The organism is Aeromonas sp. 604443 (assembly GCF_049170315.1).
GTDB classification, from domain to species: domain Bacteria; phylum Pseudomonadota; class Gammaproteobacteria; order Enterobacterales; family Aeromonadaceae; genus Aeromonas; species Aeromonas veronii_A.
The window spans coordinates 56,305-171,647 of sequence record NZ_JAAKMI010000002.1 but is presented as its reverse complement, the minus strand read 5'-3'; the positions used below and the strand labels follow the sequence as shown (position 1 = coordinate 171,647).

Annotated in this window: 103 protein-coding genes, 1 tRNA gene and 1 pseudogene (1 of these 105 running past the window's edge); 36 read left to right on the top strand and 69 right to left on the bottom strand. The window is 56.5% G+C overall.

Annotation, left to right across the window (positions count from 1 at the left end):
• Positions 1-54: 54 nt before the first annotated feature.
• A complete protein-coding gene (locus G5380_RS04380; protein ID WP_058055680.1) occupies positions 55-1,014 on the bottom strand; it encodes a GGDEF domain-containing protein in 960 nt (319 codons plus the stop codon).
• A gap of 837 nt (positions 1,015-1,851) precedes the next feature.
• Between G5380_RS04380 and G5380_RS04375 the strand changes: the two genes are divergently transcribed.
• Positions 1,852-3,417, top strand: coding sequence for a sensor domain-containing diguanylate cyclase (locus G5380_RS04375; RefSeq protein ID WP_058055679.1), 1,566 nt, complete (start codon positions 1,852-1,854; stop codon positions 3,415-3,417).
• A 372-nt stretch (positions 3,418-3,789) separates the two neighbouring features.
• On the opposite strand, the gene G5380_RS04370 is transcribed toward G5380_RS04375, so the two are convergent.
• Positions 3,790-4,242, bottom strand: coding sequence for an antitoxin Xre/MbcA/ParS toxin-binding domain-containing protein (locus G5380_RS04370; RefSeq protein WP_223849330.1), 453 nt, complete (start codon positions 4,240-4,242; stop codon positions 3,790-3,792).
• A gap of 111 nt (positions 4,243-4,353) precedes the next feature.
• Between G5380_RS04370 and G5380_RS04365 the strand changes: the two genes are divergently transcribed.
• Both G5380_RS04365 and G5380_RS04360 read left to right on the top strand, forming a co-directional pair.
• Positions 4,354-4,545 carry a hypothetical protein gene (locus tag G5380_RS04365; protein ID WP_421352424.1) on the top strand — a complete coding sequence of 64 codons (192 nt, stop codon included), beginning with the start codon at positions 4,354-4,356 and terminating at the stop codon, positions 4,543-4,545.
• A 595-nt stretch (positions 4,546-5,140) separates the two neighbouring features.
• Complete coding sequence (locus G5380_RS04360) at positions 5,141-5,548, top strand: H-NS family nucleoid-associated regulatory protein (RefSeq protein WP_042024860.1); 408 nt, start codon at positions 5,141-5,143, stop codon at positions 5,546-5,548.
• 397 nt (positions 5,549-5,945) lie between these two features.
• Here the strand turns inward: G5380_RS04360 and G5380_RS04355 are convergent, their stop codons facing one another.
• The 3 genes and pseudogenes from G5380_RS04355 to G5380_RS04345 all read right to left on the bottom strand — a co-directional run bounded on the left by G5380_RS04355 (position 5,946) and on the right by G5380_RS04345 (position 7,763).
• The gene (locus G5380_RS04355; RefSeq protein ID WP_232354413.1) at positions 5,946-6,773 is read right to left on the bottom strand and encodes a Fic family protein; all 828 of its coding nucleotides are present in this window, start codon (positions 6,771-6,773) and stop codon (positions 5,946-5,948) included.
• A gap of 66 nt (positions 6,774-6,839) precedes the next feature.
• Positions 6,840-7,073: pseudogene (locus tag G5380_RS04350) on the bottom strand (DUF4172 domain-containing protein); the annotation flags it as partial.
• Between the two features lie 204 nt (positions 7,074-7,277).
• A complete protein-coding gene (locus G5380_RS04345) occupies positions 7,278-7,763 on the bottom strand; it encodes a hypothetical protein (protein ID WP_421352423.1) in 486 nt (161 codons plus the stop codon).
• A 394-nt stretch (positions 7,764-8,157) separates the two neighbouring features.
• Here G5380_RS04345 and G5380_RS04340 point away from each other — a divergent pair, with 394 nt between their 5' ends.
• Positions 8,158-8,625 carry an META domain-containing protein gene (locus G5380_RS04340; RefSeq protein WP_128815209.1) on the top strand — a complete coding sequence of 156 codons (468 nt, stop codon included), beginning with the start codon at positions 8,158-8,160 and terminating at the stop codon, positions 8,623-8,625.
• A gap of 61 nt (positions 8,626-8,686) precedes the next feature.
• Here G5380_RS04340 and G5380_RS04335 read toward each other — a convergent pair whose 3' ends face one another.
• On the bottom strand, positions 8,687-8,893 hold the full coding sequence (locus G5380_RS04335) for a helix-turn-helix domain-containing protein (RefSeq protein WP_128815211.1): 207 nt from the start codon (positions 8,891-8,893) through the stop codon (positions 8,687-8,689).
• A 118-nt stretch (positions 8,894-9,011) separates the two neighbouring features.
• Here G5380_RS04335 and G5380_RS04330 point away from each other — a divergent pair, with 118 nt between their 5' ends.
• Positions 9,012-9,587: a hypothetical protein gene (locus tag G5380_RS04330; protein WP_421352422.1), complete on the top strand. Its 576-nt coding sequence runs from the start codon at positions 9,012-9,014 to the stop codon at positions 9,585-9,587.
• Between the two features lie 806 nt (positions 9,588-10,393).
• The gene (locus G5380_RS04325) at positions 10,394-10,948 is read left to right on the top strand and encodes a hypothetical protein (protein WP_127006660.1); all 555 of its coding nucleotides are present in this window, start codon (positions 10,394-10,396) and stop codon (positions 10,946-10,948) included.
• 65 nt (positions 10,949-11,013) lie between these two features.
• Here the strand turns inward: G5380_RS04325 and G5380_RS04320 are convergent.
• Positions 11,014-11,089: transfer RNA gene (locus G5380_RS04320), tRNA-Thr, on the bottom strand.
• 356 nt (positions 11,090-11,445) lie between these two features.
• Positions 11,446-12,186, bottom strand: a complete 741-nt coding sequence (locus G5380_RS04315; protein WP_421352421.1) for a phosphatase — start codon at positions 12,184-12,186, stop codon at positions 11,446-11,448.
• A gap of 468 nt (positions 12,187-12,654) precedes the next feature.
• Here G5380_RS04315 and G5380_RS04310 point away from each other — a divergent pair, with 468 nt between their 5' ends.
• From G5380_RS04310 to ruvC, 5 genes are all read left to right on the top strand, one after another.
• A complete protein-coding gene (locus G5380_RS04310) occupies positions 12,655-13,308 on the top strand; it encodes a TetR/AcrR family transcriptional regulator (protein WP_005334507.1) in 654 nt (217 codons plus the stop codon).
• A 48-nt stretch (positions 13,309-13,356) separates the two neighbouring features.
• Complete coding sequence (locus tag G5380_RS04305; protein ID WP_421250575.1) at positions 13,357-15,696, top strand: acyl-CoA dehydrogenase; 2,340 nt, start codon at positions 13,357-13,359, stop codon at positions 15,694-15,696.
• 166 nt (positions 15,697-15,862) lie between these two features.
• Complete coding sequence (locus G5380_RS04300) at positions 15,863-18,925, top strand: efflux RND transporter permease subunit (RefSeq protein WP_421352420.1); 3,063 nt, start codon at positions 15,863-15,865, stop codon at positions 18,923-18,925.
• Positions 18,926-18,940: 15 nt separating this feature from the next.
• On the top strand, positions 18,941-19,990 hold the full coding sequence (locus tag G5380_RS04295) for an efflux RND transporter periplasmic adaptor subunit (RefSeq protein ID WP_421352419.1): 1,050 nt from the start codon (positions 18,941-18,943) through the stop codon (positions 19,988-19,990).
• 115 nt (positions 19,991-20,105) lie between these two features.
• A complete protein-coding gene (gene ruvC, locus G5380_RS04290; RefSeq protein ID WP_005334512.1) occupies positions 20,106-20,627 on the top strand; it encodes a crossover junction endodeoxyribonuclease RuvC in 522 nt (173 codons plus the stop codon).
• A gap of 96 nt (positions 20,628-20,723) precedes the next feature.
• Here the strand turns inward: ruvC and G5380_RS04285 are convergent, their stop codons facing one another.
• Entirely contained in the window at positions 20,724-23,825 is a 3,102-nt protein-coding gene (locus G5380_RS04285; protein ID WP_421352493.1) for a hypothetical protein, read from the bottom strand.
• A 519-nt stretch (positions 23,826-24,344) separates the two neighbouring features.
• Here G5380_RS04285 and G5380_RS04280 point away from each other — a divergent pair.
• Complete coding sequence (locus G5380_RS04280) at positions 24,345-25,277, top strand: LysR family transcriptional regulator (protein WP_421318934.1); 933 nt, start codon at positions 24,345-24,347, stop codon at positions 25,275-25,277.
• A gap of 77 nt (positions 25,278-25,354) precedes the next feature.
• On the opposite strand, the gene G5380_RS04275 is transcribed toward G5380_RS04280, so the two are convergent.
• Both G5380_RS04275 and malX read right to left on the bottom strand, forming a co-directional pair.
• The gene (locus tag G5380_RS04275; RefSeq protein ID WP_421352418.1) at positions 25,355-26,545 is read right to left on the bottom strand and encodes a MalY/PatB family protein; all 1,191 of its coding nucleotides are present in this window, start codon (positions 26,543-26,545) and stop codon (positions 25,355-25,357) included.
• 87 nt (positions 26,546-26,632) lie between these two features.
• Positions 26,633-28,204 (bottom strand): maltose/glucose-specific PTS transporter subunit IIBC, encoded by a 1,572-nt coding sequence (gene malX, locus G5380_RS04270; protein ID WP_421252420.1) that lies wholly within the window; start codon positions 28,202-28,204, stop codon positions 26,633-26,635.
• A 291-nt stretch (positions 28,205-28,495) separates the two neighbouring features.
• Between malX and G5380_RS04265 the strand changes: the two genes are divergently transcribed.
• The 16 genes from G5380_RS04265 (at position 28,496) to G5380_RS04190 (ending at position 45,639) form a co-directional block, all read left to right on the top strand.
• Complete coding sequence (locus G5380_RS04265) at positions 28,496-29,533, top strand: Mal regulon transcriptional regulator MalI (protein ID WP_005344074.1); 1,038 nt, start codon at positions 28,496-28,498, stop codon at positions 29,531-29,533.
• Between the two features lie 303 nt (positions 29,534-29,836).
• On the top strand, positions 29,837-30,100 hold the full coding sequence (locus G5380_RS04260) for a hypothetical protein (RefSeq protein WP_421252421.1): 264 nt from the start codon (positions 29,837-29,839) through the stop codon (positions 30,098-30,100).
• A gap of 682 nt (positions 30,101-30,782) precedes the next feature.
• Positions 30,783-31,580, top strand: coding sequence for a hypothetical protein (locus tag G5380_RS04255; protein WP_421352417.1), 798 nt, complete (start codon positions 30,783-30,785; stop codon positions 31,578-31,580).
• A 177-nt stretch (positions 31,581-31,757) separates the two neighbouring features.
• Complete coding sequence (locus G5380_RS04250; RefSeq protein WP_421252423.1) at positions 31,758-32,273, top strand: AAA family ATPase; 516 nt, start codon at positions 31,758-31,760, stop codon at positions 32,271-32,273.
• 11 nt (positions 32,274-32,284) lie between these two features.
• On the top strand, positions 32,285-33,061 hold the full coding sequence (locus tag G5380_RS04245) for a phosphotransferase family protein (protein ID WP_421252424.1): 777 nt from the start codon (positions 32,285-32,287) through the stop codon (positions 33,059-33,061).
• Between the two features lie 535 nt (positions 33,062-33,596).
• Complete coding sequence (locus tag G5380_RS04240; RefSeq protein WP_421352416.1) at positions 33,597-35,504, top strand: PTS fructose transporter subunit IIABC; 1,908 nt, start codon at positions 33,597-33,599, stop codon at positions 35,502-35,504.
• 606 nt (positions 35,505-36,110) lie between these two features.
• On the top strand, positions 36,111-37,517 hold the full coding sequence (gene uhpT, locus G5380_RS04235) for a hexose-6-phosphate:phosphate antiporter (RefSeq protein ID WP_005353611.1): 1,407 nt from the start codon (positions 36,111-36,113) through the stop codon (positions 37,515-37,517).
• A 218-nt stretch (positions 37,518-37,735) separates the two neighbouring features.
• On the top strand, positions 37,736-38,041 hold the full coding sequence (locus G5380_RS04230) for a PTS fructose transporter subunit IIB (protein ID WP_005334611.1): 306 nt from the start codon (positions 37,736-37,738) through the stop codon (positions 38,039-38,041).
• On the top strand, positions 38,041-38,808 hold the full coding sequence (locus G5380_RS04225) for a PTS sugar transporter subunit IIA (protein WP_421352415.1): 768 nt from the start codon (positions 38,041-38,043) through the stop codon (positions 38,806-38,808). Before G5380_RS04230 ends, G5380_RS04225 begins: the two co-directional genes overlap by 1 nt.
• Before the next feature lie 104 nt (positions 38,809-38,912).
• Positions 38,913-39,788: a 23S rRNA pseudouridine(2457) synthase RluE gene (gene rluE / locus G5380_RS04220; protein WP_421352414.1), complete on the top strand. Its 876-nt coding sequence runs from the start codon at positions 38,913-38,915 to the stop codon at positions 39,786-39,788.
• Between the two features lie 84 nt (positions 39,789-39,872).
• Entirely contained in the window at positions 39,873-40,370 is a 498-nt protein-coding gene (locus G5380_RS04215) for an NUDIX hydrolase (protein WP_421352413.1), read from the top strand.
• Positions 40,371-40,527: 157 nt separating this feature from the next.
• On the top strand, positions 40,528-41,634 hold the full coding sequence (gene mnmA, locus G5380_RS04210; RefSeq protein ID WP_005353619.1) for a tRNA 2-thiouridine(34) synthase MnmA: 1,107 nt from the start codon (positions 40,528-40,530) through the stop codon (positions 41,632-41,634).
• A gap of 23 nt (positions 41,635-41,657) precedes the next feature.
• Positions 41,658-42,272 (top strand): high frequency lysogenization protein HflD, encoded by a 615-nt coding sequence (gene hflD, locus G5380_RS04205; protein ID WP_005334622.1) that lies wholly within the window; start codon positions 41,658-41,660, stop codon positions 42,270-42,272.
• Between the two features lie 129 nt (positions 42,273-42,401).
• Positions 42,402-43,772 (top strand): adenylosuccinate lyase, encoded by a 1,371-nt coding sequence (purB, locus tag G5380_RS04200; RefSeq protein ID WP_005334624.1) that lies wholly within the window; start codon positions 42,402-42,404, stop codon positions 43,770-43,772.
• 139 nt (positions 43,773-43,911) lie between these two features.
• The gene (locus G5380_RS04195; protein ID WP_227341062.1) at positions 43,912-45,042 is read left to right on the top strand and encodes a cupin domain-containing protein; all 1,131 of its coding nucleotides are present in this window, start codon (positions 43,912-43,914) and stop codon (positions 45,040-45,042) included.
• Positions 45,043-45,225: 183 nt separating this feature from the next.
• Entirely contained in the window at positions 45,226-45,639 is a 414-nt protein-coding gene (locus G5380_RS04190; protein ID WP_421352412.1) for a hypothetical protein, read from the top strand.
• Positions 45,640-45,735: 96 nt separating this feature from the next.
• Here the strand turns inward: G5380_RS04190 and G5380_RS04185 are convergent, their stop codons facing one another.
• The 8 genes from G5380_RS04185 to G5380_RS04150 form a co-directional block, all read right to left on the bottom strand.
• On the bottom strand, positions 45,736-46,275 hold the full coding sequence (locus tag G5380_RS04185; RefSeq protein ID WP_005344037.1) for a GNAT family N-acetyltransferase: 540 nt from the start codon (positions 46,273-46,275) through the stop codon (positions 45,736-45,738).
• A gap of 6 nt (positions 46,276-46,281) precedes the next feature.
• On the bottom strand, positions 46,282-47,922 hold the full coding sequence (locus G5380_RS04180; RefSeq protein ID WP_421352411.1) for a GNAT family N-acetyltransferase: 1,641 nt from the start codon (positions 47,920-47,922) through the stop codon (positions 46,282-46,284).
• Positions 47,922-48,536, bottom strand: a complete 615-nt coding sequence (locus tag G5380_RS04175) for a glutathione S-transferase family protein (RefSeq protein ID WP_421352410.1) — start codon at positions 48,534-48,536, stop codon at positions 47,922-47,924. The genes G5380_RS04180 and G5380_RS04175 overlap by 1 nt, the downstream gene beginning before the upstream one ends.
• Positions 48,537-48,572: 36 nt before the next feature.
• Positions 48,573-49,211 (bottom strand): pyridoxamine 5'-phosphate oxidase, encoded by a 639-nt coding sequence (pdxH, locus tag G5380_RS04170; RefSeq protein WP_103251238.1) that lies wholly within the window; start codon positions 49,209-49,211, stop codon positions 48,573-48,575.
• 140 nt (positions 49,212-49,351) lie between these two features.
• Positions 49,352-49,687 (bottom strand): hypothetical protein, encoded by a 336-nt coding sequence (locus tag G5380_RS04165; RefSeq protein WP_421352409.1) that lies wholly within the window; start codon positions 49,685-49,687, stop codon positions 49,352-49,354.
• Entirely contained in the window at positions 49,666-51,633 is a 1,968-nt protein-coding gene (locus tag G5380_RS04160; protein ID WP_421352408.1) for a reprolysin-like metallopeptidase, read from the bottom strand. The genes G5380_RS04165 and G5380_RS04160 overlap by 22 nt, the downstream gene beginning before the upstream one ends.
• A 252-nt stretch (positions 51,634-51,885) precedes the next feature.
• Positions 51,886-52,215: a hypothetical protein gene (locus G5380_RS04155; RefSeq protein ID WP_421352407.1), complete on the bottom strand. Its 330-nt coding sequence runs from the start codon at positions 52,213-52,215 to the stop codon at positions 51,886-51,888.
• A complete protein-coding gene (locus tag G5380_RS04150) occupies positions 52,212-54,218 on the bottom strand; it encodes a reprolysin-like metallopeptidase (protein ID WP_421352406.1) in 2,007 nt (668 codons plus the stop codon). The genes G5380_RS04155 and G5380_RS04150 overlap by 4 nt, the downstream gene beginning before the upstream one ends.
• A 222-nt stretch (positions 54,219-54,440) precedes the next feature.
• On the opposite strand from G5380_RS04150, the gene G5380_RS04145 reads away from it, so the two are divergent.
• Positions 54,441-55,652, top strand: a complete 1,212-nt coding sequence (locus G5380_RS04145) for an RsmB/NOP family class I SAM-dependent RNA methyltransferase (protein ID WP_421352405.1) — start codon at positions 54,441-54,443, stop codon at positions 55,650-55,652.
• A gap of 80 nt (positions 55,653-55,732) precedes the next feature.
• On the opposite strand, the gene G5380_RS04140 is transcribed toward G5380_RS04145, so the two are convergent.
• From G5380_RS04140 to G5380_RS04115, 6 genes are all read right to left on the bottom strand, one after another.
• Positions 55,733-56,116, bottom strand: coding sequence for a RidA family protein (locus G5380_RS04140; protein ID WP_216951785.1), 384 nt, complete (start codon positions 56,114-56,116; stop codon positions 55,733-55,735).
• Between the two features lie 69 nt (positions 56,117-56,185).
• Entirely contained in the window at positions 56,186-58,480 is a 2,295-nt protein-coding gene (gene pflB, locus G5380_RS04135; protein ID WP_421352404.1) for a formate C-acetyltransferase, read from the bottom strand.
• 44 nt (positions 58,481-58,524) lie between these two features.
• On the bottom strand, positions 58,525-59,733 hold the full coding sequence (tdcD, locus tag G5380_RS04130; protein WP_421352403.1) for a propionate kinase: 1,209 nt from the start codon (positions 59,731-59,733) through the stop codon (positions 58,525-58,527).
• A gap of 198 nt (positions 59,734-59,931) precedes the next feature.
• On the bottom strand, positions 59,932-61,263 hold the full coding sequence (tdcC, locus tag G5380_RS04125) for a threonine/serine transporter TdcC (RefSeq protein ID WP_421352402.1): 1,332 nt from the start codon (positions 61,261-61,263) through the stop codon (positions 59,932-59,934).
• 11 nt (positions 61,264-61,274) lie between these two features.
• Positions 61,275-62,279, bottom strand: a complete 1,005-nt coding sequence (gene tdcB / locus G5380_RS04120) for a bifunctional threonine ammonia-lyase/L-serine ammonia-lyase TdcB (protein WP_421352401.1) — start codon at positions 62,277-62,279, stop codon at positions 61,275-61,277.
• Between the two features lie 359 nt (positions 62,280-62,638).
• Entirely contained in the window at positions 62,639-62,983 is a 345-nt protein-coding gene (locus tag G5380_RS04115; RefSeq protein WP_005353650.1) for a Grx4 family monothiol glutaredoxin, read from the bottom strand.
• Positions 62,984-63,271: 288 nt separating this feature from the next.
• Between G5380_RS04115 and sodB the strand changes: the two genes are divergently transcribed.
• Entirely contained in the window at positions 63,272-63,856 is a 585-nt protein-coding gene (gene sodB, locus G5380_RS04110) for a superoxide dismutase [Fe] (protein WP_005334664.1), read from the top strand.
• A 112-nt stretch (positions 63,857-63,968) separates the two neighbouring features.
• On the opposite strand, the gene G5380_RS04105 is transcribed toward sodB, so the two are convergent.
• The 41 genes from G5380_RS04105 to G5380_RS03905 form a co-directional block, all read right to left on the bottom strand.
• Complete coding sequence (locus tag G5380_RS04105; protein WP_216951790.1) at positions 63,969-64,781, bottom strand: MlaA family lipoprotein; 813 nt, start codon at positions 64,779-64,781, stop codon at positions 63,969-63,971.
• A gap of 86 nt (positions 64,782-64,867) precedes the next feature.
• Positions 64,868-66,136: a c-type cytochrome biogenesis protein CcmI gene (gene ccmI / locus G5380_RS04100; protein WP_421352400.1), complete on the bottom strand. Its 1,269-nt coding sequence runs from the start codon at positions 66,134-66,136 to the stop codon at positions 64,868-64,870.
• Positions 66,133-66,612, bottom strand: a complete 480-nt coding sequence (locus G5380_RS04095; protein ID WP_227341076.1) for a cytochrome c-type biogenesis protein — start codon at positions 66,610-66,612, stop codon at positions 66,133-66,135. The genes ccmI and G5380_RS04095 overlap by 4 nt, the downstream gene beginning before the upstream one ends.
• 11 nt (positions 66,613-66,623) lie before the next feature.
• Positions 66,624-67,154, bottom strand: a complete 531-nt coding sequence (locus tag G5380_RS04090; RefSeq protein ID WP_421352399.1) for a DsbE family thiol:disulfide interchange protein — start codon at positions 67,152-67,154, stop codon at positions 66,624-66,626.
• A complete protein-coding gene (locus G5380_RS04085) occupies positions 67,151-69,106 on the bottom strand; it encodes a heme lyase CcmF/NrfE family subunit (protein WP_421352398.1) in 1,956 nt (651 codons plus the stop codon). Before G5380_RS04085 ends, G5380_RS04090 begins: the two co-directional genes overlap by 4 nt.
• A complete protein-coding gene (gene ccmE, locus G5380_RS04080) occupies positions 69,103-69,594 on the bottom strand; it encodes a cytochrome c maturation protein CcmE (protein WP_005344003.1) in 492 nt (163 codons plus the stop codon). The genes G5380_RS04085 and ccmE overlap by 4 nt, the downstream gene beginning before the upstream one ends.
• Positions 69,591-69,797, bottom strand: coding sequence for a heme exporter protein CcmD (ccmD, locus tag G5380_RS04075; protein ID WP_216951795.1), 207 nt, complete (start codon positions 69,795-69,797; stop codon positions 69,591-69,593). Before ccmD ends, ccmE begins: the two co-directional genes overlap by 4 nt.
• Positions 69,798-69,799: 2 nt before the next feature.
• The gene (locus G5380_RS04070; RefSeq protein ID WP_216951796.1) at positions 69,800-70,540 is read right to left on the bottom strand and encodes a heme ABC transporter permease; all 741 of its coding nucleotides are present in this window, start codon (positions 70,538-70,540) and stop codon (positions 69,800-69,802) included.
• A gap of 171 nt (positions 70,541-70,711) precedes the next feature.
• Entirely contained in the window at positions 70,712-71,380 is a 669-nt protein-coding gene (gene ccmB / locus G5380_RS04065; RefSeq protein WP_216951797.1) for a heme exporter protein CcmB, read from the bottom strand.
• A 5-nt stretch (positions 71,381-71,385) separates the two neighbouring features.
• Positions 71,386-72,021, bottom strand: a complete 636-nt coding sequence (ccmA, locus tag G5380_RS04060) for a cytochrome c biogenesis heme-transporting ATPase CcmA (protein WP_421352397.1) — start codon at positions 72,019-72,021, stop codon at positions 71,386-71,388.
• Between the two features lie 293 nt (positions 72,022-72,314).
• Positions 72,315-72,692, bottom strand: a complete 378-nt coding sequence (locus tag G5380_RS04055; protein WP_168769852.1) for a DUF2802 domain-containing protein — start codon at positions 72,690-72,692, stop codon at positions 72,315-72,317.
• A gap of 28 nt (positions 72,693-72,720) precedes the next feature.
• Positions 72,721-73,209, bottom strand: coding sequence for a chemotaxis protein CheW (locus tag G5380_RS04050; RefSeq protein ID WP_005343991.1), 489 nt, complete (start codon positions 73,207-73,209; stop codon positions 72,721-72,723).
• 69 nt (positions 73,210-73,278) lie between these two features.
• The gene (locus G5380_RS04045) at positions 73,279-74,151 is read right to left on the bottom strand and encodes a chemotaxis protein CheW (protein ID WP_216951799.1); all 873 of its coding nucleotides are present in this window, start codon (positions 74,149-74,151) and stop codon (positions 73,279-73,281) included.
• A complete protein-coding gene (locus G5380_RS04040) occupies positions 74,148-74,942 on the bottom strand; it encodes a ParA family protein (RefSeq protein ID WP_005334696.1) in 795 nt (264 codons plus the stop codon). The genes G5380_RS04045 and G5380_RS04040 overlap by 4 nt, the downstream gene beginning before the upstream one ends.
• A 4-nt stretch (positions 74,943-74,946) precedes the next feature.
• The gene (locus G5380_RS04035; RefSeq protein WP_216951800.1) at positions 74,947-75,867 is read right to left on the bottom strand and encodes a flagellar motor protein MotB; all 921 of its coding nucleotides are present in this window, start codon (positions 75,865-75,867) and stop codon (positions 74,947-74,949) included.
• Between the two features lie 2 nt (positions 75,868-75,869).
• Positions 75,870-76,607 (bottom strand): flagellar motor protein, encoded by a 738-nt coding sequence (locus G5380_RS04030; RefSeq protein ID WP_227341082.1) that lies wholly within the window; start codon positions 76,605-76,607, stop codon positions 75,870-75,872.
• A 2-nt stretch (positions 76,608-76,609) separates the two neighbouring features.
• A complete protein-coding gene (locus G5380_RS04025) occupies positions 76,610-77,725 on the bottom strand; it encodes a protein-glutamate methylesterase/protein-glutamine glutaminase (protein WP_227341083.1) in 1,116 nt (371 codons plus the stop codon).
• Between the two features lie 32 nt (positions 77,726-77,757).
• On the bottom strand, positions 77,758-79,977 hold the full coding sequence (locus G5380_RS04020) for a chemotaxis protein CheA (protein WP_421311264.1): 2,220 nt from the start codon (positions 79,975-79,977) through the stop codon (positions 77,758-77,760).
• A gap of 11 nt (positions 79,978-79,988) precedes the next feature.
• Positions 79,989-80,729 carry a protein phosphatase CheZ gene (locus G5380_RS04015; RefSeq protein WP_216951803.1) on the bottom strand — a complete coding sequence of 247 codons (741 nt, stop codon included), beginning with the start codon at positions 80,727-80,729 and terminating at the stop codon, positions 79,989-79,991.
• Between the two features lie 12 nt (positions 80,730-80,741).
• Positions 80,742-81,125: a chemotaxis response regulator CheY gene (cheY, locus tag G5380_RS04010; protein ID WP_041234108.1), complete on the bottom strand. Its 384-nt coding sequence runs from the start codon at positions 81,123-81,125 to the stop codon at positions 80,742-80,744.
• Between the two features lie 111 nt (positions 81,126-81,236).
• Positions 81,237-81,956 carry an RNA polymerase sigma factor FliA gene (locus G5380_RS04005; RefSeq protein WP_216951804.1) on the bottom strand — a complete coding sequence of 240 codons (720 nt, stop codon included), beginning with the start codon at positions 81,954-81,956 and terminating at the stop codon, positions 81,237-81,239.
• Positions 81,949-82,791: a MinD/ParA family protein gene (locus G5380_RS04000; protein WP_408082997.1), complete on the bottom strand. Its 843-nt coding sequence runs from the start codon at positions 82,789-82,791 to the stop codon at positions 81,949-81,951. The genes G5380_RS04005 and G5380_RS04000 overlap by 8 nt, the downstream gene beginning before the upstream one ends.
• Before the next feature lie 34 nt (positions 82,792-82,825).
• Complete coding sequence (gene flhF, locus G5380_RS03995) at positions 82,826-84,250, bottom strand: flagellar biosynthesis protein FlhF (protein WP_421352396.1); 1,425 nt, start codon at positions 84,248-84,250, stop codon at positions 82,826-82,828.
• A 16-nt stretch (positions 84,251-84,266) separates the two neighbouring features.
• The gene (flhA, locus tag G5380_RS03990) at positions 84,267-86,372 is read right to left on the bottom strand and encodes a flagellar biosynthesis protein FlhA (RefSeq protein WP_216951806.1); all 2,106 of its coding nucleotides are present in this window, start codon (positions 86,370-86,372) and stop codon (positions 84,267-84,269) included.
• A 107-nt stretch (positions 86,373-86,479) separates the two neighbouring features.
• Complete coding sequence (flhB, locus tag G5380_RS03985) at positions 86,480-87,610, bottom strand: flagellar biosynthesis protein FlhB (RefSeq protein ID WP_216951807.1); 1,131 nt, start codon at positions 87,608-87,610, stop codon at positions 86,480-86,482.
• The gene (gene fliR, locus G5380_RS03980; RefSeq protein ID WP_216951808.1) at positions 87,603-88,400 is read right to left on the bottom strand and encodes a flagellar biosynthetic protein FliR; all 798 of its coding nucleotides are present in this window, start codon (positions 88,398-88,400) and stop codon (positions 87,603-87,605) included. Before fliR ends, flhB begins: the two co-directional genes overlap by 8 nt.
• Positions 88,397-88,666 carry a flagellar biosynthesis protein FliQ gene (gene fliQ, locus G5380_RS03975; RefSeq protein WP_005334727.1) on the bottom strand — a complete coding sequence of 90 codons (270 nt, stop codon included), beginning with the start codon at positions 88,664-88,666 and terminating at the stop codon, positions 88,397-88,399. Before fliQ ends, fliR begins: the two co-directional genes overlap by 4 nt.
• A 25-nt stretch (positions 88,667-88,691) precedes the next feature.
• The gene (gene fliP / locus G5380_RS03970) at positions 88,692-89,465 is read right to left on the bottom strand and encodes a flagellar type III secretion system pore protein FliP (protein WP_421209533.1); all 774 of its coding nucleotides are present in this window, start codon (positions 89,463-89,465) and stop codon (positions 88,692-88,694) included.
• Positions 89,452-89,832, bottom strand: a complete 381-nt coding sequence (gene fliO, locus G5380_RS03965) for a flagellar biosynthetic protein FliO (RefSeq protein ID WP_216951810.1) — start codon at positions 89,830-89,832, stop codon at positions 89,452-89,454. The genes fliP and fliO overlap by 14 nt, the downstream gene beginning before the upstream one ends.
• Positions 89,829-90,221 carry a flagellar motor switch protein FliN gene (fliN, locus tag G5380_RS03960; protein WP_005343964.1) on the bottom strand — a complete coding sequence of 131 codons (393 nt, stop codon included), beginning with the start codon at positions 90,219-90,221 and terminating at the stop codon, positions 89,829-89,831. The genes fliO and fliN overlap by 4 nt, the downstream gene beginning before the upstream one ends.
• A gap of 49 nt (positions 90,222-90,270) precedes the next feature.
• Positions 90,271-91,341 (bottom strand): flagellar motor switch protein FliM, encoded by a 1,071-nt coding sequence (fliM, locus tag G5380_RS03955; protein WP_005343961.1) that lies wholly within the window; start codon positions 91,339-91,341, stop codon positions 90,271-90,273.
• A gap of 7 nt (positions 91,342-91,348) precedes the next feature.
• On the bottom strand, positions 91,349-91,864 hold the full coding sequence (gene fliL / locus G5380_RS03950) for a flagellar basal body-associated protein FliL (protein ID WP_227341088.1): 516 nt from the start codon (positions 91,862-91,864) through the stop codon (positions 91,349-91,351).
• 57 nt (positions 91,865-91,921) lie between these two features.
• Complete coding sequence (locus G5380_RS03945) at positions 91,922-93,856, bottom strand: flagellar hook-length control protein FliK (protein WP_421352395.1); 1,935 nt, start codon at positions 93,854-93,856, stop codon at positions 91,922-91,924.
• A gap of 67 nt (positions 93,857-93,923) precedes the next feature.
• Complete coding sequence (gene fliJ, locus G5380_RS03940; RefSeq protein ID WP_421352394.1) at positions 93,924-94,364, bottom strand: flagellar export protein FliJ; 441 nt, start codon at positions 94,362-94,364, stop codon at positions 93,924-93,926.
• Positions 94,365-94,391: 27 nt separating this feature from the next.
• Positions 94,392-95,723 carry a flagellar protein export ATPase FliI gene (gene fliI, locus G5380_RS03935; RefSeq protein WP_421352393.1) on the bottom strand — a complete coding sequence of 444 codons (1,332 nt, stop codon included), beginning with the start codon at positions 95,721-95,723 and terminating at the stop codon, positions 94,392-94,394.
• A gap of 52 nt (positions 95,724-95,775) precedes the next feature.
• A complete protein-coding gene (fliH, locus tag G5380_RS03930) occupies positions 95,776-96,594 on the bottom strand; it encodes a flagellar assembly protein FliH (protein ID WP_216951815.1) in 819 nt (272 codons plus the stop codon).
• 68 nt (positions 96,595-96,662) lie between these two features.
• Positions 96,663-97,724: a flagellar motor switch protein FliG gene (fliG, locus tag G5380_RS03925; RefSeq protein ID WP_216951816.1), complete on the bottom strand. Its 1,062-nt coding sequence runs from the start codon at positions 97,722-97,724 to the stop codon at positions 96,663-96,665.
• Positions 97,717-99,423 (bottom strand): flagellar basal-body MS-ring/collar protein FliF, encoded by a 1,707-nt coding sequence (gene fliF, locus G5380_RS03920; protein WP_216951817.1) that lies wholly within the window; start codon positions 99,421-99,423, stop codon positions 97,717-97,719. The genes fliG and fliF overlap by 8 nt, the downstream gene beginning before the upstream one ends.
• Positions 99,424-99,468: 45 nt before the next feature.
• Positions 99,469-99,786, bottom strand: coding sequence for a flagellar hook-basal body complex protein FliE (fliE, locus tag G5380_RS03915; protein WP_042011636.1), 318 nt, complete (start codon positions 99,784-99,786; stop codon positions 99,469-99,471).
• A gap of 347 nt (positions 99,787-100,133) precedes the next feature.
• Positions 100,134-103,238: an efflux RND transporter permease subunit gene (locus G5380_RS03910; protein WP_216951818.1), complete on the bottom strand. Its 3,105-nt coding sequence runs from the start codon at positions 103,236-103,238 to the stop codon at positions 100,134-100,136.
• The gene (locus tag G5380_RS03905) at positions 103,238-104,287 is read right to left on the bottom strand and encodes an efflux RND transporter periplasmic adaptor subunit (protein WP_216951819.1); all 1,050 of its coding nucleotides are present in this window, start codon (positions 104,285-104,287) and stop codon (positions 103,238-103,240) included. The genes G5380_RS03910 and G5380_RS03905 overlap by 1 nt, the downstream gene beginning before the upstream one ends.
• A 199-nt stretch (positions 104,288-104,486) precedes the next feature.
• Between G5380_RS03905 and G5380_RS03900 the strand changes: the two genes are divergently transcribed.
• On the top strand, positions 104,487-106,025 hold the full coding sequence (locus G5380_RS03900; protein ID WP_421352392.1) for a sensor domain-containing diguanylate cyclase: 1,539 nt from the start codon (positions 104,487-104,489) through the stop codon (positions 106,023-106,025).
• 46 nt (positions 106,026-106,071) lie between these two features.
• Positions 106,072-106,947 (top strand): patatin-like phospholipase family protein, encoded by an 876-nt coding sequence (locus G5380_RS03895; protein ID WP_139459998.1) that lies wholly within the window; start codon positions 106,072-106,074, stop codon positions 106,945-106,947.
• A gap of 71 nt (positions 106,948-107,018) precedes the next feature.
• On the opposite strand, the gene G5380_RS03890 is transcribed toward G5380_RS03895, so the two are convergent.
• A complete protein-coding gene (locus G5380_RS03890; protein WP_266134071.1) occupies positions 107,019-108,359 on the bottom strand; it encodes an APC family permease in 1,341 nt (446 codons plus the stop codon).
• Between the two features lie 198 nt (positions 108,360-108,557).
• Complete coding sequence (locus G5380_RS03885) at positions 108,558-108,824, bottom strand: helix-turn-helix domain-containing protein (RefSeq protein WP_005338367.1); 267 nt, start codon at positions 108,822-108,824, stop codon at positions 108,558-108,560.
• Positions 108,825-109,082: 258 nt separating this feature from the next.
• Here G5380_RS03885 and G5380_RS03880 point away from each other — a divergent pair, with 258 nt between their 5' ends.
• From G5380_RS03880 to G5380_RS03865, 4 genes are all read left to right on the top strand, one after another.
• The gene (locus tag G5380_RS03880) at positions 109,083-109,679 is read left to right on the top strand and encodes a hypothetical protein (protein WP_421206210.1); all 597 of its coding nucleotides are present in this window, start codon (positions 109,083-109,085) and stop codon (positions 109,677-109,679) included.
• Positions 109,680-109,987: 308 nt separating this feature from the next.
• Positions 109,988-111,007, top strand: a complete 1,020-nt coding sequence (ompA, locus tag G5380_RS03875) for a porin OmpA (protein ID WP_266134073.1) — start codon at positions 109,988-109,990, stop codon at positions 111,005-111,007.
• Between the two features lie 312 nt (positions 111,008-111,319).
• Positions 111,320-112,318 carry a porin OmpA gene (gene ompA, locus G5380_RS03870; RefSeq protein WP_266134074.1) on the top strand — a complete coding sequence of 333 codons (999 nt, stop codon included), beginning with the start codon at positions 111,320-111,322 and terminating at the stop codon, positions 112,316-112,318.
• A 229-nt stretch (positions 112,319-112,547) separates the two neighbouring features.
• Positions 112,548-113,585, top strand: a complete 1,038-nt coding sequence (locus G5380_RS03865; RefSeq protein ID WP_421206207.1) for an OmpA family protein — start codon at positions 112,548-112,550, stop codon at positions 113,583-113,585.
• A 92-nt stretch (positions 113,586-113,677) separates the two neighbouring features.
• On the opposite strand, the gene G5380_RS03860 is transcribed toward G5380_RS03865, so the two are convergent.
• On the bottom strand, positions 113,678-115,343 hold the 3' portion of the coding sequence (locus G5380_RS03860) for an NAD-dependent malic enzyme (protein WP_421352391.1). Its footprint extends 29 nt past the window's final position; the window shows 1,666 of its 1,695 coding nt (coding positions 30-1,695); its start codon lies off the right edge, out of view; the stop codon is at positions 113,678-113,680.

Genomic DNA, 115,343 nt, shown 5'->3' with positions numbered 1-115,343 from the left:
ACGCCCTGTATCTAGAGTTACAACGCCGAACGACATAGAATGAATCGATGCCTATTATGAACGCAGCCCTTTGCATACATACATCTCCTCATCTGCTTGCCGGAGTAGTTGATCTAAATCAGGTGGAATACTAGCATCGTAAATAACAATTCCTAAGGAGCATGACAACTGGTATGGCTTACCACTATGACTATTGAAGTCATCTATTGCATGATTCAGCCGCTCTTTAATTCTCTGACAATGTTCACTACCAGTGCCAGGTAAAAGGACAACGAATTCATCCCCACCAAGGCGAGCGAATATATCAGCATCGCGGAATACTCGGCATAACAACTCGGCAATATGTCGCAACGCGTCATCGCCAATGTCATGACCAAACTTATCGTTAATTAGTTTGAAGTGATTTAGATCTAAAAAAAGTAAGGCCGCTGGGTGTTTTACACGAAATGCATATTTCAAACTTTTTTCGGCGAGCAGCATGAATCCTCTACGGTTAGTTATCCCCGTCAATTCATCTATGGTTGCTCTCTGAACGGCTTGTAACTCACTCTCAACCATGGATGCCAAATCAGCTAACAGCGCTTGGTCTCGTGGGCTAAAACCCCTGGGTTTAGAGTCTATGATGCACAATGTACCCAGCTTCAAACCGTTCCCAACTTCTAGTGGATGGCCTGCATAGAAGCGAATGTGTGGTTCCCCCGTGACTAAGGGGTTGTCAGAAAATCGTGGATCTTGGGCCGCGTCTTCAACTACAAACAGTTCTTCACCGAGAATTGCATGACCACAAAAAGAAATGTCTCGCGGTGTCTCCAATACCGGCAACCCACAACATGACTTGAACCACTGTCTGTTTTCATCCACCAATGAAACCAATGCGATGGGCACATCAAACATGTTGCGAGCCATCCTGGTAATCCGGTCAAAACGCTCCTCTGCGGGGCTATCAAGTATCGCTAAACGGCGCAATGCGTCTAAGCGAAGCGGTTCGTTATCCGGTACTACAGGGCTTTGCATCAACATCTCCTTGTTGTGTGGGCACTGTACGCTGCCAACATATACTGTGCATCTGTAGATCTGATGTACTGACAGTATATTACAGTAGGTAGACCTATGATTTCGAGCCATCTCATCTTTGATGACAGGAGCAGTGTTTGCACTCTTGGTAGCGTGGTTGTCGCTCGCTCGACAAACAAGAGCTCGCCTAGAATCCCCCTAGTTTTATTCGACCATCCTAGCAAAAAGCCATTCCGCAGTTAACTTGTTTGTCATTAATGAACTAACCTCATATCATCAAGTCTCCCAGTTTTTGCATCTGGATGTTTCACGATGGTCAGAGTCATTTTTCAAGCCAAGGTACATACCTCCGTTGACTCAGGCGGGTGGGTCGAAGTCCCACATTTATGCTTGCAACACTGCGTTATAGAGGACTTTAAGGCTCACCCTCGCTGGAGAAGATCCATCTCATCTTTAGAGCTGGATGAGATTCTCGAACAGCACACCACTAGGTTGTTTGGGGAGGCCAGGCGATTAGATCTGAACACTGTGCCTGAAGGTGTCTCTGTAGATGTGTTCGGGGCTTTGGCTATTGTTACTATAAATTTGATGCAGTGTGACACATACCATTGAAAATATAATATATTCAGACACTTATGACTTTAAAGCTCAGGCCATCGTCTTCATCGTAGACAAACCTTAACGTTCAGATTGTATGAACGGTAGTAAGTAGTTATCGAGCAAGTCGTCCTGAGGGGGCTCGTTCAGGTTCGAGGAGGGTGATCACAATGATGGGCTCATTTAAAGCTTTCTGGTATGGTTAGCCCATCAGATTTTTTCAGACAGGATGTCTGTGTAATGAGTGATAAAACCCAGTGGAAAACATGGTCATTGATTTCCCGCATGCGTCTTGGGTTAGTTCTGCTTTTCGTCCCCATATTAATTCTCGGGGCCATTTATTACTATCATATGACCGTCACTCTGCAACGTGATTTACAGCAACAGTTAGTATCCAAGAATGATCAACTTCATAATGTTTTGATTAAGCCATATCTTGATACCCTCACAACACAGTTTGAGCTTATCTATCGCAAGGTTGATTATAAAGACTTTATAAATAATAAGATCACGCATCAATCTGAATACTTACACGACTGGCGGCGTTATCAGGAAACTGCTGGGCTACAATACATCTATGTTGGCACAGAGCATCGACAATTGCTTGTTCATCCTGAATGGCAACCAGACTCAAATTTTAACCCACGCATAAGGCCATGGTATCAACTTGCCGTTAAAAATAAAGGCAAGATGGTTTGGACTGAACCATATTATGACTACATTTACGGAACGCTATCCCTCTCATTAGCTAAAACAATTGAAGACCCGACAGGGAAGTTAGTTGGTGTCTTTTCAATTGATACATTACTTCAACCTATATCAAAGTGGCTTAATTATAAGCAAGATGCTGGGTATCAGATGTTGGTGAATGGGGCTGGTAAGATGCTAGTTCATCCTGATAAAGAACTAATGTTTACTCCCATGAAAGATATGACCTGGCTTTCAAAGTTCACAAAAGAAAAAGGCGTATTCCATGATAAAGAATCTGGGATGTTTGTGGCATATAACAAAGTCGATGGTCAAGACTGGATCTTGGTTAGTGTTGTTCCAGAATCTACATTACAAGGTGTCATTGAGAGTGTGTCGCTTAATGTTCAAGGTGTCATCGCGCTAACATGCATCCTTTATTTGTTACTCGCATTGTCATGGTCTCGTTATTTTCAACGCATGCTCAATGAGCTATACAATGTTATAAGGTCAAGTCGTAACAATTCATTAAAATCACCTAAGAATAGAATGGTTGAGTTATCACATGTGTATGACGAAGTGGCAAAATCGACACATGAATTATCAGAAGCTCGCTTACAGGCTAATGTTGACCAACTGACAGGTTTATACAACCGTAGATTTTTTGACATAAAGCTTTCTCAGCTATTAAAAAAGCAAGAGCCATTTTATTTAGCACTGTTAGATTTAGATGACTTTAAAAAAGTGAACGATACGTTCGGACACCAAACTGGTGACTCTGTATTAAAAAGAGTAGCGAAACTTGGAAATTCAATTTTTTATGAGCATGGCTGGTTCTGTCGATATGGTGGAGAAGAATTAGCTGTATTGTTTGAAGTGGGCTCTGGGAACTTGGCGATATCTTTACTGGAGGCATTAAGGCATGGTGTTGAGCATCTGGACTGGCGTGAAGATGCTCTTCGAGTAACACTCAGTGGTGGGGTTGCTGTTAGTAAAAAAGATATTAGTGCAAAAGAGCTTATAAATGCAGCTGACATTCAGGTTTACAACGCTAAACGCGATGGTAAGAATCGAATTTACGAGTGCATATCAATAACCACTGTTCATGACACCAAGTAGCGTGAATCCCGTATGATTGATATATGTGCAAGAATTAAATTGAAGTTTTACTATTCAGTGCCTTAGGCACTAATTTAACCAGTTATTGTAAGGGTATCTCCTTCGATAGAATTCGTTGTTAGATTGTTATGACATTCAATTATGAGTGTTTGTTGATGAAATAATAGCCGTGGGTGTACAAAACTGGTTTATCTTCGCTGCGTAGCAGCGGAATAATGGTGAGCTGCTTAAATTTCATTGAAGCTCTCATAATTAGTAAATGGACAGTTTTCCGAATTTTTCAAGTGGGGTAAATGAAATAAATTTCAAAAAATGATGGGGTTGATTGTTTTTTAAGCATTCCGTGGGGATTCGCCTATCAGAACCCTCGATTTAGTTGCACACCCCATGCTGAATCCGTCCCACCAAATTCACAACAGCCTGAACCCCCATCGGTGTATTCAGCAATGTGGCTGGAGCCACGCCACCGAGGCCCCAGGCTGGTCTGTTTAGCCATGACAACGCCTTGGCAGTATCGTTCTTGTTGAGGGATAGTGCCGCATTGAGGGCCTGTACAACGCCGTATACCCTGGCACCCTGAGAGATTGATAGGGGAGCCCCAATCCTCAGCTTGCGAGCAACAGTGTGGCGGCTAATGCCTGCTAAGCGGCATATCAAACCTATGTCTGCACTCATCAATTCAGCCAGTCGATGAATGATGCCAGGAGCAACGCCAGCCACGATCCATAGATGTGCTCCTAGTGGGTCACGAGGAATACCAAGACCTTCTAGGAGACGGTTCGGAGTAACTGCGTCACTACTAGGATGATAGGTTGCATAGGGCATCATGTAGCACTCCTCATTGTACAAACACGACCTCTCATGAGCTATCCTACCCCAAACTGTCGTTTTGAGTGGAAAATTAACAACCAAATGCCCCTGCATTGAGGAGGGCTGATGACCGAGTTGGTCTGTACTGAACCAGGTTTAGGCATTGAGCTGGGGACTACTTTTCAGGTTCTATCGGAGAACGGCTCTGAATGGGAAATCCTGTTGGGGAATGAATACCGCAGGATCAACAAACGCAGCGGGCGCGTTACAGGTTGGAAAAAACCGCCAAAATTTGAGTGCAAAGGCATCCAAAAATAACATATCAAATAAGTGCTCAATGCTGGTTATGCCAGTAATAATGTTGACTAGCGGCTTCACCTTTCATAGAATCAAGGCACAGGGAGATTCGCTACCCTAAGTGCGAAGTTGAAACAAGGGAGAGTCGCTACCCTGAGTGCGAAGTTGAAAAAATGCTGAAACCCTGCCTCGTTGCGGGGTTTTTTGCTTTCTGGAGACATGGATGTGTAGTGGCCTAGTCATCCAAGACTTCCTCTTAAGTTAAGAGGGGCGAAGTGTCTGGATCCTCAAGGGGCAAATCTAAAATTTCTTATCATCGACTCATTCTGTGAGCCAATGATATTGTCCTATCGGCTCATTTCGTGAGCCGAACAAGATCCTTCATCGGCTCATCTGGTGAGGTGGTCTCAACGCTCACTACCACTTGGATTTAATTTTTAGCTACATATTTTCATAGCAGATTGGAGCTAGGCCAATAAGTAGATCCAAACGCAATTTAGCTCAGGATTTTTAAATGATGCTTTTTCGAATCATCTTGGTGCCAAAAACAGTGGAGCTGATGCTGGGATTGAGAGATAATTTTCCTGATATAAAAATGTGATACATGAGGATAAAAATGAACGATTTTTTGAAAATACTGATGAATATTCGTAGTCTGCGAGCTGCATTGCGCGAGCTCTCTTTCGAGCAGCTGGTCGAAATCAGAGAAAAATTCGAAGAGATTTTTGCTGAGCGTGAGCAGCAAGAGAGCAAATTGAGAGAAGAGTCCGCTGAACGCCTGCAAAAACTGGCTGAGTTTACCGAGCTGCTGAAACAAGCGGGCATAGATCCGAGTGAGCTTGTTGGTACTGCAACCACTGCAAAAGCAGAGGGTACAGTAAAGAGCAAGCGCGCTCCTCGTCCTGCAAAATACAAATACACCGAAGACGGTCAGGAGAAAACCTGGACTGGCCAAGGTCGCATGCCCAAGACCATCGCAGAAGCAGTGGCTAATGGTCGTGCATTGGAAGAGTTTTTGATCTAGTGCTGAGAGCCCATGCCAGCTCGGCGTGGGCCTTTAATTCTATCTGTAGTAGGAGCACCGTATGGGGAGGACATTGGAGGATATGATTTCATCCGAATCACCCGAGGTTGTCCAGAGAGCCAAGGCTCTGGCCGAAGAGCAACTGGTACGTCTCAGTGTGACCAAACTGCTTTCAAATCTCGGGCCTGGTGATGTTCCTACAATAGATCCCGATGTTCTCGATAGTTTGTTATCACTCAAAAGATTAGTTGAGAGCCATGACTGTCGGTTAAGTCTATTCGTTCATATGCCTGACGGCACACATCATGGCGTCAACATTTAACTAAATAGCGTCATTTGTACACCAATCGCAGCTTTCATCTACCAGATGAAATTAACGCCCCATGGCGATGCTTTTTCAAACTCCCTCGGTGTGCAAGCGGATCTGATAGCGTGTATTGCGTCCGCCACCAGGTAATTTCTCAATGCACCCCCTACCCACCAATTCGGCCAGATGGCGTGTAGCCGTCGCCTTGCTGACTCCGGCGACTTTTTGATATTGGCTGGCGTTGATGCCATTTTCAAAACCTTGTTGGCCGCCATCCAATAAACGGTTAATAACCTTGGTTTGCTCTGGACTCAGACCATCATGACAGTGCTGCAACCAGAAATGTTTTTTGGCAAGAGAACGCTCAATAACCTGTAATGCCAGCTCTATGGCGTAATCCAGTGTGTCGAGGAACCAACAGATCCAGGAGGTAATATCTAGCGAGCCCCTCTGCGCTGACTCAAGCGCTCGATAGTAGTCACCCCGCAGCTCTAGAATCGCAACTGACATGGCATACAGCCGGATGCTGTGGCTGTCAGCCTGTGACAGCGCGAGATCGGTCAATGCCCGCGTGAGCCGCCCATTACCATCATCAACGGGATGCAGGGTCACGAACCAGAGATGGCAAATCGCCGCACGAAGCAGTGGATCCATCGTGGGGTCATGCCGAGTCTGGTTAAACCAGGGGATGAACTCGGCCAGTTGATCGTCCAGAGTTGCTCTGGGCGGTGCCTCAAAATGCACGGTGGGGCGATCTACACGTCCAGAGACAACCAGCATCGGCGCATCTCCTCGCAACTGCCCTACATGCAGCCGCTTCACCGACCATTCGTTGACGGGGAACAACCAACGATGCCATTGGTAAAGCCGCTCAATCGTCAACGGCTGTCCATGATTGTCGATGGCATCCAGCATCATGGCCGCGAGCCCCTCTGAGCGCTCTGATACTGGATAGGACTGAGTTTGTGAGCCTCCTAACCGCCTATCCAGAGAGGAACGCACGGATTGTGCATTGAGGCGTTCGCCTTCGATAGCGGACGAGGCGATGATGTTAGCCAATAACGTGTCCAACGTTTGGTCGGGGTTCCCCAACCTGGAATGACGACCGATTAGAATTCCCTGCCTGCGTTGAACCTGCCGTAATCTGGGCAATATCTCGCTATCCCGCCAACGAAAATGGGGCCAGTCGGCTTGTTGCCAAATCCAAAATGGTTCCATTATTTCCTCATTAAATTTGTCACGATATCAAAATGGGGCTAGTGAAAAAATACCATAATATAATTCTATCTCCATAACTATCTGTTGCTAGTTTATATGCTTGGTTGTAAATCATCATGCCTTAAAGGTTTAATTAACGACCGCTAATAACGCAGCCCATAAAAATGGGGGGCAAAGCCCCCCATTTATTATTCTTCTAGATAGCTATTTTTGAGTGCTGTCTTTCAGACACTTTTCAACATAACTTGTCTTCGCTGCGCCACTGAGTTTCTTGTCCGCTGCGACCTGCTCACATTGGCCTGCTTTGTCAGCGACATTCAGGGTCTTGACGCACTTCTCGATATAGCTGGTCTTGGCTGCGCCGCTGAGCTTCTTGTTCGCAGCGGCCTGTTCGCATTGGCCTGCTTTGTCAGCGACATTCAGGGTCTTGACGCACTTCTCGATATAGCTGGTCTTGGCTGCGCCACTGAGCTTCTTATCCGCTGCGGCCTGCTCACATTGGCCTGCTTTATCAGCGACTTTCAGGGTCTTGACGCATGCTTTAATGTAGTCAGCTTTAACATCTCCAATGAGATTTTTTTCAGTCGCTTTAGCTTCACATTGCTGCTGGGGTTCAGTCTGTGCATAAGCCGTGTTTGCACAGATAGCTCCCATGAATAACACACCAAGTAGCATTCCAGTACGTTTCATATAACAAGCCCTTTTGTTAGTTCCATTATTGTCATTAAAGCCAAAAGCATAGTGAGATGAGGTGCTTACGCTTTGAGCTTTTAGACTATAGCCGCTTGATATACATGTTAACAATGGACTTTTGGCTCAGTGTGCCTATGTATGCAAGATCGTTGACTGCCACAACCGATGCGATAACTCCAAGTTCGCCGCCCTGGCGCATTATGTCAGAGGATACAATCATCGATTTGAGTGTTTTTTGAGCACGACAATCCATGACCATGCCCACCCAATCATTGAACACATATTAATCAGTTACATTGTTGATGGGTTGCACATGAAAGCCCATCAATGCATTATGCGAAACCGGTGAATATTGATTCACCTTGGCTTGTTCAGATATGGGAAGAATAATATGAAAAAATGTGGCATTGTTGCGATTGCGGGTGTGATGTCCTTACTCACCGCATGTACCCCGTTTAAGCGTCTTCAAAGTGAAGAGGAAATCCACAATTCAATTAGTGGCAGTTGGACAGTTTTACATGACGGCCATCAAAAAATTGAAAACCTAACGCCTCCTGCTGTCATTAACTTCGATCCAGTAAAAAACAAGATCTCTGGTTTCGATGGCTGCAACAAATTTAACGGTAGCTATGTAATGGAACAGAGCATTTTGAAAGGCAAGGTAATGTCTACCAAGATGGGCTGCTCTGACCCAGTAGCGAGTAACATTAGTAGCACTATGCAGTCACTTTTCGCTAATGGTGCAGAAGTTGTATCAGTAAACTTTATGGGGGCAAAAGTGATTATGCTCCGTAATAAAGAAATGAAGCAAGAGTTGCGCCTGGGGAATTCTGAGCAGTTATCGAAAGATAAAAAGTAATTTCATGTGCTCTTCCCACAGGAGTGGGAAGAGCACTTACAATAAAAATTGTGATATCTATTTATGGTAGTAAGTCTCGAATATCACACCCCAGTACCCTAGCCAGACGATAAGCCTTCTCCAGGGTGATATTGACCTGACCACGCTCAATCCGTCCTACATAGCTTCTATCAATCTCTGCCACATGCGCGAGTGCATCTTGCGATACGCCCAATTGAAGCCTTCTATCACGTACAGCATCACCAAACTTTTTTGCTAAATCTTGCATGTCTCGCCTCTCTCTGGCGAGCACTATCTCTGGTTGTCTGGCGAACGACCACGGACTATAATCCGCAATTGAATGAAAATTTTTACTTCAGATTCTCGTGAGAGAAAAAGGATAACTTATGGATACCCAGACTGTGTGGTTACCAACCGCGCTCTACACCGCACTCATTCGATTGCAGATGGATGACTTCACTACAACGGAGTGCTTGAACGCAGTCTTTGGTGAATCAGAGTACAATCAGGCCCATAAGAGGCGATATGGCCTCGTTTATCGTAATCTGATGAAGTTGGTTGACGCGGGTTTCCTGGAACGGAGAAATGTTGATGATGTCCGATCGTATCCAAGTTTCGTTAAAACCCCTCTATTTCATGATGTGAACTTTCAAGAGGAATTAATTGGCCCAGCGACTCAGGGAGAGCTGGAAGTTCAGGAGGCTCAGGAGTATAAAGAGGAATCGAACGATGCTCTCTTAGATGAGTTAAACGCGAAAGCGAGCCTCTACCGTATTGAAATTCAGGAGTGCCAGGCAGCAATTGCTGAATACAATATGCTGCAAACAAATTTTCCCGCGTTAGAAGTTACTATTGATAATGCACTTCGGAATACCAGTCAGAAATACCGAGACTTAAGGGGACGGCTGGCAGCTGTGGAGAAGGTGATGAGGGCTTTGGGGAGCACCGAGTTGGCCCGCTAATATCATCCATTCTATATATAAGCCGATCTTGACTACATGACCCTAGGTGTCTGTGATTTTAGGTCATGTAGTTTACCTCACCGCTGCTCGTTGATATACCTAGCGGTACACATAATAGTGTCAATATATGATATACAGAATACCATCCTCTCGCTACACCTCAGTTAAATAGCTTTCATCCATTTCGGGATGGGCTTTAAATCTCTCTATGGAAAAATAAAGACGATACTTATCCAATCAATTTATAGGATCATGCGAATTTTTGATAGTTGCATATTCCAACCTAGTTACATGCTGCAAAATCATGCTACGACTTACCAATGGCCTGTGCATAGGGATGATATCAACAGTCCGAAAAGTAGACACGACAATAGCCAGTCTACACTACTTCTTCGCAACCTTGATATTTGGCTAGCGAAGTTAAAGCATGATGGTTTTCTACGAGAACAGTTAAAATCTCCTGATGATGTTCAGCATATTTTTAATAATATTGAAAAGGATGATGCGCTTGATATTTTTAGCAAGGAAGTTTCTGACTTGGCAGCCTCTGTTTATCGAGGTATGTACCCATATGATAGAGAGAAAGACATAAACAAATTAGTCTACAAATCTATTTATATTTAAGTAAACAAATAATTTTCCGAAAAATATTACCGCCTTTAACCATGGCCCCAATGGGGCCAATGAGTAACATCGTAGGATCTTACTATTATTTCTCAGGTTGTCTGACCCAATAATGAGGACTATAATCCTCACCCTAATTTTGATTCCTACTAATTGTTGTCTTTCGAGACTGAGGGTTACCTATGGGCTCCCAAACTGTGTGGCTTCCAACCGTACTCTACACTGCACTAATTCGGTTACAGCTGAACGATTTCACTGCACAGGAGTGCGTAATCGCGGTATTTGGTGACAAGTTAAAGCGCCCATCAAAACATAAATACTATGGACTCATATACCGCCATCTGAACAAGTTGGTCGGTATGGGTCTTTTGAATAGGCGCAGTGTGGGCAATAAATGGTTTCGTCCAAATTACGTCAAAACACCGCTTTTTGATAAGGTAACTTTTCAGGAAGATCTACCAAGCTCAGAGGTTCCGGTAACTCCGGTCGAGCAAAAGGCTGTCGTGGAAGTGAGGAATGAAGGGCTACGGGAGCTGGAGGCCAGGGCGAGTTCATATCGATTTGAGCTCCAGGAATACCAAGCTACATTCGCCGAATACAACGAGCTACGAGCAGATTTCCCCGCGCTAGATGCAACCATTGATAGTGTGCTCAGGCACACCAGTCAGGAATTTCAGTCCTTACGAGGACGGTTGGCTGCCGTGGAGGAGGTGATGAGGGCGTTGGGGAGAAGCTAACGTATTGTTGAACCTTGCTTTCAACAAATCACTGACTCATTCAACTGAGAGCGTGTGCATAAAAATGGTGCTGACTATCAGAATCGAACTGATGACCTACTGATTACGGGTCAGTTGCTCTACCTACTGAGCTAAGTCAGCTAAAACATACCAAATAGTGACAATCAATATTCGGGTGTAAATAACCTACATTTTTGAAGGCTTGTTTATGTCAATCTTGTTTGTTGATTGTCAATCTACCCTCAAGATCTGTCAATAATCCAGTGAATTTCGGCGTGTCAATCAAACCAACAAAACAAATACAAAAAGCATTTAAAAAACAACGAATTAGAGTGTGTCAATGTTGAGGCATGCAACATATAAAGCCTAATTACGAATGCGCTGCTCTACCAACTGAGCTATACCGGCTTGTTGCTCTCCACATTCATAAAAAATGACCGGCAAGTCAATTGAGCCAACTCGATTTTATGAGTTGGCTCATGGTGTTAGAGCACGATTTACAGATCGACAAACTCGGGGATATGGGCCCGGCCGCGGCTTTCGAGGAAATCGAGCAGGGCGCGGGGGGAGCGCACCAGGATCAGCTCTGGCGGGAAGCCCGCTTCGGTTACCAGACGGTGGCAGTGGTCAAAATCGCCAAGAGTAAATGCCACGTGGGAATCGGAGCCGAAAGTGAGATAGGCCCCCAGATCTCGCGCGGCTTCGACTATGGCACGGCAGTTGCTTTCGCTCCCCGGACGGGAATGAATGAAGGAGGAGTTGTTGATCTCCAGCGCCACCCGATAGTCAGCTGCCGCCTTGACCACCGCCTGAATGTCGATGGGAAATGAAGGGTTGCCCGGGTGGCTGATCATGTCGACCCGGCCGCTCTTGATGGCGTTGATCATCGCCTGGGTGTGGGTTGCCTGATCGCAGGGAGGGAATACCTGCTCATGAAAACCCGCCATGATCATGTCGAGGCGCGACTCATAGCGCTCGGGAAAATCGATTTCCCCGTCGAGGTTTTTGATGTTGGCCTCGATACCCCGCAGGATCCCTACCCCATCCACCACTCTTGGCAATATCGGCAAGTTGGCAAAGTGCCAGACATGAGGGGCATCGGCCATCTCGGGGCCATGATCCGTGGTGGCGAACAGCTTGATCCCCTTGGCCCTGGCTATCGGCAGATAGTCGTGGATGGTGCTGTAGGCATGGGTGCTGGCAATGGTGTGAGTGTGGGTATCGACCGGGTACTTCATCTTCTCTCCCCTCATATTTTGAAAGGGCAGCATAACAAAGAGCGGCAGCTTGGGCCACGCCAGTGCTTGCCACACTTTGTCACAAAATACCGCGAAGCTGACATAGTCTGAAGGACCCTGGCTGGCATACTGCCTCCGTCGATACATGCCTGAACTCGCATCGACAGTTTGCCGTCAGGATGACGCGAACTCACTTTCCCCACCGTCGCGCCCTGCGGCGGTTTTTTTTGCCTGCCAACCGCAAACCGGTAACAGACGCGCAAAAAAAGGCCCAACTAGCATGGTGCAGGTTGGGCGAGACTTAATGTTTAATTGCAGTGGCATAGATATAGAGTCCTGCTTTTTGACTAAGTTCCGCCCACTTTGCTTTTTTCATCGAAAAACATTCCGCTAACACTCATTCACATTCTCTTGACACTTCACGTTATGAAACGTACTTTTTAAACATTCGTTTAAGTGAGGTGTCCTGTGAGTAAAATCGATACCAAAAACCGTATTCTCGACGCCGCTGAAGTGCTGTTTGCCGAGCGGGGATTCGCCGATACCTCTTTGCGTCTGATCACCAGTGAGGCCGACGTCAATCTGGCGTCGGTGAACTATCACTTCGGCTCCAAGAAGGAGCTGATCCAGGCGGTGCTCGACCGCTATCTGAGTCTGTTTATGCCTGATCTAGATGCCCGCCTGCGGGTGCTGATGGAGCAAGAGCAGCTGACCCTGCTGCAACTGTTTGAAAGCTTTGTCGAACCGCTGATGAAGCTCTCGGCGGTGCGGGCCAATGGCCCGGCCATCTTCATGCAGCTGCTGGGGCGCGGCTATATCGATAGCCAGGGTCACCTGCGCCGCTTTATCACCGCCCACTATGGCCCCATTTTGCAGCGGATCACCCAGGCCATCTCCAAAGCCAACCCGGCCCTGTCGCCAGCGGATCTCTTCTGGCGCCTGCACTTCACCCTGGGCACCGTCGTCTTCACCATGGCCTCTGCCGATGCGCTGCGCGACATCGCCCTGGCCGATTTTGGCCAGCAGCTCGATGTCGAGGGGCTGGTTCGCAACGTCATTCCTTATCTGGCGTCCGGAGTCGGGGCGCCAGTGGAGTCGACCAGGCTCTCCCTGGCCGTGTAACAACCAACAATAAATCAACGGAAACAGTGAAATAGAAGGAACTTCGGTATGATCACATTGCTTATCCTGCTGGTGCTGGCGATTGCCGTTGTGCTCGGCGTCCCCTCACTGCGCAAACAGTGGGTAACCCGTCCTGTGTTCGGCATCTTCAAGAAGATATTGCCGCCCTTGTCGGCCACCGAGCGGGAGGCCATGGAAGCCGGCTCCGTCTGGTGGGATGGCGAGTTGTTTCGCGGCAACCCCGACTGGAAAAAGCTGCACGGCTACGGCAAGGCCGAGCTGACCGCCGAGGAGCAGGCCTTTATCGACAATCAGGTCGAAACCCTGCTCGCCATGGTTGATGACTTCAAGATCGTCAACGAGACCAAAGACCTGCCGGAGCCGGTCTGGGACTATCTGAAGAAGGAAGGCTTCTTCTCCCTGATCATCCCGAAATCCTATGGCGGCCGCGAGTTCTCGGCGATTGCCAACTCCACTATCGTCACCCGCATCGCCACCAAGAGCCTGAGCGTGGCGGTCACCGTCATGGTGCCCAACTCCCTCGGCCCGGGCGAGCTGCTGATGCACTATGGCACCCAGGCCCAGAAAGATTTCTGGCTGCCGGGGCTGGCCAGTGGCAAAGAGGTGCCCTGCTTCGCCCTGACCGGTCCGGAAGCGGGCTCCGATGCCGGCGCCATTCCTGACAAGGGGATCGTCTGCAAGGGGATGCACAAGGGTGAAGAGGTGCTGGGTATTCGCCTCAACTGGAACAAGCGCTACATCACCTTGGCGCCACGAGCCACCGTGCTGGGGCTGGCGTTCAAACTCTATGACCCGGAAAAGCTGCTGGGTGACAAGGAAGAGCTCGGTATCACCTGCGCGCTTATCCCCACCAGCCACCCGGGTGTGCGCGTTGGCGATCGCCACTACCCCATGGGTCTGGCGTTCATGAACGGCCCGACCTTCGGCAAGGATGTGTTCATTCCGCTCGACTGGATCATCGGCGGCCCGGATTACGCCGGTCGCGGCTGGCGTATGCTGGTGGAGTGCCTCTCCGCCGGTCGCGGCATCTCGCTGCCTGCTCTGGGCACCGCTTGCGGTCACATGGCGAGCCGCACCGTGGGCGCCTACTCCTATGTGCGCAAGCAGTTCGGCATGTCCATCGGCAAGTTTGAAGGTGTTCAAGAGGCGCTGGCCCGTATCGGCGGCCTCACCTATCAGCTCGAAGGGGCCCGTCGCATGACCGCCGGTTCCCTGGACCTGGGTCAGGCGCCGGCCATCGTCACTGCGATTTCCAAGTACCACATGACCGAGATGGCGCGCCAGATCATGGATGACTCCATGGACATCCACGCCGGTCGTGCCATCCAGCTGGGCCCGAAAAACTACACCGGCTACGCCTACATGGGGATTCCGGTCGCCATCACGGTGGAAGGGGCCAACATCCTGACCCGCAACCTGATGATCTTCGGGCAAGGGGCCACCCGCTGCCACCCGTACGTCTTTGCCGAGCTGGAAGCGGCGGCTGATACCGACGTGGAGCGCGGTCTCGAGAAGTTTGACACCCTGCTGATGAAACACATCGCCTTTGGCGCCGGCAACTTCTTCGGTTCCCTGTTCCAGGGGTTGACTCTGGGTCAATTCAACAGCGCGCCGGTGGCCGGCGAAACCGCCCGTTACTACAAGCAGTTGTCTCGCATGAGTAAAGGGCTGGCACTGTGCGCCGACGTCTCCATGCTGATGCTGGGTGGCGATCTCAAGCGCAAGGAGATGATCTCCGCCCGTCTGGGTGACGTGCTGAGCCACCTCTATCTGGCCTCCGCCACCCTCAAGCACTACGAGGATCAGGGCCGTATGGTCTCCGATCTGCCGTTCGTGCAGTACGCGGTGGAGCGCAACCTCTACCTGATTGGCAAGGCGTTCGAGGGCTTTTTCCAGAACTTCCCGAACAAGGTGGTGGGTGCCGTACTCAAGCGCGTGGTATTCCCGTTCGGTGTCGGTTACAAGATGCCGGCAGACGATCGCTGCCACGCCATCTGTCTGGCCATGATGAAGCCGGGCGAATTCCGCGACCGTCTGACGGCGCTGTGCTACGTCGGCAAGGACGAGACGGATCCGGTCGGCCTGATGGAGCGCGCCTTCCAGGCCATGGTCGCTGTGCAGCCCTACGAGAAGAAGCTGGTGCAGGCCCAGAAAGAGGGCAAACTGCCCCGCAAACTGGCGCTGCCGGAGTTGGTTGCCGCCGCGCTGGCCGGTTCCATCCTGAGCAAGGACGAAGCGGACAAGCTGCTGGCCGCCGATGCCCTGCGCTACGAAGCGATCCAGGTAGACAACTTCGCCCCGGGCGAGCTGGAAGGCTTCTCCCAGCAAGCAAACAAGCAGCCAAACAAGGTCGAGCACGCCGCCTGATCCCCTGGCAAACCAGTACCAAACCGGCCCTTGTGGCCGGTTTTTTGTTTGTTAACCATGCATTTACAAGCCGGGAGAATTCCAGTTAAATGCTTGAGTCCCTGTTGCAGGGGCTTTGGAAGCAAGGCCAGCGGAATGGCCGATAACAACAACTCAGGAAGAGTGAATGAACCTCGCCAAAACGGCGATCGAACGCCCCATCTGGGTGGCGGTCTCGATCGTGCTGATTTTCCTGCTGGGCCTGCTCAGCATCCGGGGACTGCCGATCCAGCTGTTCCCCGACATCGACCGTCCACACCTCAACATCTCGGTGAGCTGGCGTTCAGCCTCGCCGCAAGAGATGGAGTCGGAGATCACCGACCCCATCGAGCAGGAGATGCAGGGGGTGCAAGGGCTCAAGAGCCTTGTCAGCAAAAGCTATCCCGGCTTTACCGAAATCGACATGGAGTTTGCCCTCGGCACCGACATGCAACGGGCCCAACTCGATGTGATTTCGCGATTGAACCGGGTCTCGGGATTGCCGGACAAGATCGGCGGCCCCTACGTCAACAACTACAGCAGCAACGATACCCTCACCTTCTTCTTCATCCAGCAGTTGCCCGGTGCCAAAGGGGTGATCGATGATCATCAGGCGCTGATCGAGGCGCGGGTCAAACCCGAGCTGGAGCGCATCGAAGGGGTCTCGACAGTCGCAGTCGAGGGGATCAACGAGCGCCAGATCCAGATCCGCTTCGACCCCTACCGCGCCGCAGAGCTTGGGGTGGAGATCCCGGTGCTGGCCAGCCGGGCCACCACCGGCTGGGACGTGTCGGCCGGTACCCTCGACATCGGTCGCTGGGAGTACAAGCTGCGCTTCGCCGGTCGTTACGATGTCGAGTCGCTGGGGGACAAGGTGGTGGACTGGCGCGATGGCCTGCCCATCTATCTGCGGGATGTAGCAGAAGTAAGGGTGGCCCGGGAAGAGAACCCGGTGCTGCGGATCCAGAACGGCAATACCGCCATCGCCACCCAGATCTTCAAGGAGAGCGGTGCCAATGCCCTGGCCTCCCTTGAGGCGATCAAGGCCCGGGTGAACGAGCTTAACCGCGAGGTGCTGGAACCGGTCGGGCTGCACATGGAGCAGTCGTTCGATGCCTCCCTCTACATCAATCGCGCCATCAGCATGGTCACTGCCAACCTGGGGCTCGGGGTGCTGCTCTCCTGTGCCATCCTCTGGCTCTTCCTGCGCCGGCTCAAGGCGACCCTGATGATTGCCCTCGCCATCCCCATCAGCATCATGCTCACCTTCTGTCTGCTCAAGGTGATGGATCGCACCCTCAATATCATCTCGCTGGCGGGCATCGCCTTTGCCGTCGGCATGGTGCTCGACGCCGCCATCGTGGTGCTGGAGAGCATCTACCGGCGCCACGAGCGGGGGGATTTGAGCAAGGCAGAGGCGGCGCTCGAAGGTACCCGTCAGGTGTGGACGGCGCTGGTCGCCTCCACCCTCACCACGGTCGCCATCTTCCTGCCGGTGCTGCTGCTCAACGATGTGGAGGGTCAGCTGTTTGCCGATCTGGCGCTCACCATCGCCTGCGCCGTGACGGTCTCCATGCTGGTCGCCGTCATCGTGCTGCCTGCGGTGGCGGCGCGCTGGATGGGACATGAAACACTGACCGATCCCTATGAGTCGCTGTGGCAGCGCACCACTCGTCATGTGATCCGCTGGACCTCGACCTCACGCCAGCGCTGGACGGTCATCACCCTGATGATGAGCCTGCCGGCCCTGGCCACCTGGGCGCTGCTGCCGAAGATGGACTATCTGCCGGACGTGAAACGGGACGCGGTGGATGTCTGGATGAACTTCACCCCCGGGGTCAACCTCAAGGCCCAGCGCGAAGAGGTGATCGATACCCTGATAGCCCGCCTCGCCCCCTACATGAAGGGGGAGAAAGAGCCTGCCCTCAAGAACTACTACATCTTGCGCTACCCGGGGGGCGCCCAGATTGGCGTGCGACCCAAGGACGAGACCCGCATCAAGGAGCTGGAGAGCCTGTTGATGAAACAGCTGCTGGTGGGTATTCCCGACACCCGGGTGTTCGGCGGTCAGGGGTCGCTGTTTGGCGGCTTTGACAGCGAGAACGGCGTCTCCCTGCTGCTGCAGGGAGGCAACCTGCCCGAGCTCTATCAGGCGGCCCGTGCCAGCATGGGGATCCTCAGCAAGGACCTACCGGGAGCACAGATCCGACCCGAGCCGAGTCTCGACTTCACCGCCCCCGAGCTCAAACTGGTGCCGCAAGATCGGCGTCTCGCCGAAGTGGGCTGGGATCGCACGCCCCTGCCCGCCATCATCCAGACCTTTGGCGACGGCTTGCGGGTTGGCGAGTATTTCGACGGCGAAGATCGGCTCGACATCATGCTGATGGGGCAGAGCTCCGCCAATCCGGACGAACTGAAGGCAGTGCCGCTGGCCACCCCCTCCGGACGCATCGTCCCCCTTGGCGAGCTGCTGAGGGTAGAGCACGACATGGGCCCGGCCAGTATCTTCCGGGCTGATGGGCGTCGCAGCATCAGCCTGCAGATAGCGCCCCCGGCGGGCATGACCATGGAGCAGGTGATCGACACCCTGAAAAACCGCAGTTTTGCCGCCATTCGCCCCCTGCTGCCCGCCGGTGGCGAACTGCGCATTGCCGGCAATGCCGACAGCCTGCAGCAGGCGCTCGACAATCTGGGGACTATCTTCCTGTTCGCCGTGGTGATCCTGCTGGTGCTGCTGTGGGGGGTGTTTGCTTCCCTCAAGGATGCCCTGCTGGTGCTGCTCACCCTGCCCCTTGCCTCGGTTGGCGGCGTGCTGGCGCTGCAACTGAGCGGGCTGCTGGTGCCGCTGCCGATGGATCTGCTCACCATCATCGGCTTTGTCATCCTGCTGGGACTGGTGGTCAACAACGCCATCCTGCTGGTGCATCAGACCCGCACCGCCGAGCGGGACGGCATGAGCCGTCAGCTGGCGGTGGCCGATGCCCTGCAAAGCCGGATGCGCCCCATCGCCATGACCAGCCTCACCAGCATCTTCGGCATGCTGCCGCTGATGCTGAGCCCGAGCGAGGGGAGCGAAATTTACCGCGGGCTCGCCACCGTCATTGTCGGCGGCATGAGCTGCAGCACCCTGTTTACCCTGATCCTGTTGCCTGCCTTCCTGCGTCTCGGGGAGCAGGTGGCGATCCCACAACCCCTGCGCCAGCGGGCCTGAGCAAGGAGCTCATCGATGACACATATGATTACCCGAATGTTGGCTGGCGCTGTGCTGATTGCAGGCAGCACGCTACCGGTATTGGCCGATCAGGGCAAGATGGTGACCCTGGCGGATGTGACCCAAGGGGATGCGGCCGCCAATATCTGGGTCAGCGGCACGGTGGCGAGCCGTCAGCAGGCGGCGCTCAGCGCCGAAGTGAGCGGCCGGGTGGAGTGGATCGCCGAATTTGGCAGCCGGGTCAAAAAAGGGGACGAGCTGCTGCGCCTCGACAGCGCAGCACTGCCCCTCTCGCTGGAGCAGGCCCGCGCCGAGCAGGCGAAATGGCAGAGCAACCTGCGCTTCGCTCGCGCCGAATCCCAGCGGATCACCCGACTGCACCAGCAAAAGAGCGCCTCCCAAAGCCAATACGACAAGGCTAGTTACGATGTGGAGCAGGCCGCGCTGGCCGAGCGACTGGCCGCCATACAGGTGAACCAGATTGAGGAACAGCTGCGCCGCAGCCACATCTATGCCCCGTTCGACGGAGTGGTGAACAACCACTTCATCCAGCCCGGCGAGCATGTGGACGCGGGCGAGCAGGCGCTGGAGCTGGTCAACCCGGATCAGCCGGATATCCGCCTGCAAGCCCCCATTCTATGGGCCCAGCAGCTGGCGCCGCAAACCCGGCTGCGGGTGGAGGGGGAGCAGCTGAGCGGTCATGGCGTCTATTACCAGCGAGCCGCCAGCGCCGATCCCAAGTCGCGCCTCATCGAGCTGCGCCTCAAACCGGAAGCGGGCACCTTCATCATCGGCTCGCCGGTGCGGGTTGCCCTGCCACTGGGGGAGCAACAGAGCATGCTGCTGCCCCGGGATGCCCTGGTGCTCGGCACCGATGGCAGCGTGGTCTATCAGGTGGCGCGAAGCGGCAAGGCGCTCAAGGTGAATCGGGTGCCGGTCACCGTGCTGTTTGGCGACAGCCAGCAGGTGGCGGTGAGCGGCGCCCTCAAGCAGGGGGACCGGGTGGTGGTACGCGGTGCCGGCAGCCTGCAGGATGGCGACACCATAGCGCTGTTCAAGGGCTAACCACGCCCGACGTAGGCTGGCCAATCTTTACCCGCTTGGCCCGGGACATACAGCCAAACGGGCCACAGTTTGCTATCTTGGCGGCCATCACTCGCGTTTAGAGCAATCAACACCCATGAGCATTATTTTGGGCATCGATCCGGGATCGCGGATCACCGGATACGGGGTTATCCGGGTCGTGGGCGGCAAGGCCGAATACTTGGGCTCTGGCTGCATCCGCACCGATTGCGGCGAGCTGCCGGAGCGCCTCAAGCAGGTCTATGACGGGGTATGCGAGATCATCACCCAGTTCAAACCCACCGAGTTTGCCATCGAGCGGGTCTTTATGGCCCGCAACGCCGACTCGGCCCTGAAACTGGGGCAGGCCCGGGGCAGCGCCATCGTCGCAGCAGTCAATGCCTACCTGCCGGTGAGCGAATACTCCGCCACCCAGATCAAGCAGGCGGTAGTCGGCACCGGCGGTGCCGCCAAGGAGCAGGTGCAGCACATGGTGACCCATCTGCTGAAACTCTCCGCCACCCCGCAGGCGGATGCAGCAGATGCCCTCGGCGTCGCGCTCTGCCACCTGCACACCCGCCAGAGCCTGATCAAGATGGCCGGTCGCGCCAGCAGCTCGGTACGTGGCCGCTATCGCTGAGCCCTTATGTCCCCCCACGGCTCGTCTCTGTGTCAGCAAATAAAAAACCGCCCCGGCTATCCGGGGCGGTTTTGTTTGGCCGTTTTGTTTGAGCGCTTAGCGAGCCGAAATGGTGATGCTGGCGAGATCGATCAGATTGACCGCCCCCTTTTGACCGCCTGCATCGTTGTAGGTGTCGTTCGCCTTCAGGTAACTCATGTTGTAAAAATCGCTCACTCGAATGTCATACTCTCCGGCGGGCAGATCCACCACGAACGGCGTCGAGTCACGCAACGGTTTGAGGTCGCCCTCTTTCATCACATGGGGCATCTGCACCATGCCGCTGGCGACAACCTTGCCACCACTAAGCATCGAGATCCGTTTCACCCCGTTGGTCACCCCCAGATTGATGGCATGCTGGGCATTGCTGTATTGCAGGCGAATAGCGTGCTTGCCATCCAGCTTGACCCCCTGCACCAGCAAGCTGTCGTCGGGGCGGCCCCAATCCTTGAGGTAAGGGACGGGAATGGCCCCATCGGCGGCGCTCACACTGCCGGTATGGGAGACGTTGGCCCCATCGATGGCGATATGTTGCAGCGCAGGCTGATAGCAAACCGGCTTGGCATGATGGGAGCGGTTGCCGGACTCCGGATAGACCGCCTCGGCACTGTAGCAATAGGCCTGGCCCGGCTGTAACACCATGTCGTCGACCCAGTTGGTCGCACGATCCAGCCCGGAGGCCACCTGCTTGCCATCCCGATAAATGTTGTAGCTGAGCGCCCCCTTGTTGACACTATCCTGCAGGGCAACAACCAGCTTGCCACTCTGCTCGCTAACCCCGAGCAGGGTCGGCTCGGTCGGTGCAAACACCTGCCGGTTCTCGACATCCAGCGGCGCCACATCCTTGATCAGGCGGATCCCCTGATCATCAGCCACGGCGGCACCGAGCGTCACCTCAATCCGGTTGCTAGGGGCCAGCATATTTTCACTTATCTGCTCACCCACCGGGGCGCCATTGAGGGTAATGCTGCGTACCGGATAGTAACTACCCTCCCCGCCCAGCTCCGGCAGTTGCAGCACTATGTCAATCTGCTTGCCACGATAGTTCAATCCCTTGAGTGCAGCCTCGGGCTTGGCCCCCATTAGCTTGTGCAAGTGAGCGGTGACAAACGGCTTGATCCGGATCCCCCCCTCTTCCACCTTGTAGCCGAAGGTGGTGTCGGTCACCATGCCAAGGTAGCCCCCGACAGACCAGAGCTGGCGCTGGGAGTTGATCACCGGCCCGGTCAAATCGGGATGGGCCAGATCCATCAGGGAGGGCTGGCCGGAGAGCCACTCGAGGTTCTCCATGTTGGAGAGGTTCAGCGCGGCACCGCGCATCAGGGAGTCGATATGGTGATCGACCACGGCAACGTTCTGCACCATGGCCGCCGCCTTCAGCCCGTAGGCGGAGACAAAGGGCCAGATGGCGCGGTTATGGTAAACCGGCATATCGGGTTGCTGCGGGAAGTAGACCGGTGCGCCATAAGGGCCCATGGGATAGCGACTGATGATCTCTTTGGCCTGCGCCTCATCGGCAACACCGGCCAGAATGGCGAGGGATTCCCCCAATAGATCGAACTTGTAGGCCGGGCTCTGATCGGTAGTGGTGTTGATCAGGCTGGCATACATCTTCTCGTCCGCCAGCCAGAAAGCGCGATTAATCGCCAGCTTCAGATCCCCCGCCCACTGGTTATAGCGGATCGCCAGCTCATCGTGCCCCAGCTCGCCCGCCACCCGCGCGGCCAGCAGCAACCCCTGATAGTGGGTCACGTTGGTGGAGAGAGATTTGCTCATGCCGATGTGGGCGATATCGGCGGTGATCCACTTGGCATAGGTCTGGTCGCGCCAATCGAGGAAGGATTGCTCGCCGACATAGAGACCATCTGCGCTATCGAAGGCGGCCAGACGATCACTCTCTATGGTGTTGCTCAGTCCTTCAAAGACATCGGGCAAGAACGCGCGGCGCTCGGCATCAGGCAGGGCAGCCAGCACCCGCTCGGCCCCCAGGGCCCAGCTCATGCGGTCGGTACTGATGGGCCAGCTGCCCCCGGTACCGGTATCCTGGATGATCTGGCGTCCTTGCGGGATCAAATTGTCCAGATCGCTTTTCAGCTCGGCTCTGAAATCCGAGAGCTTGAATCGCAGGGAGTTACGCGCACGCTGAGGATCAAGCGCCCCCAGCCCCAGATCGGTGGCGTAGGAGAGATCCCGCGTCCAGACGTAATGCCACTTGGCGCCGGTTTCAAAACAGTCGCACGGGATCGCCTGACCCCCGTTGTAACTGCCATCCTTGACCTGCGCCACGCTGTTCTGGCGCATCTCGTGGGTAGCCAGCGCAAACAGGGCATCAAAGACCATGTTGCCGGAGCGCAGGCGGGGCAGATCCGCTTGCTCCTGATAGGTAGTAAAGCTATCACCCGGATCACGCAACTCCTGAGTGGTCGACTGCGCATAGCTACGATACTCGTCACTGGCCCGCTTGACCGAGAAGGTGGCCGTTTCCGTCACTCCGGGCTTATAGGTCTCATACTCACGCTTCTCGATCAGCTCATGCCCTTCATGGGGATTGATCATGCCCAAATCACTATCGCCTGCAACGCTGACCTGCAACAGAGGAGCATTCTCATCCTGGCTGGCATCCAGCAGGAACTTGTAATACCCCTCCTGCTCTACCCGCACGGTTGCCAGCTGGCACTGAGCATCGCAGCGCTGCATCTTGACCGGGTTGTTCAATGCAATGACGCCATTGAGCCCAAAGCCGATCCCCTCCTGCGCGGAGGCAATCTTTATCTTGTGCTCACCCGTCGTCAGCTTGGCCACCATCACATACTGCTTGTCCCCCTGATAGATCATCTGCAGCACGGGCGCCAGATTGCCATCAATCCCTTTCAGGTAGAGACTCTCGCTGTAATTGGGATCATCACGCACCATGGAGAACTCGATGGCCGGAGCAGCCAGATCGTCATTGGTCACCTTGACCTGAATGTCGAGCAGCCCCTTTTCCGTCACCACCAGACGGTTGTTCTGCCCGTTGTTCTGGTAGTACATGGGGTAGACCTGACCGGGGAAGATGCTGGTCTCCTTGCGGGAGTCCGCAGAAAAATCGGGATATTTGGTCCACTCGGGGCCGGCCACTTTGAAGGGGGACATTCCAGAGTTCATCTTAAGGTTGTCCAAACGATAGACGCCCTCCTTGAAGGTCAGTTTGAACTTCTCCTCACGACCCCAGCCACTGAATTCACCGACCAGATAGAGATCAAAATTCCAGGGCGCTTTCACCTCGGGTTTGACCCCGTTATCGTTACCGCTGGATGCGCTGTCGTTACAACCGGACAAAAGAACCCCGCCGCAGCATAACGCCACGGATAAAGCCAATGGACGAATTTTCATATATTCCCTTCGTTACTTTTTTGTTTTGTTATTGATACAGCATTGAGTAAAACTGTTTTTGTCAGTTTACGTGGTCAGCATTCGCCAGAAAAATAGACCATGTCACCATCGACATAGATAACATCTATAACCAGATGAAATTACGTGATCCCCAGCACCAAACCGGCTATCAGGCGGTAAAAATGAATTGAAAACAACGTGAAGGGAGCCACATAAAATAGCCTGTCAGCGAAGAGGATTATTTGACAGCCCATGGTGATTACACTAGCTTGGCGCACCACCCGCCCATGACCGGACGCCATATTCGTGGACAAGCATCTAAGACAATTTATTGCAGTAGCCACCCACAAAAATGTCAGTCTGGCCGCCAGGCAAATGGGACTCAGCCAGCCGACGCTGACACACAACATGAAAAAACTTGAGGAGAGTCTGGGCACGACCTTGCTGGTCAGACATGCCAGCGGCGTGACGCTCACCGCCGCCGGAGAGCTGCTGCTGGAGCAGGCGCGCGTAATGCAGCGGATCTACGATGATACCCTCAGGCAACTGGCCAGCCTGCACGAGCGAGCCGCGCGGCCACTAAACGTGGGCACCGGACATGCGTGGTGGCAACCGGTATTGCAACCTGTCACCGCCCGTTATCAGCAAGCCAATCCATCCTGCGCCATCAATATTGAAGTCGGCAACCATCTGCGCCTGCTCGATCTGCTGCTCGGCAATCATATCGATCTGTTTCTCGGACATGAGATTCACGGGCTGGCCAAAAATTACAGCCTGATATTTATTCCGCTTTTTATTTCTCACGATGGGGTATTTGTCAGAGCGGGTCATCCCCTCACAGGGAAAATATGCAGCAAGCAGGATCTGGTTTATTATCCCAGCCTGCTGGTGACCCCGGATGAGGATAAATATCTTCATCTGGTCGAGGACTTGGCGCGCAAAAAACAGGAGCGCGCCGCCATGAAACTGAATGATAAAATCATTTATAGCAGCAACTCCTTGCTCACTAGCATTGATATTATCAATAGCAGCAATGCTGTCATGCCATATCCGGTGAGCATGGCCAGTTATTTTTCCAGATTCGGCATCGGCACGCTGCAAATGAGCGAAGAGTACAACAAGGGGACGATCGGAATTTATATTCCCCGCGAGAAGATTGATGATCCTCACATTCAGATGTTGTGTCAGGACATTCAGGCTCAGGTCGCTTGCAATAGCCCCTTAATTGCCACCTTCTGAACCAGCGGCAACCGGGCCCTTCATCAAGGTCACGGGCTGGATGAATCAACAGCTCATCCAGCCAGATGTACCAATCCTTACACCAGCTCCCCCAGCGCGCCGATCAGGGCGTCGAGCCCCTGGTCAACCTTCGAGCGTGGGCAGCCGACGTTGAGGCGGATATAACCTGTACCTTCCGGGCCGTAGGTGTCGCCGCGCATGATGGCGACCCGGTATTTCTCCACCAGCAAAGTTTGCAGCGCATCCATCCGTTCGGGGGAGTCGATGCCAAGGCCGCGCAGGTCAATCCAGGCGAGATAGGTTCCCTCGGGCACCCGATAGTCGATGGCGGGGAAAGCCGCGTTGAGCCGCGCCGCCACATGAGCGAGATTGCCGTGCAGGTAGGATTTGAGCGCATCGAGCCAGCCAGCACCGTCCCGATAGGCGCTGATATGGGCCAGCACCCCGAGAATGGGCGGCGATGAGAGGCCGTGGGCCGCCTTGAGCCGCTGCAGATAGGCGGCCCGCGCCGCTGCGTTGGCGATAAAGGAGTAGGCGCCGCCAAGGGCGGGAATATTGAAGGATTTGGAGCCCGAGCTAACCAGCGCCCAGTGATCGTCCGGCGCCACCTCGCTCCACGGCAGGTAGCGGGCAAAGCTCACATCCATATGGATGTCGTCCGAGATGACCTTGACCCCATGGCGCTGGCAGATGGCGGCCATCCGGCCCAGTTCATCCCGCGTCCAGACCCGGCCGGTGGGGTTGTGGGGGCTGCAGAGCAGCAAAATCCGGCAATCGGGACGAGCGGCTTGCTGCTCGAAACATTGCCAGTCGATCTGGTAACTCCCCTCTGATTTTTTGAGCGGGCAAGGCAGCAGCACCCGATCGTTGGCAGTCAGCATATTGCCGAAGGCGTCGTAGGCGGGGGTGTGCACCAGCACTCCTTCGCCCGGCGCCGACCAGAGGCTCACCAGCTGGGCAATCACATAGATGACCGAGGGGCCGTAAACCAGCGTCTCGGGGTCGAGGCTCGCCCCGTAGCGGTGGGCAAACCAGTCGCTCACCGCCCCCTTGAAGTCATCGTGATTCCAGCGGCTGTAGCCAAATACTCCGTGCTCAAGGCGGGTTGCCAGGGTCTGGCGAATGCAGGGGGCGGTCTCGAGATCCATGTCGGAGATGGTAAAGGGGAGCAGATCGGCATGGCCAAAACGGTCGGCCACATAGTCCCACTGGGTGCAGTAGGTGCCGTGGCGGTCGACCACGCGGTCGAAGTCATAAATATCGTGCATGAAGTTTCTCCCTCCATAAACAGGAGACATATTGGGAGAGGCAAACAAGGGGGGCTTGCGCCCCCCGTTCGGTTCTTATTAGCCGCTTCAGGCCCCCATCAGGCTCTGCAGCTGGTTTTTCACCAGATGCACCTGCGGGCCGATCACCACCTGCAGGTTGTGCTCGTCGAGCTTGATCACCCCGATGGCGCCGTTTGCCTTCAATACCTTGTCATCGACCCGGCTCATGTCCTGCACCGACATCCGCAGGCGGGTGATGCAGTTATCGAGCGCCAGAATGTTATCGGCGCCGCCCAGGGCGTTGAGGATGATTTCACCGTTGTAACCGCTGTTGCCGGCCTTCTTGCCTGCGGGCTGGGCAGCTTCGCTGGTTTCAATCTCGCGGCCAGGGGTCTTCAGGTTAAAGCGGACGATGGCGAAGCGGAACACGCTGTAGTAGATGGCAAACCAGATGGCAGCCGCGACCGGCACCAGATACCACTTGGTGGCGGTGCCTTGAAGCACGCCGAACACCAGAAAATCGATGAGGTTACCATCGGTGTTACCGATGGTGACGCCGAGCAGCCCCATGGTCATAAAGCCCAGACCGGTCAGGATGGCGTGAATGACGTAGAGCACCGGCGCCACGAACAGGAACAGGAACTCCAGCGGCTCGGTGATGCCGCCGATGACGCAGGCCACCACGCCAGAGACCAGCAGCGCCTTGATCTTGCCACGATTTTCCGGGCGAGCGCAGTGATACATGGCGAGCGCCGCACCCGGCAGGCCGCCGAGGAAGGCTGGCATCTTGCCCTGAGAGAGGAAGGAGGTGGCAGAGACCGAGAAGCCGGAAGTGTCGGCGCAAGAGAGCTCGGCGTAGAAGATATTGAGGGCGCCGCTCACCTCGTGACCGCATACCAGCTGGGTGCCGCCCGCTTCGGTAAAGCGGATCAGCGCCACCAGAATGTGGTGCAGACCGAGCGGCAGCAGCAGACGCTCACCGGTACCGAACAGGAAGGGGCCGAAGGGACCGGCGTGGGAGATGAGCGCTCCGATACCGTTGATGCCGTCAGCAAACCAGGGCCAGACGAACGGCACGACCAAACCGACTACACCCAGCACCAGCGCGGTGATGATAGGCACGAAGCGGGCACCGCCGAAGAAGGCGAGCGCATCGGGCATCTTGTAGGTGTAGAAACGGGCGTGGAGCTTCGCGACGATCACCCCGACGATGATGGCCCCCAGAATCCCGGTGTCGATGGAGCTGATGCCGAGGATGGATTTCACCCCGTAGGCCTTCTCCGCCGCCGCGTCACCGATGACGTTGGCCACGGTGAGGTAGAAGTTGATGGAGAGGTTGAGCGCCGCATAGCCGACGAAACCGGCAAAGGCCGCGACCCCCTTCTCTTCTCGCGCCAGTCCGAGCGGAATGGCCACCGCAAACATCACCGGCAGATAGATAAAGGCCACCAGCCCCACCTTGGTCATCCAAAGGAACAGCAGTTGCAGCACGGTATTGTCGAGGAAGGGCATGCTCTGCTTGACCGCATCGCTGGTGAGCGAGCTACCGACACCGAGCAAAATACCCGAGAAGGCCAGCAGGGCGACCGGCAACATAAAGGTCTTGCCGAGGCTCTGCAGGAACTCCCAGATGGTGGATTTGGCTTGAGGCTTGGCCATGAAACGGCTCCTTGTGAATAGACAGCAATATCTGCGGCTGCCCTCCCCCGCTCGAGGCAATCTCGAAGCAATCTCGAAGCAAAAGGCGCGGGTCAGCATCAGGTTTTGCTGGATGATAAAACGTTTTATCAACTTACAAGTGCCGACAGGATCACAGAATAAGGGGGCTGGCTGGCAGCAGGATCCAAATTTGTGAGCCGGATCGGCCAGATGGTGATGTAACGTTTCACTTGAGCATCTGAGCAGGTATGCTGGGGCCTCGCTTTCAACTGTCCGTCGTCCGTTCGCCCTATGTCGCCCAAATCCCTCTCTGCCAAAGCCACCAAGATCACCGATGTCGCCCAGCGGGCGGGAGTGTCGGTCACCACCGTCTCCATGGTGCTCAACGGCAAGGGGCGCATCTCGCCGGCCACCGCCGAGCGGGTGCAACAGGCGATAAAAGAGCTCGACTACGTGCCCAACAGCGCCGCCGCCAACCTGCGCAGCCAGCAGTCCAATCTGGTGGGGCTGATCCTGCGCGACATCACCGACCCCTTCTATACCGAGGTAACCGCCGGGGTGAGCGAGGTGCTGGAGCAGCAGGGCTATCTGCTGTTTCTGACCCAGTGCGGCCACAGCCCGGAGCGGCTGCAGCAGAGCATTCACTCCCTGTCACGGCAGGGGGTGGCGGGCATCATCTTCAATCCGGTGCGCGGCGCGGCGGCCAAAACCCTGGAGACCCTGCTCGACTCCGAGCTGCCGGTGGTGTGCGCCGCCCGCTCCTACTATCGGGATGACGTGGACTTTATCGGCCCCGACAATACCCACGCAGCCAAGCAGGCTACCACTTACCTTATCGAGCAGGGCCACCGCCATATCGCCTACGTCGGCGGACGGGCCGACTCCCTCACCCGCGCCGAGCGGATCGGCGGCTACTGCGCCAGCCTGCTGCAATATGGCCTGCCCTTCAAACCGGAGTGGGTACTGGAGTGCGAGCGCACCCAGCGCAGCGCCGCCGACACCATCGCCCAGCTGCTGCACCAGCACCCCAAGGTGACCGCCGTGCTCTGCCACTACCCCGAGGTGGCGCTCGGCGCCATCTATGGCGTCGAGGCGAGCGGCCGCACCGTGGGCAAGGATAACTACATCGGCCAGCAGGTGGCCCTGCTCGGTTTTGACGACGTGGCGGAGGCCGAACTCACCTCCCCCGCTCTCACTTTCGTCAGCTCACCGGCCCGCGAAATCGGCCGTCAGGCGGCAAGGCGGCTGCTGACCCGGATGCAGCAACCCGAGCTCGCCCCCAACCGCCATATCATCACCCCCAATCTGCAGAAGCGGGAGTCGGCCTGAGCTGGCTGGGCGCACGAGCTCGCCCCACCCGCCATATCATCACCGCTCACCAGCAAACCGCAGAAACGGGAGTCGGCCTGAGCTGGCTGGGCGCCCGAGCTCGCCCCACCCGCCATATCATCACCACTCACCAGCAAACCGCAGAAGCGGGCATCGACCAGAGGCACACGGCTGCGGCGCGCGGGCAAATAACAAAGAGGGGGGCACAAAAATGTGAACCTGCTCACTGCGTCAGCAAGGAGAGATTGAGAGCCAAGTGGAGAGGAATATGATGGGCGCCAGCCTCTCTTCACGAGCCCATTTATGAGCACCCCGCACGACCAGAATCCGCCAACTGAAATCCATCGCTGTGATAAATGCAGGGAACGTACCCGCCATATCGTGGTGCTGGTCGCCCGCGATCACAGCCAGGACATCATGCCCAAGGATCCGCGCAAAACCTTCTGGCAAGCCTTTCGCTCCAGCAGCCTGACCAATGCGGTATTCGGCCAGACCCTCGCCTATCAGGCCACCCATGTAAAACATCTGATCTGCGAACGCTGCGGGGAGAAGTTTCTGGAGTATTGAGTGGCTGCTGCCCCTGACAAGAGGCAAAGCTCAGCTTGCGGTCGCCGTACCAAGCGGATAGATAGCACCCATTAAGTGAGTAATTTATTGATCTTTGGCAGGTATTTGCCCGACTGCGGTTTTACCCTGCCCCTCTCTCGATTAATATGCCCCACTTGGCAACCACTCTTGCAGAGATAACCCTGTGCAGCCGTTTCGCCATTCACCACATCGCCGGAAAACAGCAGCAGGCTGGAGGCTGTAATCCACGGGCGGTAGCGTGGTGTTTGTAGGTTGGTGCAGAGCGAAGCGAAGCCCAACAAGCGAGATATTGAAAAACATCGCGAACGTCCGATTACGCTGCGCTAATCGAACCTACAGTTCTGGCACAATAGGCTACACCGCTTATATTCGCCAACCAAAATGTGGATGGCTTCAATAACGACAATGTTTACCACCATTTCCAATGGGTTGTTAAAGTCGATGTAAACTGTTGGATAATTAATTATCATAGTGATTAATGGTAGGGATAGAAATATAGCCTTTAAAAAGTTCTTATCACATGCATATTTCAACTTATTAATCTATCCCACAGCATTTAGATATATTGAATTCTTTGTGAAAATTAAACCAGCAAATTTACAACCTCTCTTGTGAAAATACCCTAGGGATACTCACCTAAATTTAAAACGGAGTAATGAGGATGCTTCTAGCAAAAAACTGCTACAAAAAAGACAATTTGAAAACTGGAAAAACAATAAAGCTGGGTACGTTATATGAGTATAGAGATATAGAAAGTGATAAAATCGTCGATGATGGTGAAGGTAAATACTCTTTTGTACTCAATTTTGACGGAACAGTTGAGATTGAGCCTAAATGGTTCAATTTCATCCTACAGGGAGTAATTAGTGTAGGAGGAGATGAGAACCAACCAAGAATCATGGGGCGGATGAGCGCAGCCATAGAGAATCTTCATATTATTGAACGTACAGAAAAATCACTCAAGATACGGGACACTCGAGCAAGAATACATCGAGAAGCTCTTAACGGATTTATTTTTTGCGTATCACGCGTTAGAAAAAAGCGAGATGCTATTGGACTATTTCCAAATTACGATGACTGTTGGTATATGACAGCATCAAAAGCTCATAGCCTTGGAATTGAACTTTCAAAACTACTCCGTGCACGTATTCTATCCGGACGTCACTCAGGTAATCACATCGTCGATCAAAATATATCATTAGAAAATCTGTCAATTTACTGCCGACATGAACCTGTATCTTACTTAAGTCGTGAGGTTCATATATCTGACGCCAGCGACTTTACGATAGAACACTTTATGAAAAAAATTTCAGATATGGCTTTTGTTAAGCCGCCATCTTTCTCCACAGAAAAGGAGTACCGATTTAGCTTCACGATTGTTGCTGGAGAGATGATCCTTATGCCTACAGTGAAAAATGTTATATTGAATGCTGAACACTTGGTAGATTGGACTGTATAACGACCTTGTTGCTCAAGGAATGTTTTTCCAATATCGGAGCATATTCTGATATTCGCGTAATAAACTCTACCTTCCGCTCTGTATTCGTTCCAACCGAATAAGCTGTCAATTCACTACGTTGATTGCACCTCTACTTTCCAGTCTCCAGATATCTGTTCCAGAAAAGAGCACTCATAGATGAAACGAATTCTGATTATTGGCAACTCGGGATCGGGCAAAAGCTGGTTGGCGGCTCGATTGGCTGAGGCGTTAACTATCCGCGAGGTCAATCTGGACCCCATTGTCTGGCAGCCGGGCGGCTTTAACCAAAAACGGTCTCAGCATGAGATTGACCATGCCATCCAAACACTTGCTCAAGAGCCCTCATGGGTGGTCGAAGGGGTATTTGGCGCCTTGGCCGAGCAACTGCTTGATGCCGCCGATACCCTGCTTTTTCTGGATCTCGACTGGTCGGTATGCCGTGATTCACTGCTATCGCGCGGATCACAAAGTGCCAGGCAACGGGATGCAGTGGCAGCCGAAGAGAGCTTTCAACAACTGCTGGTGTGGGCATCGGAATATGGGCAGCGAGCCGGCAAAAGCTCCCGCCAATTCCATCAAGAGCTGTTTGATCGATTCCCAAACGACAAGCACCGTTTCACGACTCGCACAGAGGTAAATAGCTATCTCACGCAACTGACCACTCATAGCTAACGGGGTAGAGGATGACGCAACAGGAGTTGGCGAAAATGGGGGGCGCTTCGGTAAATATCCAGCTGCTGGATGGCAAGCCCTGTATCAGAAAAAGCTGCGCATCGCCTGTCGAGCGCCATTTCTACCAACGCGCCGCACTGCATTTGAGCGGGCTCAACACTCCTTCCCTGCTCAAGGTCGAAGGGGAGACCCTGTTCCTTGAGCAGATCCCTCATCCGGTCACGCTCACGCAGCTGCACCACAACGAACAGACCTTTGCTCAGCTGGCCTGCCTGCATAACGCCAACTATCAGCCCGACTTTGCGGTGAAAACTCACGGCTGGTCGCTCGCCGACACCAACGAGGCGCTCTCTGTACTCTGCCTGCCGGAAGCGGTAAACGAGAAGATCCGCCATATCCAGCAAGTCGGCCACGAACTATTCGAGGAGTCATACCTGATTTCGGGCGATAGCAACGAGGGAAACTGGGGCACCCGCGACAATGGTGAGCTGGTGTTGTTTGACTGGGAGCGATTTGGTTATGGCAGTCCGGCCATCGATCTGGCCCCGCTGGTGCCGCGGATGGGTTCGCTGGCTGAATATGAAACCATCATTGAACGCTATCTGTGCTACAGTTCGCTGCTCTCTGGCGACCGGTTGCTCCGCCATCTCGTCATGGCCAAGTGCTGGCTGATTATTGAAGTCACCAATCTGCTGACCAGAAGGGAGAAGCCGCAGGCACAGCAATATCTGGAGTGGTATCGGCAACAAGTTCCCAACTGGCTGGAGTCGGTGGCGCATATTGTGTAGTCCGTAGGTTCGAATAGCGGAGCGTATTCGGACGTTCGCGTTATAACCTATCTCTTTTCAGCCATCCCTCTCTTGCCACCACACTTTCTTCCCAAACAACGCCCCTCTGCGCTCGCCCAGCCAATGCGATTGGCCTCCGCCATCAGGCGCATAAAAATCCTAATCCGCCCGACGAAACTGCGACTTTTTGTGAGAAAGGTCACATCTTATAACGCCTTAAAACCACATATAAATCCAGACCCCGCTGGTGATTAATTTATTGACATGATGCATTACAAACCTGATTACGAGACCATTCACAATCCATTTATTTGTTTTTAAAGACAAAATTAGCAATAACCTGAAAATGGTGAGTCCTGCCTGAAAACGGGATCTTCATCACATCGCGTTTTGCTGCGCACAAAAATCCAGTGATTAGCACATTTGTCCGATAGGGAGGGGGCGAGCGAGCCACGATAATGAACAGGTCATTTTTATCCAGTACGTCGATACGTACTCACGCATAGCTTCCGTCACCGGAAGCGGGGAGAGCGCCATGATCACCACCTTGATCAATGAACATCTGATCAACCTCGATTTGAAAGCGACGCGTAAGGAAGAGGTCTTCACCGAAATGGCCCGCCTGCTGGCGTCGCAAGGCAAAGTCAGCAACGAGCAGGCCTTTATCAAGGATCTGTGGGCCCGCGAAGAGCTGGGTAACACCGGCTTTGAAGAGGGCGTGGCCCTGCCCCACGCCAAGAGTGCGGCTGTGTGCAATCCGGCGGTCGCCATCGGCATCAGCCGCAACGGCATCGACTACGGCGCCGAAGATGGCAAGCCGTCCCATATTTTCTTTATGATCGCCTCCCCCGATGGCGGCGCCAACCACCATATCGAGGTGCTGGCCGAGCTCTCCGGCAAGCTGATCGAAGAGGGCTTTATCGCCAAGCTGCTGGCGGCGAAAACTCCGGCCGATGCGCTGGCGCTGCTGCTGGCCAAGAAAGAGGAGCAGAGCGCGGCCCCGACCACCAGCAAAGGCTTTATCATCGGCGTCACCGGCTGCCCGGCCGGTATCGCCCACACCTATCTGGCGGCCGAGTCGCTGGAGCGCGCCGCCAAGGAGCTGGGTTATGAGGTGAAGGTGGAGACCAACGGCTCCATCGGCGTCAAGAACAGCCCGACCGCCGACGAGATCGCCCGCGCCACCGCCATCGTGGTCGCCTGTGACAAGCAGGTGGACATGGCCCGCTTCGCTGGCAAGCCGCTGATCAAAACCGGCGTCAAGGCCCCCATCAAGGATGGCAAGGGTCTGATTGAGCAGGCCCTGAAAGCCCCCGCCTATGTGGCTGGCAAAGAAGATAAAAAAGGTGAAGAGAAGAGCGCGGGCGGCAGTTCCGATCTCTATCGCTACCTGATGAACGGCGTCTCTCACATGATCCCGTTCGTGGTGACCGGCGGTCTGTTGATTGCGCTGGCACTGGCCATCGGCGGCAATCCGACCCCGAGCGGCATGCAGATCCCGGAAGGGAGCATGTGGAACCAGATCCTCAACGTGGGCGTGGCCGCCTTCACCCTGATGATCCCCATTCTGGCCGGCTATATCGCCTACGCCATCGGTGACCGTCCGGCGCTGGCACCGGGCTTTATCGGTGGCTGGATCGCCAACAACGGCAGTTTCTACGGCGCTGACGCAGGTACCGGCTTTATCGGTGCCATCATCGCGGGCCTGTTGGTCGGCTATCTGGTGCGCTGGATTGCCACTCGCCAGTACCACAAGATGGTGCAGCCGCTGGTGCCGATCCTGATCGCCCCCATCGTCGGTTCCCTGTTTATCGCTGCGGTATTCATCTTCATCATCGGCGCCCCGATTGCCGACATGATGACTGGCCTCAACGCCATGCTGCTCTCCATGAGCGGTGGCAGTCTGGTGCTGCTGGGTATCGTGCTGGGTGGTATGGCCGGCTTTGATATGGGTGGCCCGGTCAACAAGGTGGCCTTCCTCTTCTCCGTCGGCATGATCGCCTCCGGTCAGACCCAGTTTATGGGTGCCATGGCCTGCGCCATCCCGGCCGCTCCCCTTGGTATGTCGCTGGCTACCGTACTCGGTCGCAAGCTAGGCATCTTCGACGAGTCCGAGATCGAAGCGGGCAAAGCCGCTGGCGCCATGGGTCTGGTGGGTATCTCCGAAGGGGCGATTCCGTTCGCCGCCCGTGACCCGCTGGCCGTGATTCCGGCCAACGTGCTGGGCAGCATGACCGCCGCTGTGATGGCCTTCCTGTTCGGCATCACCAACAGCGTCGCCCACGGTGGCCCCATCGTGGCCCTGCTGGGTGCCGTCAACAAGCCGCTGCTGGCCCTGCTCTGCATGATCTGCGGTGCCATCGTCACCGGCGTGGTCGCGGTTGCCCTGAAAAAGCTGCGGGTCAAAAAGAGTGATGAGGTAACTCTGGCCAAGGCGGCCTGAGTCCCTCTCGCCATCGAGGCTCCTAGACCATAAAAGAGGCCACCCCACGGGGTGGCCTCTTGTTTTTGGGATGGCTGGCGGGCCGTATTTCCCAATATCGCCCCCCGAGAAATAGTGGTCGATAAGCACTCTTACTAGTCTCTCCCTTCACCTCTCTCCTTGCCTTTCCCTTGCTCCCTTCTGGCCTATCCATCCCACCTCCTCAGCTCAGCCCAGCCCAGCCCAGCCCAGCCCAGCACTCACACAGAGCGCCAAACTGGCTGAAATGGCAGCAATCCGGCGTCAGCGGTGTGATGTTTCTCACGCTTTGTCCGCGAAAGCGCAAAAACTAGGAAAATTTCCTAGCCCCACTAGGGATGGCTCTCAAGCCATTTTTTGCCCCTCTTATTAGAGTCACCCCACCTGATGTCGTGACCCGCACCGCGACGGGCAATGCGCCCCGTCATCCCGTGCCGGGCCCGGGTTTATATGGATGGAGCGTCGAGCGCAGCAACGGCTGACAGCCCCGACGTTCCGTTCCCCCTTCCGTGGCGTGACCTCGAACAACCTATCTACAAATGAGGGGCGCGGCGGAAATACCGTCTATCTCGCAGAGGATGAACGAAGATGTTGAAATTGCTCCAACAGGTCCGGGTCCCCACCCTCGACCTGCCGGTCGAAGCCCGGCGCAAGCTCTGGTTCAAGCCGTTTATGCAATCTTATCTGGTTGTATTTATTGGCTATTTGACCATGTATCTGATCCGCAAGAACTTCAACATTGCGCAAAATGACATGATCCAGGAGTACGGTCTCTCCATGACCGAGCTTGGCATGATCGGCCTTGGCTTCTCCATCACCTACGGGGTTGGCAAGACCATCGTCTCCTACTACGCCGATGGCAAGAACACCAAGCAGTTCCTGCCGCTGATGCTGATCCTCTCCGCGCTCTGCATGCTGGGCTTCAGTGCCAGCATGGGCGGCACCGGTTTCAGCCTCTACTTCATGATCTTCTTCTATGCCCTGAGCGGTTTCTTCCAGAGCTGTGGTGGCTCGTGCAGCTACTCCACCATCACCAAGTGGACCCCTCGCAACAAGCGCGGCACCTATCTGGGCATGTGGAACCTCTCCCACAACGTGGGCGGTGCTGGTGCGGCCGGTGTGGCGCTGTTCGGTGCCAACTACCTGTTCGATGGCAACGTGCTCGGCATGTTTATCTTCCCCTCCATCATCGCGCTGATCGTCGGTTTTATCGGCCTGCGCTTTGGTAGCGATTCGCCGGAAGCCTATGGCCTGGGCAAGGTGGAAGAGCTGTTTGACGAAGTGGCGAGCGAAGAGGATATCGCTACCGAGGAGCAGCAGCTGACCAAGTGGCAGATCTTCGTGAAGTACGTGCTGCTCAACAAGGTGATCTGGCTGCTCTGCTTTGCCAACATCTTCCTCTACGTAGTGCGTATCGGTATCGACCAGTGGTCCACCGTCTATGCCCACCAGGAGCTGGGCTTCTCCAAAGACGTGGCTATTCAGGGCTTTACCTTCTTCGAAGTGGGCGCACTGGTCGGCACCCTGATGTGGGGTTACCTCTCCGACCTGGCCAATGGCCGTCGTGGTCTGGTGGCTTGCGTGGCGCTGGCGCTGATCATCGCCACCCTGGGTCTCTACCAGCACGCCACCACCCAGTTTATGTTCCTGGGCTCCCTGTTCACCCTAGGCTTCCTGGTGTTTGGTCCGCAGCTGCTGATCGGCGTCGCCGCCGTGGGCTTCGTCCCCAAGCAGGGCATCAGCGTGGCCGATGGCGTCAAGGGCACCTTTGCTTACCTGATTGGTGACAGCTTCGCCAAACTGGGTCTGGGCATGATCGCCGATGGCACCCCCATCTTCGGTTTGACCGGCTGGACCGGCACCTTCGCGGCGCTGGATATCGCAGCCGCCGCCTGTCTGGTGCTGATGGGTTGTGTCGCGGTCGCCGAGGAGCGCAAGATCCGCCGCATCAAGCGCGAACTGAAAGCCGCCGAGCTGGCCGCCCAGACCGCCTGATAGCCATAACAACAGACGCAGATTGTTCAGGGCCACCCACAGGGGTGGCCCTTGTTTTTTGGGGAAACCCCACTCCCAACTAGCCCATATCAGCCTGCATTGCCGTTCAAGGGACGGGCATATCCCCATCAAGATCCCACTTTTCATATGGACTTTTGGTAAAAGCCCCCCGCTGGCGCTATCTTGTTGCTCCCCCTTGTCAGCATCACAGAGAGCAGATGAAGATCGTCGCCGTCACCGCTTGCCCGACCGGTATTGCCCATACCTATATGGCTGCCGATGCCCTGCAAAAAGCCGCCACTGGGCTGGGACTCAAGATCAAGGTCGAAACTCAGGGCGCCATGGGCATGGAGAACATGCTGACCGCCCGCGATATTGCCAGCGCCGACCTGGTGCTGATTGCCTCCGATATCGAGATTGAGCAGAAAGAGCGCTTCCTCGGCTGCACCATCCATCAGGTGAGACTGGAAACCGTGCTGCTGGATGCCAACGCCGTACTCAAGGCCCTGCCGATCCCGGCCTGATGCTGACCCGCGAAATTACCTTCTACTGCCAGCAGGGGTTGAGCATCACCCAGGCCAAGCAGTTGAACCGGCTGGCGGGGATGTTCAAATCCACCATCCACTGCGCCAACCTCACCCGGCGCCAGACCGTTGCCGCCAGCAACCAGCTCTCCCTGTTGACCCTCGCCACCCAACCCGGCGATCTCTGCCAGTTGCAGATCGAAGGGTGCGATGCCGAGCTCGCCCACATGGCCTTCACCTGCTGGTGCGGGGAGCTGGGTCAACCGCTGGTGCGCCCGCACACCGCCGCACTGGCGGAGTTGCGACTGGCCAACGCCCTGCCCGACTACCAGTTTGCCCTGCGCCAGCTGGCCCACAGCCCCGAACCGCTGACCAAGGCCGAGGCCCTCGAGCATCTGATCGGTCTGCTGCCCGCCGAGCTGATCACCGACCGCGCCACACTGACCGCTGCGGTAGAGCGGCGCGAGCAGGTCTCGGCCACCATCATCCGCCCCGGCCTTGCCATGCCCCATGTATTGAGCGAAGGGATCAGCCAGCCAACGCTGGCCCTGCTTAGCTGCAAGGAGCCCATCGAGTGGGGCTCTCAAATCGGACCGGTGCAGACCATTATTCTGCTGGCGGTGCCGGTTGGTAGCGGACGGGAGACCCTGCGCCCCCTTACCCGACTGGCGCAGGCGATGATCGACGATGTGGTCAGCCACGCCCTGCTGTTGGCGGGCTCGGCCCCCGCCCGTCAGGCTATCGTCATCGAGAGCCTGCTGAGCTAGGCAAATTGGCTCCGGGCGCTGCTTGTTGTAACGCCAGCCATTCATCCTGCCCTCAGCACCCTGTGGTACACTCGCTGCCATCGTCTGTTTGAAGTGTGTATCCGATGAAATCTCCCCGCTCCCGTCTCTCTGTCAGCCGTGCGCCGCGCGATAACGCCCCGCGCACGACTACCAAACCAGCCGCTCCCCGCCATGCATCCCCTCGCAAACCGGAGCTGGCCCCAGAGGCTCGCAAATTGCTCCTGCTGAACAAGCCCTATATGGTGCTCTGCCAGTTCACCGACGAGGCGGGCCGCGAGACCCTCAAGGATTACATCAAAGAGCCCGGCATCTATGCCGCAGGGCGGCTCGATCGCGACAGCGAGGGGCTGCTGCTGCTCACCAACGATGGCAAGCTGCAGGCGCGTCTCACCCAGCCTGGGGAAAAGACCCCCAAGACCTACTGGGTGCAGGTGGAAGGCATCCCGAGCGAGGAGAAACTGGCCGCCCTGCGCGCCGGTGTGGAGCTCAATGACGGCATGACCCTGCCCGCCGGTGCGCGCATTATGGATGAACCTGCGGTGTGGCCGCGCAATCCGCCGATCCGCGAGCGCAAGGAGATCCCCACCAGCTGGCTGGAGATCAAAATCATCGAGGGACGCAACCGGCAGGTGCGGCGGATGACCGCCCATATCGGCCACCCCACCTTGCGCCTTATTCGCTACGCCATCGGTGACTGGACCCTCGATGGTCTGGCACCCGGCGAGAGCCGCAGCCTGCCCGCCCCCGAGTTGGCGCCCGCCCCGCGCAGGGCACAGGCACCCAACAAACCGCGCAGTCAGGGCTCAGGCAGCAGCAATCCGCGCGCTGCCCAACCGACCCGAAGCCCCCATGGTCAGGGCCAGGGGCGCGACAACCGTGACACGAACCCGCGCCCGGCCAATCGCAGCGGCGGCCGTGGCACCGCGCGCCGACCGGCCCGTAGCAAGCCCTCGGAATAACGCGCAACCCGCAGGCAATCGAACACGCTGAATCGAGCCCCCGCTTCGGCCGGGGCCAAACCGGTAACGAGACAAGGAGTCCTTATGAGCGATAACCTTCCTGCATCGCAGGAGAAAACGCCACACGAGCGCATGCAGGCCAGATTGACGGTCGCCGCGCTGGTGCAGTGGCAGGGCCGCTTTCTGGTGGTTGAAGAGGAGATAAAAGGCCAGCGCCGCTTCAACCAGCCCGCCGGTCATGTGGAGGCCGGTGAAGATCTGCTCACCGCCGCCTGCCGCGAGCTGAAAGAGGAGACGGGGCTGACCGCCACGCCTACCGCCTGGCTTGGCACCTATCTCTACAAACCGGCCGACAGCGAGGCCACCTATGTGCGCACCGCCATCATCTTCGACCTTGAAAAAGCGCCCGGTCAGCACCATCCAGAGGATCCTGATGGCGACATCCTCGCCTGCCACTGGCTCACTCTGGAAGAAATAGCGGAATGCAAACCGGCCCTGCGCAGCCCCTTGGTATGGCAGTGCATTCAGGATTATCTGGCGGGGACACGGCTGCCACTCTCGGCACTCAAGGCCTTTATCTAAGGCCATTTGACACTCTTTTTCGGTGACAAAGGCCAACAACAGAAAAACGATTTCCTGCTATCAGGCTCCTGATAGGAACTGCGGCATGGATATGTGACCGGGGGCGCAAAACTCTGGTAGAATACGCCCCGTTTAAACGAACTGGTAACTTCGACTAATGACAGACAACAGCCAAATCAAGGTGATCGTCGGCATGTCCGGCGGCGTGGATTCTTCCGTCTCGGCCTACCTGCTCCAGCAGCAGGGCTATCAGGTCGAAGGCTTGTTCATGAAGAACTGGGAAGAAGACGACACGGACGAGTACTGCTCTGCCGCCCAGGATTTGGCTGATGCCAAGGCCGTCTGCGACAAGCTGGGGATGAAACTCCACACCATCAACTTCGCGGCCGAGTACTGGGACAATGTGTTCGAGCACTTCCTCGAAGAGTACAAGGCTGGCCGCACGCCAAACCCGGATATCCTTTGCAACAAGGAGATCAAGTTCAAGGCGTTCCTCGAATTTGCCGCCGAAGAGCTGGGTGCCACCTACATCGCCACCGGCCACTATGTGCGCCGTGACGACAGCACCGGCCGCCCGCGCCTGCTGCGCGGTCTCGATACCAACAAGGATCAGAGCTACTTCCTCTATACCCTGAGCGAGAAGCAAGTGGGTCAGAGCCTGTTCCCGGTTGGCGATCTGGAGAAGCCCGAGGTGCGCCGCATCGCCGAGCAGCTGGATCTCATTACCGCCAAGAAGAAAGACTCCACCGGCATCTGCTTTATCGGCGAGCGCAAGTTCAAGGACTTCCTGGCCAAGTTCCTACCCGCCCAGCCCGGTAAAATCGAGACCGTGGATGGCAAGGTGATCGGCGAGCATCAGGGTCTGATGTATCACACCCTGGGCCAGCGCAAGGGGCTCGGCATCGGTGGTCGCAAAGATGCCACCGAAGAGGCCTGGTATGTGGTCGACAAAGAGGTCGAGCGCAACGTGCTGGTGGTGGCGCAGGGCGAACATCCCCGCCTCTACTCCGATGGCCTGATTGCCAGCCAGTTGCACTGGGTGGATCGCACCCCCATTCGCGAGCCGCGTCGCTGCACCGTCAAGACCCGCTACCGCCAGCAGGATATCCCCTGCCTGATCCAGCCCATCGACGACGAGACCATCCGGGTCATCTTCGACGAGAAACAGGCTGCGGTGACCCCGGGCCAATCCGCCGTCTTCTATGACGGGGAAGTGTGTCTGGGCGGCGGCATCATCGAACAACGTTTCAGCCATCCGGTTTGAATCCTTAACAGAAGGCAGCAGACGTGAGCGATAAATTCCAAGACAGAACAATGGCCTTTGCCGGCATCTGCCAGGCCGCGTATCTGGTGCAGAAGGTGGCCCGAGACGGCAGCTGTGACGAGGCCGCCCTGCGCGAGAGCCTCTCCAGCATTCTGGTGACCAACCCGAGCCAGCCGCTCGAGGTGTTCAACAACACCCATCTGGCCATTCGCGACGGCTACCGTGCGCTGGTCGAGCAGCTGGGTGCCGACGGCAGCCAGAAGAATGCCGAGCTGACCCGCTATGTGGTGAGCCTGATTGCACTGGAGCGCAAGCTGGCCAAGCGCAAGGACATTCTCAATATGCTGGGTGAGCGGATCAGCCAGATTGGCCGCCAGCAACAGCACTTCGATCTGCTCGACGAGCAGATTTTGGCCAACATGGCGAGCATCTACAGCGATCTTATCAGCCCCATCGGGCCGCGCATCCAGGTGGCGGGTACCCCGCTGTTCCTGCAGCAACCGCTGGTGCAGCACAAGGTGCGCGCCCTGCTGCTGGCTGGCATTCGTGCCTGCGTGCTGTGGCGTCAGCTCGGTGGCAGCCGCACCCAGATCATCTTCGCTCGCAAGAAGATGGTGGAGCTGGCCAAACGTTACTAATCATCGGCTCGCGCGCGGGCAAGCGAGGTCAACATCAGGGTGAACAGCCGCACATCCGCCCTGACGACGACTCAGCCCCACGCGCGAGTGGATACGGATCCCCCACACAAATCATCAGGAGTTCACCCCATGGAGCTGTCCGCGCTGACTGCTGTTTCCCCGATTGACGGTCGTTATGGCGACAAGGCCGATGCCCTGCGCCCTATCTTCTCCGAATTCGGCCTGCTGCGTTTTCGCGTTGAAGTCGAGGTTCGCTGGTTGCAAAAACTGGCCAGCCACGCCGGGATCCCGGAAGTCCCTGCCCTGAGCGCGGCCGCGAATGCCCTGCTCGACGGCATCGTCAGCAACTTCAACGAGAGTGACGCCGCCCGTATCAAACAGATCGAGCGCACCACCAACCATGATGTGAAAGCGGTGGAGTACTTCCTCAAAGAGAAAGTCGAAGTGAACCCGGAGCTGGCGGCTGTCAGCGAGTTCATCCACTTCGCCTGCACCTCGGAAGACATCAACAACAACTCCCACGGTCTGATGCTGAAAACTGCCCGCGAAGAGGTCATCAAGCCTTATTGCGAAAAGCTGATCAGCGAGCTCAAGCGTCTGGCTCACGAGTATCGTGACATGCCGCTGCTCTCCCGCACCCACGGTCAGCCTGCCACCCCGAGCACCATGGGCAAGGAGATGGCCAACGTCGCCTACCGTCTTGAGCGCCAGTTCAAGCAGATCATGGCGGTGGAGATCCTCGGCAAGATCAACGGTGCAGTCGGCAACTACAACGCCCACCTCAGCGCCTACCCGGATGTGGACTGGCACCAGTTCTCCGAGGAGTTCGTGACCTCTCTGGGCCTGACCTGGAACCCCTACACCACCCAGATCGAGCCGCACGACTATATCGCCGAGCTGTTCGATGCCATGGCCCGCTTCAACACCATCCTGATCGACTTCGACCGCGATGTGTGGGGTTACATCTCCCTGGGTCACTTCAAGCAGCGCACCATCGCGGGGGAAATCGGCTCCTCCACCATGCCGCACAAGGTCAACCCCATCGACTTCGAGAACTCCGAAGGCAATCTGGGTCTGGCCAACGCTGTGTTCCAGCATCTGGCGAGCAAGCTGCCTATCTCCCGCTGGCAGCGTGATCTGACCGACTCGACCGTGCTGCGCAACCTGGGTGTGGCGGTGGGTTACTCCCTGATTGCCTATCAGGCGACCCTCAAGGGTATTTCCAAGCTGGAAGCCAACGACGCCGCCATGGCCGCCGATCTGGATGCCAACTGGGAAGTGCTGGCCGAGCCGATCCAGACCGTGATGCGCCGCTACGGTATCGAGAAGCCCTACGAGAAGCTCAAGGAGCTGACCCGTGGTCGCCGCGTCGATGCCGAAGGGATGCGTACTTTTATCGACACCCTTGAGTTGCCGGAAGCGGTCAAGGTCGAGCTGAAGAAGCTGACCCCGGCCAACTATATCGGTGACGCCCAGCGTCTGGTTGATCTGCTGAAGTAAGCCAACCGGTTGTGACGAAGGGGCCCTGTGCACGATATGCCACAGGGCCCCTGTTATTTTCCCTGCCACGGCAGGATCCCGAGTGGCTTTTCCCAAGCCTGCCTTGGGCAAAACCTCTTTGCGAGACACGAGAAACAGCATGTACGAACTCAATCTGGATATCGCTCACTTCCTTGAGCACTACTGGCAGAAGCGCCCGCTCCTTATCAAGGGGGGCTTCAAGGACTTTCAGGATCCCATCAGCCCGGACGAGCTGGCGGGTCTGGCCATGGAAGATGTGGTAGAGTCCCGCCTCGTCACCCGTTTCGACGGCAAGTGGGATGCGGCCCACGGTCCCTTCGAATCCTATGACCATCTGGGCGAAGAGAACTGGACCATTCTGGTACAGGCTTGCAACCACTGGGCTCCCGAGGTGAACGAGCTGGCCGTGCCGTTCCAGTTCATTCCGGGCTGGCGCTTTGACGATGTGATGGTGAGCTTCTCCACCCCCCATGCGGGTGTCGGCCCCCACATCGACAACTACGACGTGTTCATCACCCAGGGTCTGGGCAAACGCCACTGGCGGGTTGGCGATGCCAAGCCGCTCAACGAGTTTGCAGCCCACGCCGCCCTGCTGCACTGCGAGCCGTTCGAGGCGATCATCGACGTCATCATGGAGCCGGGCGACATCCTCTACATTCCGCCCGGATTCCCCCACGAAGGCTACGCCATCGAGCCCTCCATGAACTTCTCGGTGGGTTTCCGCGCGCCGGATGCCAAGGCGCTTATCTCCTCCTTTGCCGATCACCTGATCGACAACGAGGTGCGTACCGAGCGTTACGGCGATGCCGACCTCAAGCCCCGCGCCCGTCACGGCGAGATCCAGCCCCACGAGCTGCACCGTCTGCGCGAGCTGATGCAACAGGCCCTCGATGACGAGACCCTGTTCAAGGAGTGGTTCGGCACCATGATCTCCGAGGCCAAGCACGATCTGGACGTCAATCCGGTCGAGCCGGACTATAGCGCCGAGGAGGTAGCCGACCTGCTGACCCAGGGCGAGCCAGCCATCAAGGTGCCGGGTCTGCGCACCGTCTGGTTTAGCGGCGAGAGCCAGCAATGCTTCATCGACGGCGAAGCCTGGACGCTGCAGAGCGAAGACGCGGCAGCCATTTCGCTCTTGTGTGACAAAGACATCATCACTCAAGCCGACATGGTGGAGCTGGCCGATCAGGCCGGTTTCCTGCAACTGCTGACCCGTCTGGTCAACCGTGGTTACTGGTTCTTCAACTGATCCAGCAGTTAGCGAAGGATAAAAAGGCGCCTTATGGCGCCTTTTTTGTCACTCAGAGGCGGTTCAATTAACCATCGATGCGCGAAGCTGAACCCACTCTTGATGAACCGACAAGTGGTGATTTATTGAGCTAACATAGATGGGTATCATGCGTCCATCCCTGTTCACAAGAGAAGCGCCACCATGCAAATCACCTCCCGGCCCATGCCGCTGCCCGATTACGGCAAATACCCCTCCTCTCCCGCTGTCACACCCGAGCAGGTCAGTCAGGCCCGTAACGAAGCACTGGCCAAGAAGGATTACTTGCAGGCACAGAGCGAAGAGAAAGCAACGGCTCGCAGAACCCTGGCGGTCTCTTATACGGCTAACCAGCAAGATAAAGCCGTGGTGGAGCGCTACCTGGAGGCCAGCGGTCAGGAGAGCGACAGCAAATCGGGCCCGAACACGGCTGATATGTATCAGGCAGCGAATCGCTACCAGCGCCAGCAGAATCTCAGCGACTACATGCAATTCCAGCAGAGCCCGCTCGCCCAGCAGATGGGTGACATGGTGGGTGAAGATAATCGCAAGGGTACCCAGCTCGATATTATTGCCTGAGCCAATTTGCTCGAATAAGCCCGGCAGGAACCAATACAAGATGAAAAAGCCCTCGCTGAGGGCTTTTTCGCTATGGCTTGTCGCTGCGACGTCTCGCTATAAATGGGACACTTCTGCCTGCGCGTCCGGCAGCTCGTCGGGGAGTTCATCAAACAGGGGGTGATAGAGCACCTCACCCTGCACACCCGCAAAACCGCGCTCCTGCAGCTCCATCGCCATAAAGCAGTCGGCAGGCACCTCATAGATGCAGTGCAGGCCAAACTCGCTGGCCGGGCGGAAACCGAAACGGCTGTAATAGGCCGGATCCCCGAGTACTACCACCCCTTTCCAGTCCATCTCGAGCGCCGTATCAAGCCCTTCACGGATGAGATCAGAGCCAATCCCCTGACCTTGCCAGTCGGGATGAACCGCGACCGGCGCCAGACCGAGCCAGGGACCTTCCATGCCGTTAATGGTGATCGGGCTTAGCATCAGGTGCCCCATGAACTCGTACTCTTCCTCTTCGACCATGGTCACCACGGCAGCGCCACATTCGCGCAGGCGGTTGACCAGTTCGGCCTCATCGGAACGACCGAAGGCGGCACTCAGCAGCTCATAGACCGGCAGCATGTCACCGGGGCGCTCGGTTCTCAACATCAGGTATTACTCCTCGTACAGCAGAGCGGGCATTATTCCACACAACGGCTGGTCATTCTGAGTACCTTTGTCCAAAAATGGGAGGGTGCACTCAGGAAAACGAGCTGCACACTGCTGCTGCAAGACGGTTAGCGTCGCCGGGGTGACCTTGTTCATCGCCTCGCGGTAGGCCAGCCAGAGGGTGGGAGCCTCCTGCGCCAGCCGCGCAAAGGTCAGCTCGGGCGTTTGATGCCAGCAGCCATCCAGCTCATCGACTAGCTCCGGCAGCTCCACCAGCAGCCGTAACTGTTGATAGCGTATCTGCGACGAGTCACCGTTGCCTCCCAGCGCCTGCGCCATCAATTGGTTGAACCAGTGGAGCCGTGATACACGCTCCTCGCGGCTGAGCAGCTCTGGCCCCTGACGCTGCAGGGCGGCCAGTTGCAGCAGCCATGCCAGCCCCTGCTCATCCCGATCCTTGAGCAGCACGCCCCCCAGATGATGAAGCTGATCCGGATCTGCCTGCTCCAGCAGCTCAACAGGATAACAGTGCAGCGCCAGCAACCTCTCAAGATGCGGCGGGCAGCGCAGAAAACAGGGCATCTCCCCCGCGCCCCTCTCATCCACAAAGAGCGAGATAGCCAGCTTGCCGTTGGTACTCTGCCGATCCAACGTTACAGGATCGCGCAGGATCACCACGGCGATCCGCTCATCTGCCAGCCAGCGGGCAATTTCCTCGGGCAAGGGGCTGGGCAAGGAGGGAGCGCGATCCAGCCGCCAGTAGCTCACCTCGCACGGTTGACGACCGCTGAGCTGGCGCCGCCCGCGATAGTGCATCCCCACTTTTGCCATCACCCGGCCGGAGGCTAAATTGTCTGGCATATGGCGAGCCGTCAGCGCAGGCAGTTGCAGTTGGTCAAAGGCGAACCCCTTGACCAAGCTGGCAGCCCGGGTCGCCAGACCGCGATTTTGCCAGGGCACGCCCACCCACCAGGCGAGCTCGCCATTCCAGTGCAAGGAGATCACCCCGACCAGCGCCACACCTTGCTCCTCTGGCAAGGTGATGGCCCAGCTCCAGCCAAGCCCAAGCGCCGCTCTGCGCCAGCAAAGGGCCAGCCAGTCGCGGGCCCCTTCCGGTGGATAGGGGTGAGGAATATTGAGGGTGTAGCGGGCCAGCGCCTCGTCGCTGCAGTAGCGCACTATCTCGCGCTCATCGGCGGCCTGCAGTGGTCGCAATACGACACCTGATAGCAAATGCCTCTTAGCCAGGGTCGGCACCGTTACGCGGCGCGCTAGTAGGCGATTGAGCACGGCGCCCAAATCAGCCCCGGCGGTGAGCGGCAGGTCAGCCCCCACCGGGCCAAGGGTGAGCAGCCCCTGCTCCTTGGCGAGGGTCAGTAGCGAGGTGGAGGCGCTGATCAGGATCTGGCGGCTGGGATCAACATGAAAATCCGCCAGCAGATCGCCATCGAGCCAGGCAGCCAGCAGAGCCCCCGGGCAGAGCACCCCGTCAGGAGGACTGCTCGCCCAGGGAGCATCGGTTTGATCGAGGGCGGCGGCCGCCTCTTTGCCCAGCAGCAGCTGCCAGCGATGACCTTGCTGCTGCCAGTGCAGCAACAGCGCAGCCCACTGCGGTTGCCACAGACTGGCCTCGATCAGCAATTCCATCAGCTGGCCTGACAGGCCGCTGGCAGCGTCTGATGGCGGGGATGGGCTTCGATACGGGCGATCCAGCTACGGATAGCGGGCCACCCCTGCAGGGAGAAGATCCCCTCCTCTGCCACGTGGGTGTAGGCATAAAGGGCGATATCGGCGATGGTCGGCGCATCACCGCACAGGTAGGGGCTCTGTTTCAGCTGCTGCTCCATTACCGCCAGCGCCTTCTCGCCACCGGCTTTCAGACCGTCGAGCCGCGCCTCCTGCGACTCGGGTCGGCCGAGATAGTGAACGATAAAGCGGGCCACCGCGATGTAGGGCTCATGGCTGTACTGCTCAAAGAACATCCATTTGAGCACCTCGGCCTGCTGGCGCGGATCGGTTGGCCACAAAGACGAGCCCTGCGCCAGATAGAAGAGGATGGCATTGGATTCCGCCAGCGTATCGCCCTGGCCAATCTCCAGCACCGGGATCTTGCCGTTGGGGTTCATGGCCAGAAATGCGGGGGTATGGGTATCCCCCGCCTGAATATCGACCTCTACCCACTCAAGGGGCAGCTCCAGCCAGCGAGCCAGCAGCCACACCTTGTAACAGTTGCCGGAACGCAGATCACCATACAGACGCATACACACTCCTTGTGAAAACAGATTTGAATAGCGCGATCAGGGAGCCAGACGCTCGATATGCCAGCCATCCCCTTCGCGGGTGTAGTAGAAGCGGTCGTGCAGTCGGTGCTCGCCCCCCTGCCAGAACTCCACTGTCTCGATCACTACCCGGAATCCGCCCCAGAAGCTCGGCAGCGGCACTTCGCCATTGGCGAACTTCTGCTTGAGCTCGAGGAACTTGGCCTCCAGCACGCCGCGGGCTGAGATGCGGGTCGACTGCTTGGAGACCCAGGCAGCGATCTGGCTATCCTTGGGACGGCTGTGGAAATACTTCATCACCTCGAAAGTGCTCATCTTCTCCACCCGACCGGTCACATGCACCTGACGGTCGAGCGTATGCCAGGGAAAGAGCAGGCTGATACGGGGATTGCCTTCCAGCTGCTGCGCCTTGCGGCTGCCCATGTTGGTGTAAAAAACCATCCCCTGGGCGTCGTAGTGCTTGAGCAGCACGGTGCGCTGCCAGGGCTGACCATCGGCATCCACCGTCGCTACCACCATGGCGGTGGGATCGGTCAGTTTGGCCTCACAAGCCTGCGCCAACCACTTCTCGAACAGCGCCAGCGGCTCGGCCGGCAGATCGGCCCGGTGCAGCCCGCCACGGGTATACTCACGGCGCAGATCAGCAACATCCATCATCTTGATTTTCCTTCAAATAAATAATGGTTCCACGACCATCAAGAGAGTGACGCAGGCATTGTGCTCCGCTCATCTGTCAGTGACAAGCCATAACACAGCGGGGAGGCAACTGCCTCCCCGCTGTGTTTACCTGCAAACTATTACCTCTGAATCGCCTCCGGCATGCACCTTTCCAGCATCTGTCGGTTATATCGGGTGGCATAGTCAATCCGCAGCTCAAACTCCGCCTCCTTGCCCATCTCAATCACATCTCCGAACCCTTTCAGATAACGGACTCCGCACAGGGTTCTCGCTTCTGCTTGCAATGACTCCACAACCCCCGGGGCCATGCCGCCACGCCCGCCGCGCACGATGAGCCGATAATCCTGAGCAGCAAGACTCTCATCTATTGCCTCGGTCAGTGATGCGGCCACAACAGGCGCTGCGCAGATATGCAGAAACAGCAAACTGACGGCTAACCGTAATACCTGCGCCATCCGGCTGCACCTCCCATCAGGATGATCACAATGATACTCACCGCACCACCACCGCCGCCGCCGCCACCCGTATTGTTGTCGGTAATGACAGTTGCACTTTCCGTAGTGGCCGACGCATTACCTCTTATCCCATTGATAGAGAAAAAAATATTATTGCTGCATGCCAGCTTCAGCCTAGCCGTGCTGATCAACGGTGCAGGCAACACCACACTGGCCGAACCGTTATTGACAAGCCCGCTTGCCAGCGTAGTCCAGCTAGAACCGCCATTCTGTGTCAGTGCCAAATCCACGCTGGGACAGTTGATAGGAGGCTGATCGGTACCGGCAACATTCCATGTCACTAGCTGAGTGCTACCCGCCACCATGGCGCCAATCTGTGGGGCTGTGATGGCAAATGCCGCGCCGGTATTGATCACCTGCATCACCATCTCATCACTGCTGACCGCCCCCTGACCATCACGTACGGTAAGGCGGAACTGGAGATTGCGATTGGTCGCTGGCCACGCCTCCCCTTTGGCCAGCACACCCGTGATCAGCGAGCTCATGGCAGGCAAGGTTCGGCGGGGATCCGAAGTTGGCGAGACAAAGCGAAACAGCGGGCGTGACCCATCATCCACCATGGTGGCCAAACTGCTGGATGCGTTGCCCAGATCCACCTGCTCCCAGGTGTAACTCAAGACATCTCCATCCAGATCCAGCGCACTACCGACAAGAGTGAAAGGCGTATTGGCGGGGATCACCCTATCGCCCCCCGCATCCACAACCGGCGCGTTATTGGCAAGCGCCAGGTCGGTGCCGCAGGAGGGCAGAGAGGCCATCAGAGCCCGCATCTGCTCGATCGACTTGCTGTGAAAGAAAGGTGTGCTGTTAACCTGCAGATTCTCCTCACCACAGATCCCGGCATAGGCCATGATGGTCGAGCCACTGCCCGGTTCCCAGGCTGAGCTAGCCTTGCGACCCGTGGCACAACTGTCGGCCATGCCATTGAAGGAGTGCTCTGCCCCCAGCTGGTGCCCCAATTCGTGAGCCACATAATCAATAAAGAATGCATCACCGATAGGCTGTGAGCCTCCGGTCATGCCCCGTGAACGGCTGAAAGGGTTGCATAAAGATCTCAGGGTCGCCACCCCGCCGCCTGATGTCGCCAGCAGATGGCCCAGATCAAAAGAAGGATTGAGCAACACCCCCTGTTGGGTCTGGTTGATTGCGATATCCTGGGTCGAGTTGGTGAAAGGATCCGTCGCAGGATCGGTGAAAATCACATTATCCGTATCAGCTGCAAGCTGAAACTCGGCCCCCACATCACGGCGATAGACTTCATTGACCCGATTAAGCAGTGTTGCAATCGCCGAGAGTGCTGCAACCTTGGTACCACCGTGATACTGGGTATATTCCCCGGTTGCCGAGATAGCGATAGTGTAGCGCTTGCGCAAATTGCCATCGACCAGCACAGCTCGCTCACGCTCGATACCATGAGGATCAATCACCTGATCCACATCCTGTCGCCGCCAGGCATCTTGCTGTTCATAAACGGCATAAGAGAAACCGTCCTGAAGCGGATCGACATAAAAGGTACGCCCCTGATGGGTAAACATACCGTGAAAACCATGTATGGTGACATCAAATCGGCCTGTATCCGCCGCCCGATCGATAGCCTTCCCACTGTAAGTATTGATAGAAGGGTAGCGCTGGGCCAAAGGCTCCGGGAGCAAGGCATTGGGATGAACATCAAACTGCACCGTAGTGCCATCCGGCAGTGGCAAAGTCAACACACTGGCGAGATGCCCGGGCTCAAAAGGCTTGTCAGGAACCACCACTCTGACCTTTTCAGCTCGCACATCATAGATCCCTCCCCTTTCCAAGTTTTCATCCATGAAGGTCCACTGTGGTTCTGCTGCAACCTGAACAGACAAACTGGTGATAATCACCGCAATGCCATGCTTCATAGAGCCTCCTTGCCCTACCTTGGTGACAACAAGTATGGTGCAGCGTCAATTGACGATCTGCGTGACAGACAGAAAAGAAAATTCGCACAAAACTTCTGTCACGCTGAGACATCGTGCTACACCCACGCTCCCCATCTCAGGCGATACAGACTGACCCCATTCAACAACGGAAAAAAGTGAAGGCGCCATTGGCGCCTTCACGGATAGATAGGGGGCTGAATATCCCCCCATTTGGATTGGTTCGTTGGCGTATTACTGCTTATCCGCGCCCGATGCTATCGGGCAATGAATCACCATGCGCCGGTTAAACTCGCTGGCGTAGGCACTCAGTTTGGCATGCGTTTCGTGCTGGCCGGGCCTTATCACATCGCCCAATCCATCCAGATAACGCTTGCCACAGCGCGCCTTGGCCTCTGCCTGCTGCTCGGCTGCAATACCGGGGGCGAACTCTCCCCGCCCCGCGATCACGATGAGGCGGTAATCCTGCCTGGCAAGGTTTGCACTCAGCTCCTGCTCCAGGGTGCTGGCATCGACCCGACAACCGCCGAGCATGGCAAGCAGCAACAGGGAGATTCCCCTCATGTGCGCCTCCGTTGCCAGCCAAGCAGCGCCAGTGCTAGCGTCCACAATCCGAGCACCCCGCCACCACCACCGCCACCTGAATTAGAGCCACCTTGCACCAGAGGCAATTTGAGGGGACTGATGGCAAAGAAGATGTTGTCGCTGCAAGCCACTTTCAGCCTGACACTGCTGGTGAGGTTGCCCGGCAGGGTCACTGTGGCAGAGCCGCTGTTGGGCTGGCTGGAGACGAGGAGTGCCCAGCTAGCACCCTCGTCCTGGGTTACAGATATATCCACCTTGCTGCAACTGATGGGTGGCAACGTGGTGCCAGCCACGTCCCATGTCAGTGACTGACTCCCCCCGGGCGTGAGGGTGACCCCGGAAATTGGGCTGGTGATGCGAAATGCTGTGCCGGTATTGACCACCTGCACCTTCATGTCATCGCTGGCAACGCCACCCTGACCATCTCGCACCGTCAGTCTGAAATTGAGATCCCGGTTGGTGGTCGGCCAGGCCTCTCCTTTGGCAAGCATGCCGGAGAGCAGGGATGGCAAACTCGGCAGGATCCGCTCCGGCGATGCCGTGGGAGAGACAAAACGAAACAGCGGCCGGGAGCCATCGTCAACCATGGTAGCGACGCTGCTCGATTCGGTGCCTTTGTCGATCTGCTCCCAGTTGAAGAGCAGAGGGTTACCATCCAGATCCGCCCCCGCCCCCTTCAGGGCAAAGGGCGTATTGGCCGGGATCACATAATCGTTGCCGGCCGCAACCTGCGGAGCATTATTGCTCAACGCGAGCGTGGTTCCGCAGGTCGATACGCTCGCCATATGAGCTCGCATCTGCTCGATGGACTTGCTATGGAAATAGGGATCGCTGTGTGGCTGGATATTCTCCTCACCGCAGATGCCGGCATAGGCCATGATGGAGCTGCCACTGCCCGGCTCCCAAGCTTGCTCCTCAGCACGGTTACCCGCACCACAATTGCCGGTCGTGCCGTTGAAGGTATGCTCGGCACCAAACTGGTGGCCAATTTCATGGGCCACATAGTCTATAAAGAAAGCATCACCGACTGGTTCTTTTGAACCCGTCATGCCAGATGACTTGGCGCCATAGGCGTAATAGGGTGGCAGGGTATCAACACATAACACCCCCAAACTCGCCAAACCACCGCCTCCAGTATTGAGGACATGGCCGATATCAAATGCCCCCACATCCCCGGCAGCAAACGCCTGAGCCTGCACATCTACGTTCAGATCAGCATCCGCATTGGTGTTATCAAAGGGATCACTGGCCGGATCGGTAAAGACCAGGTTGTCATTGCCACTGGCCAATACAAACTCGGCCCCCACATCCTGTTGATAGACCTGATTCACCCGGTTGAGCAGGGTTGTGATGGCCGCCATGGTCAGTACCCTGGACCCTCCGTGGTATCGGGTATATTCCCCCGTCGCCGAAATGGCGATGGTGTAGCGCTTACGCACATTACCATCCACCTGCACCCTTTGCTGCAACGCCCTGTCGGCATCATGGCCAAGCACCTTGTCCGCCTCATCCTCCAGGCGACTATGGGCATCCTGCTGGTAATAGACGGCATACCCTTCGGCATTGCGCAGCGGATCGACAAACACCATCTTGCCCTGATGGCTGAACATGGCATGGAAACCCTGTGGCCCCAGATCGAAGCGCCCCGTCTCTATCGGATGCGCCGGGTTGTACCCCTTGAAGGTGCGGATCTGCGGATACTTGGCGGCAAGATCTGCAGGCAGCAAGTCGTAGGCTTCCAGAGCAAAGGTGACCTCCCCCCCATCGGGCAGCGGCAGGGTCAGCTCACTCACCCCGGCTTGCAGTCCGGCAAAATAGTCGAGCGACACCTTGGCCACTCGAAACTGATGGGCCCGCACCTCATAACCTTGCTCCGCAGTCGCTCTGGCGGCTACCGTGCTCCACTCGCTGGCCATCAGGCTGGTTGAGCCCAGCATACTGGCCATCAGCAAGGCCACCCTAGAGTATTTCGTCACATGCATTGTTTTTAGTCCTTGTATTAATGCAATCGCCTGAATTGCGGCCTGTACTTTATTTTTATTCGGCCACATCAATACAAAGCTGAAGCAACCCTTTCCACCATTCCCGAGTGGGAGTGTTGCGCCAACCCCGTCTAACCCCTATCATTGCGCGGATTTGTCAATTTTAGAACTGCTCCTCTTCACAAAGGTGCGGTTCATCTTTATATGGCCAAGGTTAATCTCATGCTCAAATCCCCACTGTTGCCCCGTTTCGGGGATCTGGTCGTTGCCATTGTTGACGATGTGCTCGGTCAGGGTCTTACCCTCGACCGCGCTTATGCCCGTCACTTCTCCGGCATCGAACTCAAACCGCAAGAACAGGCAAGGATTGCCCTGGTCACCGGCGACCTGCTGCGCCGTCTCAGCCTCTATTGTTTCCTCACCGGTATTCAGGTGCGTCAGGCCGAAAAGAATGTCTGGCCACTGCTGCACAGCTGGCACGCCTTCCACAAAATTGCCCAGCCCAACCACCCGACCCTGGATCGCTTCAATGAAGAAGCATTCCGCCGCCGTCTGACCGAGGCGAAGAAGAACCCGGTATTGATGGATGGTTGCCCGAGCTGGCTGGAGAAACTGGGTAGCGAGCAGCTGGGTGAAGCCTGGCCTGCCGAGCGTGCCGCTCTGGCCTGGATGCCCAAGCGCTACCTGCGGGTCAACACCCTCAAGTGCACCCGTGATGAGCTGCAAGCCATTCTGGCCAAAGAGCAGGTCACCACCATTCCGGTTGATGGTGTGGAGACTGCCCTGCAGGTCACCTCGGACGCCGCCCTGTTCCGTACCAAGGCCTTTGCCGATGGTTGCTTCGAGCAGCAGGACGCAGGCTCCCAGCTGGTTGCTGCGGCTCTGGAGGTCACCCCGGGCATGCGCGTCATCGACGCCTGCGCCGGGGCCGGTGGCAAGACTCTACACATCGCCGCCATGATGCAGGGCAAAGGCCGTCTGCTGGCGATGGATGTGGAAGAGTGGAAGCTGGAGAACCTCAAGCAGCGCGCCCGTCGCGCCGGTGCCCACAACGTGGAGACCCGGGTCATCACCAGCAGCAAGACCGTCAAGCGCCTCAAAGAGAGCGCCGACCGCGTACTGCTGGACGTGCCCTGCTCCGGTCTGGGCGTACTCAAGCGCAATCCGGATGCCAAGTGGCGTGATACCGCCGAGCGTCTGCCGGTGCTGGTCGCGCTGCAAGAAGAGATCCTGCAGCGTTACAGCCAGATGGTGAAAGTCGGCGGCCTGCTGGTCTATGCAACCTGCTCCATCTTGCCGCAGGAGAACCGCCAGCAGGTGGACAAGTTCCTCGCGGCCAACGAGAACTTCCGTCTGCGTGACGATCACACCGTAAGCCCGTCCGAGACCGGCTTCGACGGTTTCTACATGGCTCGTATCGAGCGGATCGCTTGATCTGCCCGATGACCAGATAGAAAAAGCGGCTGCCAATGGCAGCCGCTTTGTTTTGGCTTGCTGACCCACACCCGATGGGGTTACAGCGCAGCAATCGCCTCAATCTCGATCTTTACATCCTTCGGCAAGCGAGCCACTTCCACACAGGATCGCGCCGGATACATGGCATCGTGCTTGGTGAAAAAGTCGTTGTAAACCTGATTCACCACAGCAAAGTCGTTCAGATCAGAGACAAACACCGTGGTCTTGATGATGTTGCGCACCTGACCGCCTGCCGCCTCGACAATCGCCTGTACGTTTTGCAGGGAGCGCAGGGTCTGCGCTTCGATCCCCTCCGCAACGTCGCCGCTCACCGGGTCCAGCGGGATCTGACCGGAGGTGTATAGGATGTTGCCAATCCGGGTGGCCTGCACATAGGGGCCGATGGCGCCCGGCGCCGCCTTGGTAGTGATAACCTGTCGCATCTGTTACTTCCTCGTGCTGACAAACAAAAAGTAGGCCCGGAGCAAGCCTGCTCACCCCGGGCATGAGAGTTACATCATGTTGGTGAAGGTTCTGGAGATGACGTCCTGCTGCTGCTCGCGGGTCAGGGCGTTGAAGCGCACCGCATAACCGGAGACCCGGATGGTCAGGCTGGGGTACTTGTCCGGATTGTCGATGGCATCCAGCAGCATCTCGCGGTTCATCACGTTGACGTTGAGGTGCTGACCCCCTTCCACATCCCGCTCATGATGGAAGTAGCCATCCATCAGCCCCACCAGATTGCTCTCGCGATTGGCTGGCTCCTTGCCGAGCGCCCCCGGCACGATGGAGAAGGTGTAGGAGATCCCGTCCTTGGCGTATTTGAACGGCAGCTTGGCCACCGAGGCGAGCGAAGCGACCGCCCCATTGCGATCCCGACCGTGCATCGGGTTGGCTCCCGGTGCAAACGGGGCACCGGCACGGCGGCCATCCGGGGTGTTGCCAGTCTTCTGGCCATAGACCACGTTGGAGGTGATGGTCAGGATCGACTGGGTCGGTACCGCATTGCGGTAGGTCGGCAGCGCCTGGATCTTCTTCATGAAGCGCTCGACCAGATCGCAGGCAATGGAGTCGGCCCGCTCGTCGTTGTTGCCGTACTGGGGATACTCCCCCTCAATCACGAAATCGACCGCCAGCCCGTCAGCATCGCGCACCGGCTTGACCCGAGCGTACTTGATGGCCGCCAGCGAATCGACCGCCACCGACAGACCGGCAATGCCGCAGGCCATGGTGCGATAGACGTCGCGATCGTGCAGCGCCATCAGCGAGGCCTCATAGCTGTACTTGTCGTGCATGTAGTGGATCAGGTTGAGCGCGCTGATGTACTGCACCGCCAGCCAATCCATAAAGCTGTCGAGGCTGGCCATGACGGTCTCGTAATCCAGCACCTCGTCCATGATGGGCGCCACTTTCGGGCCAACCTGGATCTTAAGCTTCTCGTCCACCCCGCCGTTGATGCAGTAGAGCAGGGTCTTGGCCAGGTTGGCGCGGGCACCGAAGAACTGCATCTGCTTGCCGATCACCATGGGGCTCACGCAGCAGGCGATGGCGTAGTCATCGCTCTCGAAGTCGGTGCGCATCAGATCATCGTTCTCATACTGCAGGGATGAGGTATCGATGGAGACGCGGGCAGCATAGGTCTTGAAGGCCCGCGGCAGCCCTTCCGCCCAGAGGATGGTGAGGTTGGGCTCGGGCGCCGGCCCCATGGTCTTGAGGGTGTGAAGGTAGCGGAAGGAGTTCTTGGTCACCAGGGTGCGACCATCCAGCCCCATGCCACCGATCACCTCGGTCGCCCAGATGGGATCGCCGGAGAAGAGGGAGTCAAACTCGGGGGTACGCAGGAAGCGTACCATGCGGATCTTCATGATGAAGTGATCGACCAGCTCCTGGGCATCCTGCTCGCTGATAAGCCCCGCCTTCAGATCCCGCTCGATATAGATGTCGAGGAAGGTGGCGGTACGGCCGAGGGACATGGCGCCACCGTTTTGCGACTTCACCGCCGCCAGATAGGCAAAGTAGAGCCACTGGACTGCCTGCCGGGCAGTGCGTGCCGGCCCGGAGATGTCAAAGCCGTAGCTGGCCGCCATCTGCTTGATCTGCACCAGTGCCCGCTTGTGCTCCGCCAGCTCCTCGCGCTGGCGGATCACCTGCTCCAGCTGCTCTCCCCGCTCGAGAGCCGGTTGCAGATCGGCAAACTGCAGCTCCCGCTCACGGATTAGATAATCTATGCCATAAAGCGCTACCCGACGATAATCTCCGATAATGCGACCACGGCCGTAACCATCCGGCAAACCGGTCAAAATTCCCGATTTTCGGCAGCGCAACATCTCGGGAGAGTAGACGTCGAACACTCCCTGATTGTGGGTTTTGCGCAATTCGCTGAAGGTATATTCAAATTCGGGATCCATCTCCCGGCCATACGCTTCAAAAGAGCTTTTGATCATATTGACGCCGCCAAACGGGTGCAGCGCTCTTTTAAGGGGCTTGTCGGTTTGCAGGCCAACGATTTTTTCCAGCCCCTGCTCGATATAGCCCGGCCCGTGGGCGGTGATTGTGGTGGCAATATTGGTATCAAAATCGACCGGCGCGTGGGTGGCATTCTCGATGCGGATCCCCTCCATCACCTTGTTCCACAAGGTGGTGGTCGCTTCGGTCGCATCTGCTAAAAACTGTTCGTCACCTTCATAGGGGGTGTAGTTCTGCTGGATAAAATCACGGACGTTGATCTCGTGCTTCCAGTTTTCACCGGCAAACCCTTGCCATGCCTGACGGAATTTATCCTGATCCAATTGCATATCAACTTTCATCAAATAAACCTCATTCACTACTCATGACACTACAGTGGAAGATGTCAGACGCACTCGGCCTGACGAACCTGCTGCCCCAGACGAATGGCATCCAGCGCGATCATTTTCTCTTCATTGGTGGGAATAACCGCCGCCAGCACCATGGACTCTGCCGCCGAAATTACCCGGCAGCCCTCGCTATTGGGACGCTGGTTAAACGGCTCGCTGATCGCTACGCCAAATACCTGAAGTCGTTCGCATACCAGCTTTCTGATAAAGGCCGAGTTCTCGCCGATCCCGCCGGTGAAAATAACGGCATCCAGCCGGCGCAATGAGGTGGCATGGCCGCCGATATGGCGGGCAATACGATGGACAAAAGCGTGAATGGCCAATTTTGCCCCGGGATGTCCTTCGTGATAGGCAGCTTCCAATACCCGCATATCCGAGGAGAGCCCAGAAATACCCAGCAAACCGGACTGCTTGTTCAATACCCGCTCGATATCCTCGATGGATTGCCCCGTCTTGCTGGCGATATAGGCCAGCGCGCCAAAATCGATATCACCGCTGCGGCTGCCCATGATCAACCCCTCCAGCGGCGTCATCCCCATCGAGGTATCGACGCTCTTGCCATCCTGTACCGCACAAATAGAGGCGCCATTGCCCAGATGGGCGATGACCAGACCGGCATGCTGCTCATCCAGCCCCATAAATACGCAGGCCTGCTCGGCCACATAGCGATGGGAGGTACCATGGAAGCCATAGCGGCGCACGCCGTAATCCTGCAGATATTGATAAGGCAGCGCATAGATATAGGCTTCCGGCTTCAGGGTCTGGTGAAAGCCGGTATCAAATACCGCAATCTGGGGCTGGTCGGGAAATAGCTGGCGGGCGGCCATCACGCCACTTAAATTGGCGTGATTGTGCAGGGGGGCCAAGGGTGACACCTGCTTTATTTTGGCCAAGACATGTTCATCAATGATCACGGCTTCGCTAAATTCACTGCCACCATGCGCAATCCGATGACCAATCAGCACAATCGAATCCAGCAGATCGCGCTTTTTCAATTCAGCCGCGATGGCAGCCAATGCACAGGTGTGGTTATTTTCAGGTAATGACATAGCGGGCTCTTTACCCACTTGCAATTGGGGATGGGCCGTCTCAATACCATCCGCCATACCGGATATCACCACCTCACAGGATTGACTCTCCAGTACCGAGAATTTGACCGATGAGGAGCCGCAATTGATAACCAGAACCAACGAATCAAACTTCATTACATCGCCTCGAGATTAATAGTGTCAAGTCACTGCAGTCAGGGCATTTCGCCATAAACAGAAAGTCAAAAAACGGCAAGCCTTACCCAGGGCCCACACAATTGGGCCAACGAAGAACCGGTTATTGCTCATGTCTGACTGCACCATCCAGACCCCGCCAGGGGGGCCTGAATGGTTGATGACTTTCAGAAAAGGTTTTCAGAACAGCTTGGAAACAATATTCAGGATGGTCAGTACACCGATGATGGTGACAAACAGGTTGCTGGCCTGACCTTTATATTTTGCCAGTGCCGGTGTCTTGCTCACCGCATACATCGGTAGCAGACAGAGCAGGGAAGCGATGATCGGCGCCCCCATGGCCTCAATCAGGTCGAGGATGTTGGGGTTCACATAAGCGACCAGCCAGGTCGAACCCATGATGAACAACATACTGACCATGTTGAGTTTTTTACTGGAAACCTTGCTCTTGTCGCCCTGGTAGCCAAAGCGGAGGATAAGGCCGTTCAACCCTTCCAGCGTCCCCAGATAGTGGCCAAAGAAGGATTTGAAGATGGCAACCAGCGCAATGATGGACGCCGCATACTCCAAAGTGGTGGCAAACGCAGACTTGCTGCCCGTCATTGAGGAGAAGTGGTTGGCCAGATAGGAGAGCACCGGAATGTTCTGGGCTTTGGCTTCCGCCATATTTTGCGGTGACAGGGTAAAGAGGCAGCTGAAGGCAAAGAACATCACCACGGCCACCATCAGCATGCTGGCACCGGAGATAATCTTCGAGCAGCGCTTCTCGGTAAAATCACGCCCGAACTCCTGCTCATACTCTTCCCGTTTGGAGACAATGAAAGAGGAGACAATCGGCGAGAAGTTGAAGGAGAAGACCATGATGGAGATCCCCAGCCAGACGGTAACCAGAATACCATCGTGACCAAACATCGCTATCTCGCTCAGATTGACCTGATCAAAGACGGCACTGTTCCAGTACGGGACGAGGGAGAGAGAGATAACGATCAGACTGGCAATAAAGGGAAAGACCAGATAACTCATCACCTTGACCATCAGATCCTTACCAAAATAGATCACAAATGCCATCAATAGCAGCAGCCCAAGGGCGACAACACCCCGATTAAGCGGCGCCATTTGCAGTTGATGCTCCCAGAATGCCATAAAGGTATTGGTGATCGTCACACCATATATCCACAGCAGTGGGCAGATGGCAAAGAAATAGAGGAAGGTAATCACTACCCCACCCATTTTGCCAAAATGTTCTTCAACGGTCTCGGTAATATTTGCCGATGGATTGCTGCCAGAAAGACATAATCTGGCCAACGCCCTGTGGCAATAAAATGCAATAGGGTAAGCCAGCACCAACATGATTAATATAGGTATCAGGCCACCATATCCGGCCCGAATAGGGAAAAATAGAACACCTGCACCGATCGCTGTACCAAACAGACCTAATCCCCATGTGGTATCCGATTTACGCCATGCACGTGTATTCTCTTTACTGCCGGTGACAACACTGTCTAATATCATGACTGCATTCCTTACAGGCTAAATTGACGGATATTGTTCTGTTCGATAATTTCGACGATCCGGGTCAGGTCAATATTGCCACCCGAAATAATGCTGACGGTCTTTTTGCCTTCGACATAATGCTTGAGTTTGCCGCTGAGCAGTGCTGCCGAGGCCAGAGCTCCCGCCCCTTCGGTAATCACCTTGTTGCGCTGAATCAGGTCAACCATGCTGTGACGAATATCATCTTCAGTCACCAGAACAATGTCATCGACCAGCTCTTTGACAATTTCATAGGTCAGGGTGCCGGGTCTTGCCACGTCACAGCCATCAGCCAGCGTGCTACTGGTTCTATGATTGGTAATAGTGCCTGCGTAGTATGAAGCCGCCATGCCGTGAACATTCTCCGACTGCACGCCAATCACACGGATAGTCGGGTTGATGGATTTGATGGCCATGGCAACACCGGCAATCAGACCACCGCCGCCAATCGGCACAATGATGTTATCGACATCATACAAATCTTCGATAATTTCCAGGCCAATGGTTCCTTGGCCGGCAATCACTTTTGCATCGTCAAAAGGGGGTATAAATACGCGACCTTCCATTTCCACGATTTCGCTGACTTTGGCAATAGTGTCATTGAAACTATTGCCATGCAGAATAACTTCCGCCGAATAATCGCTGGTTGCAGCAATTTTTGAGTTGGGTGCGCAGCAAGGCATGACCACCTTGGCATCAATTCCCAGCATGGCACTGGACAAAGATACCCCCTGCGCATGATTACCGGCAGAGCAGGCGACAACACCTTTTTGACGCTCCTCCAGACTTAATGAACTGAGTTTGTTGAAAGCACCGCGAATTTTAAAAGAGCCAGTACGTTGCATGTTTTCAAGCTTGAGGTAAACCTCGCCATGACAACGTTCGCTGATGTAGTTAGAGGGTAATTGCGCGGTCTTGTATATATGGTTGGTCAGTCTTTTTTTGGCTTCGGTAATATCATGAAGACCAATGGGCAGATTGCTATACATCTTCATCGCAAATCTCTTTTTATTTATTAATTTGTTGGGTTTTATTTCACTGGGCGAAGCGATACTAGGTTCTATCACTTGCAATTAATGTGAGCATAAACACAAAAAAATCTACAAAGAGACTGCGTAACGGTGAAATTATCAAAAAATGTGATGGCAGCAACACTTGAATCCAAAATTATTAAAAAAAGTAATCGTAGATTGGAAAATCAATATGGTTAACAACTCCAAAACAAAGCGGCAAAGATTAGATTTTTCAGGGCAATCGCGTTGCTTTTTGCAACCGGTGATCAGTTTCTTGCCTGCCAGAACCGGGATAATAAAAAAGGAGCCGATGTGGCTCCCTATCGACAACACAGGACCGATTACTCGGCTGCTGCATCATCTTTCTTGTACTTGGCAGCAGTCTCTTTGATCAGAGCCTGCAACTCGCCAGCCTGGAACATCTCGATCATGATGTCACAGCCACCGATCAGCTCACCTTCAACCCACAGTTGCGGGAAGGTCGGCCAGTTGGCGAATTTTGGCAATTCGGCGCGGATATCCGGATTCTGCAGGATATCAACGTAGGCAAACGGCTCGCCGCAGGACATCAGAGCCTGGGAGGCCTGGGCAGAGAAGCCACAGCTGGGTAGCTTGGGGGAGCCCTTCATGTAGATGATGATGGGGTTGTCAGCCAGCTGCTGCTTAATCTTTTCAATAGTTTCCATAGGTGCCTCACTAGAGCGATTTCGGCGGCCATTCTACTGCAATCTTGCCCGAGCACAAACTGACAAAGGGGTGACCCGGCTCGAATTGTGCAAAGAACCCACACAGGATTGATCGCGATCATGGCGCCAATCAAGAGTTGTTAGGCCATCTTTGATACTGCTACAATCCCTTGGCTTTGGGCTACCCAGCCCCATCATTTTAAAAACAACTCTTTTCACATATAGAAAAGAGTACGCAATGTCTTGCAACCGTCGCCTTCGCACGGTCCAGCCAATGGAGAGTAGAAAATGGCATTCGAACTTCCCGCTCTGCCCTATGCAATCAACGCTCTGGAACCGCACATCTCCCAGGAAACTCTGGAATATCACCACGGCAAGCACCACAACACCTACGTGGTCAACCTGAACAATCTGGTGCCGGGTACCGAGTTTGAAGGCAAGTCTCTGGAAGAGATCATCAAGACCTCCAACGGCGGCATCTTCAACAACGCCGCCCAGATCTGGAACCACACCTTCTACTGGCACTGCCTCTCCCCGAATGGCGGTGGCGAGCCGACTGGCGCCCTGGCTGATGCTATCAACAAGGCATTCGGCTCCTTCGCCGAGTTCAAAGATGCCTTCACCAAATCAGCCATCGGCAACTTCGGTTCCAGCTGGACTTGGCTGGTGAAAAAAGCTGACGGCTCTCTGGCTATCGTCAACACCTCCAACGCTGGCTGCCCGCTGACTGAAGCCGGTACCACCCCGCTGCTGACCGTTGACCTGTGGGAGCACGCCTACTACATCGACTTCCGCAACCTGCGTCCGAAGTACATGGAAACCTTCTGGGCTCTGGTTAACTGGGAATTCGTGGCCAAGAACTTGGCTGCCTAATCAGCCTCGCTTGCCAAAACGCCCCGCACTGCGGGGCGTTTTTTTATATCTAGATGGCTGCGTAAATGAAAGAGGCGCCCGCAGGCGCCTTTTACATATCGAGATAGCCAGTTTACTGGTCCAGCTCGTCCATGTATTCATCCAGATTGGCATCGTCGGCCTGCTCTTGCTGAGACGCTTTCAGCTCGGTCTGCTTGCCCGTCACCTTGCCCTGGTTATATTGCAGGTAGAAGTCCTTGGTTAGCGCATAGGGGTCGAGGGAGTTGTCGATGATCCGCTCCTGATCGATCAGCTTGGCGCGATTGCCCAAGCCATCCAGAACCCAATGAGTAACCCTTAACGGGATAGTCAGCAAGGCATAGGGGAAGTAGATGGTGTCAATGGTGTCACCAACCAGCTCCCGAGTGGTGGTCGGGCCGTAGACAGGCACCATGATGTAGGCACCATTACCGATATCGGCCCTGCCCAGCACTGTGTCCATCTCCAGCTTGTTGCGCTCGAGACCGGCATGTTTGGCCACATCGAAGATACCCAGCAGACCGACGGTGGTGTTGAGGGTAAAGCGCCCCAGGTTGGTCCCCGCCCCCTTCAAATCACCGGTGATCAGGTGGTTCACCATGCTGCTCGGTTCATCAAAGTTGGCAACAAAGTTGGCAATGCCATCCTTCACCCCCACCGGAATATAGCGAGCGTAAGCATGTACCACAGGACGTGCTACATAGGGCTCCAGCACATCATAATTGACCGCCCACATGGCACGGTTTGCTCCCTGGAAGGGATCACGCGGGTCGGCCGCCGTACTGGTGGCGCCCGGACGATTCATACCGGGATTGAGATCCAGACTCTCTGGGCCAGGCTTGGGCGGGCCACCGGCACAACCAGCCAGCAAGAGGGCTGCCAGTATGGCCCCTGAACGAAGATACATATGATTGTCCTGACGTTTTATTTTGATTTATCAGAAGTATAGATAACCCGGCCCCTATCAAGGAGCCGGGTTATTCAAAGGACATATTAGAGGGCGTGATCGATACGGATGTCAATCGGAGCAGTAGGGGTCTCGGCCGTCTTGACCGGCACGGATACCCCTTCGAAGGCTCCTTCCTTGTTCATCACATTGCCACCGCGGGAGAGACGTGCCTTGAACTGCAGTTCTGGATACGCTTCCAGCTTGCTGCCCTCCATCATGGCGTCACCATCCCCCAGTGAAAGGGTGACAGGCAGGGTTGGCCCAGCGATACGTTTCACCGCGATGGGCATGGGTGGTCCGTTGGGCACCACGGCAAAGACGAAGAGGTGAGCATCTTCCGGCATCTGGATGCCCGCAGCCAGCGTGATGTGGATGGGGAACTCTCCCTCATTAACGTCAGACTGCTTTACCTGCTCTGTTCCCGTTTTGGCTGCGCCTGAATTCGTCACCTCTATGCCACGCTGCTTGAGCTGCGTGCGGGCATACTCCATGGAGCGCTCAACCATCACATAACGGGGAGAGCCTTTTTCCATCAAGGGCAACATCGCCTGCCAGCGAGACAGCGCGGTCTGGAAGTCCTCTTTCTGCAGCGCCATAAAGGCATAGACGGAGCGCGCCTCGATATTATCAGGCTCCTGCGCGATGGCTGCACGCAGCAGTGCATCGGCCTGCACCTCCTCCCCCGTCATCATCAGCGCTTGGGCATAGGGCACCGCCACCAGCGATTTCTGGGGAGCCAGCGTGTAGGCACGCGACAGCGCATCGTTGGCCATCTCGGGATCATTGCCATCCAGCGCCAAGCGTCCCAGCAGCAGCCAACCGCGGTAGTCGTTCGGTTCATCCTTTAGGCGGGTACGCAGTGCCAGCGTGAAGTCCAGCAGATCCTGCTCGGTTACCTGGGCATCACGCTCCACAAGAATCCGGTTGCTGAGCTCACCAAGACGGCTGCTGGCATCCTGCCAGCGGCTCACCTCCTGCCATGAACCCAGCTTGTAGTAGATACCCAGGCTCACCACCACCAGCACCAGCACACCTGGGATCCAGCTCAGACTCTTGCCACTGCGGGCTGTCTGCTCCACATCGGGAATATCATCCAAGAGGCTGCGCTGCAACTCGACCAGCGATTCGGGCTCCTCGGCAAGCACACCCTGCTCTCGCTCCTCGCCAATCTCTAGCAAGCGCTGACGATAGAGCTGTTTGTTGAGCGCCGAGCGACTGATGCTCTGGTTTCCCTCACTGCGCCACAACGGTAACACCAGAGCCAGACTCACCAGCACCAGCAGGGCCGCAATCACAATCCAAAAGGCGGTCATTGTTTCTCTTCCTCTTTGAGCAGCTCGGCCAGGCGACGCTGCTCTTCATCGCTCAGGGTGCTTTCCACAGGCTCTGACGTTGCCGCAGAGCGTCGGCTACGTATCACCACCACGCCGATGCCGATAACGATCACTAACAGCGGGCCAAGCCAGAGGATCAGGGTCGATGCCATCAGGGGCGGGTTATAGAGGATAAAGTTGCCATAGCGGGCAACCATATAGTCCACGATCTCCTCTTTATCCTTACCCTCGCGCACCATCTGGTAGGTCTTGTCACGCAAGTCCTTGGCCAGCCCCGCATTGGAATCGGCGATATCCTGGTTCTGGCACTTGGGGCAGCGCAGCTCTTTGGTCAGTTCGCGAAAGACCTGCTCCTGATTGTCGTTATCGAAGGTGTAGACATCGATAGCAGCCATGACCGGCGTTTGTACCACCCATCCCAGCAACAGCAGCAGGGAAGCAATAAATACTCTCATCAGGACTCCCCTCACTTCATGGCATCAAAGATGGGTTTGAGGGTCGACGCCCAGTTCTCGGGGTTGATGTCCCCCACGTGGCGATAACGGATGATCCCCTTGCTGTCGATAAAGAAGGTCTCCGGCGCGCCATATACCCCGAGATCCAGCCCCAGCATGCCGTCCGGATCATAGAGGTTGACCTTATAGGGGTTGCCCAGCTCCGCCAGCCATTTGATCGCCTTGTCGCGCTCATCCTTGTAGTTCATGCCGATGATGGGAATGCCCTGCCCCGCCAGCTGTTTGAGGTAGGTGTGCTCGCCATAGCAGGTGGGACACCAGGTAGCCCAGACGTTGAGCAACATGGGCCGGCCGGTCAGGATGGTGCGATCGTGCTGTTTGTTCAGATCGTAAATGTCCTGCAGGGTAAACACCGGTACCTCCTTGCCCACCATCACAGATTCGAGCTTGGTGGGATCGGAGTAGAGCCCCTTGAACAGGAACACAGCCCCCAGCAAAAAGACGATAAAGGGAATTAAAAACAACCAGACCTTTTTGTTCATGCCTTGGCTTCCTCCTCACGACGGCCGAAACGGTAACGCTTGTCGAGCATCGCCAGCACGCCACCGATAGCCATAAAGACGCCGCCGAACCAGATCCAGCGCACGAAAGGCTTGTAGTAGATCCTCAATGCCCAGGCATTGTTGTCTAGCTGCTCGCCAAGGGCCGCATAAAGATCTCGCGTGAAACCGGCATCGATGGCCGCTTCGGTCATCGGCATCCGGGTCACTGTGTACATCCGCTTCTCGGGCTTGAGCAGGGCGACCTGCTTGCCATTTTTGTGCACTTCCAGCACGCCCTTGAAGCCATCGTAGTTGGGGCCGTTCTTCTCTTTGATCCCGGCAAAAACGAACTCGTAATCGGCAAAGTGCACCCGATCACCCGCCTGCATCCGCAGATCCTTCTCGATGCTGTAGTTCTGGGTGCAGGCGATACCTATGATGCTGACTGCCAGCCCCACATGGCCAAGGATCATAGCCCAGTGACTGTTGCCAAGCTTGCGCACACCGACCGCAAAGCTGTGCTTGTGGGTCGCGCGCACCCAGGTCTCCTGCGCGCTGGTGACGATGATCCAGGCGCCCAGACCAATCCCTACCGCCGCCCACGGCTTGAAGGTTTCGGCAAAGATCAGCGGCAACAGCAGGGCTGCTGCCAGGCTCAGCACCAGCGCAAGAATCACCTTGCCCTTGAGCTCGCCAAGCTCCTGGCGGCGCCAGCGAAACAGCGGACCAACCCCCAGCAGCAGGGCAAACGGAATGATCAGCCAACTGTAGATATGGTTGAAGAAGGGAGTACCGATAGAGATGCTCCCCAGCCCCAGCTCCTTGTGCACCAGCGGCAGCAAGGTGCCGAGCAGCACAGTCAGCAGGCCAGCCACCAGCATGATGTTGTTGCAAAGCAGCAGGGTTTCGCGACTCCACAGCTCATGCTTGCCGTGGCTTTTCACCTGCGAACCTTTAAAGGCAAACAGCAGCAAGGATGAACCGATCACCGCCAGCAGGAAGCCGAGAATAAACAGGCCGCGGGTCGGGTCGGAGGCAAACGCATGCACCGACACCAGCACGCCGGAGCGCACCAGGAAGGTACCGAGCAGGCTCAGCGAGAAGGCCGAAAGGGCCAGCAGCACGGTCCACGCCTTGAAGGTGGCGCGCTTCTCGCTCACCGCCAGCGAATGCAGCAGAGCGGTACCCGCCAACCAGGGCATGAAGGAGGCATTTTCTACCGGATCCCAGAACCACCAGCCGCCCCAACCGAGCTCGTAGTAGGCCCACCAGGAGCCGAGCACTATGCCGAGGGTCAGGAATACCCAGGCCGCCATGGTCCAGGGGCGCGACCAGCGGGCCCAGGTTGCATCAAGACGACCGGTCATCAATGAGGCTATGGCGAAGGCAAATGCCACCGAGAATCCTACATAACCCATGTAGAGCATCGGCGGATGGAAGATCAGACCCGGATCCTGCAGCAGCGGATTGAGGTCACGGCCATCGACCGGAAAATAGGGCAAGGTGCGGGTGAAGGGATCAGAGGTGAACAGCACGAACGCGGTGAAACCGACCGAGATCAGCCCCAACACGCCGAGCACCCGCGCCACCGCATCGAGCGGCAGACGGCGGCTGAACATGGCTACCGCCGCAGTCCAGCCACCCAGGGTCAGTACCCACAGCAGCAGGGAACCTTCGTGGGCCCCCCACACCGCCGAGATACGATAGGCGAGCGGCAGCAGGCTGTTGGAGTTAGTGGCCACATACTGCACGGTAAAGTCGTTATCGATAAAGGCCCAGGTCAGGCAGAGAAACGACAGCAGCAGCAACAAAAACTGGGCATAGGCGAGCGGACGAGCCGCCGACATCATGCCAAGACGCCCCCGACTTGCGCCAAGCAGCGGATAGCTACCCAGCAACAGGGAGGTGGCAAAGGCCAGGATCAGCGCAAACTGTCCTAATTCCGGGATCATGGCTTATTCCCCTTCAACTGCGCATCGGTGTATTCCGGTTTGAAGTGCATGCCACTGGTGGCATCGGCCACTTCTGGCGGCATGTAGTTTTCATCGTGTTTGGCCAGTACCTCGAACGCTTCGACCGTGGTGGCATCCTTGAGAGTTCCTTGCGCCACAATCCCCTGCCCCTCGCGGAACAGATCCGGCAGGATGCCATCAAATTGCACCATCACCTGATGACCACCATTGTCGATCAGGTTGAAGCTAACCTTGAGGCTGTTCGGATCGCGCTTGACAGTGCCGGGGACCACCAGACCACCAATGCGCAGGCGCTGCCCCTCTTCCGGTTTGATCTTGTCCGGCCCCTTCCCTTCCACCAGCTCGCTCGGGGTATAGAAGAGGTCGATATTCTGACTGAGGGCGTAAAGCACTAGGCCGCTCACGGTGGCGAGGCCCAGGGTGATGGCCAGAATGATGGTGAGGCGTTTTTTGCGTCTCGGGTTCATAGGGTGTTCTCCATCTGCCGGGCCGCCTTGCGACGGCTCTCGCGTGCCTGCTTGCTGCGTAACTCATTAAACAGACGACGGGTTTTCATGCGGGTAGAAATGATGATACCGACCAGACAGAGCAGGGTCAGACCGAAGGAGAGCCAGACGTAGAAGGCGTAACCGCCCATCGCCAAAAAGTCACTGAATGAGGCAAAGTGCATGCTTACTTCTCCTGTTCGGCAATCTCTTGAACCCAGGGACGATGCCACTCCCGCATCAAGAGCTCGTTTCGAAAACGCATCAGGGTAAGGGCCCCGAGAAAGGCAACAAACGCCAGGATCATGATGAGCAGTGGCCAAAGCATCTCGGGAGAGATGGAGGGTTTGTCAAACTTGGTGATAGTGGCCCCCTGGTGCAAGGTGTTCCACCACTCCACCGAGTAGTGAATGATGGGGAGGTTGATCACCCCCACCAGTGCCAGAATGCCGGCAGCACGGCCAGCAACCACCTTGTCACTGAAGGCGTTGTAGAGGGCAATCACGCCGAGATAGAGAAACAGCAGGATCAGCTCAGAGGTGAGCCGTGCATCCCACACCCACCAGGTTCCCCACATGGGCTTGCCCCAGGCGGCACCGGTAAACAGTGCAATAAAAGTGAACACAGCGCCGACAGGTGCGATAGCCGCCACCGTCATGTCCGCCATCCGCAGTTGCCATACCAGCCCGATAAAGGCGGCAACTGCCATGGTGGAGTAGGCCCCCATCGAAAGAATGGCGGAAGGAACATGGATATAGATGATCCGGAAGGAGTCACCCTGCTGATAATCGGCGGGTGCAAAAGCCAGTCCCCAGACAGTGCCGATGATGAACGATAGCAGACTTATCACAGCAAACCAGGGCAACAGGGTCCCAGCCAGCCGATAGGCCCGTTCGGGTTTAGCGTAAGGATGCAACCATTTCCACATAACTCACAAACCTTTTTGTTATTAATTGTTTGGCGAGGCCTAACATACTGACCTCGGGATAACATCAAATACCTCGAAAGCAATAAGCGGCAATCCGCTTGATCCATCGCAACTTTATTTCTGGAAAAGAATGCTCCATGCGAAACCATGTTGCGTTCTACCAATAGATCATCAGTTAAGACTGACCCTCAATGCGGCCGAAACGGCCAACGGCGTCAGCGTCAGGGCACCAACCAGCATGGCGGCCAGAATGGCAAGCTGTCCGCCATAGGGCAAGCCCATCCCCGCCGCATCAATTGCAGAGGTGGCAAAAATCAGTACCGGAATATAGAGCGGCAGGATAAGCAGACTGAGCAGCACTCCGCCCTTGCGCAACCCGACCGTCAGGGCAACCCCGACTGCACCGAGCAGGCTCAGCACCGGTGTGCCGAGTGCCAGAGTGGCGACTACCGCCAGATAACTGTTCATATCCAGCGATAGCAAAATTGCCAGCAAGGGCGAAATCAGCAGCAACGGCAATCCAGTCAGTAACCAGTGAGCAATCACTTTGGCCAGCGCCAGCAACCCGAGTGAATGGGGCATCAACATGATCTGCTCCAACGAACCGTCGCCAAAGTCGTCGCGAAACAGTCGCTCCAGCGACAGCATGGCCGCCAGCAAGGCTGCCACCCAGATGATGCCGGGAGCAATGCGAGCCAACAACTTGGGCTCAGGGCCGATACCGAGTGGGAACAGGGTGATGACAATAAGGAAAAACCAGAGCGGGTTAAGAATATCTGCACGCTGGCGCAGGGCCATCAATAACTCGCGGTGGATCAAATACATGACGGCACGCAACATCGAAACTACTCCTGCAGCAAGGGCGTAAGCGAGAGTGTTTTCAGTCGACCCTGCATCAGCGTCATATCCTGATGAGTGGTGAGGATCACCATCCCCCCCCGCTCGGCATGAGCCAGAAACAACCTCTCCAGCACCTTGACCCCCTGCTTATCAATGGCGGTAAAAGGCTCATCCAGGATCCAGAGAGCCGGTTTGTCACTGAGCCAGAGCCTGGCCAGAGCCACCCGACGCTGTTGACCTGCCGAGAGCTGTCCGGTCGGGTTCTCTTCAAAACCGGCCAACCCAACCTGGGCAAGCACCTGCCACAAATCCACTGTCTGCCCGGATACATGATGCAGCTTCTGATAAAAGGCGAGATTTTCGAGCGGAGTCAAGGCAGCTTTGACCCCGGGCTGATGACCGAGATAGAGCAGATTGGCATGGTACTCATCACGGCAATGGCGAATATTTTCACCATTCCAGCACACTTCACCGGAAAACGGCTGAGACAGGCCAGTCAGCAGACGCAGCAGGCTGGTCTTGCCAACCCCGTTGGGACCTTCAATTTGCACCAGATCACCGGGAACTACCGCAAAGGAGAGATGTTCAAACAGAGTGCGATCTTCACGCACGCAGCTCAGATTGTTAACTTGAAGCAGCATGGAGATTTTTTCAGAGAAAATGAAGCGGCTTGCATCTTAACACAGTATTGGAATACGTCTTTTCCAAGATGCCCTTCATCCACTGTTTTTGTGGAGAAGATCGCGCACAAGGAAAAATAGGCGTGGAAAATGATGACAATCAAAGGCATCCAAATAGATCAAACTGGAAACCTCATAACAAACCAGTATTAGCAAATAACTATTCTTCTCGATCACTGTACATGGCGCTCCATGAAAGAGCGCCATACATGCAACAGAAAAAATTCAGGAAGGCAAGTTGCCTTCCTGAATCATCAAGAGCGGCCTTTTCGCAACGATATCAAGAGCTCGGCTTCTGCCTTTGGCAACTCGCACTCACTCATGACCTCATCAAGGTCGGCGCCCAGTTCGACCATCTTGGCCGCTCGACTGTAAAGCCGTCGCTCGGGATCCTGCATGGTCAATTCTTGCTGGCGTTCATTGACCTGCTGCATCGCCCCTTCTACCGACTGTAACCGCTGTCCCATGCCGATGGCGCCGGTATGAAGCTCCATCATCTGCTTGCGCAAGCTTTCCAACTGACCTTGCAGCGTTGCCACACTAGCCTCGGACTCCTGCTTGCTACGCTTGCTCTTGAACCAGATATAAGAGGCAAACGCCAAGGCAATCAGGGACAACCCCAAGGCAACCATCTCGATTATCAAAACATCACCTTACTTATCAGAGGGAACCGATATCTTCCCACTCTTCATCGGAGAGCAGCTTGTTCAAGTCAACCAGGATCAGCAGTTGCCCATCACGGTTGCTGACCCCCTGAATGAACTTGGCGCTCTCTTCGGTACCTACAGCTGGAGCAGCATCGATTTCGGAAGATTTCAGATATACCACTTCTGCCACGCTGTCGACCATGATGCCAATCACCTGCTTCTCGGCTTCGATGATCACAATCCGGGAATTTTCGCTCACATCGCCGGAAGGCAGACCGAAACGGGAACGGGTATCGATGACAGTCACCACATTGCCACGCAGGTTGATGATCCCCAGTACGTACTCAGGCGCACCCGGCACCGGTGCAATTTCGGTGTAGCGCAACACCTCCTGAACCTGCATCACATTGATGCCGTAGGTTTCGTTTTCCAGCTGGAAGGTTACCCATTGCAGCACTTCATCTTCGGCCAGATTCTGTGCGATATTGCGCTTTTCTGTCATGTTTTTATTCCTTTTATGAAAACGTCTACTGCTAAAACTAGCAATAAAACAGCTCGATTGCAGAAGTTATCAGCGACCTTCTATGTTAACCCCACGCTCCAGCAACAAGAGCAGTTCACGAACGTGTAACAGGGCACACATTTTTTCTTTGACCATGCCCGCCAACCAAGGGCGCTTGCCCTCCTGATGGCGCCATTTAACCTGGTCACGGTGTAACAATTCAGTCCCTTTGAGATGGTGGCAGGCTAATCCCCACGGCGATTCACCAAGCATAATCAGATACTTGTAATCATCCATCTCGAGATGCTGACCCGGCATGACCCACTGGGCGGTATCGACCACATTCATCTTCTGCTCGCGAGAGGTCATGATCCCCTTGTACCAGCCCGGCTGGCCAAACAGGGAGGTGATCTCGCCCAACTGGTGAATACCACCAAGCTCGGTCAACGGCACCGCAAACGTCACGCCCGCGACTTCAAAAAAGAGGGCCTGAAACTCTTTACCGGTATCGATATTCTCCCAAGTGACAGGTTCAGTGGCTTCTACCGGAGCAACCTCCAGCGCAGTTTCAGTCAAGATGGTGGTGTGGGGCTCTGCAACTTCGGGCAGCAGCACCTCCTCAGGCCATTCAGGCTCTACCGGCAACAATGACTCCTCGGCCACAATCTCCAATGGGGCCGTCAGTGTCACCTCCTGGGTGAAGGCATCATTTTCAAACTGAACTTGTCCCACCTGAGCCAACAGTTCGCCAAGCTGGGCAAGGCGTGGATCACTTTCCAAATAAGGTGCAGCAACCACCTCGGGGACGCTTTGGGGCTGACGTTGCAACTGTAAAACAGGGGCGGATTGAACCTCTTCCACCTCATCCAGCACCAGCGGCTCATCGAGCAGCAGGGAGTGGAAATAGTCATCCATCGCCCGTACTTGAATGGTATCTCTCATGCCGTCACCTCATGAACCCGTTGCCGCTCAAGGGCATCAAGATGGTTGAGCAGCGTCTCATAGGCATAGGTTCCACGACTCCCGGGAGAATAGATAGACGGGGGGATATGCAGCAAGCTGGCATCCCGAAACTTGGTATCAATAGGGATCACCGCATTCCACACTGAATCTCCATATTGATCCTTGATCGACTTCAAGGTCATCAGAGAGGCACGGGTGCGCTTGTCGAACATAGTCGGGATCACGGTATAACGGAATTTGTCACGCTTGGAACGCTGCATGATCTCGAATGTCTTCATCATCCGCTCCAATCCTTTGAGAGCGAGAAACTCGGTCTGAACCGGCACAAGAATACGATCGCAGGCAGCCAGCGCATTGACCATCATCACCCCAAGCACAGGCGGGCAGTCGATCAGCACATAATCATATTGATCCTGAATGCGCAGCAGCGCCCGCTTCAGCACCAGCCCCATTCCCTCACGATTTCCCATTACCCGATCAAGAGTCGCCAGGGTAATAGATGCGGGTAGTAAATTGATATTCTCGAACTTGGTCTTGAGCGTCAGTTTATTGACAAGCTCGGCTGTCGGTTTGACAGCTTGAAACAACTCATAGAGGGTTCCATCCAGACGATCTGAATCAAAATCAAGATATGCAGTCAGCGAGGCGTGAGGATCGGTGTCAATCAACAGCACTCGCTGACCACGCTGGGCCAGGATCCCGGCAAGCGAGACCACTGTGGTGGTTTTACCCACACCACCTTTCTGGTTGGCAACCGTCCAAACAATCACTGTATCAATCCTGCCTTGTTGTTATACGTATGCCGCCACCGGGCAAAGAGATAACCTTTATCTCTCCAGCATCCACCGCCTGCTGCACCACAGGAACCGGTTCGGCAACCACCGGGGGCTTTACCGCCACAGGAGCTGGCGGCACCCAGGCGAATTTGGAAATTGCGACCACAACCTTGCGATTTTGCAGCCGGCCTTGCTCAGTGCTGTTATCGGCAAAAGGGGAAAACTCGCCATATGCCTCAAAGGCCAGACGCTGGGGTGCGATGCCATCAGCAATCAAGCCATTGAGCACCGCTTCGGCCCTCGCAGCAGAAAGCGCCCAATTAGAACGATAAATTTCATTATTTATCTGTTGGTTATCTGTATATCCTCGGACCCTTATATAGTTATCGACCGGTTTGAGAATACTTGAAAGAGTATTGATTACCGGTGCAGCATTCGGTCCCATAAAGGCGCTGCCACTGCCAAACAGCAGACCTGAACTGAGTTCCACAGTCAGCCAGTTCTCGTCTTGCGTCATTTTGACTATCCCGGCATCCACCAGTGACCCCATGCTCTCTTGCAACTGCATATCAAGTTTGGCAAGTGTCGTGCCATCTTGCAGCACAGGGACACCAGAAATGGGGGCAAGTGAAGGAGAGGGGGACGTTGCGCTTTCCAGCAACGAGGGGGAGGCAGAAACAGCATTCTCCAACAGTGAATTGCCCTGCCCCTCCAGCAGACCATCACTGCGAGACTGCATGACACTGAACGCCTGACTCATGCCATCTATCACCGCACGATATTTGTCCTTGTTCACCAGCGCAACAGAGTAGAGCACCACAAACAGAGCAAATATCAGCGTCATGTAATCGGCATAGGAGACCAGCCAACGGTCAAGGTGTTCACGCCCCTGCAAGTGCAAACGATAGCGCTTGCGCATGGCTACTCTCCTTTCAAATAGGCCCTGAGCCGACGTTCAACCTGTAAACCATTCTCACCATGGGCAATGGCTAACAGCCCTTCCAGGGTCATCTCCTGAAACAGTGCATAGTGATAGTGAAACGCTCGCAACCGGTTGGCTATCGGTAGATAGATCAGGTTGGCAAACCCGACACCATAGATGGTTGCCACAAATGCCACTGCGATGCCAGCCCCCAGAGCAGATGGCTCTTCAAGATGAAACATGGCCTGGATAAGGCCCAAGACAGCGCCGATAATCCCGATAGTCGGACTATATCCCCCCATGGCTTCGAACACCCGGGCCGCATGTTCATTACGCTCCTGCTCGATATCGATATCGGCTTCGAGCAACATGCGAATATCCTCCGTGGAGACACCATCGACAATCATGTTCAACCCTTGGCGGGTAAAATGGTCCTCCTCCTGCTCAGCCTGATTTTCGAGGGCCAGCAGCCCCTGCTGGCGTGCAAAGGCAGCCCAGGATTGTAGCCGTTCAGCCTGGGCAGAGAGATCCTGCCGTGGCGGATTGAAAATCCATAGACACTGGCGCAATGCCAGCAAAACAAACTTGGCAGGGGTCTGCAATGTAACGGCACCAACTGTACCGCCAAGAACAATGAGAAAAGCAGGCCCGTCCAACAACGTCAACAGGGAGCCACCATGCCACAGCTGGGCAATAGCAATAGCCCCCAGTGCGAGGAGCAGACCGAGCAAGCCCATGATTAGCGCCCCAACTCAACCAGAATACGCTGGGCCACCTTGTCCAGAGGAAGTGATTCACTGGCAATACCTGCCTTTGCAACCGCTTGAGGCATGCCATATACCACGCAGGAAGCCTCATCCTGAGCCCAGATTGTAGAGCCCTGCTCTTTCAGCAGTCTGGCACCATCACGGCCATCAGCCCCCATACCGGTTAGCACAATCGCCAATACCTTGTCGGCATAGGTCTTGGCAGCAGAGGCAAAGGTAATGTCCACGCAAGGCTTGTAATTTACCTTGTCGTTGCCATCAACGATGCGAATACGGGCGCCTGCACCACGACCCTCCAACAGCATCTGCTTGCCACCGGGGGCCAGGTAGGCATGGCCCGGTTTGAGGACGTCTCCATCCTCGGCCTCCTTGACACCTATCTGGCATAACCCGTTTAGACGGGCAGCAAAAGCTGCGGTGAAGGTGGCAGGCATATGCTGGATAAGCAATATTGGGTGAGGAAAATCCCCTGGCAACTTGGTCAGCACATTTTGCAAGGCTACCGGGCCGCCGGTAGAAGTCCCGATCGCCACCAATTGATAACTCTTGCCACTTCGCTTGAATGAGGCACTTGGCACAGTGCGTTGCAGGTCAGGCTGACGCTCTGAAGATCTGGGCGCAGTGCTACCCAGCGGAGCACGAGCAACCGGTTCAGGTGCTTTGGGGCGAGCAGCGGATGTCATCAGGAAGCGCTTGCGGGAGATCTCCTTCACCCGTTGTTGCAACAGTCTGACCGCTTCGTCCTTGTCTCTGGCAATGTCTTCAAATTTTTTGGGCAAGAAGTCAAGAGCACCGGCGTCCAGTGCATCCAGCGTTGCCTTGGCGCCTTCATGAGTCAGGGAGGAGAACATCAGAATGGGAGTTGGACACTTGGCCATGATCTCCCGCACTGCACTGATGCCATCCATCACGGGCATCTCGATGTCCATGGTGATCACATCAGGGCGCAGCGACATGGCCTTGTCTACGGCTTCACGCCCATTCTGAGCAGTATCTATCACCGTCAGCATGGGATCCTGATTGATTATCTCGCTCACCCGGCGGCGAAAGAAGCTCGAATCGTCGACAACTAATACCTTGACTGCCATTGTTATTTTTCTAACTCCTTGGGCCTGAGCGATTAATGTCTACGCGCATATGCTTTGAGCAGACTCGGTACATCCAGAATAAGGGCAATACCGCCATCGCTGGTAATGGTTGCACCAGCCATCCCCGGGGTGCCTTGCAGCAGATTATCGAGCGGCTTGATCACCACCTCTTCTTGACCAATCAAGCTGTCGACCACAAACCCGATTTGCTGAGTGCCAATCTGCACGATCACCACATGCCCGGTATCCTGACGTGAGCGCTTGTTGGTACCACGGATCAACCACTTGTGTAGATAAAAGAGGGGAATCGCCTTATCACGCACAATGATGGTGAGCTGACCATCGACCATATTGGCCTTCTTCAGATCCAGATGGAAAATCTCGTTCACACAACCAAGGGGAAGCGCGAAGGTCTGCTCACCCACTTCAACCATCAGGGTCGGCAGAATGGCTAGCGTCAACGGAACCTTGATTTCGAGACGGGTGCCTTTACCCCAGGTAGAATCGATGTGCACTGACCCATTGAGGCTGACAATACTGGTTTTGACCACATCCATTCCGACACCACGGCCAGAGATATCGGAGATCTCGGACTTGGTCGAAAATCCGGGGGCAAAGATCAGGTTATAGGCATCGTTATCACTCATGCGCGCGGCAGTATCTGCATCCAGCACACCGCGGCTGATCGCAATAGACTTGAGTTTTTCCGGGTCCATCCCGGCGCCATCATCCTCAATGCAAAGCAGGATATGATCGCCTTGCTGGGAGGCGCTAAGGGTGATCGTCCCTTGCCGCGGCTTGCCCGCTTTCTCTCGCACATCCGGCATTTCGACCCCGTGATCGCAGGAGTTGCGAACAAGGTGAACAAGAGGATCGGCGAGCGCCTCCACCAGGTTTTTGTCGAGGTCGGTCTCTTCCCCAACCATCACCAGCTCAATCTCTTTTTTGAGGGTTCTGGCCAGATCACGCACCACGCGCGGGAAACGACCAAATACCTTCTTGATTGGCTGCATGCGGGTTTTCATCACCGCACCTTGCAGGTCAGCCGTTACCACATCCAGATTGGCAACCGCCTTTGACATCTCTTCATCATTACTGGCAATACCCAGACTCACCAGCCGGTTACGAACCAGTACCAACTCACCTACCATGTTCATAATGACATCAAGGGTCTTGGTATCCACCCGCACCGTCGTATCGCTTTGCACTGCACTGTTTTCGGCAGGAGCTGGCGTAGCCTTGGCGGCAGGCGCTGATGCCTTGGCTGCTTCGGCAGGTTTTGCGGGGTCAGCCTGTACAGGTTTGGCTACAGGTGTTGTCGGTTTGGGCGCAGTCACCGCGGCAGGTGCGGCAGGTGCGGCAGGTGCGGCAGGTGCGGCAGGTGCGGCAGGTGCGGCAGGTGCGGCAGGTGCCATACTACTCTGAGGACCTTGGCCACGACCATGCAATTCATCAAGCAGGCGTTCAAACTCATCATCATCGATAAGCTCGTCCACCTCTTTTTGCACCGACTTCAGAGGATTCACCTCTGGCGCCCCCATGTGCTGTCCCTGACCATGGAGTTGATCCAGCAAGGCCTCAAACTCATCATCGGTTATATCGCCAGATTCGCCAGCAACAGTCGCTCCTGCCGCACTCTTGGTTGGTGTGCCCCCCACGCCATGCAGCTCATCCAGCAGACGCTCGAATTCATCAGCTGAAATCTCGTCTATGGATCCGCCCCCGTTAACAGGAGCAGGATCGCTGGCCTGGTTTATCGGTTCAACAACCTCGGGGTCGGAGACAACCTCAACAACAGGAGTGACAGCCTCCTGCTCCATGGCAATAGCGCCACTTGTCGCGGTTCGGAGTTGCTCTTCTCCTTCAGGCTTGCACAACTCGTGGAGGTCATGGAGCAAATCATCAGACGCAGGACTTGGCGCTTCACGGTTTTGTACTTGGGCGAACATGACGTTTATGGCGTCCAGCGCTTGCAGGATCACGTCCATCAGTTCGGCAGTCACGGTTCGCTTGCCATTACGCAAGATATCAAATACGTTTTCAGCGCCGTGGCATACGTCAACCAACTCCCCCAAAGACAGGAAACCGGCACCACCTTTTACGGTATGGAAACCGCGAAAGATGGCATTTAACAGATTCTTGTCATCAGGCCGCTTTTCCAAGTCGACCAGTTGCTCAGACAACTGTTCCAATATTTCGGATGCTTCGACCAGAAAGTCTTGCAGTATGTCTTCATCAACTTCGAAGGCCATGCGTCACTCCATTAGAATCCCAAGCTAGACAGCAGATCGTCCACATCATCCTGACCATTGACTACATCGGCACGCGCCTCTGGATTCATGATTGGGCCTTCGGCTTCAATCCCGTTCACAGGGAGAGTACGAGTTGAATGCTCAGCTGCAGCCTCACCAAACATAGTCAGCATTTCTATTAATTTTGTTTCAACTTCCTGAACCAGTTTTATGACCTTGCGGATCATCTGGCCTGTCAAATCCTGAAAGTCTTGTGCCATCAGAATTTCTGTCAGCAGTTGTCGTAACTTATCGGCATCTGACTCAGAAGCCTTAATGAAATCATCAAGTTGATGGCATAAGGACTTAAACTGCCCCACGCTCATATCTCTGGACATCAGTGCATTCCAGTTGGGCATCACCAGCTGGATATTATCATTCAGGCGATCCGCTATTGGCAGACTGGCCTCTACCGCATCCATGGTGCGATTAGCAGCCTTGTCGGTCATATCTATGACGTAATTGAGGCGCTCCCTCGCATCGGGAATGTCATGGGTGGCCAAATCGGGAATTCGGGGGTCGAGACGAAATTCTTGAAGTGAGTTATGCAATTGTCGGGTCAGCTGACCAACTTTTTCAAACAGATCGGCTGCGTTGGGGGCACATACATTGGCAAGCAGTTCATCGGCCAGCTCGAATTCACCTTGCTCCAGATGAGCAACAAGCATCCTTGCCTGGTCGAGCGAAATCATTGCTTTCGTTTTGGCCATCATCCCTGCTGCTCCTTAGCCAAGGCGTTCAAAAATTTTGTCGAGTTTTTCTTTGAGCGTTGCTGCAGTGAAAGGCTTGACGATATAACCGTTAACGCCGGCTTGCGCGGCTTCGATGATCTGCTCGCGTTTGGCTTCTGCCGTCACCATCAGTACCGGCAGATGCTTGAGCTTTTCATCGACACGAATGGCTTTCAGCAGGTCGATACCTTGCATGCCTGGCATGTTCCAGTCGGTAACCACAAACTGGAAATCACCATTTTTCAGCATCGGCAATGCTGTGTTGCCGTCATCCGCTTCATGGGTATTGTTGAACCCAAGGTCGCGAAGCAAGTTCTTGATAATCCGGCGCATCGTTGAAAAATCGTCAACAATGAGGATTTTCATGTTCTTGTCCAAAATTCCCTCCTCAATAGCCACCTCAGTGGCTCACTTACATGATGCTAAAAACGGGTTGTGTCATGCGGATTATGCCTTAGAGTTTCATCTCAGTGTAGCCAGTACAAACACTTATAGATGCCAATCTCTCAAACGAGCGCGTAGTCTGTGCATTGCCTGACTATGTATCTGACTCACGCGCGACTCACTCACATTCAAAACCTCGCCAATTTCACGTAAATTCAGCTCTTCATCGTAGTAAAGAGAGAGAACCAGGGCTTCTCTCTCCGGTAAGCGACCAATTTGCTCCGACAGTTGAATTTGAAATCGTTCTGTGGCCAGTTCATCAAACCCCGAGCCTGACGGAGCTTCATCAGGGTTACCGATCACATCCTCACTGACCCCCAGATCCTCGATACCGATGATCTTGCCACAGGAGACATCCTGCAGCATGACATGATAATCAGCGAGAGAGACCCCCATTTGCGCTGCGACTTCCGCGTCGCGAGCATCCCGTCCATTGGCTTGTTCCACATTTTCGATCGCTTCGGCAATCGCTCTGCTGTTTCGATGCACGGAACGGGGCACCCAATCACCACGCCGGATCTCATCCAGCATGGCACCACGGATACGGATCCCGGCATAGGTCTCGAAACTGGCTCCCTTGCTACCATCAAAGTTCCGTGACGCTTCGAGCAGCCCAATCATACCTGCCTGTATCAGGTCATCCAGCAAGACACTGCTTGGCAGGCGAGCCAGCAAATGCTGGGCAATCCGCTTGACCAGTGGAGCATGGCGCTCTACCAGCAGATAGGAATCCTGATGACGCAAGTACGCTTGGGCTTTATTCACGGGAACCTTCCTGTGTGGTGGCCTGAGTCTGCAACAGATTCTCCAGGAAAAACTCCAGATGACCGCCAGGCTGGTTTGGTACCGGCCAGCTAGCTGCTTTGTTGGCCAATGCGCGGAAAGCCAAAGCCGCCGGCGACTTGGGAAACGCCTCGACAATCAGTTTCTGCTTGCGCACGGCGGCACGCAGATTGGTGTCATAAGGCACGCAGGCAACCAGTTCCAGTGACGTATCGAGGAAACGATCGGTTACCCGGGTCAGCTTGGCAAAAAGCTCCTGCCCTTCACGCAGGCTGCGCACCATATTTGCCACTACTTTGAAGCGAAATACACCGTGCTCTTTGGAGAGGATCTTGATGAGGGCATAGGCATCGGTAATGGAAGTCGGCTCGTCACACACCACCACCATGATGTCCTGCGCAGCACGGGTGAAACTCAACACCATGTCCGAGATCCCCGCCGCCGTATCCACCATCAGAATATCGACCTGGGTCTTCATCTCGCTGAAGGCGCGGATCAGTCCGGCATGTTGTACCGGTGAAAGCTCGACCATGGACTGGGTCCCCGAGGTTGCAGGCACAATCATCATGCCATACGGTCCCTCAACGATAATGTCGTCGATAGTGCACTCACCTGCCAGCACGTGAGAGAGATTGCGATGAACCCGCAGCCCCAGCATGACGTCGACGTTGGCCAGACCAAGGTCAGCATCCAGCACCATTACCCGTTTGCCTTGGGCCGCCATGGCTCCCGCCACGTTCAGGGTCACGTTGGTCTTGCCCACGCCACCTTTACCACCGGAAACGGCGATCACTTTTACTCGATTGTTTTGACGCATTTTGCGCAGACCACTCGCCTGATCCATATACATGTTACTCATAAAACTCCGAATCTTCGGCCTCGCCAAAGCCTGTGCCCCAGAAATAGGGCTCTTCTGTTTCTCGCTCCAGCGAGCCCATGGCCGCGCCGATAAGCTGCGCCGCATTGGCAACCTGAATATCTTCCGGAACCCGCTGCCCATCCGTGATGTAACTGATAGGCAAGGCATTCTGGATACACACGTTAATCACTTCGCCCAGATTCAGACTCTCATCCAACTTTGTAAGTATGCAGCCGCTCAAGGGAATGCGCCGGAAATGGTCAACCGCTTCCTGCATTACCCGACGCTGGGAGGTTGCCGACATCACCAGATAGCTGCGGATCCTCACCTTGGCATTCTTGACCAGGGTATCGAGCTGCTCGGTCAGCCGGATATCCCGCTGCCCCACACCTGCCGTATCGATCAATACCAGCCGACGGTGGCGGAACTGATAGAGGGCATTGGCCAGCTCTTCGGCATCACGCACCTGACGAACCGGACAGCCCATGATCCGGCCATAAGTCTGTAATTGCTCATGAGCACCGATCCGGTAGTTGTCAGTGGTGATAAGGGCCACCTGCTCGGCACCATACTTCATGGCAAAACGGGCGGCTAATTTGGCGATGGTGGTGGTCTTGCCCACCCCGGTCGGCCCCAGCAGGGCAACGGCGCCCCCCTGACGTAAAATCTCGTCCTCGCTGATCTTGAGCTGAGCCGTCAACACTTCCGCCAACTGGGCCATCGCCTGATGGATGGGCATGTCTTCAGGGATCAGCCCCGCCAGTTGATCGGCAAACGCATCGTCAAAGCCCATCTTTTTGAGCTCCTTGATCAGCAGAGCCCGCATCGGCTCACGTCGCTCAACTTCCTGCCACATCAGACCGGAGATCTGGTGCTCCAGCAATTTGCGGATACTGGCCATCTCCTTGCGCATCCCCTCCATCTCCTGATCCCGCTGAGCAGGTTGAGAAGAACGCTGGGCGGAGGCAACCCGGGCTTTGGGCTTGACAGGTTCCGGGGCGGCACCCCATTGCCCCTGCTCGGCCAATGTTCTGGGCGCTGCATTGGCAGCGGCCAGACCGGCCGATTGGGTATTGCCCATTGGCGCCCCATTGCCCGGCTTGAGCTTCTGCTGGCGCGCCAGCAAGGCGGCCAGGGTATCGGCATAATGTTCGTTCTGTTCCTGAACCTTTGTGGGCTCGGGGCGGGTAATCTGCCGAGCAGCAGACGAAATATTGACACTCTCATCGTTCAGCTGACGGCGAACCGGCGCATCTTTGGGCCCCGGAACCTGGGATTGATAATCGACTGCGGCGACTATCTCTACCCCTCCGGTGACCTTCTTGTTGGACATGATGACAGCGTCAGGCCCGAGCGTCTCCTTGACCTCGGCCAGAGCCGTTCGCATGTCCTTGGCAAAAAACCGCTTAATCTTCACCCATCGTCTCCGCTAACTAGTTCTGCCCTACCGCACTGACGATGCGGATCTGCTTGTCGTCGGGCACTTCCTGATAAGACAGAACACGCAACCCAGGAATGGCATTCTTGACAAATTTTGCCAGGGTATTGCGCAAGATCCCCGATGTCAGAAGCACGGCCGGTTGGCCTTCCAATTCTTGTCGTTGAGTGGCTTCCACCAGCGAGCGCTGCATTCGCTCCGCCAGACCCGGCTCAATACCGGCACCATCACCTCCACCCGCCTGCAGGGATTGATGCAATATACGTTCCAATTCAGGTGCCAATGTTATCACCGGTAGCTCTGGGTCTGGGCCGGCAATCTCCTGCACAATCAGACGACGCAGGGCAATCCGGCAAGCCGCGGTGAGCACTTCCGGATCCGGACTGCGCGGCGCGTATTCAACCAGGGTCTGCAGGATAGTGCGCATATCGCGGATTGGCACCCCTTCATTGAGCAAATTCTGCAATACCTTCACAAGGTTACCCATGCTGATCACTTCCGGCACCAGCCCTTCGACCAACTTGCTCTGGTGTTTGCCAATCATGTCGAGCAGTTGTTGTACCTCGTCATGGCCGAGCAACAGTGAGGCATGGTTGGTCAAGATCTGACTCAAATGGGTGGCAACTACGGTCGCAGTATCCACCACTGTATACCCCAGGGTCTGCGCCTGTGACACCTGCTCCTTGGCTACCCACACTGCTTCAAGTCCAAACGCGGGATCCCGGGTAGCAATCCCCTGAATTTGGCCGAATACCTGCCCCGGGTTGATGGCCATCTCTTTATCATGGTAGACGCTGGCCTCGCCGGTACTGACTCCCATCAAGGTGATGCGATATTGATTTGGTGCCAGATCCAGGTTGTCGCGGATGTGGACGGCAGGCACCAGAAAGCCCAGTTCTTGCGAGAGTTTCTTGCGCACCCCTTTGATCCGGTTGAGCAGTTCGCCCCCCTGATTGCGATCCACCAGCGGGATTAGCTGGTAACCCACTTCCAGCCCGATGATGTCTACCGGCATCACATCGTCCCAGCTCAACTCTTTCTGTTCATGCGATGGCTGGTCAGTACTGGTCGGCATCAACTCGCCGCTGGCTGCTTTGGCTACCGCCAGCTTCTCGCGGCGCAGCAGCCACCAGGCTCCAGCGGCAGCGATCGCCCCCAGACTCAGGAAGGCGAAGTGCGGCATCCCCGGCACCAGTCCCATCATCAGCAGGATACCGGCAGAGATGATCAAGGCCTTGGGATTGTCGAACAGTTGGCCCAATACCGCCGTGCCCATATCCTGATCGGTATTCTGACGGGTCACTATGATGGCGGCGGCGATAGAGAGCAACAGGGAGGGGATCTGCGCCACCAGACCGTCACCTATCGCCAGCAGGGTATAGATCTCGGCAGACTCCCTGAAGGTAAGATGATGCTGCATCATCCCGATGATAAAGCCGCCGATGATGTTGATGAAGAGGATCATGATGCCCGCAATGGCATCCCCTTTGACGAACTTGGAAGCACCATCCATAGAGCCATAGAAGTCCGCTTCCTGGGTCACATCCTGGCGACGCTTCTTCGCCTCTTCCTGGTTGATGAGGCCGGCATTCAAATCGGCATCGATGGCCATCTGTTTGCCCGGCATCGCATCCAGAGTAAAACGGGCGCTCACTTCCGCGATCCGCCCGGCCCCCTTGGTGATAACCACAAAGTTGATGATCATCAGGATAGTAAAGACGATGATGCCGACTGCATAGTTACCGCCGATCACCACATTACCGAATGCCTCGATCACATGGCCTGCCGCTGCACTGCCATTGTGACCTTCCAGCAAGACCACCCGGGTCGAGGCCACGTTCAATGCCAGCCGCAGCAAGGTGGCCAGCAGCAATACGGTCGGGAAAGCAGCAAATTCGAGGGGGCGCCGGGTATAGACGGATACCAGCAGCACCACGATAGAGAGCGCAATGTTGAAGGAGAAGAGCACATCCAGCATCAGTGGCGGGATGGGCAACACCACCATGCCGAGCGCGGCCAATACCAGCAGAGGGGTACCAAGGCCTTTGCTCAATACTCCCCGAGACTGTTTTAACTGGCCCAATACTGCCTTGAATTCCATCGCTCTTCTCAATGTCAACCTGCTGGTGCCAGATTAAAGCAAACATTAAGCCAATAATGCAACACATTGAAATACAATGAATTTATTTTGACAACGTCAGAACTTTGTCATTTGCGATATTCGGTCGGAATGGGCAGATCTTTAGCCAGCGGCTGAGGACGGCGCCCCTGGCCACGGCGGAATTTCTTGAGCTGGAAGACATAGGCCAGAACCTGGGCAACCGCCGCAAACAACCCTTCCGGGATCTCGTGGCCCAACTCGGTAGAGTGGTAGATAGCCCGGGTCAAGGCCGGTGACGGCATGATGGGTATCTCGTATTCTCTAGCTATCTCCCTGATCTTCATTGCAATTTCATCAGTTCCCTTGGCCAAGACCTTGGGCGCGGCACCGGGTTTGCCCGCATCATACTTGAGCGCTACCGAGTAGTGAGTCGGGTTGGTGATCACCACATCAGCCTTGGGTACATCCCCCATCATCCGGCGCATCGCCATCTGCATCTGCAACTGGCGGATCTTGCCCTTTACCTCGGGTTTACCCTCGCTATCCTTGAACTCGTCCTTCACCTCCTGCTTGGTCATCTTGAGCTGACGCATATGGTTCCATTTTTGGAACGGCACATCGATGGCCACAATAGGCAACAGGGCACAGCAAAGAATGATCAGCATCCACAAAAAAAGGTCGAGGGCATCTATAATCCCGCCGGGGAATCCCTCCATGGAGAGGTTGAGCAGATGATCAAACTGGCTGGAGAGCATCCACCAGGCAAACAGGGTGATGAACACCACCTTGGCGATGGACTTGACAAGCTCAATCAGTGACTGCACCCCAAACATCCGCTTGAACCCGCTGATGGGGCTCATCTTGCTGAATTTCGGCATCATTGCTTCAGTGGAGAAGTTCATCCCCCCCATCAGGATATTGCCGATAAAAGCTGCAATAGCGACCAGAGCGAATAGCAATCCGAGCGGAAACACCAGTTCCCCCAGCAGCGCCGGCACCATAGCAACCATGGCATTGGGATCGAAAGCCTGCTCTCTGTTCAGCGTGAAGCCCATGGTCACCACCTTGAGCATGGCGTTCGCCAGGTAACCCTTGATAAACAGCAGGCCAAATACGGCTGACAACAGCACACTGGCTGTTCCCAGCTCCTTTGAACGTGCAATCTGCCCTTTTTCACGGGCCTGTTGCAGTCGTTTGCCCGTGGGTTGTTCGGTACGTTCCTGGTCGGTATCAGCCATTGACACCTCCGAAACATTGGGTGTCAATCAGCTCGCAACTGACCTCCTGCACCCGCTCCCACAAGGTGTCGAAATGGCCGAGGAACCCGCCGATCGTAAGCCAGAGGATAAGCAAACCCGACATCATGCTGACGGCAAAACCGATACTGAAAATATTGAGCTGGGGGGCTGCCCGGGTCATCACGCCAAAAGCGAAGTTGATAAGCAACAGCGCCACGATGGCAGAGAGGGCCATCACCAGCGAGGCCTGATACATGACCCCCAGGAACGCGCTCAGGGTTTGCATAGAAGAGAGTGACAGACCGCTATCGGAGATGGGTAGCGTCTCAAAACTGAGGATAACCAGACGTAGCATCACCAGATGACCATCAAGCGCCAGAAATACCAGAGTCGCCAGCATCAGATAAAACTGACCGACCACAGGGGCCGACTGGCCATTCATCGGATCCACCAGGGTGGCAAAACCCAGACTGGTTTGCATGGCTATCACCTGCCCCGCCATCACGAAGCTTTCCATCAGAAACTGGGTCATCAACCCCAGCGCAATACCGATCAACAGCTGCTGGCCCAAGACCAGAAAACTGCCGGCAGAGAAGAGCTCCACTGGGGGCATGGGAGGGAGCAGAGGAGCAACCAGAAACGTCACGGCTACCGCCAGCCCCAACCTGATCCGAGCGGCGACCAGCCGGCTGCCAAATACCGCCATCACCATGAAAAGGCTGCTTATTCTAGCCAGTGGCCAGAGAATGGACGACAACCACTCCATGATCAGAGCGGTGGTATAGGTCACCCCACCACCTCGGGAATTTGATTGACCATCAGGATGAAGAAGTCCATCAGACTCTGCATTCCCCAGTGAGCACCAATCCCTAGGGCCAAAAGGGTCACGATGAGACGGGGCAGAAAGCTCAAGGTCTGTTCGTTGATGGAGGTGGCGGCCTGAAAGATGGCTACCACCAACCCGATAGCAAGGCTGGGCAGGATCACGGCGCTGACCATGATATTGACCAGCCAGAGCGCCTCACGAAATACATCGACAAAGGTTTCTGGACTCATGTTCGGGCTCCTTGCATGGGACCGGTTAACCGGCACCCAGTCCGAAACTGTTGGCCAGCGAACCCAGGATCAGGTTCCAGCCATCCACCATCACAAACAGCATCAGTTTGAAAGGCAACGAGACGATCATCGGCGAGAGCATCATCATCCCCATCGCCATCAAGATACTGGCGACCACCAGATCGATGACCAGAAACGGCAAGAACAGCATAAAGCCAATCTGGAAGGCTGTTTTCAGTTCGCTGGTGACAAAGGCCGGGATCAGCACCCGCAGCGGCACATCGGCAGGCTTCTCCACCTGCACGTTGGCGATCTCCATAAAAGTATTGAGATCCTTGATCCGGGTCTGGGCCAGCATGAACTGGTGGATGGGCAATTCAGCCCGTTCCAGCGCCTCCTTGGCCTCAATGGTTTCGGCCAGATAGGGCTGCAGTGCCTCGTCATTTATGCGATCCAGCACAGGCGACATGATGAAGAACGACATGAACAGGGCTATGCCGATCAACACCTGATTGGAGGGGCTCTGTTGCAGACCGATCGCCTGACGCAAGATTCCCAACACTATGATGATACGGGTAAACGAGGTCATCATGATGACCATTGCCGGCAGGAATGAAAGTGCCGTCATCAACGCCAGCACCTGCAGGGTCAGGCTGTACTCCTGAGAGCCATCCCCCATGGTCTTGACGGTCACTGCCGACATGCCGTCCTGCGCCAACGCAGGCCAGGCGCAAAGCAGCGAAATCAACAGGCTGGCCAGCAATCCGCTTTGCCACAACAAGCCGTTAGTTTTTTTCATGTTTGCCCATCAACTTACCCAGCTGCTGGGAAAATGCCTGTGGCTGCTGTTCGTCCAGCGGCTCCTCCAGCCGATAGAGAAAGTTGACCTGCTGCGGCGTTACGCCGACCAGCAGCTGCTGCTCACCCACCTTGACCACCAGCAGCTTCTCTTTGTAGCCCACAGGCAGCGTAGCAATCACTCTCATCTGCCCGCCCCCCATGGCGGTGGCAATTTTGCTCTTCTTGAGCAAGAAACCCAGCACCAGAATAAGCCCGATCACCATCAGGCTGGAGAGCAGCCAGGAACTCAGGCTGGGAGGGTTGGCGGCCCCCCCCACCTCGGCAAACACCGGCAATGGCAGCCACAACAGCAGCAGACGCATCATTTGAGTTTCTTAATCCGTTCAATCTGGCTGATGACGTCGGTCAGGCGAATACCGAACTTGTCGTTCACCACCACCACCTCGCCGTGAGCGATCAGGGTACCGTTAACCAGCACGTCGAGGGGCTCGCCCGCCACCCTATCCAGCTCCACGACCGAGCCCTGGTTGAGCTGCAGCAGGTTACGAATGCTAATCTGGCTGCGACCGACCTCCATCGAGATGGTGACCGGAATATCCAGAATGGTGTCAAGCTTGCGCCGCTCCTCGGCACTGATAGGGGCATCGTCCTTGAGCTCTTCCAGCGGGGCCGGTTTGGCTTCCGCCGTCACCTGCTCCTCCAGTGCTGCCGCCCAGGCATCAGCCATCAGATCCTCTTCCTCTGTTCCGCTCATCTTGTTTCCTTATACCACTTCGTGACGATCAATAACTGCAAACCGTCGATTAACGCTGTTGTTCTTCGATGCTGCGCTCAAGCTCTTCAAGCTCGGCCTCACCATCGATACGTACACCACCCCGGGTCACCAGATGCATCTCGGTCTTGACCCCTTCCGGGCGCTTGAGCTTGTCGGTGATCTTGAGTGCCACATTCTCCTTGGTCCGCCCCATCTTGGCATGGAAGGTGGGCAAATCTTCCACGTAGACCAGCAAATGTTCGGGCATGTCGACCGGAATAATATCTCCCGGCTGCAGCTCCATCAGTTCACGCAGAGTGAGTTCGGTCTCCAGCAGTTTGGCCCTCAACTCGACCTTTACATCCATGATCTCGTCACGAAGTGCCTTGCTCCAGCGCACGTCTGTGTCACCCTTGTCACTCTGCACACCGGCATCGAGCAGTTCACGGATCGGCTCCAGCATGGAGTAGGGCATGGCCACGTGGAAATCGCCGCCGCCACCATCGAGTTCGATGTGAAACGAGCTCACCACAATCACTTCGGTCGGGCTGACGATGTTGGCCATCGCCGGGTTCACTTCAGAGTCGAGATACTCGAACCCTACGTCCATCACTGGCGCCCAGGCATCCTTGTAATCCTCAAACACCAGTTTGAGCAGCATCTGGATGATCCGTCGCTCGGTCGGCGTGAACTCGCGCCCCTCAATCTTGGCGTGGTAGCGCCCGTCACCACCGAAGAAGTTCTCCACCAGAATGAAAACCAGTCGTGCCTCCATGGTGATGAGTGCGGTTCCTTTCAATGGCCGGAAACGCACCATATTGAGGCTGGTCGGCACGAACAGGGTGTGAACATACTCACCAAACTTCAGCATCTGCACCCCGTTGATGGAGACCTCGGCGGTACGACGCATCATGTTGAACAGGCTGATCCGCATGTGGCGAGCAAAACGTTCGTTCACCAGCTCCAGGGTCGGCATCCGGCCACGGACGATGCGGTCCTGGGAGGAGAAGTCAAACTGAGCAACGCCGGGGTCTCCGGCGCCGCCTATCTCTTCCTCTTCGACATCATCGACACCGTGCAAGAGGGCATCAATTTCGTCCTGACTTAACAGATCGCTCACGCTTCACCTACTGCATTACAAAGCCGGTAAACAGCACTTGTTCGATAACGGGGGAAGAGACCAGGTCCTTAAGCACCCGACGGCACTCTTCCAGTGAATCCTTGCGCAGCTTCTCCTTGCCTTCAAAGGTCATCAGCTGTTCGGCACTGGCTGCACTGAACACCCGCAGCAAGGTGCCTTCAATCAGGGGTATATTCTGTTTGGCCAGCGTCTCGTCGGCGGTGCCGCGCACCATCAGCTGGATCTTGATCTGCACCAGTCGATCCCGCTGGGCTCCCGCGACGTTGAAGACAAAGGGACGCGGCATCCCGACATAAAGGGATGGCTGGGGTGCTTCCACCTTGGGTTTGGCCTCAGCACCCTCCGCCGCTTCGGCAGGGGGGGTATCCGAGCCGGACAGCATAAGCCAGGCGCCTGCTCCACCACCGCCCAGCAAAATGACCGCCAGGGCAATGATAATAATCAGCTTCTTTTTCTTGCCCGCAGCCGGGTCTTTTAGCGTCAATTCGTTATCGTCAGCCATCCCTTGTCCACCCTAGTCTCAAACTTGTTCGATATCATAAACTTACTCGGGATTGCATCAAGCATAGAAATCTATTCCTGAACCGTTTGTCGATTCCACCGACAAATTGGGGTTGGTCGTAGTGACCTCCCCGTCAAGATGGCTATGACCGGAGTGTCCCTCTCCTGATTGTCCCTGCCCGGCAAACGCCGACTGACCCTGCTGTTGTTGCTGCGGTGACTGTTGTGACTGCTGCTGCACCTGGGTCTGGCCAAGCTGGATCCCCTGCCCCGCCAGCATTTCACGCAGACGGGGCATCGCCTGCTCCAGCATCTCACGGGTCTGTCCGTGCTGAACTACAAAATGGACGCTCGCCTGGCTGGATACGTCGATCTGGATCTTGATCTTCATCTTGCCAAGGCCGATGGGGTCTAGCTGAAGCTCGGCCTGCTGCAGCTTGTCGGCCAGCATCAGGTTGACCTTCTGGTGCAATTCGGCGGGTGCTTCCTGACTAGACAGTTTCAAATGGGGTAAATTCTGCGGTTCACGGCGCAACGTGCCCTCAGCGGCGGGCGCCCGGCTGTCGGCCACCTGGGGCTGAGGCTGGCTGTTCTGGCCATGCTGTACAGTCTGGCTCTGGCTGCTCTCGCTGCTCGATGTCGTAGCGACAAGACTCTTCTCAGACTCACCGACCTTCGGTTTTACCTCAAGCGAAACCGCTTTGCGCACCTCGTCGGTGCCCGTCACTTCCATCTGCCTGATCCCGGCTGAAATGCTCGACAGCGGCGCTTGCGGCCCCTGAGATTCGGACTGCGCCAACACCTGCTGCGGCGCCACCATCACGGGTGCGGCAGCGCTATCGGTCTGAGTCGTCACATTTGCCGTCACGCTGCTCTGGGCTGTGGCACTTTGCACTGTCGTCACTTGCGCCGCACCTGGATTGGAGGATGTGGTTGTCGCTGCCTGCTGTCCCCCCTCGGCGCTACTCTTATCAGCTCCCTTGCCAGACCCATTAGCGGTGCTCTCTACGGCAGTAGAAGTGGTTGAGCTACCCGCATCTGGTTGTTTGCCCCCCTCACCGAATGCCTTGAGCACCGCCCCCTGAGTCGTGGCTTGAGCAGCTTGTCCCTTGCCGGTCACGACGCTGCTGGCAGCGGGGTCGGATTTGCTGTCATCTCCCTCTTTCACTGCGGGTGACTCACCACTATTTGCCGCATTGGCGGACGCCTCAACCGGCAACACCCTGGCCAGTTGGGCCATCCGCTCAGCCCCCGTAAGGGGCTTGGTGAGCTTGCCATCTGCCCCGAGAATTTCACCCTTGGCAGAGACTTTCTCCCCGGGCTGACCATCTTGGGTGGCGGCGGCATCCTTCCCCTCAGAAGTGTTGGGAGCGGAGGACAGTACGGCGGTCGAGGCGTCGCCCTGCTCAATCACTCCTCCTGCAGAGAGTGAAACCGGAGTTTCAAGGGAAGATTTACCAGTCGTAGCCAGAAGCGACTGCGCCCCGGACTGATCGGCAAGTTGGCGTACAGTCCTGACAGTTGCAGGGGACTGCTCGCTTTCATCAAGCGCAATCCCCTCCAGCGCACCCTCTTGCGGCAACGGATTGCCGTCTGCCGCAGTGGCGCTCTGTTGGGCCGCCACCGCCAGTTGGGGTGTCACTAGCGAGGTATCGAGCTTGAGGGAGTCTTGCAGACGGAGCAGAAAGTCGGTGGCAGGGAGCTCCTCCGCCTTGTTGTCGGCGCCAGGCTCCTGCTCCTTGCTGGCCTCCTCTTTGGGAGAGGCGCCCTCGGTCGCCAAAGATTTGGCTGATCGGACATTTTTATCGCCCTGAGTAGCCTCGGCGGCGCCCTGTTCGCTGTTCCGGGCCTTGGCAATCAGAGTGGCGAAATCACCCTTGCTGTCGCGCCCCCCCAGATCGATGCCATTGCTCTCGACTGAGCTGCTCAGAGGCGCTTTGTCCAACCCGTTGGCCGCAGCCGAAGGCGTTTGTGTCAACACTGTCTGCATCATGATGGCATCCCTGAATTCTAGCGGCCCCCTACGAGATGGCCGCCGACAATGTCCAGATCAAAGCAAGTTACAGGCCAGATTGATGAAAACGCCGCAACATGGCGTACTCATCCAGCATCTTCTGCTCCTGACGCAGAGCTTTCTGCTGCTCGCGGCTCGCCTGCTTCTCCAGCAACAGATCTACCGCCTTGCGTCGCTGCTGGGCAGCCAGCCACTCTCCACGACGTTGCTCCAGCGCCTGACGCACCTGCAGCACCCCTTCGTGTTGCTGGGTCGCCGCCTGCTCAAGCTTGTTGATAAAGGCGTGATACTGGCTGTTTTGCTGGGGCGAAATCCCTTGTAAACCGCGATCGGTCCACTGCTGGTGGTAGATCTGGCGGTACTGGTTGAGGGCATTTTGCTGATCCATAAACAGCTTGAGATCCTGCTGCGCCTTCACCAGCGCCAGCGCACACTGCTGCTCTGCCTCAGCCAGCCGCTCTGCCAACAATAGCAACCCTTTACTCATAGTCGCCCCCTATCTTCCCAACCGTCATCAACGCATCAAGGGCATCGCCACCATCTGCAAGGCTTGCAGGCCATCATCGTAGTGAATGACCTCTCGCATCCCCTGCTGCAAGAACTGATCCAGATAGGGTTTTTGAATGATGGCGCGGTCAATACGCGGATCGGAACCCTGACTGTAGGCGCCGATGGTGATGAGATCCCGGTTCTGCTGATAGAGGGAGTAGAACTGCTTGAGGGTGCGCGCCAGATCCATATGTTCCGGCGAGGTGACCATGGGCATAACCCGGCTGATGGATTTCTCGATGTCAATGGCCGGATAGTGGCCTGCATCGGCCAGATCGCGCGACAGAACTATGTGGCCATCGAGGATCGCCCGCGCCGCATCGGCAATGGGATCTTGCAGGTCATCCCCCTCGGTCAGTACGGTGAAGAAGGCGGTGATGGAGCCCTGGCCGTCGCTGCCGTTACCAGCCCGCTCCACCAGCGCCGGTAATTTGGCAAATACCGACGGTGGATAGCCCTTGGTCGCTGGCGGCTCGCCCACCGCCAGTGCGATTTCCCGCTGAGCCTGGGCGTAACGGGTCAGCGAATCCATCAAGAGCAGCACATTGAGCCCCTGATCGCGAAAATACTCGGCAATGGCCAGCGCCGTTTCACACCCCTTGAGCCGCATCAGCGGCGAAGCATCGGCGGGAGCGGCCACCACCACGGAGCGGGCACGCCCCTCCTCCCCCAGAATGTCCTCGATAAACTCTTTCACCTCCCGGCCCCGTTCACCGATGAGGCCGACCACCACCACATCCGCCACCGAGCCGCGAGTCATCATGCCAAGCAGCACCGATTTACCGACACCGGAACCGGCAAACAGCCCCATCCGCTGGCCCTGACCGACCGTCAGCACGGCGTTGATGGCGCGCACCCCGACATCCATCGGTTGATGGATCGGGCGGCGAGAGAGCGGGTTGATGCGGTGCTGGGCAAACTGCACCGTCCGGGACGAGATAATGGGGCCGAGGCCATCAAGCGGCTGGCCGATGCCGTCGATGACCCGACCAAGCAGGTTCATGCCAACAGGAATACCGTGCTCTTCGGTGATGGGCACCACACGGGCACCAGGGATCACCCCCTTGAGCTGTTCACTCGGCATAAGATAGAGGCGATCGCCCGAGAACCCCACCACTTCGGCCTCCAGCGTCCCATCCAGGGTATCGATGCGACACAAGGCTCCGATGGCGGCACGGCAGCCGATGGCTTCGAGGGTCAGCCCCACCACCCGGGTCAATTTGCCGGCAACCGGCGGTTTGGGGGCGCTGTCGCGTACCTTGTACCCTTGCAACCGGTTCAGTAGCGAGCCGCTCATCTGGCCTCCTGGAAGCTAAAAAGTGCAGCCGGACGGTAACGTCCGGCATCGGTTATGGGCGTGGATCCTGCGAGGCCGGTTTCTGCGACGCATTGTCCCGCAAGAAGTTGCGCAGCAGCTGATCGATGCGCCCGGAGAGGGTCAGATCGATGCTGGAGAGCTCGGTGACCAGTTGCAGATCGCCGGGGGAGAGGGTGGGATCGCTCTGCAGTCGCCAGTGCCGCTTGGCGCACTCGTCGGCGCCAAATGCCTGCTCGATTCGCGTGATGTCATCGGGATGCAGCATCAGAGTCACCCCCTGCTCGGCGGCAGGCAGCAACGCCAGCCCCTCCTTGAGCGCCTCCAGCAGGATGCGGGGCGAGGTCTCTGCTTCATGGCGAATGAGCGCGCGGGCCAGTTGCATCACCAGCGAGACCAGTTGCTGCTCTACCGCCAGATCCAGCGCGCTCAGGGGATTGGCAAGGCGTGCGGCGAGACCCTGCCAGTGGGCGATCTCCTGCTCCACCAGATCGCGCCCCATGGCCAGCCCCTCCTCGCGCCCCTGTTCGAGACCTGCAGCATGACCCTGTTGCAATCCTTCCAGCTTGCCCTCTTCGAGCCCCTTGGCAAAACCGGCCTCGCGCCCTTCGGTCAGTCCCTCTTCCCAGGCGGCCTGACGGATCGCTTCGAGCTCTTCGGCGGTGATGCTGGGGGTCGGCTCCTGCTCGGGTTCCGGCTCCACCACCTCCTCTTCCTGCTGATACCAGTCAGGTGCAAGACCGAGCGCATTGGTCTCGGCCTCAGCCACCACGTCCATTTCGGGCCAGCCCCAGGCCTCTACCCGGGTCTCTTCCCCTTCAGGCCGCACATAACCACGCAGCTTGTTGTTCATCTATTCGCGCCGCTCCTTGCCAAGACAACATACTGGGCGGCAGACAGGTTACATGAGTTGGCCATGGTTTAGAGGAACTCCTCGCCACCGCCGGAACCCAGCATGATCTCGCCGGCATCCGCCAGACGGCGGGCGATGGAGAGGATCTCCTTCTGGGCAGCCTCCACCTCGGAGACCCGGATCGGCCCCATGGCCTCCAGATCGTCTGCCAGCATTTCTGCCGCCCGTTTCGACATGTTCTTGAAGATCTTCTCGCGCATCTGATCGTCGGACCCCTTGAGGGCGCGCTGCAACAGATCCCCAGGCACTTCCCGCAGCAGAGTCTGGATACCGCGATCGTCCACATCGATGAGGTTTTCGAACACGAACATCAAATCCTGGATCTGCTGGCTCATCTCTTCGTCCGACTCGCGGATGGAGTCCATCAACTGGCCTTCGATATTGGTATCCAGATAGTTCATGATGTTGGCGGCTGCCTTCAGGCCGCCCATCTTGGCTGCCTGGGCACCGGCCGCACCGGCGAACTGTTTCTCCATGATGTCGTTCAACTCTTGCAGTGCCGCCGGTTGTACCTCTTCGAGGTTGGCGATACGCATCACCAGATCGAGGCGCACCTGCTCCGGGAACTGGCTCAGGATCTCGGCGGACTGCTCCGGCTCCAGATAGGAGAGCACTATGGTCTGGATCTGCGGGTGTTCGTTCTGGATGATGCTGGCCACCTGACGGGCATCCATCCACTTGAGCGAATCGAGGCCACGGGCGCCGGAACCGAGAATGATCTGGTCCACCAGGTTGCTCGCCTTGTCCTCGCCAAGGGCCGCCACCAACGCCTTGCGCACAAAGTCTTCACTACCGATACCTATGTTGGTGTACTTCTGGATATCGTCGATGAATTGACGGTGCACCGCCGCCACCCGATCGTGACTGAAATCGGACATGGAGGCCATCGACATACCGAGTCGCTGCACCTGCTTGGGTTCGAGATGGCGGAAGATCTGGGCGGCATCCTCTTCGTTGAGGCTCAACATCAATACAGCCGCCATCTCCATACCGGACATCTGATCCAGCAACTGGCGCTGGCTGTCGGTAATGTCGTTGCCGGTCACCTGGCTTTTAGTTTCTTCAGGCATCTTTGGTTACCCACTCTTTAATGACCTGAGCGGCCAGATCCGGTTCGTTCGCCACCAGCGCACGCACCGCCTTGAGCAAATCTTCATCACGGTGCAGATCCGGCAGTTTCAGCTGACCATCGCGCACCCCGAATACCTGCTCTCCCTCAACCTGGGCTGCCAGCAAGCTGAGCTCGTCGTCACCCCCCAATACGGTGTGGTTGTCAAAGTCCACTTCCCCTTCCGGCTTGGCATCCGGATAGAGCAGCCGCTTGAGCATGGGGCGAACCACGGTGACGATCAAGACAATAATCACCAGTACCGAAGCGGCAATCCGTACCGCACGCCAGAACCAGGGCTGATCGTAGAGCGGCACCTCGGCCACGGTATCAAGCTCGGGACGATTGAACGGAATGGCGACCACCTCGAGGGTATCACCACGGGTCACATCAAAGCCAAGGCCACCGCTCAGCAAACGGCGCAGGGTATCGAGTTCCGCCTGGGTGCGCGCTTCGCGGGTCACAGCCCCGTCGGCACCGGGCACCGCCTTGTAATCCACCGCGACCGAGACGGTCATGCGGCGAATGCCCCCCATCTGGCGCCGGGTATGGCTGACGGTGGTATCCAGTTCGAAGTTGCGGGTCGCCTCTTTGCGAGAACGCCCCGAGGCAGCAACGCTGGCCCCATCACCGCCAGTGGCCTGTTCAGGAATATTGGACGCGGCAGGGGGCTGGTTGCTGAGAGCCCCCGGCACACCGCCATTGCTGCCGCCGGAGCTGTTCTCTTCCAACGTCATCTCGGAGCGCACTGCAGGCAGATCCGGGTTGTAGGTTTTGCGGGTCTGCTCCTGCTGGGAGAAGTCGAGGGAGAGATCCACTTCCGCCGTATAATTGTCGGCGCCAAGCACCGGGATCAGAATGGCGTCAATTTTTTGCTTGTACTCCAGCTCCTGCTTCTGCTGCATCGCAAATTCCTTGCGCGTCTGGGCAGAGACGGGATCCTGGGAGCCGGAATTAAGCAGGCGGCCATTCTGGTCGGTGACGGTGACACGAGTCGGCTCCAGGCCATGTACCGCAGAGGCCACCATATCGACGATGGAGTCCACCTCCCCCTGCCCCAGTGCCGCCCCTTTCAGGTTGAGTACCACGGTAGCACTGGGCTTGCGCTCGTTGCGGGCAAAGACGTTATCTTTGGGGATGGCCAGCAGCACCTGGGCCTTGGCCACATTCTGGAACTGTTCAATGGCGCTCGCCAACTGGCGCTCGCGACTCAACTTGAGGCGCTCGGCCTCCATCCGCTGGCTGACACCGAAACTGGAGTCCTTGAGCAGAATATCCTCTCCACCATTGGCTACATCGGCCGCATTGGTGAGGCCGGCCCGGGTCAGTGCCAACCGGATACTGGCAAAGTTCTCGGCACTAACCAGCACGCTCTTGCCATCGACCTCATAGGGGATCTTCTGCTGATCGAGGAAGTCGAGGGTCTTCACCAGCTCCTGAGTGGTATAGGTGCCAAGAGGGCGCATATCCGGCTCCTTGCCCCACAGCAGGATGAAGACGGCGATGGCCAGGCAGATGGCAAGCCCCAGGATCAGAGTGATCTGGCGCAGTACATCGGTATTGGACAAGAATCCCAGTGCCGAGCTCTTCTGCTCGTTGGCATCGAGGGCGGCGGTGCCCTCATCGTTTATCAGCAGATCGCCATTTTGGTCAGTAGCCACGATTTATGTCCTTATTGCTGACATGTCATGATGCACGGTCATCGCTCAGACCGGCATATTCATGATGGTTTTGTAGGCATCAACCATCTTGTTGCGCACCTGCACCGTCGCCTCGAAGGCGATGGAGGATTTCTGGCCCGCGATCATCACCTCGGCCAGATCCACCGACTTGTCGCCCATATCGAAACGGGTGCGCAGATCATTGGCTGCGCCCTGCAACTCGTTGACGTTACCGAGCGCCTGCTGCAACAGCAGGCCAAAATCGGAGGTCACCTGACGGCCAGGCTGTGACAGCGGGGTTGCACCGGCCTCTACCTTGAGAGCCTGCATCTCTTGCATCAGGCTGCTTGCACTAATTTCCATTTTCTGTCCCCAGACAAATCATTGACGCTGACGGACCAAAAGCAATAAAAGTGCCAATTAGGTAAAAACGATCTCAAGCCGCAGAAATGGAGGGGAAAAAGAGATGATGAGGGGGATCGGGGAATAGGCCGCTTCACGCACGGCACGGCTCCGTAACCGGCCACACCGTAGAACCGTGATGTTTGTCGAGCCACTTGACCAGTGGTTTGTTGTGAAGATTAACCACTCGACGGGCTATCAGTCCGGGGGGATGGCGCGTGCAGAGCCGGCTATCGGGCTCTGCACGCTTGTGGGTGCGGACTGATGCGCTCCACGGCCCCAGTCAAAGCTGGCATCGGACACTGCCGTTATGGCTCAGAAGTGTCCCCCCTGGCGGCCAGCGCCTCATCTACCTGCTGATCCCGCTGCCCGGTCATGCCGGCGTGACGGGCGATCAGGTGGTAGGTGGCGGGCACCACCAGCAGGGTAACCAGGGTCGCCAAGGAGAGACCGAAGAAGACCACGGTCCCCACCGCCATCCGGCTCTCGTAGCCAGCCCCCATGGAGAGCATCAGCGGCACAGCGCCGATGATGGCGGTGAGCGAGGTCATCAGGATCGGCCGAAGACGGCGCACCGAACCCGCGATGATCGCCTCTTCGAATCCTTCACCGCGCTGACGCAACTGGTTGATGAACTCGACGATGAGAATACCGTTCTTGGTCACCATGCCGATCAGCATGATCATCCCGATCTGGCTGTAGATGCTCATCTCCTGCCCCGTCAGCCAGAGGCCAAGCAGACCGCCGAAGATGCCGAGCGGCACCGTCATCATCACCACGGTCGGGGTGAGGGTGCTCTCGAACTGGGCCACCAGCACCAGATAGACCACCAGCAGGGCGAGGCCGAAGACCATCGCCATCTCCCCCTGATTGTCGCGGTAATCCTTGGAGTCACCGGCGTAATCGACCGTCATGCCGCTCGGCAGATGCTCGTTGGCCCAGCCGTCGAGGAAGTCGAGCGCCTCGCCCAGGGTGTGATCCGGTGCCACATCGGCGGTCAGGGTCACCGCCTTCTGGCGCTGATAGTGGTTGAGGCGATTGGCGGTCGCCACCTGCTTGACGGTCGCCAGGGTCGAGAGGCTCACCATCTCGCCATTGGCCGCTTTCAGGTAGATGCGGCCGAGATCCGAGATGCCGTTGAACTCCTTCTGGTTGGCGCGCAGATAGACGTCATACTCCTCGCCCCTGTCCACATAGGTGGTCTTGCTCACCCCGCCCAACATCGCCTGCAGGGTGCTGGCAACGGTGGAGACCGGTATGCCGAGCTGGCTGGCGCTGTCGCGCGAGACGGTCACCTGCAGCTCCGGCGTTTTCTCGGCGTAGTCGAGATCCGGGCTTATCATCAGGCCACTGGCCTGCGCTGCTTTTTGCAGCTCTAGCCCCTGCTGGTAGAGCTCGGCATAGTCGTTGCCCTGCAGCACGAACTGCACCGCAGCGGTAGAGCCGCCACGGAAGCCTGGCTGGAAGGTGCGGATCATCACATCGGGAATAACCGACAGCTTGGCCCCGAGCGAGCGGGAAAACTCGGTGGCGGTCACATCACGCTCGGCCCAGTCGGTGAGCTGGATGATCACCATGCCGGTCTGATCGCCGCCACGGCCAAAGGCGGGGGTACTGAAGCTCATCGCCTTGACCACCCCCTGGCCCAGCATCGGCATGATGGTCGATTCCACCTGCTGCATGTTGCGCTTCATCCGCTCGATGCTGGTCCCCTCCGCCCCCTTGACGAAGACGAAGACCACACCGCGATCCTCCGTCGGGGTGAGACTGCTAGGCAGCTGGGTAAAGAGGGCACCGATACCGGCCAGACAGAGCAGCAGCGCCAGCGGCATCCAGCGCGAGCGACGCAGCAGCCCCTGCAGCAGATGACGATAGTGCCCCTCCATCCGGCCCAAAGCACGATCGAGGGCCGCCGTCAGCCGGTTCGGCTTGTCGAGCGGGCGCATCAGCCAGGAGCCCATGGCTGGCGTGAGGGTCAGCGCCACCAGCGAGGAGCAGAGCACCGCCAACGAAAGCAACATCGCAAACTCGGTAAAGAGCCTGCCCACCATACCATCCATAAAAGCGATGGGAATAAAGACCATTACCAGCACGGCGGTGGTAGCGATGACCGCAAAGCCCACCTCGCGGGTGCCGTGCCAGGCCGCCAGCAGGGGGGGCTCACCCCGCTGCAGATGGTGGTGAATGTTCTCCACCACCACGATGGCATCATCCACCACCAGACCGATGGCGAGAATAAGCGCCAGCAGGGTGATGAGGTTGATGGAAAAACCGAGATACCAGGCGCCGATAAAGGCGGAGATGAGCGACACCGGGACCGTGATGGCCGGAATGAGTGTGGTGCGCCCCTGCCCGAGGAACAGATAGAGCACTGCCACCACCAGCACGGCACAGATGGCCAGTGTCTCATATACCTCGTCGATGGCCTGCTTGATAAAGATGGTGGAGTCGTAGTCAACCTCAAGGGTGGCCCCCTCCGGCAGGAAGCGCTGCATCTCCACCAGCTTCTTCTCCACCCCCTGTGCCACCGCCAGCGGGTTGGCGGTGGACTGGGCGACGATGCCGATACCCAGACTCTCGCGGCCATTGCGCTGGTAGGCGCTGTCTTCGTTCTTGGCTCCCACCTCCACATCGGCAATATCGGCCAGATAGACACTCTGACCGTTGGTCGCGGTACGGACCTGCAACTGCTGGAAATCTTCGGCGGTGTGGTAGAGCCGGGCAATCTGCACCGACATGGTCATGGAGTTGTTGCGGATCTCCCCCCCCGGCAGCTCTATGTTCTCGCGCTTGAGGGCATCCTGCACATCCGCTACCGTCACGCCGCGGGCCGCCATATCGGCCGGCCTCAACCGCACATACATCACCTGGGTCAGATCGCCGGAGAGCGCCACTTCACTCACCCCATCCACCAGGCTCAAGGGGTCGACCAGCACCCGGTTGGCGTAGTCGGTCATGGCGGTGCGATCCATCTGGCTGCTGCTGAAGTTGAGCCAGACCGCCACGTCACCGCTACCGCTATCCTTGGTCACCAGCGGCTCGTCGGCATCCTCCGGCAGCTTGCTCTTGGCGCGAGTCAGGGCGTCGCGCACATCGGAGACCCCCTCCACCATGTTCCAGCCAAGCTTGAACTCCACCGTGATCATCGAGCGCCCCTTGCGAGTCACCGAGTTGATATTCTTGATACCGCTGATGCCGGAGAGCTGATCCTCGATGGGCTTGGTGACCTGACTCTCCATCACTGCGGGAGCCGCTCCCTCATAGGTGGTGGTGATGGAGACCGACGGGATCTGCACGTCCGGCATCTCCCGCACCGTCAATTTGCTAAAAGCGACCAGACCGAACACGCTGAGCAGGGCGCTGAGCACCACCGCCACCAGCGGTCGGCGTACTGAGATATCGGAGAGCCACATCAGCCATTTACCTCCGCCAGATCGTGCACCTTGGCACCATCACGCAAGTTGACCAGCCCCTCGACCACGATGCGATCGCCGACTTTCAGCCCCTCGGTAACCCAGACAGTCTCACCCTCGGTCTCGCCGAGCACCACTGGCACCCGCTTGACCCGGCCATCGGCCTCAAGGCGATAGACGAAACGCTGCTCGCCGGCGTACTCCACCGACTGGGCAGGGATCAGAGTGAGCTGGCGGGAGGGGAGCAAGAGCTCCACGTTGAGCAGCATTCCCGGGCGCAACTGGCCGTTATTATTGGGTAACTCGACCCTCGCCTTGATGTTCTGGGTCTCGTTGGAGATACGGCTATCGAGGGTGGTGAGGGTGCCGTTAAAGCGCTGATCCGGCCAGGCTGCGCTGGTCGCTGTCACCGCCATGCCGGGGCGCAGCAGGGAAAGGTAGCGCTCCGGCACTGCCAGATCGAGGCGCAGGGTGTCGATATCGTCGAGGTGCAACAGGGTATCGCCGCTATTGACCAGGGCCCCTTCGCTCAAATCAATCAGGCTCACGGTACCGGCAAAGGGAGCGGTGAGAGTGCGCTGGGAGAGTTCGTAACGGGCGGCATCGACCCGCGCCTGCACCTGATCAACGGTGGCCTCCTGCCCCTCCAACACCGACTGGGTGACGGCTCCACGGGCGACCAGCTTGCGCATCTCGGTCAGCTTGCGATTCTCGTCGCGCAGACTGGCACTCTGCTCGGCCAGCTCCGCCTGTTGCTTGCCCGCATCCAGCGCGACCAGCGTATCGCCCTTGTTGACCTGCTGACCCGACTGCACCGCAATCTTGACCAGGCGCCCGGTCACCTCGGGAGTGATCACCACCGAGTGGTTGGCCGCCAGTTTACCTACCAGCTTGAGAGTCGGCTCGGCCAGACTCTGCTTGACGGTCTGGGTACGAATATTTATCTCGCGGGAAGGGGCTTTGGCTGCTGGTTGCAAGTGGCCAACCGCCCACCAGATGGCCGCTACCAGAGAAAGCAGGCCGAGGCCAATCCAGATACGCATTTTCATCAAACAATCCATGAAGTGTTAAGAAGGGGAAATCTGAGTGGGGGCCATTTTAGCCCCAGACTATGCCGTGACTATGTATAAATGTGACAAAACGTAACAGGTGCATGGTGAACTCACCCGGTTTCAGGTAGTTCAGTTTGTTTTCACACCACATCGCATACACTAACGACAATTTCCTTCGCAACCCGACTGACTGCCTATGCCCAACATGTCTGGCCACCGTTTTCTCACACGCCTGACCTGGCTCCTGTTCGCCGTGGTCATCCTGCTGATTGGTTTGACTTTGTGGCAAAGCCTGAAACAGATTGAACGCCTCTATCAAAGCGATACCCTCAACAGTGCCATCTACCTGCGGGATCGGTTCAAACGGACCGAAGTATTTCTGGAGGCGATGCGCGGGCAGACTGAGGAGCGACTGCGCAGCGACCCCCAGTCGGTGCTCACCCGCCAGCTCTATCGCCATATCGAGGCGCTGCCAGAGGGGCTGGCTCTCGACAAGCTCCCCGGTGATTTGCCTGCCGGACTGGCAGGCAACCTCACCGGTGATGGCCCGCTGCCGCCCCCCGGCAGCGAGCGTGAGGCACGCATTCATCTGGCCCTGAGCCTCTCCCCCTTGCTTGCCACCGCCAGCCAGCGCCTTGGCAACGAGATCGCCTGGGTCTACTTCACCGGTGTGGACAACTTTATCTATCTCTACCCTTGGCAACCCTCCAGCCGGTTTCGCTTTTATCCCACCATCTACCAGAAGAGCTTCTGGCAAGATGCGCTGCACAGCACCAATCCGGACAAGAAGACCGTTCTCTCGCGCCCCTATGAGGACTTTATCGGGCGCGGCCCCATGGTCACCATGTCCCAGCCCCTCTACAAAGAGGGAACTCTGGTGGGAATGATCAACATGGATGTGCTGCTCGCCCGCCTGCAGCAGCAGCTCGATCAGATGACCCCGGCGCTGGGGGAATATCTGCTGCTCAATCAGTACCACCAGGTGCTGGCCAGCAGCGCACACCAGCCCGTGGCGCCGCAAAACACCGAACCGACCGGCGAATATCAATGGCGGCAAGGCACATTGCAGCTGACCATGGCGATACCTGATACCCCGTTGCGGCTGGTGCACAGCGTGACCCTGCTACCGCTGGTGTGGGCCATGCTCTGCCAGTCCGCGCCGACCCTGCTCGCCATCCTCTTTATGCTGCTGGCCGTCCTCTCCAACCTGAGATCCCATCGCCTCAACGAGCGGCTCAACTACCTCTCCTGCCACGATGCCCTTACCGGCGCTTTCAACCGCCACTATGTGGTGCTACTGGAGCAGGCGGGAGAGCTGGCCCGGCTGCAAGCGGGGATCCTGATGTTCGATGCAGACCACTTCAAACGAGTCAATGACAACTTTGGCCATGCCGTGGGGGATATGGTGCTAATCCGGCTGGTGCAGATCTGCCAGCAGCAGCTTGGGCCCACAGACCGCCTGATCCGCTGGGGGGGCGAGGAGTTTCTGCTGCTGATTGGCCGCAGTGATGCAACACAGCTCGGCGAGCTGGCGGAGCGACTGAGAAAGGCGGTGGCAGATCACGACTGGGCCGCCATCGAACCCGAGCTAGAGGTCACCATCAGCCTCGGCTATCTCCCCCACCAGGAGAACCTTCCCCTGCACGAAGCGGTACGCCGCGCCGATGTGGCGCTCTATCAGGCCAAGGCCAACGGTCGCAACCGCAGCGAAAGATGGCAGGATGACGCCTCCTGACTCTCGGAGTAAGCTGAGCCCTCAACCCCTTTTTTGGAGGACTGTCGTGCCACGTAAACCCCGCGTTGGGCTCGCTCTCGGGAGCGGCGCCGCCAGAGGATGGGCCCATATCGGCGTCATCCGCGCCCTTGAACGTCTCGGCATCAAACCGGATTTGATCGCTGGCTGCTCCATCGGCAGCTTTGTCGGTGCCGCCTATGCCGCCGGAGAACTGGATCGGCTGGAAACCTGGGTGCGCGGCTTTACCCGCCTGCAGGTGGTCAGCCTGCTCGACCCGGCCCTCTCCGGCGGTCTGTTTCGCGGCGAAAAGGTGTTTGGTCTTGCCGCCAGCCATCTGGGGGATCCCGATCTCGAGAGCCTGCCCATCCCCTTCGCCTGCATCGCCACCGAGCTCGATACCGGCCGCGAGATCTGGCTGCAACAGGGCCCGCTGCGCCAGTCGGTGCGCGCCTCCTGTGGTATGCCGGGGATCCTAACCCCGACCCGGATCAACGACCGCTGGCTGGTCGATGGCGCCGTGGTCAATCCGGTGCCCATCTCGCTGGCCCGCGCCATGGGGGCCGAGGTGGTGATTGCGGTCAACCTCAACACCGATATGCACCAACCCTGGACCGACGAGCCGGATCAACCCGGCAGCGGCGGTCTGCTCAGCCAGTGGCTCAATCGCGGAGAATCCGCGCCAGCCACCCCGGGTCTGTGGAGCGTGATGAGTGGCTCCATCAACATCATGCAGGAGCGGATCACCCGCGCCCGGATGGCCGGTGACCCACCGGAGATCCAGCTCTGCCCGCGCCTTGGCAGCTTCTCCATCATGGATTTTCATCGCGCCAGCGATGCCATCAACGAGGGGGAAGCCTGTGTCGAGCGCAACCTCGATCAGCTCAAGGATGAACTGGGCCGCCTCGGGTTGCTGGGCAATTAGTTGTCGACATGCTGCGGTTTACAAATGAAAAAAAGCGCCATTCGGCGCTTTTTTTCAACTCACTTACCCGGTCACTCCTTACGGTAGAAGAGCAACCCGAGCAGAATCACCCCCACAGAGACCAGCAGATAGAGTCCCAGACTGGGATTGGTGATACCGCCATACAGAATGATGAGTGCCCCCAAAGTGGCGCAGGTCGGGATCACAAACCGCTTTATCCAGCCCAACTCGGTAAAGGTGCGCATGTACCAGACATAGAGGAACAGATAGAGGCCATAAATCAGCACGATCGGCATCTCGTCCAGAGCGATGTAACGACCGAATGTCTCGTTGATGCTGCAGTACCACAGCACTGAGTAGATCACCGACAACAACGCTGCCGCGAGGGCCGAGTTGATTGGCATGTGGTGATGCGGTTCGATACGGCTCATCCACTTGGGGGCTGGCCCCTGATTGCGGATCGCCAGCGAGTAGGGAATGCGCATGGTCGCCAACACCAGACCATTGAGGGTACCGAGGCAGGAGATAATCACGAACACGGTCAAAATGGTCGAGGCAGTCCCGCCAAACAGGCTGGTTGTCGCGAGATTTACCGCGTTATCCCCTTGCACCACTATCTCGTCCGTCGGCAAGACGCTGGCGATCCCCAGAAAATAGGTGACATAGACCACAAAGACTATCAGGGTGCCAATCACCAGTGCTCTGGGCAGATTCTTCTTGGAATCGCGAATTTCGCTGTTGATGGTCACGGCGGCGATCCACCCCTCATAAGCGAAGGCGGTGGCAACCACGGCCGTGGCCAGCGTGCCTCCGGTGCTTCCTATCCCATCCATTGCCTGCACAAAGTTGGTCACGGTGACACCATTGAGCAAGCCTGAAATGGTGCCCACAATGGCAACCAGGATCAGCGGGATCAACTTGATCAGGGTAGAGCCCACTTGCAGCTTGCCCGCCAGGACCGGGGTGTAGAAGTTGATCAGATAGGTGACCGTCATATAGACAGCCGCTAGTATCCAGGTCGCACCAGAGTTGGTCGGATTATCACTACCAAGCAAGATCATGGTGTACAGAGCGGCGACCCAGGCAAGGATGGCGGAAAGAGGGGCGTAATAGAGTACGCCTTTGAACCACCCCACCAGATAACCAAACATTTTGCCGTATGCCGCTTCGGCATAATCGACGATACCGTTGGACTTTTCGATCCGCTGGGCAAACTCGGCAAACACCAGCGCGCCGAAGATCATCGAAAATGCCCCCAGCGCCCATGCCAGCAGCGCAATGGCCAGATTACCGCCAGTCAGACGCAGTACATCATCGGCCTTGAAGAAGACACCGGAGCCGATCACCACGCCGACCACCATCGCAATGGCAGTCATCAGGCCATAGCGTTTATCCAACTCATTACTGCTCATACCCATACTCCATACGATTGCTCATATCATCCTGAATGTAATAGTGTTCAGGTGGCCAGATACCACCAGGGGCCCACTTTTCGGGGCCGCTTATTCTCGTTGGCCTGCATGGATAATTCAAAGCGTGTTAGATCAAAATATCGATCGGCGACCCAAAAAAATACCGCCCGAAGGCGGCATTTCTATTCACATCGATGATCACGCCTTGGCGAGGTCATCCGGGCCAATCTGGCCGATTTCGGCGACTTTCTTGTCTGCCAGCAGCCAGAGGGTGAACTTGTGCAGATCCGGGTGGTGCGCCAGGGCAACCAGGAAGGCGCCCCCAACTTCACGGTAACCCAGCTCGTAGTTTTTCAGTGTGGTGGGAGGAACACCGAGCAAATCGGCAAACTTCGGACGGCTCAAACCGACCGCTTCACGGATCTGACGGATCTTCTTGCCAACAGTGACGATATTTGAATTCATAATGTTCCATACTCCGTTTGACGGATTAAATCCGTCTTTATTTTTCGCGACGACTCGTAGTCAAGTGTATCAGTTTTGTACGGACTCGTTATGGTCGAGCCTCTATCTTTATGAGCGCCTTTCGGCGACAACCCTTATCTTCAACGGGGGATGGTAATCGCTCAGCTGTCTCAGGTAAACAGTCTCGAAAAGAAACCTTTATTGTTGCCACCAGAATAACTCGTATAATCCGCCAGCTACCCATTAAGAGGAATAAGTATGGCGTTTCCCGGCATTATCTCTCGCCTGCACCCGGTTTCTGACCCGGCCCAATTGCAACAACAGCTCAGTCAAGGTGCACAATATCGTGCCGAAGCATTCTGGCTTCCGGCCTTGATGTCCAGCCAGGCCAGCGAGCTGTTGGCCGCCCTGCCGGAGAGCTGCAGCCTGTTTCTTGAACAGGAATCGCATAACCTACCCTTGCGCAGCCACGATGGTGCCCTGCATAACAATGAAGAGCTCACCACGGTAAATGGCCAGTCTATTGCGCTGGCAAGCGCCCCGGGTGATGGTGGTCTGGTAGCTGAATCGGGCATGTGCGAGATGGCCGACTGGCTGGAGGCGGGACACCGCCATTTCATCTGTTCAGCCGCGGTTCAGCCTGTGGCACGAGCCATCCTCAACATCTGGCCCCTGGATCCCTATCTGGCCCGCCACTACCTGATGGCGTTTACTCCCCTGCTGAAAAGTGCAACGGAAGCAGACTACCTCGAGGTGTTCACTGCCAGAGCAAATCCTGCCAACCCGCACTCCGACTGGGTTCAGGCCTATATGAAACTGGAAAAGAAACTGCACAGGGCCTATCTGGATCACTAATTAATCTGGATAAACAGCCATTTAAGGTCACGACACAATTTGCCACAAGGCTCATTTGTGAGCTTGATCATGTTTTAAAATCGGCATAGAGTGCGCCTCGTCATCGGAATGACATCAGTTGCCTGGCAGTGGTTTCTCACGCATTGCGTGCCATGCCAGCGCACTCGACACACCAGGAGAGTGTGCAACCCGGTTGTACCGGGTCATCTGCCAGACTCGACGCCAGCCGTACGGCGGAGCCTGCAGCTTACATAAATTACAAAGTGTGAAGCACGTGAATAACGTGCGATCTCAACGAGGATTTTTTTATGATGAAAATGGCTCCTTCCATGATCGCCATCGCCATGGCTGCTCTGGGTGCTACCGCTGCTCACGCCGCTGACGACATCTACTTCGGTGCCGGTGTCGGTGCTACTCACTTCAACGGCCTGAACAAGCTGGAAAGCACCAATGTAGGCCAGGAAGACGCGGCTGCCGCCAACGCCTTCATGGGTTACAACTTCACCGAGAACTTCGGTACCGAACTGGGCTACCAGTACACCGGTCGTGGCAACACCGACGGCAACCGTTACGAGAGCCAGGGCGCCACCCTGTCCGGTATCGCCCGTATGCCGGTTGGCAACGACTTCTCCCTGTTCGCTGAAGGCGGCGCCTACTGGGGTCACACCGATGGTCTGGGTACCAGCGACACTAAAGTTTCCCCGCTGGCTGGCGCCGGTGTGACCTACAAGGTAAATGACGCGCTGGATCTGCAAGCTCGTTACCGCTACATGTGGGACGTGGCTGACCTGCACGCCAACGGTGAGCGTTACAAGGCCAACCAGAGCATCGCTACTCTGGAAGCGGTATACCACCCGTTCCGCACTTCCTACGTAGCTCCGGTAGCTGCCCCGGTTGTTGAAGAAGCACCGGCTCCTGCTCCGCAAGTTGTAGAGAAGAACTTCGCACTGAACTCAGACGTGCTGTTTGCCTTTGGCAAAGAGACTCTGAAGCCGGAAGGCGTTGCAGCCCTGAATGCGCTGTACCAGCAGATCGTTGAGTTCCAGCCGAAAGATGGCAACGCTGTTGTTGTTGGTTACACCGACCGTATCGGTTCCGACGCGTACAACCAGAAGCTGTCTGAAGCCCGTGCCCGTACCGTTGCCAACTTCCTGGTGAGCAAAGGTATGGCTGCCAGCAAGGTTGCCATCGAAGGTCGTGGCGAAGCCAACCCGGTTACCGGCACCAAGTGCAACGGCGTAACCGCTAAAGCTCAGCTGATCTCCTGCCTGGCTCCGGATCGTCGCGTAGAAGTTCGCGTATCTGGCGTACAAGAAGTTCAGCAATAATCTGACCTCGTTCAAATAATGCAAAAGAAAGGGATGCTGCGGCATCCCTTTTTGTTTGCCTCATTCTCGCTTGCATCATCCCTCACTCCCGCCTCCCTACCCTTGCCTGCCCCGCCCCGAAAGCATAAAGTAGTTGCGCCTGTAAGGTATTGGATAAGCACTAAAAAGCGCTTCTTGTCCGGTCTGTTGTCCATGACGCCACTGCCTCATGAGTGTCCATAAGCCTTCGCTATCCACTTTGCTGGCGGTTTTTTCGCAGCAATAAAAACAAGTGCATTGCCCGACATGGGCTAACACAACGAGGATAAACCGATGAAACTCAAAATGGCTCCTACCCTGATTGCACTGGCGCTCGCCGCCGCAGGAACCACGGCTCAGGCCGCCGATAACTGGTATACCGGTGTCGGTGCCGGTTGGGCTTATGCTCACAACCTGGATGACTTCGGGACAGACACTGACAAGGATGCCACCGCGCTCAATCTGTTCGGCGGCTACAACTTCAACGACTACTACTCGGCAGAACTGGGATACCTCTACGCAGGTAAAGCGGGCGTTGACGGTGCCGATTTCAAAACCCAGGGTGCAACCCTCTCCGGTATCGCCCGCCTGCCACTGGGTGACATCTTCTCGGTGTTTGCCGAAGGTGGTGCCTACTTCAACCACGTCAACGGCAATGGCAACAGCGACAACGGCACTGCGCCGCTGGCGGGTCTGGGCCTGACTGCCAAGCTCTCCGACCTTATCGATGTGCAAGCCCGCTACCGCTACATGTGGAGTCTGGGTGACGAGCAGAAGACCTGGGAGAGCGACATGAGCGTCGCAACCCTGGAGCTGGTGATGCACCCGAACCGCACCACTTACGTGGCCCCCGCTCCGGCACCAGCACCCGAGCCAACCCCAGAGCCTGTGGTGGTTGACAAGAACTTCGCCCTGAGCTCTGACGTGCTGTTTGCCTTTGGCAAATCCACCCTCAAGCCAGAAGGTGTCGCAGCGCTCAACACCCTGTATCAGCAGATCGTCGACGTACAGCCAAAAGATGGCAGTGCCGTGGTCGTCGGTTACACCGACCGTATCGGCACTGACGCCTACAACCAGAAACTCTCCGAAGCACGCGCCCGTACCGTAGCCGACTTCCTGGTTGGCAAGGGCCTGCCGGCTGGCAAAGTTGCCATCGAAGGCCGCGGTGAAGCCAATCCGGTCACAGGCACCCAGTGCAACAGCGTCAAGGGCAAGGCTCAGCTGATCTCCTGCCTGGCGCCGGATCGCCGCGTTGAAGTGCGCGTCACCGGTGTGCAACAAGTCACACAATAATCCTGATCACCTGGATAAGCAGGAGGCCATATGGCCTCCTTTTTATTGTCTTCCATGCCGCCCACCTCAGGCTATCTTTCCTCTTCCCGCATGGTTTCAGTGACATAGGTTCACTTATGGCCGCAATCCACACCTCTTGAGTGGTTAAATACAACCTGTCACCTATACATAAGTGTGGGGTTTGACCAACAAGCAGCCCCACTAAACCACACATCGACGAGGATACGCGATGAACATAAGATTAAAACCTGTGTGGATTGCACTGGCATTGGCGAGCACAGGCGCACAAGCGGTACCGGTCCATGACTGGTATGCCGGGATAGGCGGTGGCTGGGCGATAGCCCACGATCTGAATGATTTCAGCCAGGATGTCAGCAAGGATGCGACTGCGCTCTCCCTGTTTGGCGGCTACAACTTCACGGAGAACCTGGGCGCCGAAATTGGTTACCTCTCCACAGGTGACTGGGATATCAGCGGTCATGAGTTCAACAGCAAGGGAGCTACCCTGTCTGTGATTGGTCGTTTGCCGCTCAGCGAGATGTTCTCGGTGTTTGCCGAGGGTGGTGGCTATATCTATCACGTTGAATCGATCAATGGCGGGGACGACAACCTGGCACCGTTGGCAGGTCTGGGAGTGACGGCCCGGCTCCATGACTGGGTCGATCTCCAGGCCAGGTATCGTTATCTGGTCAGGGTCGGCGATGATCCTGACAATGACAAGGCAAACAGCGGCACCCAGCGTTGGGTCAGCGACATCAGCACAGCAACCCTGGAAGTAGTGATCCATCCCAATCGCAGCCAGCCGACAGAGCCGGCTCCCACGCCCGCACCGGTCGTGGTCCCCCCGCCACCGGCCGAACCGGAGGTGGTAGATCAGACCTTCAACCTCAGTTCCGATGTGTTGTTCGCCTTTGGCAAAGCGGACCTAAAACCGGAGGGGATGAGCGCGCTGGACGCTCTCTACCAGCAGATCGTCGATGTACAACCCAAGGATGGCAGTGCGGTTGTGATGGGATATACCGACCGTATCGGCTCGGATGCCAGCAATCAGAGGTTGTCAGAAGCTCGGGCCCAAACCGTTGCCGACTTTCTGATCAACAAAGGGCTGCCTGCCGACAAGGTAAGCATTCAGGGCAATGGCGAGAGCAATCCGGTCACCGGCAACCAGTGTGACGACATCAAGGCCAGAGCCGCCCTCATAGACTGCCTTGGGCCGGATCGCCGGGTCGAGGTGCGTGTCACCGGCGTACAGGGCGCCAGCGAGTAGTTGATCTTGAGGCGATAACCATGTCAGACGTGCAGTAAAAAGGGATGCTTTCGCATCCCTTTTGCTTTGCCGTGGCATTCCCTTCTCCCCAATCAGAAGGAGGTGCGGCGGTAGCGGCGATACTCCGGATGCCAGAAGTTGGCGTCGATGGCCTGATCGATCACCTCGTCCGGGGTCTGCACCGCCTTGCCCTGCAGCATGGCGGTCTTGGCCACCATCTTGGCGATGTAGCGGGAGACCTGATGGATATCCGCCAGGTCCGGCAGCAGGGAGCCCTCCTCCCCTTTCACCAGCGGCGAGCACTCCGCCAGCGCGCGGCTGGCCGACATCAACATGGCGTCAGTCACCCGGGTGGCGCCGGAGGCGATGACGCCAAGGCCGATCCCCGGGAAGATGAAGGAGTTGTTGCACTGGGCGATGACGTAGCGCTTGCCCTTGTACTCCACCGGTGCAAACGGACTGCCGGTTGCCACCAGCGCCTGACCGTCGGTCCAGCGGATGAGGTCTGCCGGCGTCGCCTCGACCCGGGAGGTGGGGTTGGAGAGCGGGAAGATGATGGGACGGGCACAGTGCTTGTGCATGCTCTTGACCACCTCTTCGGTAAACAGCCCAGGCTGGCCGGATACCCCGATCAGGATGTCCGGGCGACCGTGCTCCATCACCTCCAGCAGGGAGATATTGTCCCCCACTGGCCAGTCTTTGATCCGCTCCACCGGCTGGGAGAGACGGCGCTGGAAGTCGAGCTGGTTGGGGATCTTGTCGGTGATAAGACCAAAGCGGTCCACCATAAAGACCCGGCTGCGGGCCTGCGCATCGGTCAGCCCTTCGGCCTTCATCTGCGCCACGATCTGCTCGGCGATACCGCAACCGGCGCTGCCAGCCCCGAGGAAGGCAACACGCTTCTCGGAAAGCTTGGCGCCGGAGGCCTTGCAGGCGGCGATCAGGCTGCCCAGCGTCACAGCCGCGGTACCCTGAATATCGTCGTTGAAGCAGCAGAGCTCGTTCTTGTAGCGGTTGAGCAGCGGCATGGCGTTGTTCTGGGCGAAATCCTCGAACTGCAGCAGAATATCGGGCCAGCGGCGCTTGACCGCCTGAATGAAGGCATCGACAAACTCGGCGTACTCATCTCCAGAGATACGCGGATTGCGCCAGCCCATGTAGAAGGGGTCATTCAGCAACTGCTGGTTGTTGGTGCCCACATCCAGCACCACCGGCAGGCAGTAGGCAGGCGAAATGCCGCCACAGGCGGTGTAAAGCGACAGCTTGCCGATGGGAATGCCCATGCCGCCAATCCCCTGATCACCCAGACCCAGGATCCGCTCACCATCGGTCACCACGATCACCTTGACGTTCTGCTTGGTGGCGTTTTGCAGCATGTCATCGATCCTGTCCTTGTCCGGATAGGAGATAAACAGGCCACGGGCGCGGCGATAGATGTTGGAAAACTCTTCGCACGCCTTGCCGACCGTCGGGGTGTAGATGATGGGCAGCATCTCGGTCAGGTGGTTGTGCAGCAGACGGTAGAAGAGCGTCTCGTTGGTATCCTGGATGTTGCGCAGATAGATGTGCTTGTCCATGTCGTTGCCAAACGCCATGAACTGGCGATAGGCGCGCTCGGCCTGCTCTTCGATGGTCTCGATATTCTGGGGCAACAGACCTTCGAGGTTGAAGTTGCTGCGCTCTTCGCTGGTGAAGGCGCTGCCCTTGTTGAGCAAGGGGGTCTCCAGCAGGGCGGGACCGGCGTAGGGAATGTAGAGA

What these genes read in the sequence shown, in the direction of transcription:
- G5380_RS03890 (WP_266134071.1), bottom strand. Translation starts at nt 108,359, where the DNA reads ATGAGCAGTAATGAGTTGGATAAACGCTATGGCCTGATGACTGCCATT.
- G5380_RS04045 (WP_216951799.1), bottom strand. Translation starts at nt 74,151, where the DNA reads ATGAGAGATACCATTCAAGTACGGGCGATGGATGACTATTTCCACTCC.
- G5380_RS04070 (WP_216951796.1), bottom strand. Translation starts at nt 70,540, where the DNA reads ATGTGGAAATGGTTGCATCCTTACGCTAAACCCGAACGGGCCTATCGG.
- G5380_RS04030 (WP_227341082.1), bottom strand. Translation starts at nt 76,607, where the DNA reads ATGGGCTTGCTCGGTCTGCTCCTCGCACTGGGGGCTATTGCTATTGCC.
- G5380_RS04190 (WP_421352412.1), top strand. Translation starts at nt 45,226, where the DNA reads ATGCAAATCACCTCCCGGCCCATGCCGCTGCCCGATTACGGCAAATAC.
- G5380_RS03945 (WP_421352395.1), bottom strand. Translation starts at nt 93,856, where the DNA reads ATGATGCAGACAGTGTTGACACAAACGCCTTCGGCTGCGGCCAACGGG.
- G5380_RS04240 (WP_421352416.1), top strand. Translation starts at nt 33,597, where the DNA reads ATGATCACCACCTTGATCAATGAACATCTGATCAACCTCGATTTGAAA.
- G5380_RS04195 (WP_227341062.1), top strand. Translation starts at nt 43,912, where the DNA reads ATGTACGAACTCAATCTGGATATCGCTCACTTCCTTGAGCACTACTGG.
- G5380_RS04370 (WP_223849330.1), bottom strand. Translation starts at nt 4,242, where the DNA reads ATGCCCTATGCAACCTATCATCCTAGTAGTGACGCAGTTACTCCGAAC.
- G5380_RS04115 (WP_005353650.1), bottom strand. Translation starts at nt 62,983, where the DNA reads ATGGAAACTATTGAAAAGATTAAGCAGCAGCTGGCTGACAACCCCATC.
- G5380_RS04275 (WP_421352418.1), bottom strand. Translation starts at nt 26,545, where the DNA reads ATGCACGATATTTATGACTTCGACCGCGTGGTCGACCGCCACGGCACC.
- purB (WP_005334624.1), top strand. Translation starts at nt 42,402, where the DNA reads ATGGAGCTGTCCGCGCTGACTGCTGTTTCCCCGATTGACGGTCGTTAT.
- ccmD (WP_216951795.1), bottom strand. Translation starts at nt 69,797, where the DNA reads ATGCACTTTGCCTCATTCAGTGACTTTTTGGCGATGGGCGGTTACGCC.
- G5380_RS04340 (WP_128815209.1), top strand. Translation starts at nt 8,158, where the DNA reads ATGAAAAAATGTGGCATTGTTGCGATTGCGGGTGTGATGTCCTTACTC.
- sodB (WP_005334664.1), top strand. Translation starts at nt 63,272, where the DNA reads ATGGCATTCGAACTTCCCGCTCTGCCCTATGCAATCAACGCTCTGGAA.
- G5380_RS03905 (WP_216951819.1), bottom strand. Translation starts at nt 104,287, where the DNA reads ATGAAAATGCGTATCTGGATTGGCCTCGGCCTGCTTTCTCTGGTAGCG.
- G5380_RS03900 (WP_421352392.1), top strand. Translation starts at nt 104,487, where the DNA reads ATGCCCAACATGTCTGGCCACCGTTTTCTCACACGCCTGACCTGGCTC.
- uhpT (WP_005353611.1), top strand. Translation starts at nt 36,111, where the DNA reads ATGTTGAAATTGCTCCAACAGGTCCGGGTCCCCACCCTCGACCTGCCG.
- flhB (WP_216951807.1), bottom strand. Translation starts at nt 87,610, where the DNA reads ATGGCTGATACCGACCAGGAACGTACCGAACAACCCACGGGCAAACGA.
- G5380_RS04155 (WP_421352407.1), bottom strand. Translation starts at nt 52,215, where the DNA reads ATGAGGGGAATCTCCCTGTTGCTGCTTGCCATGCTCGGCGGTTGTCGG.
- G5380_RS04145 (WP_421352405.1), top strand. Translation starts at nt 54,441, where the DNA reads ATGCTCAAATCCCCACTGTTGCCCCGTTTCGGGGATCTGGTCGTTGCC.
- ccmE (WP_005344003.1), bottom strand. Translation starts at nt 69,594, where the DNA reads ATGAACCCGAGACGCAAAAAACGCCTCACCATCATTCTGGCCATCACC.
- G5380_RS03865 (WP_421206207.1), top strand. Translation starts at nt 112,548, where the DNA reads ATGAACATAAGATTAAAACCTGTGTGGATTGCACTGGCATTGGCGAGC.
- G5380_RS04375 (WP_058055679.1), top strand. Translation starts at nt 1,852, where the DNA reads ATGAGTGATAAAACCCAGTGGAAAACATGGTCATTGATTTCCCGCATG.
- G5380_RS04175 (WP_421352410.1), bottom strand. Translation starts at nt 48,536, where the DNA reads ATGCGTCTGTATGGTGATCTGCGTTCCGGCAACTGTTACAAGGTGTGG.
- G5380_RS04335 (WP_128815211.1), bottom strand. Translation starts at nt 8,893, where the DNA reads ATGCAAGATTTAGCAAAAAAGTTTGGTGATGCTGTACGTGATAGAAGG.
- G5380_RS04225 (WP_421352415.1), top strand. Translation starts at nt 38,041, where the DNA reads ATGCTGACCCGCGAAATTACCTTCTACTGCCAGCAGGGGTTGAGCATC.
- fliG (WP_216951816.1), bottom strand. Translation starts at nt 97,724, where the DNA reads ATGCCTGAAGAAACTAAAAGCCAGGTGACCGGCAACGACATTACCGAC.
- ompA (WP_266134074.1), top strand. Translation starts at nt 111,320, where the DNA reads ATGAAACTCAAAATGGCTCCTACCCTGATTGCACTGGCGCTCGCCGCC.
- pdxH (WP_103251238.1), bottom strand. Translation starts at nt 49,211, where the DNA reads ATGATGGATGTTGCTGATCTGCGCCGTGAGTATACCCGTGGCGGGCTG.
- G5380_RS04305 (WP_421250575.1), top strand. Translation starts at nt 13,357, where the DNA reads ATGATCACATTGCTTATCCTGCTGGTGCTGGCGATTGCCGTTGTGCTC.
- ompA (WP_266134073.1), top strand. Translation starts at nt 109,988, where the DNA reads ATGATGAAAATGGCTCCTTCCATGATCGCCATCGCCATGGCTGCTCTG.
- fliQ (WP_005334727.1), bottom strand. Translation starts at nt 88,666, where the DNA reads ATGAGTCCAGAAACCTTTGTCGATGTATTTCGTGAGGCGCTCTGGCTG.
- G5380_RS04025 (WP_227341083.1), bottom strand. Translation starts at nt 77,725, where the DNA reads ATGGCAGTCAAGGTATTAGTTGTCGACGATTCGAGCTTCTTTCGCCGC.
- G5380_RS03880 (WP_421206210.1), top strand. Translation starts at nt 109,083, where the DNA reads ATGGCGTTTCCCGGCATTATCTCTCGCCTGCACCCGGTTTCTGACCCG.
- malX (WP_421252420.1), bottom strand. Translation starts at nt 28,204, where the DNA reads ATGGCCAAGCCTCAAGCCAAATCCACCATCTGGGAGTTCCTGCAGAGC.
- tdcD (WP_421352403.1), bottom strand. Translation starts at nt 59,733, where the DNA reads ATGAAGTTTGATTCGTTGGTTCTGGTTATCAATTGCGGCTCCTCATCG.
- G5380_RS03885 (WP_005338367.1), bottom strand. Translation starts at nt 108,824, where the DNA reads ATGAATTCAAATATCGTCACTGTTGGCAAGAAGATCCGTCAGATCCGT.
- G5380_RS04345 (WP_421352423.1), bottom strand. Translation starts at nt 7,763, where the DNA reads ATGAAACGTACTGGAATGCTACTTGGTGTGTTATTCATGGGAGCTATC.
- rluE (WP_421352414.1), top strand. Translation starts at nt 38,913, where the DNA reads ATGAAATCTCCCCGCTCCCGTCTCTCTGTCAGCCGTGCGCCGCGCGAT.
- G5380_RS04255 (WP_421352417.1), top strand. Translation starts at nt 30,783, where the DNA reads ATGCTTCTAGCAAAAAACTGCTACAAAAAAGACAATTTGAAAACTGGA.
- fliJ (WP_421352394.1), bottom strand. Translation starts at nt 94,364, where the DNA reads ATGAGTAAAGGGTTGCTATTGTTGGCAGAGCGGCTGGCTGAGGCAGAG.
- G5380_RS04380 (WP_058055680.1), bottom strand. Translation starts at nt 1,014, where the DNA reads ATGCAAAGCCCTGTAGTACCGGATAACGAACCGCTTCGCTTAGACGCA.
- G5380_RS04185 (WP_005344037.1), bottom strand. Translation starts at nt 46,275, where the DNA reads ATGTTGAGAACCGAGCGCCCCGGTGACATGCTGCCGGTCTATGAGCTG.
- tdcC (WP_421352402.1), bottom strand. Translation starts at nt 61,263, where the DNA reads ATGATATTAGACAGTGTTGTCACCGGCAGTAAAGAGAATACACGTGCA.
- G5380_RS04295 (WP_421352419.1), top strand. Translation starts at nt 18,941, where the DNA reads ATGACACATATGATTACCCGAATGTTGGCTGGCGCTGTGCTGATTGCA.
- G5380_RS04250 (WP_421252423.1), top strand. Translation starts at nt 31,758, where the DNA reads ATGAAACGAATTCTGATTATTGGCAACTCGGGATCGGGCAAAAGCTGG.
- G5380_RS04050 (WP_005343991.1), bottom strand. Translation starts at nt 73,209, where the DNA reads ATGACAGAAAAGCGCAATATCGCACAGAATCTGGCCGAAGATGAAGTG.
- G5380_RS04180 (WP_421352411.1), bottom strand. Translation starts at nt 47,922, where the DNA reads ATGGAATTGCTGATCGAGGCCAGTCTGTGGCAACCGCAGTGGGCTGCG.
- fliP (WP_421209533.1), bottom strand. Translation starts at nt 89,465, where the DNA reads ATGAAAAAAACTAACGGCTTGTTGTGGCAAAGCGGATTGCTGGCCAGC.
- G5380_RS04260 (WP_421252421.1), top strand. Translation starts at nt 29,837, where the DNA reads ATGAGCACCCCGCACGACCAGAATCCGCCAACTGAAATCCATCGCTGT.
- fliN (WP_005343964.1), bottom strand. Translation starts at nt 90,221, where the DNA reads ATGAGCGGAACAGAGGAAGAGGATCTGATGGCTGATGCCTGGGCGGCA.
- tdcB (WP_421352401.1), bottom strand. Translation starts at nt 62,279, where the DNA reads ATGAAGATGTATAGCAATCTGCCCATTGGTCTTCATGATATTACCGAA.
- G5380_RS03910 (WP_216951818.1), bottom strand. Translation starts at nt 103,238, where the DNA reads ATGTGGCTCTCCGATATCTCAGTACGCCGACCGCTGGTGGCGGTGGTG.
- G5380_RS04020 (WP_421311264.1), bottom strand. Translation starts at nt 79,977, where the DNA reads ATGGCCTTCGAAGTTGATGAAGACATACTGCAAGACTTTCTGGTCGAA.
- flhA (WP_216951806.1), bottom strand. Translation starts at nt 86,372, where the DNA reads ATGGAATTCAAGGCAGTATTGGGCCAGTTAAAACAGTCTCGGGGAGTA.
- G5380_RS04325 (WP_127006660.1), top strand. Translation starts at nt 10,394, where the DNA reads ATGGGCTCCCAAACTGTGTGGCTTCCAACCGTACTCTACACTGCACTA.
- G5380_RS04215 (WP_421352413.1), top strand. Translation starts at nt 39,873, where the DNA reads ATGAGCGATAACCTTCCTGCATCGCAGGAGAAAACGCCACACGAGCGC.
- G5380_RS04265 (WP_005344074.1), top strand. Translation starts at nt 28,496, where the DNA reads ATGTCGCCCAAATCCCTCTCTGCCAAAGCCACCAAGATCACCGATGTC.
- fliH (WP_216951815.1), bottom strand. Translation starts at nt 96,594, where the DNA reads ATGAACAACAAGCTGCGTGGTTATGTGCGGCCTGAAGGGGAAGAGACC.
- G5380_RS04035 (WP_216951800.1), bottom strand. Translation starts at nt 75,867, where the DNA reads ATGCGCAAGCGCTATCGTTTGCACTTGCAGGGGCGTGAACACCTTGAC.
- G5380_RS04355 (WP_232354413.1), bottom strand. Translation starts at nt 6,773, where the DNA reads ATGATGCTGGATGCCATCGACAATCATGGACAGCCGTTGACGATTGAG.
- G5380_RS04315 (WP_421352421.1), bottom strand. Translation starts at nt 12,186, where the DNA reads ATGAAGTACCCGGTCGATACCCACACTCACACCATTGCCAGCACCCAT.
- G5380_RS04015 (WP_216951803.1), bottom strand. Translation starts at nt 80,729, where the DNA reads ATGATGGCCAAAACGAAAGCAATGATTTCGCTCGACCAGGCAAGGATG.
- ccmI (WP_421352400.1), bottom strand. Translation starts at nt 66,136, where the DNA reads ATGACCGCCTTTTGGATTGTGATTGCGGCCCTGCTGGTGCTGGTGAGT.
- fliO (WP_216951810.1), bottom strand. Translation starts at nt 89,832, where the DNA reads ATGATGCGTCTGCTGCTGTTGTGGCTGCCATTGCCGGTGTTTGCCGAG.
- G5380_RS04160 (WP_421352408.1), bottom strand. Translation starts at nt 51,633, where the DNA reads ATGAAGCATGGCATTGCGGTGATTATCACCAGTTTGTCTGTTCAGGTT.
- G5380_RS04365 (WP_421352424.1), top strand. Translation starts at nt 4,354, where the DNA reads ATGACCGAGTTGGTCTGTACTGAACCAGGTTTAGGCATTGAGCTGGGG.
- fliI (WP_421352393.1), bottom strand. Translation starts at nt 95,723, where the DNA reads ATGAGCGGCTCGCTACTGAACCGGTTGCAAGGGTACAAGGTACGCGAC.
- G5380_RS04090 (WP_421352399.1), bottom strand. Translation starts at nt 67,154, where the DNA reads ATGAACAAAAAGGTCTGGTTGTTTTTAATTCCCTTTATCGTCTTTTTG.
- G5380_RS04360 (WP_042024860.1), top strand. Translation starts at nt 5,141, where the DNA reads ATGAACGATTTTTTGAAAATACTGATGAATATTCGTAGTCTGCGAGCT.
- ccmA (WP_421352397.1), bottom strand. Translation starts at nt 72,021, where the DNA reads ATGCTGCTTCAAGTTAACAATCTGAGCTGCGTGCGTGAAGATCGCACT.
- G5380_RS04150 (WP_421352406.1), bottom strand. Translation starts at nt 54,218, where the DNA reads ATGCATGTGACGAAATACTCTAGGGTGGCCTTGCTGATGGCCAGTATG.
- ccmB (WP_216951797.1), bottom strand. Translation starts at nt 71,380, where the DNA reads ATGTTGCGTGCCGTCATGTATTTGATCCACCGCGAGTTATTGATGGCC.
- G5380_RS04105 (WP_216951790.1), bottom strand. Translation starts at nt 64,781, where the DNA reads ATGTATCTTCGTTCAGGGGCCATACTGGCAGCCCTCTTGCTGGCTGGT.
- G5380_RS04095 (WP_227341076.1), bottom strand. Translation starts at nt 66,612, where the DNA reads ATGAGAGTATTTATTGCTTCCCTGCTGCTGTTGCTGGGATGGGTGGTA.
- G5380_RS04140 (WP_216951785.1), bottom strand. Translation starts at nt 56,116, where the DNA reads ATGCGACAGGTTATCACTACCAAGGCGGCGCCGGGCGCCATCGGCCCC.
- fliE (WP_042011636.1), bottom strand. Translation starts at nt 99,786, where the DNA reads ATGGAAATTAGTGCAAGCAGCCTGATGCAAGAGATGCAGGCTCTCAAG.
- fliL (WP_227341088.1), bottom strand. Translation starts at nt 91,864, where the DNA reads ATGGCTGACGATAACGAATTGACGCTAAAAGACCCGGCTGCGGGCAAG.
- G5380_RS04055 (WP_168769852.1), bottom strand. Translation starts at nt 72,692, where the DNA reads ATGGTTGCCTTGGGGTTGTCCCTGATTGCCTTGGCGTTTGCCTCTTAT.
- G5380_RS04300 (WP_421352420.1), top strand. Translation starts at nt 15,863, where the DNA reads ATGAACCTCGCCAAAACGGCGATCGAACGCCCCATCTGGGTGGCGGTC.
- ruvC (WP_005334512.1), top strand. Translation starts at nt 20,106, where the DNA reads ATGAGCATTATTTTGGGCATCGATCCGGGATCGCGGATCACCGGATAC.
- G5380_RS04165 (WP_421352409.1), bottom strand. Translation starts at nt 49,687, where the DNA reads ATGGCGCAGGTATTACGGTTAGCCGTCAGTTTGCTGTTTCTGCATATC.
- G5380_RS04230 (WP_005334611.1), top strand. Translation starts at nt 37,736, where the DNA reads ATGAAGATCGTCGCCGTCACCGCTTGCCCGACCGGTATTGCCCATACC.
- G5380_RS04000 (WP_408082997.1), bottom strand. Translation starts at nt 82,791, where the DNA reads ATGCGTCAAAACAATCGAGTAAAAGTGATCGCCGTTTCCGGTGGTAAA.
- pflB (WP_421352404.1), bottom strand. Translation starts at nt 58,480, where the DNA reads ATGAAAGTTGATATGCAATTGGATCAGGATAAATTCCGTCAGGCATGG.
- mnmA (WP_005353619.1), top strand. Translation starts at nt 40,528, where the DNA reads ATGACAGACAACAGCCAAATCAAGGTGATCGTCGGCATGTCCGGCGGC.
- G5380_RS04085 (WP_421352398.1), bottom strand. Translation starts at nt 69,106, where the DNA reads ATGATCCCGGAATTAGGACAGTTTGCGCTGATCCTGGCCTTTGCCACC.
- G5380_RS04330 (WP_421352422.1), top strand. Translation starts at nt 9,012, where the DNA reads ATGGATACCCAGACTGTGTGGTTACCAACCGCGCTCTACACCGCACTC.
- G5380_RS04245 (WP_421252424.1), top strand. Translation starts at nt 32,285, where the DNA reads ATGACGCAACAGGAGTTGGCGAAAATGGGGGGCGCTTCGGTAAATATC.